At 60.4% G+C, this 111,892-nt stretch carries 116 protein-coding genes, 4 tRNA genes and 2 pseudogenes (2 of these 122 running past the window's edge); 60 read left to right on the top strand and 62 right to left on the bottom strand.

Going from position 1 to position 111,892, the window contains the following annotated elements; translation table 11 throughout:
• From LIX15_RS00970 to LIX15_RS00995, 6 genes are all read right to left on the bottom strand, one after another.
• Positions 1–224, bottom strand: partial view of a low temperature requirement protein A gene (locus tag LIX15_RS00970; RefSeq protein WP_227775648.1) — the start only. The gene continues 943 nt to the left of window position 1, outside the view; the window shows 224 of its 1,167 coding nt (coding positions 1–224); the start codon lies at positions 222–224; its stop codon lies off the left edge, out of view.
• 207 nt (positions 225–431) lie between these two features.
• The gene (locus LIX15_RS00975) at positions 432–971 is read right to left on the bottom strand and encodes a CBS domain-containing protein (protein WP_227775649.1); all 540 of its coding nucleotides are present in this window, start codon (positions 969–971) and stop codon (positions 432–434) included.
• 38 nt (positions 972–1,009) lie between these two features.
• Positions 1,010–1,387: a DUF555 domain-containing protein gene (locus LIX15_RS00980; RefSeq protein ID WP_049970350.1), complete on the bottom strand. Its 378-nt coding sequence runs from the start codon at positions 1,385–1,387 to the stop codon at positions 1,010–1,012.
• A 77-nt stretch (positions 1,388–1,464) separates the two neighbouring features.
• Complete coding sequence (locus LIX15_RS00985) at positions 1,465–1,974, bottom strand: GNAT family N-acetyltransferase (protein WP_227775650.1); 510 nt, start codon at positions 1,972–1,974, stop codon at positions 1,465–1,467.
• Between the two features lie 70 nt (positions 1,975–2,044).
• On the bottom strand, positions 2,045–2,305 hold the full coding sequence (locus LIX15_RS00990) for a DUF7410 domain-containing protein (RefSeq protein WP_227775651.1): 261 nt from the start codon (positions 2,303–2,305) through the stop codon (positions 2,045–2,047).
• A 253-nt stretch (positions 2,306–2,558) separates the two neighbouring features.
• A complete protein-coding gene (locus LIX15_RS00995) occupies positions 2,559–3,092 on the bottom strand; it encodes an Rrf2 family transcriptional regulator (protein ID WP_227775652.1) in 534 nt (177 codons plus the stop codon).
• A 150-nt stretch (positions 3,093–3,242) separates the two neighbouring features.
• On the opposite strand from LIX15_RS00995, the gene rocF reads away from it, so the two are divergent.
• Positions 3,243–4,163, top strand: a complete 921-nt coding sequence (gene rocF, locus LIX15_RS01000; protein ID WP_227775653.1) for an arginase — start codon at positions 3,243–3,245, stop codon at positions 4,161–4,163.
• A 391-nt stretch (positions 4,164–4,554) separates the two neighbouring features.
• On the opposite strand, the gene gyrA is transcribed toward rocF, so the two are convergent.
• The gene (gene gyrA, locus LIX15_RS01005; protein WP_227775654.1) at positions 4,555–7,074 is read right to left on the bottom strand and encodes a DNA gyrase subunit A; all 2,520 of its coding nucleotides are present in this window, start codon (positions 7,072–7,074) and stop codon (positions 4,555–4,557) included.
• Complete coding sequence (gyrB, locus tag LIX15_RS01010) at positions 7,071–8,987, bottom strand: DNA topoisomerase (ATP-hydrolyzing) subunit B (protein WP_227775655.1); 1,917 nt, start codon at positions 8,985–8,987, stop codon at positions 7,071–7,073. The genes gyrA and gyrB overlap by 4 nt, the downstream gene beginning before the upstream one ends.
• A 378-nt stretch (positions 8,988–9,365) precedes the next feature.
• Between gyrB and LIX15_RS01015 the strand changes: the two genes are divergently transcribed.
• From LIX15_RS01015 to LIX15_RS01025, 3 genes are all read left to right on the top strand, one after another.
• On the top strand, positions 9,366–11,783 hold the full coding sequence (locus LIX15_RS01015) for a DNA topoisomerase VI subunit B (RefSeq protein ID WP_227775656.1): 2,418 nt from the start codon (positions 9,366–9,368) through the stop codon (positions 11,781–11,783).
• A complete protein-coding gene (locus LIX15_RS01020; protein WP_227775657.1) occupies positions 11,780–12,868 on the top strand; it encodes a DNA topoisomerase IV subunit A in 1,089 nt (362 codons plus the stop codon). Before LIX15_RS01015 ends, LIX15_RS01020 begins: the two co-directional genes overlap by 4 nt.
• Positions 12,869–12,931: 63 nt before the next feature.
• Entirely contained in the window at positions 12,932–13,144 is a 213-nt protein-coding gene (locus tag LIX15_RS01025) for a hypothetical protein (RefSeq protein WP_227775658.1), read from the top strand.
• A gap of 61 nt (positions 13,145–13,205) precedes the next feature.
• Here LIX15_RS01025 and LIX15_RS01030 read toward each other — a convergent pair whose 3' ends face one another.
• The 3 genes from LIX15_RS01030 to ligA form a co-directional block, all read right to left on the bottom strand.
• A complete protein-coding gene (locus LIX15_RS01030) occupies positions 13,206–14,081 on the bottom strand; it encodes a zinc ribbon domain-containing protein (protein ID WP_227775659.1) in 876 nt (291 codons plus the stop codon).
• A gap of 93 nt (positions 14,082–14,174) precedes the next feature.
• Positions 14,175–14,924 (bottom strand): MBL fold metallo-hydrolase, encoded by a 750-nt coding sequence (locus LIX15_RS01035; RefSeq protein ID WP_227775660.1) that lies wholly within the window; start codon positions 14,922–14,924, stop codon positions 14,175–14,177.
• Between the two features lie 148 nt (positions 14,925–15,072).
• Positions 15,073–16,719, bottom strand: coding sequence for an ATP-dependent DNA ligase LigA (gene ligA / locus LIX15_RS01040; protein ID WP_227775661.1), 1,647 nt, complete (start codon positions 16,717–16,719; stop codon positions 15,073–15,075).
• A gap of 199 nt (positions 16,720–16,918) precedes the next feature.
• Here ligA and LIX15_RS01045 point away from each other — a divergent pair, with 199 nt between their 5' ends.
• On the top strand, positions 16,919–18,442 hold the full coding sequence (locus LIX15_RS01045) for a glutamate-cysteine ligase family protein (protein ID WP_227775662.1): 1,524 nt from the start codon (positions 16,919–16,921) through the stop codon (positions 18,440–18,442).
• Between the two features lie 66 nt (positions 18,443–18,508).
• Here the strand turns inward: LIX15_RS01045 and psmB are convergent, their stop codons facing one another.
• Together psmB and LIX15_RS01055 are read right to left on the bottom strand one after the other, a co-directional pair.
• Positions 18,509–19,243: an archaeal proteasome endopeptidase complex subunit beta gene (psmB, locus tag LIX15_RS01050; RefSeq protein WP_227775663.1), complete on the bottom strand. Its 735-nt coding sequence runs from the start codon at positions 19,241–19,243 to the stop codon at positions 18,509–18,511.
• 90 nt (positions 19,244–19,333) lie between these two features.
• The gene (locus tag LIX15_RS01055; RefSeq protein WP_227775664.1) at positions 19,334–19,513 is read right to left on the bottom strand and encodes a hypothetical protein; all 180 of its coding nucleotides are present in this window, start codon (positions 19,511–19,513) and stop codon (positions 19,334–19,336) included.
• A 323-nt stretch (positions 19,514–19,836) separates the two neighbouring features.
• Here LIX15_RS01055 and LIX15_RS01060 point away from each other — a divergent pair, with 323 nt between their 5' ends.
• The 3 genes from LIX15_RS01060 to LIX15_RS01070 all read left to right on the top strand — a co-directional run bounded on the left by LIX15_RS01060 (position 19,837) and on the right by LIX15_RS01070 (position 21,152).
• Positions 19,837–20,517 (top strand): helix-turn-helix domain-containing protein, encoded by a 681-nt coding sequence (locus LIX15_RS01060; protein WP_227775665.1) that lies wholly within the window; start codon positions 19,837–19,839, stop codon positions 20,515–20,517.
• Positions 20,518–20,610: 93 nt separating this feature from the next.
• A complete protein-coding gene (locus LIX15_RS01065) occupies positions 20,611–20,913 on the top strand; it encodes a HalOD1 output domain-containing protein (RefSeq protein ID WP_227775666.1) in 303 nt (100 codons plus the stop codon).
• Positions 20,914–20,954: 41 nt separating this feature from the next.
• The gene (locus LIX15_RS01070; RefSeq protein ID WP_049970366.1) at positions 20,955–21,152 is read left to right on the top strand and encodes a hypothetical protein; all 198 of its coding nucleotides are present in this window, start codon (positions 20,955–20,957) and stop codon (positions 21,150–21,152) included.
• Here the strand turns inward: LIX15_RS01070 and LIX15_RS01075 are convergent, their stop codons facing one another.
• Positions 21,153–22,862 carry an adenine deaminase C-terminal domain-containing protein gene (locus tag LIX15_RS01075; RefSeq protein WP_227775667.1) on the bottom strand — a complete coding sequence of 570 codons (1,710 nt, stop codon included), beginning with the start codon at positions 22,860–22,862 and terminating at the stop codon, positions 21,153–21,155.
• Positions 22,859–23,812, bottom strand: a complete 954-nt coding sequence (locus LIX15_RS01080) for an MBL fold metallo-hydrolase (protein WP_227775668.1) — start codon at positions 23,810–23,812, stop codon at positions 22,859–22,861. The genes LIX15_RS01075 and LIX15_RS01080 overlap by 4 nt, the downstream gene beginning before the upstream one ends.
• A 114-nt stretch (positions 23,813–23,926) precedes the next feature.
• Here LIX15_RS01080 and LIX15_RS01085 point away from each other — a divergent pair, with 114 nt between their 5' ends.
• On the top strand, positions 23,927–24,220 hold the full coding sequence (locus LIX15_RS01085; protein ID WP_227775669.1) for a DUF7553 family protein: 294 nt from the start codon (positions 23,927–23,929) through the stop codon (positions 24,218–24,220).
• A gap of 26 nt (positions 24,221–24,246) precedes the next feature.
• Here LIX15_RS01085 and LIX15_RS01090 read toward each other — a convergent pair whose 3' ends face one another.
• Positions 24,247–25,608 (bottom strand): hypothetical protein, encoded by a 1,362-nt coding sequence (locus LIX15_RS01090; protein ID WP_227775670.1) that lies wholly within the window; start codon positions 25,606–25,608, stop codon positions 24,247–24,249.
• 36 nt (positions 25,609–25,644) lie between these two features.
• Here LIX15_RS01090 and LIX15_RS01095 point away from each other — a divergent pair.
• From LIX15_RS01095 to LIX15_RS32670, 3 genes are all read left to right on the top strand, one after another.
• A tRNA-Val gene (locus LIX15_RS01095) sits at positions 25,645–25,719 on the top strand.
• A 137-nt stretch (positions 25,720–25,856) separates the two neighbouring features.
• The gene (locus tag LIX15_RS01100; RefSeq protein WP_227775671.1) at positions 25,857–26,057 is read left to right on the top strand and encodes a hypothetical protein; all 201 of its coding nucleotides are present in this window, start codon (positions 25,857–25,859) and stop codon (positions 26,055–26,057) included.
• A 373-nt stretch (positions 26,058–26,430) separates the two neighbouring features.
• Complete coding sequence (locus tag LIX15_RS32670) at positions 26,431–26,556, top strand: hypothetical protein (RefSeq protein ID WP_265338397.1); 126 nt, start codon at positions 26,431–26,433, stop codon at positions 26,554–26,556.
• A 121-nt stretch (positions 26,557–26,677) separates the two neighbouring features.
• Here the strand turns inward: LIX15_RS32670 and sucD are convergent, their stop codons facing one another.
• Entirely contained in the window at positions 26,678–27,547 is an 870-nt protein-coding gene (gene sucD, locus LIX15_RS01105; RefSeq protein ID WP_227775672.1) for a succinate--CoA ligase subunit alpha, read from the bottom strand.
• Positions 27,544–28,686, bottom strand: a complete 1,143-nt coding sequence (sucC, locus tag LIX15_RS01110) for an ADP-forming succinate--CoA ligase subunit beta (protein WP_227775673.1) — start codon at positions 28,684–28,686, stop codon at positions 27,544–27,546. Before sucC ends, sucD begins: the two co-directional genes overlap by 4 nt.
• A gap of 109 nt (positions 28,687–28,795) precedes the next feature.
• On the opposite strand from sucC, the gene LIX15_RS01115 reads away from it, so the two are divergent.
• The 4 genes from LIX15_RS01115 to LIX15_RS01130 all read left to right on the top strand — a co-directional run bounded on the left by LIX15_RS01115 (position 28,796) and on the right by LIX15_RS01130 (position 33,679).
• Positions 28,796–30,061, top strand: a complete 1,266-nt coding sequence (locus tag LIX15_RS01115) for a CDP-glycerol glycerophosphotransferase family protein (protein ID WP_227775674.1) — start codon at positions 28,796–28,798, stop codon at positions 30,059–30,061.
• A 148-nt stretch (positions 30,062–30,209) separates the two neighbouring features.
• Positions 30,210–31,241 carry a glycerophosphodiester phosphodiesterase gene (locus LIX15_RS01120; protein ID WP_227775675.1) on the top strand — a complete coding sequence of 344 codons (1,032 nt, stop codon included), beginning with the start codon at positions 30,210–30,212 and terminating at the stop codon, positions 31,239–31,241.
• A gap of 96 nt (positions 31,242–31,337) precedes the next feature.
• Positions 31,338–32,897 (top strand): HAD-IIA family hydrolase, encoded by a 1,560-nt coding sequence (locus LIX15_RS01125; RefSeq protein WP_227775676.1) that lies wholly within the window; start codon positions 31,338–31,340, stop codon positions 32,895–32,897.
• Positions 32,894–33,679, top strand: coding sequence for a sugar phosphate isomerase/epimerase family protein (locus LIX15_RS01130; protein ID WP_227775677.1), 786 nt, complete (start codon positions 32,894–32,896; stop codon positions 33,677–33,679). The genes LIX15_RS01125 and LIX15_RS01130 overlap by 4 nt, the downstream gene beginning before the upstream one ends.
• A gap of 23 nt (positions 33,680–33,702) precedes the next feature.
• Here LIX15_RS01130 and LIX15_RS01135 read toward each other — a convergent pair whose 3' ends face one another.
• Positions 33,703–33,882, bottom strand: coding sequence for a hypothetical protein (locus tag LIX15_RS01135; protein WP_227775678.1), 180 nt, complete (start codon positions 33,880–33,882; stop codon positions 33,703–33,705).
• A gap of 54 nt (positions 33,883–33,936) precedes the next feature.
• Between LIX15_RS01135 and LIX15_RS01140 the strand changes: the two genes are divergently transcribed.
• From LIX15_RS01140 to LIX15_RS01165, 6 genes are all read left to right on the top strand, one after another.
• A complete protein-coding gene (locus LIX15_RS01140) occupies positions 33,937–34,893 on the top strand; it encodes an NADPH:quinone reductase (protein ID WP_227775679.1) in 957 nt (318 codons plus the stop codon).
• Positions 34,894–35,071: 178 nt separating this feature from the next.
• Entirely contained in the window at positions 35,072–35,776 is a 705-nt protein-coding gene (locus tag LIX15_RS01145) for an SDR family oxidoreductase (RefSeq protein ID WP_227775680.1), read from the top strand.
• 212 nt (positions 35,777–35,988) lie between these two features.
• Positions 35,989–37,299: a sodium-dependent transporter gene (locus LIX15_RS01150; RefSeq protein WP_227775681.1), complete on the top strand. Its 1,311-nt coding sequence runs from the start codon at positions 35,989–35,991 to the stop codon at positions 37,297–37,299.
• A gap of 281 nt (positions 37,300–37,580) precedes the next feature.
• Positions 37,581–38,903, top strand: a complete 1,323-nt coding sequence (locus tag LIX15_RS01155; RefSeq protein ID WP_227775682.1) for a sodium-dependent transporter — start codon at positions 37,581–37,583, stop codon at positions 38,901–38,903.
• 115 nt (positions 38,904–39,018) lie between these two features.
• Complete coding sequence (locus tag LIX15_RS01160) at positions 39,019–40,563, top strand: acyl-CoA carboxylase subunit beta (protein WP_345410675.1); 1,545 nt, start codon at positions 39,019–39,021, stop codon at positions 40,561–40,563.
• A complete protein-coding gene (locus tag LIX15_RS01165) occupies positions 40,544–40,807 on the top strand; it encodes a DUF8022 family protein (RefSeq protein ID WP_227775684.1) in 264 nt (87 codons plus the stop codon). The genes LIX15_RS01160 and LIX15_RS01165 overlap by 20 nt, the downstream gene beginning before the upstream one ends.
• Before the next feature lie 15 nt (positions 40,808–40,822).
• On the opposite strand, the gene LIX15_RS01170 is transcribed toward LIX15_RS01165, so the two are convergent.
• Positions 40,823–41,644 carry a methyltransferase domain-containing protein gene (locus tag LIX15_RS01170; RefSeq protein WP_227775685.1) on the bottom strand — a complete coding sequence of 274 codons (822 nt, stop codon included), beginning with the start codon at positions 41,642–41,644 and terminating at the stop codon, positions 40,823–40,825.
• A 653-nt stretch (positions 41,645–42,297) separates the two neighbouring features.
• On the opposite strand from LIX15_RS01170, the gene LIX15_RS01175 reads away from it, so the two are divergent.
• A complete protein-coding gene (locus tag LIX15_RS01175; RefSeq protein ID WP_227775686.1) occupies positions 42,298–42,750 on the top strand; it encodes a universal stress protein in 453 nt (150 codons plus the stop codon).
• 99 nt (positions 42,751–42,849) lie between these two features.
• A complete protein-coding gene (gene aroA, locus LIX15_RS01180; protein ID WP_227775687.1) occupies positions 42,850–44,139 on the top strand; it encodes a 3-phosphoshikimate 1-carboxyvinyltransferase in 1,290 nt (429 codons plus the stop codon).
• 46 nt (positions 44,140–44,185) lie between these two features.
• Here the strand turns inward: aroA and LIX15_RS01185 are convergent, their stop codons facing one another.
• Positions 44,186–44,593, bottom strand: a complete 408-nt coding sequence (locus LIX15_RS01185) for an Ig-like domain-containing protein (protein WP_227775688.1) — start codon at positions 44,591–44,593, stop codon at positions 44,186–44,188.
• A gap of 103 nt (positions 44,594–44,696) precedes the next feature.
• On the opposite strand from LIX15_RS01185, the gene aroC reads away from it, so the two are divergent.
• From aroC to LIX15_RS01210, 5 genes are all read left to right on the top strand, one after another.
• Positions 44,697–45,887, top strand: coding sequence for a chorismate synthase (gene aroC, locus LIX15_RS01190; RefSeq protein WP_227775689.1), 1,191 nt, complete (start codon positions 44,697–44,699; stop codon positions 45,885–45,887).
• Positions 45,888–45,930: 43 nt separating this feature from the next.
• A complete protein-coding gene (locus tag LIX15_RS01195) occupies positions 45,931–46,263 on the top strand; it encodes a HalOD1 output domain-containing protein (RefSeq protein WP_227775690.1) in 333 nt (110 codons plus the stop codon).
• A gap of 233 nt (positions 46,264–46,496) precedes the next feature.
• Entirely contained in the window at positions 46,497–46,850 is a 354-nt protein-coding gene (locus LIX15_RS01200; protein WP_227775691.1) for a HalOD1 output domain-containing protein, read from the top strand.
• A 74-nt stretch (positions 46,851–46,924) separates the two neighbouring features.
• The gene (locus tag LIX15_RS01205) at positions 46,925–47,845 is read left to right on the top strand and encodes a DUF7504 family protein (protein ID WP_227775692.1); all 921 of its coding nucleotides are present in this window, start codon (positions 46,925–46,927) and stop codon (positions 47,843–47,845) included.
• 32 nt (positions 47,846–47,877) lie between these two features.
• Positions 47,878–48,507, top strand: coding sequence for a uracil-DNA glycosylase (locus LIX15_RS01210; RefSeq protein WP_227775693.1), 630 nt, complete (start codon positions 47,878–47,880; stop codon positions 48,505–48,507).
• 28 nt (positions 48,508–48,535) lie between these two features.
• Here the strand turns inward: LIX15_RS01210 and LIX15_RS01215 are convergent, their stop codons facing one another.
• Positions 48,536–48,736: a hypothetical protein gene (locus LIX15_RS01215; protein WP_227775694.1), complete on the bottom strand. Its 201-nt coding sequence runs from the start codon at positions 48,734–48,736 to the stop codon at positions 48,536–48,538.
• Positions 48,737–48,804: 68 nt separating this feature from the next.
• Here LIX15_RS01215 and LIX15_RS01220 point away from each other — a divergent pair, with 68 nt between their 5' ends.
• Positions 48,805–49,572 (top strand): TIGR04282 family arsenosugar biosynthesis glycosyltransferase, encoded by a 768-nt coding sequence (locus LIX15_RS01220; protein WP_227775695.1) that lies wholly within the window; start codon positions 48,805–48,807, stop codon positions 49,570–49,572.
• Positions 49,573–49,619: 47 nt separating this feature from the next.
• Here the strand turns inward: LIX15_RS01220 and arcD are convergent, their stop codons facing one another.
• Entirely contained in the window at positions 49,620–51,065 is a 1,446-nt protein-coding gene (gene arcD, locus LIX15_RS01225) for an arginine/ornithine antiporter ArcD (RefSeq protein ID WP_227775696.1), read from the bottom strand.
• A gap of 146 nt (positions 51,066–51,211) precedes the next feature.
• Here arcD and LIX15_RS01230 point away from each other — a divergent pair.
• A tRNA-Ser gene (locus LIX15_RS01230) sits at positions 51,212–51,294 on the top strand.
• Complete coding sequence (locus tag LIX15_RS01235) at positions 51,270–51,572, top strand: hypothetical protein (protein ID WP_227775697.1); 303 nt, start codon at positions 51,270–51,272, stop codon at positions 51,570–51,572. The genes LIX15_RS01230 and LIX15_RS01235 overlap by 25 nt, the downstream gene beginning before the upstream one ends.
• Positions 51,573–51,594: 22 nt before the next feature.
• Here the strand turns inward: LIX15_RS01235 and LIX15_RS01240 are convergent, their stop codons facing one another.
• Positions 51,595–52,686, bottom strand: a complete 1,092-nt coding sequence (locus LIX15_RS01240; protein ID WP_227775698.1) for a malectin domain-containing carbohydrate-binding protein — start codon at positions 52,684–52,686, stop codon at positions 51,595–51,597.
• A gap of 181 nt (positions 52,687–52,867) precedes the next feature.
• Between LIX15_RS01240 and LIX15_RS01245 the strand changes: the two genes are divergently transcribed.
• Positions 52,868–53,527 carry a helix-turn-helix domain-containing protein gene (locus LIX15_RS01245; protein WP_227775699.1) on the top strand — a complete coding sequence of 220 codons (660 nt, stop codon included), beginning with the start codon at positions 52,868–52,870 and terminating at the stop codon, positions 53,525–53,527.
• A 61-nt stretch (positions 53,528–53,588) separates the two neighbouring features.
• Complete coding sequence (locus LIX15_RS01250; RefSeq protein ID WP_227775700.1) at positions 53,589–53,909, top strand: DUF5785 family protein; 321 nt, start codon at positions 53,589–53,591, stop codon at positions 53,907–53,909.
• 23 nt (positions 53,910–53,932) lie between these two features.
• Here LIX15_RS01250 and udk read toward each other — a convergent pair whose 3' ends face one another.
• The gene (gene udk / locus LIX15_RS01255; RefSeq protein ID WP_227775701.1) at positions 53,933–54,682 is read right to left on the bottom strand and encodes a uridine kinase; all 750 of its coding nucleotides are present in this window, start codon (positions 54,680–54,682) and stop codon (positions 53,933–53,935) included.
• A 209-nt stretch (positions 54,683–54,891) separates the two neighbouring features.
• On the opposite strand from udk, the gene LIX15_RS01260 reads away from it, so the two are divergent.
• The 4 genes from LIX15_RS01260 (at position 54,892) to LIX15_RS01275 (ending at position 59,173) form a co-directional block, all read left to right on the top strand.
• The gene (locus tag LIX15_RS01260) at positions 54,892–55,650 is read left to right on the top strand and encodes a GTP cyclohydrolase III (protein WP_227775702.1); all 759 of its coding nucleotides are present in this window, start codon (positions 54,892–54,894) and stop codon (positions 55,648–55,650) included.
• A 97-nt stretch (positions 55,651–55,747) separates the two neighbouring features.
• Positions 55,748–56,308 carry a CBS domain-containing protein gene (locus LIX15_RS01265; protein WP_227775703.1) on the top strand — a complete coding sequence of 187 codons (561 nt, stop codon included), beginning with the start codon at positions 55,748–55,750 and terminating at the stop codon, positions 56,306–56,308.
• 101 nt (positions 56,309–56,409) lie between these two features.
• Positions 56,410–57,741: an ABC transporter substrate-binding protein gene (locus LIX15_RS01270; protein ID WP_227775704.1), complete on the top strand. Its 1,332-nt coding sequence runs from the start codon at positions 56,410–56,412 to the stop codon at positions 57,739–57,741.
• A 187-nt stretch (positions 57,742–57,928) separates the two neighbouring features.
• Positions 57,929–59,173 carry an ABC transporter substrate-binding protein gene (locus LIX15_RS01275; RefSeq protein WP_345410678.1) on the top strand — a complete coding sequence of 415 codons (1,245 nt, stop codon included), beginning with the start codon at positions 57,929–57,931 and terminating at the stop codon, positions 59,171–59,173.
• 79 nt (positions 59,174–59,252) lie between these two features.
• Here the strand turns inward: LIX15_RS01275 and LIX15_RS01280 are convergent, their stop codons facing one another.
• Genes LIX15_RS01280 through LIX15_RS01295 form a run of 4 tightly spaced genes read right to left on the bottom strand, consistent with a single transcriptional unit; the run spans position 59,253 to position 63,224 of the window.
• Entirely contained in the window at positions 59,253–59,960 is a 708-nt protein-coding gene (locus LIX15_RS01280) for an ABC transporter ATP-binding protein (RefSeq protein WP_227775706.1), read from the bottom strand.
• Positions 59,960–60,793 carry an ABC transporter ATP-binding protein gene (locus LIX15_RS01285; RefSeq protein ID WP_227775707.1) on the bottom strand — a complete coding sequence of 278 codons (834 nt, stop codon included), beginning with the start codon at positions 60,791–60,793 and terminating at the stop codon, positions 59,960–59,962. The genes LIX15_RS01280 and LIX15_RS01285 overlap by 1 nt, the downstream gene beginning before the upstream one ends.
• The gene (locus tag LIX15_RS01290; protein ID WP_227775708.1) at positions 60,790–62,112 is read right to left on the bottom strand and encodes a branched-chain amino acid ABC transporter permease; all 1,323 of its coding nucleotides are present in this window, start codon (positions 62,110–62,112) and stop codon (positions 60,790–60,792) included. The genes LIX15_RS01285 and LIX15_RS01290 overlap by 4 nt, the downstream gene beginning before the upstream one ends.
• Positions 62,109–63,224 carry a branched-chain amino acid ABC transporter permease gene (locus tag LIX15_RS01295; RefSeq protein ID WP_227775709.1) on the bottom strand — a complete coding sequence of 372 codons (1,116 nt, stop codon included), beginning with the start codon at positions 63,222–63,224 and terminating at the stop codon, positions 62,109–62,111. Before LIX15_RS01295 ends, LIX15_RS01290 begins: the two co-directional genes overlap by 4 nt.
• 210 nt (positions 63,225–63,434) lie before the next feature.
• On the opposite strand from LIX15_RS01295, the gene LIX15_RS01300 reads away from it, so the two are divergent.
• From LIX15_RS01300 to LIX15_RS01310, 3 genes are all read left to right on the top strand, one after another.
• Positions 63,435–64,634, top strand: a complete 1,200-nt coding sequence (locus LIX15_RS01300; RefSeq protein ID WP_227775710.1) for a phosphoglycerate kinase — start codon at positions 63,435–63,437, stop codon at positions 64,632–64,634.
• Positions 64,635–65,111 carry a GNAT family N-acetyltransferase gene (locus LIX15_RS01305; RefSeq protein WP_227775711.1) on the top strand — a complete coding sequence of 159 codons (477 nt, stop codon included), beginning with the start codon at positions 64,635–64,637 and terminating at the stop codon, positions 65,109–65,111. It begins immediately after the preceding gene.
• 17 nt (positions 65,112–65,128) lie between these two features.
• Positions 65,129–65,202: transfer RNA gene (locus tag LIX15_RS01310), tRNA-Thr, on the top strand.
• A 540-nt stretch (positions 65,203–65,742) separates the two neighbouring features.
• Here the strand turns inward: LIX15_RS01310 and LIX15_RS01315 are convergent.
• Positions 65,743–66,096, bottom strand: a complete 354-nt coding sequence (locus LIX15_RS01315; protein ID WP_227775712.1) for a hypothetical protein — start codon at positions 66,094–66,096, stop codon at positions 65,743–65,745.
• Between LIX15_RS01315 and LIX15_RS01320 the strand changes: the two genes are divergently transcribed.
• From LIX15_RS01320 to LIX15_RS32675, 6 genes and pseudogenes are all read left to right on the top strand, one after another.
• Positions 66,081–66,395, top strand: a complete 315-nt coding sequence (locus LIX15_RS01320) for a hypothetical protein (RefSeq protein WP_227775713.1) — start codon at positions 66,081–66,083, stop codon at positions 66,393–66,395. The genes LIX15_RS01315 and LIX15_RS01320 overlap by 16 nt on opposite strands.
• Before the next feature lie 137 nt (positions 66,396–66,532).
• Positions 66,533–66,721, top strand: a complete 189-nt coding sequence (locus tag LIX15_RS01325; protein ID WP_227775714.1) for a hypothetical protein — start codon at positions 66,533–66,535, stop codon at positions 66,719–66,721.
• Positions 66,718–67,164 carry a PH domain-containing protein gene (locus LIX15_RS01330; protein WP_227775715.1) on the top strand — a complete coding sequence of 149 codons (447 nt, stop codon included), beginning with the start codon at positions 66,718–66,720 and terminating at the stop codon, positions 67,162–67,164. The genes LIX15_RS01325 and LIX15_RS01330 overlap by 4 nt, the downstream gene beginning before the upstream one ends.
• A gap of 351 nt (positions 67,165–67,515) precedes the next feature.
• Complete coding sequence (locus LIX15_RS01335; protein ID WP_227775716.1) at positions 67,516–67,908, top strand: hypothetical protein; 393 nt, start codon at positions 67,516–67,518, stop codon at positions 67,906–67,908.
• A 36-nt stretch (positions 67,909–67,944) separates the two neighbouring features.
• Positions 67,945–68,443, top strand: a pseudogene (locus tag LIX15_RS01340) (macro domain-containing protein).
• Positions 68,444–68,486: 43 nt separating this feature from the next.
• Positions 68,487–68,612: a hypothetical protein gene (locus tag LIX15_RS32675; RefSeq protein ID WP_265338398.1), complete on the top strand. Its 126-nt coding sequence runs from the start codon at positions 68,487–68,489 to the stop codon at positions 68,610–68,612.
• A gap of 65 nt (positions 68,613–68,677) precedes the next feature.
• Here LIX15_RS32675 and LIX15_RS01345 read toward each other — a convergent pair whose 3' ends face one another.
• The 4 genes from LIX15_RS01345 to LIX15_RS01360 form a co-directional block, all read right to left on the bottom strand.
• Positions 68,678–68,971 carry a hypothetical protein gene (locus LIX15_RS01345; protein WP_227775717.1) on the bottom strand — a complete coding sequence of 98 codons (294 nt, stop codon included), beginning with the start codon at positions 68,969–68,971 and terminating at the stop codon, positions 68,678–68,680.
• Complete coding sequence (gene bcp / locus LIX15_RS01350) at positions 68,968–69,420, bottom strand: thioredoxin-dependent thiol peroxidase (RefSeq protein ID WP_227775718.1); 453 nt, start codon at positions 69,418–69,420, stop codon at positions 68,968–68,970. The genes LIX15_RS01345 and bcp overlap by 4 nt, the downstream gene beginning before the upstream one ends.
• A gap of 41 nt (positions 69,421–69,461) precedes the next feature.
• Positions 69,462–69,632 carry a hypothetical protein gene (locus LIX15_RS01355; protein WP_227775719.1) on the bottom strand — a complete coding sequence of 57 codons (171 nt, stop codon included), beginning with the start codon at positions 69,630–69,632 and terminating at the stop codon, positions 69,462–69,464.
• Positions 69,633–69,723: 91 nt separating this feature from the next.
• On the bottom strand, positions 69,724–69,945 hold the full coding sequence (locus LIX15_RS01360) for a helix-turn-helix domain-containing protein (RefSeq protein ID WP_227775720.1): 222 nt from the start codon (positions 69,943–69,945) through the stop codon (positions 69,724–69,726).
• A 145-nt stretch (positions 69,946–70,090) separates the two neighbouring features.
• On the opposite strand from LIX15_RS01360, the gene LIX15_RS01365 reads away from it, so the two are divergent.
• From LIX15_RS01365 to LIX15_RS01385, 5 genes and pseudogenes are all read left to right on the top strand, one after another.
• The gene (locus tag LIX15_RS01365) at positions 70,091–70,804 is read left to right on the top strand and encodes a DUF7500 family protein (protein WP_227775721.1); all 714 of its coding nucleotides are present in this window, start codon (positions 70,091–70,093) and stop codon (positions 70,802–70,804) included.
• 66 nt (positions 70,805–70,870) lie between these two features.
• A complete protein-coding gene (locus tag LIX15_RS01370; RefSeq protein WP_227775722.1) occupies positions 70,871–71,329 on the top strand; it encodes a chemotaxis protein CheW in 459 nt (152 codons plus the stop codon).
• 120 nt (positions 71,330–71,449) lie between these two features.
• Positions 71,450–71,653: pseudogene (locus LIX15_RS01375) on the top strand (response regulator); the annotation flags it as partial.
• Between the two features lie 314 nt (positions 71,654–71,967).
• Entirely contained in the window at positions 71,968–73,788 is a 1,821-nt protein-coding gene (gene glmS, locus LIX15_RS01380) for a glutamine--fructose-6-phosphate transaminase (isomerizing) (RefSeq protein WP_227775723.1), read from the top strand.
• An 88-nt stretch (positions 73,789–73,876) separates the two neighbouring features.
• Positions 73,877–74,836 (top strand): polysaccharide deacetylase family protein, encoded by a 960-nt coding sequence (locus LIX15_RS01385; RefSeq protein ID WP_227775724.1) that lies wholly within the window; start codon positions 73,877–73,879, stop codon positions 74,834–74,836.
• A 640-nt stretch (positions 74,837–75,476) separates the two neighbouring features.
• Here LIX15_RS01385 and LIX15_RS01390 read toward each other — a convergent pair.
• From LIX15_RS01390 to LIX15_RS01465, 16 genes are all read right to left on the bottom strand, one after another.
• A tRNA-OTHER gene (locus LIX15_RS01390) sits at positions 75,477–75,561 on the bottom strand.
• Positions 75,562–75,665: 104 nt separating this feature from the next.
• A complete protein-coding gene (locus LIX15_RS01395; protein WP_227775725.1) occupies positions 75,666–76,655 on the bottom strand; it encodes an NAD-dependent epimerase/dehydratase family protein in 990 nt (329 codons plus the stop codon).
• The gene (locus LIX15_RS01400) at positions 76,652–78,238 is read right to left on the bottom strand and encodes an alkaline phosphatase family protein (protein WP_227775726.1); all 1,587 of its coding nucleotides are present in this window, start codon (positions 78,236–78,238) and stop codon (positions 76,652–76,654) included. Before LIX15_RS01400 ends, LIX15_RS01395 begins: the two co-directional genes overlap by 4 nt.
• A gap of 558 nt (positions 78,239–78,796) precedes the next feature.
• The gene (locus LIX15_RS01405; protein WP_227775727.1) at positions 78,797–80,260 is read right to left on the bottom strand and encodes a flippase; all 1,464 of its coding nucleotides are present in this window, start codon (positions 80,258–80,260) and stop codon (positions 78,797–78,799) included.
• A 24-nt stretch (positions 80,261–80,284) separates the two neighbouring features.
• The gene (locus tag LIX15_RS01410; RefSeq protein ID WP_227775728.1) at positions 80,285–82,081 is read right to left on the bottom strand and encodes a hypothetical protein; all 1,797 of its coding nucleotides are present in this window, start codon (positions 82,079–82,081) and stop codon (positions 80,285–80,287) included.
• A 25-nt stretch (positions 82,082–82,106) separates the two neighbouring features.
• Positions 82,107–83,180, bottom strand: a complete 1,074-nt coding sequence (locus LIX15_RS01415; protein ID WP_227775729.1) for a DUF354 domain-containing protein — start codon at positions 83,178–83,180, stop codon at positions 82,107–82,109.
• Positions 83,180–84,262: a glycosyltransferase gene (locus tag LIX15_RS01420; protein ID WP_227775730.1), complete on the bottom strand. Its 1,083-nt coding sequence runs from the start codon at positions 84,260–84,262 to the stop codon at positions 83,180–83,182. The genes LIX15_RS01415 and LIX15_RS01420 overlap by 1 nt, the downstream gene beginning before the upstream one ends.
• Positions 84,259–85,332, bottom strand: coding sequence for a DUF354 domain-containing protein (locus LIX15_RS01425; protein ID WP_227775731.1), 1,074 nt, complete (start codon positions 85,330–85,332; stop codon positions 84,259–84,261). Before LIX15_RS01425 ends, LIX15_RS01420 begins: the two co-directional genes overlap by 4 nt.
• Positions 85,329–86,402, bottom strand: coding sequence for a GNAT family N-acetyltransferase (locus LIX15_RS01430; RefSeq protein ID WP_227775732.1), 1,074 nt, complete (start codon positions 86,400–86,402; stop codon positions 85,329–85,331). The genes LIX15_RS01425 and LIX15_RS01430 overlap by 4 nt, the downstream gene beginning before the upstream one ends.
• A gap of 95 nt (positions 86,403–86,497) precedes the next feature.
• Positions 86,498–87,385, bottom strand: a complete 888-nt coding sequence (locus tag LIX15_RS01435) for a polysaccharide deacetylase family protein (RefSeq protein ID WP_227775733.1) — start codon at positions 87,383–87,385, stop codon at positions 86,498–86,500.
• Positions 87,369–88,442, bottom strand: a complete 1,074-nt coding sequence (gene wecB / locus LIX15_RS01440; protein WP_227775734.1) for a non-hydrolyzing UDP-N-acetylglucosamine 2-epimerase — start codon at positions 88,440–88,442, stop codon at positions 87,369–87,371. Before wecB ends, LIX15_RS01435 begins: the two co-directional genes overlap by 17 nt.
• Positions 88,439–89,470: a glycosyltransferase family 2 protein gene (locus tag LIX15_RS01445; RefSeq protein WP_227775735.1), complete on the bottom strand. Its 1,032-nt coding sequence runs from the start codon at positions 89,468–89,470 to the stop codon at positions 88,439–88,441. The genes wecB and LIX15_RS01445 overlap by 4 nt, the downstream gene beginning before the upstream one ends.
• Positions 89,471–90,826, bottom strand: a complete 1,356-nt coding sequence (locus tag LIX15_RS01450; RefSeq protein WP_227775736.1) for a nucleotide sugar dehydrogenase — start codon at positions 90,824–90,826, stop codon at positions 89,471–89,473.
• Positions 90,823–91,800 (bottom strand): Gfo/Idh/MocA family protein, encoded by a 978-nt coding sequence (locus tag LIX15_RS01455; protein WP_227775737.1) that lies wholly within the window; start codon positions 91,798–91,800, stop codon positions 90,823–90,825. The genes LIX15_RS01450 and LIX15_RS01455 overlap by 4 nt, the downstream gene beginning before the upstream one ends.
• Positions 91,793–92,869: a DegT/DnrJ/EryC1/StrS family aminotransferase gene (locus tag LIX15_RS01460; RefSeq protein WP_227775738.1), complete on the bottom strand. Its 1,077-nt coding sequence runs from the start codon at positions 92,867–92,869 to the stop codon at positions 91,793–91,795. Before LIX15_RS01460 ends, LIX15_RS01455 begins: the two co-directional genes overlap by 8 nt.
• Positions 92,866–93,444, bottom strand: a complete 579-nt coding sequence (locus LIX15_RS01465) for an acyltransferase (RefSeq protein ID WP_227775739.1) — start codon at positions 93,442–93,444, stop codon at positions 92,866–92,868. Before LIX15_RS01465 ends, LIX15_RS01460 begins: the two co-directional genes overlap by 4 nt.
• 414 nt (positions 93,445–93,858) lie before the next feature.
• Here LIX15_RS01465 and LIX15_RS01470 point away from each other — a divergent pair, with 414 nt between their 5' ends.
• The gene (locus tag LIX15_RS01470) at positions 93,859–94,410 is read left to right on the top strand and encodes a DUF7344 domain-containing protein (protein ID WP_227775740.1); all 552 of its coding nucleotides are present in this window, start codon (positions 93,859–93,861) and stop codon (positions 94,408–94,410) included.
• Between the two features lie 78 nt (positions 94,411–94,488).
• On the opposite strand, the gene LIX15_RS01475 is transcribed toward LIX15_RS01470, so the two are convergent.
• The 3 genes from LIX15_RS01475 to LIX15_RS01485 all read right to left on the bottom strand — a co-directional run bounded on the left by LIX15_RS01475 (position 94,489) and on the right by LIX15_RS01485 (position 97,190).
• Positions 94,489–94,695: a hypothetical protein gene (locus tag LIX15_RS01475; RefSeq protein ID WP_227775741.1), complete on the bottom strand. Its 207-nt coding sequence runs from the start codon at positions 94,693–94,695 to the stop codon at positions 94,489–94,491.
• Positions 94,692–96,128, bottom strand: a complete 1,437-nt coding sequence (locus LIX15_RS01480) for a hypothetical protein (RefSeq protein WP_227775742.1) — start codon at positions 96,126–96,128, stop codon at positions 94,692–94,694. Before LIX15_RS01480 ends, LIX15_RS01475 begins: the two co-directional genes overlap by 4 nt.
• A gap of 141 nt (positions 96,129–96,269) precedes the next feature.
• The gene (locus LIX15_RS01485; RefSeq protein WP_227775743.1) at positions 96,270–97,190 is read right to left on the bottom strand and encodes a twin-arginine translocation signal domain-containing protein; all 921 of its coding nucleotides are present in this window, start codon (positions 97,188–97,190) and stop codon (positions 96,270–96,272) included.
• Positions 97,191–97,501: 311 nt separating this feature from the next.
• On the opposite strand from LIX15_RS01485, the gene LIX15_RS01490 reads away from it, so the two are divergent.
• The 3 genes from LIX15_RS01490 to LIX15_RS01500 all read left to right on the top strand — a co-directional run bounded on the left by LIX15_RS01490 (position 97,502) and on the right by LIX15_RS01500 (position 100,405).
• Positions 97,502–99,115 carry an alkaline phosphatase family protein gene (locus tag LIX15_RS01490; RefSeq protein ID WP_227775744.1) on the top strand — a complete coding sequence of 538 codons (1,614 nt, stop codon included), beginning with the start codon at positions 97,502–97,504 and terminating at the stop codon, positions 99,113–99,115.
• Positions 99,112–100,128, top strand: coding sequence for a GNAT family N-acetyltransferase (locus LIX15_RS01495; protein WP_227775745.1), 1,017 nt, complete (start codon positions 99,112–99,114; stop codon positions 100,126–100,128). The genes LIX15_RS01490 and LIX15_RS01495 overlap by 4 nt, the downstream gene beginning before the upstream one ends.
• 61 nt (positions 100,129–100,189) lie before the next feature.
• Positions 100,190–100,405: a hypothetical protein gene (locus LIX15_RS01500; RefSeq protein ID WP_227775746.1), complete on the top strand. Its 216-nt coding sequence runs from the start codon at positions 100,190–100,192 to the stop codon at positions 100,403–100,405.
• 53 nt (positions 100,406–100,458) lie between these two features.
• Here LIX15_RS01500 and LIX15_RS01505 read toward each other — a convergent pair whose 3' ends face one another.
• Both LIX15_RS01505 and LIX15_RS01510 read right to left on the bottom strand, forming a co-directional pair.
• Positions 100,459–101,040 carry a metal-dependent hydrolase gene (locus LIX15_RS01505; protein ID WP_227775747.1) on the bottom strand — a complete coding sequence of 194 codons (582 nt, stop codon included), beginning with the start codon at positions 101,038–101,040 and terminating at the stop codon, positions 100,459–100,461.
• Positions 101,040–102,074: a DUF1616 domain-containing protein gene (locus LIX15_RS01510; RefSeq protein ID WP_227775748.1), complete on the bottom strand. Its 1,035-nt coding sequence runs from the start codon at positions 102,072–102,074 to the stop codon at positions 101,040–101,042. The genes LIX15_RS01505 and LIX15_RS01510 overlap by 1 nt, the downstream gene beginning before the upstream one ends.
• Positions 102,075–102,367: 293 nt before the next feature.
• Here LIX15_RS01510 and LIX15_RS32680 point away from each other — a divergent pair, with 293 nt between their 5' ends.
• Positions 102,368–102,547: a DUF7556 family protein gene (locus tag LIX15_RS32680; RefSeq protein WP_425556732.1), complete on the top strand. Its 180-nt coding sequence runs from the start codon at positions 102,368–102,370 to the stop codon at positions 102,545–102,547.
• Positions 102,548–102,589: 42 nt separating this feature from the next.
• The gene (locus tag LIX15_RS01515; RefSeq protein WP_227775749.1) at positions 102,590–102,790 is read left to right on the top strand and encodes a XapX domain-containing protein; all 201 of its coding nucleotides are present in this window, start codon (positions 102,590–102,592) and stop codon (positions 102,788–102,790) included.
• A gap of 346 nt (positions 102,791–103,136) precedes the next feature.
• Here the strand turns inward: LIX15_RS01515 and LIX15_RS01520 are convergent, their stop codons facing one another.
• The 5 genes from LIX15_RS01520 to LIX15_RS01540 all read right to left on the bottom strand — a co-directional run bounded on the left by LIX15_RS01520 (position 103,137) and on the right by LIX15_RS01540 (position 108,042).
• Positions 103,137–104,969, bottom strand: a complete 1,833-nt coding sequence (locus tag LIX15_RS01520) for an FAD-binding protein (RefSeq protein ID WP_227775750.1) — start codon at positions 104,967–104,969, stop codon at positions 103,137–103,139.
• Positions 104,970–104,985: 16 nt separating this feature from the next.
• On the bottom strand, positions 104,986–105,864 hold the full coding sequence (locus LIX15_RS01525) for a succinate dehydrogenase/fumarate reductase iron-sulfur subunit (RefSeq protein WP_227775751.1): 879 nt from the start codon (positions 105,862–105,864) through the stop codon (positions 104,986–104,988).
• Positions 105,865–106,230, bottom strand: coding sequence for a succinate dehydrogenase hydrophobic membrane anchor subunit (locus tag LIX15_RS01530; protein ID WP_227775752.1), 366 nt, complete (start codon positions 106,228–106,230; stop codon positions 105,865–105,867).
• Positions 106,230–106,622: a succinate dehydrogenase, cytochrome b556 subunit gene (gene sdhC / locus LIX15_RS01535; RefSeq protein ID WP_227775753.1), complete on the bottom strand. Its 393-nt coding sequence runs from the start codon at positions 106,620–106,622 to the stop codon at positions 106,230–106,232. Before sdhC ends, LIX15_RS01530 begins: the two co-directional genes overlap by 1 nt.
• A 343-nt stretch (positions 106,623–106,965) precedes the next feature.
• Positions 106,966–108,042 (bottom strand): succinylglutamate desuccinylase/aspartoacylase family protein, encoded by a 1,077-nt coding sequence (locus LIX15_RS01540; RefSeq protein ID WP_227775754.1) that lies wholly within the window; start codon positions 108,040–108,042, stop codon positions 106,966–106,968.
• A gap of 135 nt (positions 108,043–108,177) precedes the next feature.
• Here LIX15_RS01540 and LIX15_RS01545 point away from each other — a divergent pair, with 135 nt between their 5' ends.
• Together LIX15_RS01545 and LIX15_RS01550 are read left to right on the top strand one after the other, a co-directional pair.
• Entirely contained in the window at positions 108,178–109,539 is a 1,362-nt protein-coding gene (locus LIX15_RS01545) for an ATP-grasp domain-containing protein (RefSeq protein WP_227775755.1), read from the top strand.
• A 98-nt stretch (positions 109,540–109,637) separates the two neighbouring features.
• Positions 109,638–110,228: a DNA-3-methyladenine glycosylase family protein gene (locus tag LIX15_RS01550; RefSeq protein WP_227775756.1), complete on the top strand. Its 591-nt coding sequence runs from the start codon at positions 109,638–109,640 to the stop codon at positions 110,226–110,228.
• Between the two features lie 7 nt (positions 110,229–110,235).
• Here the strand turns inward: LIX15_RS01550 and LIX15_RS01555 are convergent, their stop codons facing one another.
• Complete coding sequence (locus LIX15_RS01555) at positions 110,236–111,462, bottom strand: MFS transporter (RefSeq protein ID WP_227775757.1); 1,227 nt, start codon at positions 111,460–111,462, stop codon at positions 110,236–110,238.
• Positions 111,463–111,651: 189 nt separating this feature from the next.
• Positions 111,652–111,892 carry the final stretch of a S8 family peptidase gene (locus tag LIX15_RS01560; RefSeq protein WP_227775758.1) on the bottom strand. The gene runs 1,076 nt beyond the window's last position, so the window shows 241 of its 1,317 coding nt (coding positions 1,077–1,317); its start codon lies beyond the right edge, outside the window; its stop codon occupies positions 111,652–111,654.

The raw sequence follows: 111,892 nt of genomic DNA on the forward strand, positions 1-111,892 counted from the left end.
GTCAGCCACGAATAACAGACCCACGCCAACCACACGACCGCGAGGAGCGCGGCGCCACGAATTACGCCGGGCCACGTCAGATTGTTCGTCAGAAAGCCGGTAATCTGTGTCAGCGCGAACACGAACACGAGGTCGAAAAACAGTTCCAACGGCGTGACGCTCTGATCCTGTTCGTTGCCGTTCGCGTCTTCGTCCAGCGGAGATTCCGAATCGGTCGTGTTCATGCGGAGGTTTTTGTCGTCGTTCGGCCAGCGACGTTCGTACAACGACTAGCGAGGCGAGCGTATCAATGAGTGGTTCGACCGTGATAGCCGCAGTTGTGACGCCCAGAATGCGATACATCGGCAGAAAACGATTCAAAAACGGCGACTGAAACCGCGACACCCCTCGTTCCAGTTTCGACGGTTGTCCGAGTTACTACCCCCTCCCAATTACGACAGTCGTGCCGTGATGTCCGCTTCGGTTACGATGCCGACGGTTTCGCCCTCCTCGGTCACCATCACCGCCTTGTAGTGATCGAGCAGATTACTCAATTCGTTCAAGGTCGCCGACTTGGAGACGGTCGGGAAACTTTCGCTCATGAACTCCCGAACGTCGTCGTCGCGGGCGTCCTCGTCGACGTGAACGAGGTCGCTTTCGCTGATGGAACCGACGGGAACGCCGTCCTTGATGACCGCGAGCTGGGAGTAGCCGGCGTCCTGCATCTTTTTCACCGCCGCGCTTACCGCGTCCGTCGGTGCGACGTGAACCACGTCTTCGTGCATCAGGTCGCCCGCGCGGACGATATCTCCCTCGGACTCCTCCAGCGCGTTGACGATTCGTCGGAGGGTCGAGAGCCGAGGGTCAACGTCGCCGCCTTCGATTCGGGCGATGAGGGGCTGTGAGACGCCCGCCCGGTTCGCCAACTCGCTCTGTGTAAGCCCGAGGTCGGTTCTGCGTTCCCGGAGGTCTTGGGGTGTCGGGAGTTCCATACGCGGAATTACTACCGGTTATGCGATAAATCGTTCGACTATTCGGCGGCGCCGAAGTCGATATCGTCTTCGTCCTCGAATTCGATGGTTTCGACCACCGAAAGCGGTACGTCGCGGAGCGCGCCGCCGATTTCGCTTTTGGCGATTCGCTGGGCGTGTTCCTCGCTGTCGGCGTTGAACACCTTCATTTCGAGGACGAGACCGACGAGCGCGGTGTGGGCCGCGATGAACGCCGAGTCGAACGGTTCGCCGCAGGCCGGACATCCCGTCGCGCCGACTTCGACTTCGACGTAATCCATGTTCTTCTGGTTCAGTCGTTTTCCGGCCTCGCTGACCGCAACGCCGATTGCGTCGTCAATGTCGCCGACGTCGCGTACCAACCATGCCGCCTCCATCGCAACGAGATAATTGCTCATACATCATCCGAGACGCTGGAGGGTTTCGTGTCTTTTGGTTTCCCGGTCGAAATCGGCGTCACTGCTGGTTTTCGAAGTTACAGAGTTTTCGTCATCTCGACGCTGGCGAGTTCGACGCCGCCCGTGGTCTCGTGGGCGACCGTTTCGACCCGCTCGTATCCGGCCTGCTCGTAGAACGGAACGGCGTTCAGGGAGGCGCGGAGCGAGAGCGATTCGATGTTTTTCGCCGCCGCCTCCGTTTCGAGGTGAGAGAGCAGTGCAGACCCGACTCCGTCCCGGACGAAATCGGGGTGAACGTACACGGCATCGACGACTGCGTTTCCGTAGTCGAGTCGCCCGAAGCCCGCGATTTCGTCGTCCACCTCAGCGACGACGAGGTGTTCGAACTCGTTTCGCACCGATTCGCGGTACGGCGCGCTCCCGAGTGGTTTCGTCGCCCACGCCTCGACCTGCTCGTCGCGATAGCGTTCGGGGCCGAACGCCCGAATCGAGGCGACGTGGAGGTCGAGAATGGATTCCGCGTCGGCTTCGGTGGCGGGACGAATCGACGGCATACCGACAGAAACGACGGCGATGATTGTAACCACACCGGACGTGGTTTGCGACGAAATCTGGTGTCGATGGTAAATCGACAGCAACTCTGCTCCAAATGTTCGACTACGTCACGACGGAGTACGTGAACAGAAACCCGAAATAAAGCAGAACCAGCACTCCGAGAATCTTGAGACGGAACAGTCGCATCTCCTCGGTCTCCTCTTCGTATACATCGTGGAATGCGCTCACCTCGTCGTCGGTCAGTTCGTCACCGTGTTCCAGTCCGCGATGGAGGACGAGATACTCATCGCGGCTGAACGGTTGCCCGCAGTACGAGCACTCGTAGGTCGGTTCTCCGGGCGGAATAGCGGTTTCGTAACTCATCGGTGCGCGAGCGTCGTTTGGGTCGGTTGCGAAGCCATCCTCGTCGCTACGGATACGAGTTGAGTTCGTCGTTCCGACACGCTGGAACGTCCACCGATACGCCGCGGTACGGAAATCGGACGAATCGAGTAGGGAATGGTGGCTCTGCGGGACATCGATATAACTAGGGTTGCCCTCCGATAATAGCTTTTGAAATCGGGCGGCAAGCGGACGATAGTCGAAATACGAACCCGAAACGGTTCTTCGGGGACGCTTAGTGGTTCGGCCGTTCCGCGGGCGCTTCCATTCCCGAAAGCTTCAGGATGAGGATGTTTCGAGTGTCGTCTTTTCCGTCGACGATACCTTCTACGACCAGTTTCGACAGCGGCGTCGGTCCGACCGTCACCTCGTCTCCCTCGTGGAAGTCACGGACCGACCCGCGGAGGTGGATTTCGGCGCGGCAGAGTTCGGGGTGGTGAACGCTGTTGAGGTCTATTTCCTCAACGTTGCCCTCTTCGACTCGCTCGCCGTTCTGCCGGAGCGGCACTTCGGCGGCGGTGTCCAACTGCTGGATATCGAGCGCTTCGAAGGCGGTCGCCGTCGGTTTGTAGCCGCCTTTCGGCCCGGGGACACCTTCGACGAGCTGAAGGGCTTTGAGACTCTGCATCTGGTTTCGAATCGTACCGGGATTGCGGTCGACTTCCTCGGCAATGTCCTCGCCTTTGACCGCGTCTTCGGCTTCTCTGTGGAGGTTTACGAGCGCCGTCAGTATCGTCTCCTGACTCGGCGTCAACTCTATACTCGACATTGGATGAATCTTGGTAATAGATTTCCTTAAACCCGACGAATATGCTGGGAGAATCGTGGTACACAGTACCTTCGTCTGGATACTTTTAAATGCGCCGTCTGCCGGGCGAAATAGCGACCTTTGAAACCCCCTCGAAGCGTCGTCTCATCTATGACGAAACCCGTCCAGATTATCGGCGCACCTGTTGACTACGGCGCGAACCGACGCGGAGTGGATATGGGCCCATCCGCGATTCGTTACGCTGGACTCGCGGATCAACTCGCGGCGGCGGGCGTCACCGCCATCGACTCCGGCGATTTGCTCGTCCCGCGCGCGGAGGAACGCGACCCGGAAACCGAAGAACCGGCGGAGGGAAAAGCGAAGTTTCTCCGCGAAACTGCAGACGTGTGCACCCGTCTCGCCGACGGAGTCGCGGGTGCAATCGCCGACGAGTCCTTCCCGCTCGTCCTCGGCGGCGACCACTCCATCGCCATGGGTTCACTCCGCGGGGCGGCCCGCAACGCCGAAATCGGAGCCATCTGGTTCGACGCGCACAGCGATTTCAACACGCCGAAAACCTCTCCGAGCGGGAACGTTCACGGGATGCCGCTCGCGGGCGCGCTCGGCGTCGAGGATTTCGCCAACACCGAGTGGGCAAACGCGCCCGGTTTGTCGGAGGAAAACGTCGTCCTCGTCGGCCTCCGAAGCGTCGATGAAACCGAAACTGAGGCCATTCTTGACAGCGAAGTGACTACTTACACCATGTCCGACATCGACGAGCGCGGCATCACCGACGTCGTGGACGAAGCCCTCGACATCGCGACGGACGGCGTCGATGGTATTCACGTCAGCTTCGACCTGGACTGGCTCGACCCCAAAGAGGCTCCCGGTGTCGGAACGCCGGTTCGCGGCGGCGCGAGCTATCGCGAAGCCCACTCGGCACTCGAAATCGTCGCCGAACGCGACGAAACCGAGGGCGTCCTGCGGTCGCTCGAACTCGTGGAAGTGAATCCGATTCTGGACGAACATAACGAAACCGCGGAACTGGCGACCGAACTCGCTGCGAGTGCACTGGGTAAACGCATACTCTAGCACGACCTTTTACGACGGTGGCAGGTAGGCGCGACGACGATCGTCGTCACGCCAACTGGCTCCTCTTCGGGCGACGCCCGTAAAGGAGAGAGAGCTTCGCTCTCCCGCATTCCCCGTAAAAGATCGATCAAAAGTACCGTCAGAGCTTGGCTCTGACGAGCCATTCGTTCGCCTCGCGTACGAAGACGCGCCACTCCTCTCTTCGGTCGTCGCTTGGCCCGCTCGCTCGTCGTTACCCTCCTCGCTCGCGGAGAGTATGCTGCCCCTCGGCGGTTGTGTAGAGTGCTGATTTTTGGCGGCTGTGAAGATTTCGTAGAACGACAGCCGAGTTGGCTGCTGACTCGGTCGGTGATTCGTTTCTCATTCCGCAAAAATCGCCCGGATGCCGAGACTACTCTTCGCTGACTTCCGCACTCACGGCTTCTTCTGCGACTTCGTCGTCATCTTCGGTCTCGGCTTCCGCGGCTTCCTCTTCAGCGACTCGACTCGGAACCACGTCCACGCTCGCCACGCGGTCGGTTTCGTCCACGTCCATTACGGTAACGCCCATCGTGTTCCGGCCGACTTCCGAGATGTCCTCGGCGCGGATGCGCATGATTTGTCCGGCCTCGCTCATCAAGACGAGTTCGTCGTCCTCGGCGACGCTTTTGACGGACGTAACCGGTCCGTTTCGCTCGCCGGTTTTGATGTCGATGAGGCCCTTTCCGTTGCGCGATTGGGCACGATACTGGGTGAGCGGCGTTCGTTTGCCGTAGCCCCGACGGGTGACGGTGAGCAGATCGCGGACTTCGCCGTCGGAGGCGACCATGCCCACGACTTCGTCGTCCCCTTCGAGGTTGATACCGCGAACACCGCGCGTATTGCGGCCCATCGCGCGGGCTTCCGTCTCGTCGAATCTGATCGTCATGCCGTGTTTCGTGCCGACGAGAAGGTCTTTAGTGCCGTTTGTCACCGCCACGTCGACGAGTTCGTCGCCGTCTTCGAGGCGGGCCGCGATGATACCGGTCGAAAGGATGTTTTCGAACTCCGCCGCATCGGTTCGCTTGACGTAGCCCTGCCGGGTAATCATGCTCAAATATTCGTCCTCCTCGAACTCGTCGGTCGTGACGACGGCGGTAATGTCCTCGCCCCTGTCCAAGTCGATGAGATTGACGGCGGATTTCCCCCGCGCCGTGCGCGACATCTCCGGAATCTCGTAGGCTTTCAAGCGGTAAACCTGCCCGTGATTCGTGAAACAGAGCAGGTAGTCGTGGGTGTTCGCCCGGAACACCTTCGAAATCCGGTCGCCGTCTTTCACGTCAGCGCCGATGATTCCTTTGCCGCCCCGACCCTGCGCCTCGAAGTTGGCGACGGGCATCCGTTTGACGTAATCCTGTTCGGTGACGACGACGAACACGTCCTCCTCGGCGATGAGGTCTTCACGGGTGACTTCAGAGGTGTCCTCCACGATTTTCGTCCGGCGGTCGTCGGCGTACTTGTCCCGCATCTCCACCAGCTCCTCTTTGACGACGGCCAGCAGCTCTGACTCGTCGCCGAGGATGGTTTCGAGACGCTCGATTCGCGCCGTGACGCCCTCGTATTCCTGTTCGATTTCCTCGGATTCGAGCGAGGTGAGACTGCCGAGTTGCATCCGAACGATGTGCTCGGCCTGCTTTTCGGAGAAGTCGAACGACTCTTGAAGCCCCGACCGTGCGCCGTCTCGGTCGTCCGAACCCCTGATGAGTTCGACCACGTCGTCGATGTGGTCGAGCGCGCGCAATCGTCCTTCGAGGATGTGGGCTCGCTCTTCGGCCTCGTCGAGTTCGTACTCGCTCCGGCGTCGAACTACGTCTCTGCGGTGGTCGACGTAGTGTTGAAGCAGTTCTTTTAACGTCAACACCTTCGGCTGGCCGTCCACCAGCGCGAGCGAGATGATGCTGAACGTGCGTTCGAGGCGGTGGTCGAGCAGTTGATTCTCGACGACCTCCGGAATGGCGTTCTGCTTGAGTTCCACTACGACGCGAATTCCGTCGCGATCGGATTCGTCGCGCAGGTCGCGGATTCCCTCGATGGTGCCGTCGTTGACGAGGTTGGCGATTCGCTCGATGAGTCGCGCCTTGTTCGTCTGGAAGGGAAGTTCCGTGATGACGATGCGGTCGTCTTGAACTTCGTACTCCGCACGCACCCGAAGGCGTCCGCGGCCAGTTTTATACGCTTGGTAGATGTCGTTTCGCCCGACGATGTTCGCGCCGGTCGGGAAATCCGGCCCCTTGACGTACTCCATCAGGTCTTCGACGGTCGCCTCGGGGTTGTCGATGAGTTCGACGGTGGCGTCGATGATCTCGCCGAGGTTGTGCGGCGGGATGTTCGTGGACATCCCGACCGCGATACCCGACGACCCGTTGACGAGCAGGTTCGGAATCGCCGAGGGAAGCACTTCCGGTTCCTGTAAGCGGTCGTCGTAGTTGGATTTGAACTCCACCGTATCCATCTCGATATCGTCCAACAGTTCCTCGGCGATGGAAGCCATCCGAGCCTCCGTGTATCGCATCGCGGCCGGTGGGTCGCCGTCCACGCTCCCGAAGTTCCCTTGCCCGTCGATGAGCGGGTTGCGCATCGAGAACTCTTGGGCCATGCGCGCGAGGGCGTCGTAGATGGACTGGTCGCCGTGCGGGTGGAAGTCGCCCATCGTGTCCCCGACGATGTTCGAGGATTTGCGGTGACCCGAACCGCTCGTCACGCCGGAACGGTGCATCGCGTAGAGGATGCGGCGATGGACGGGTTTCAGGCCGTCACGCACGTCCGGGAGGGCGCGACCCGCGATAACCGACATCGCGTAGTCGATGTAGCTCTGTTCCATCTCGTCCTCGACGCGGACGGTCTGGACGCGCTCTGCAACTTCGTCCGGTACGTCTGGTGTGTCTGAACTCATATGTCAACCCACTCCGCCTCGTTGGCGTGATCTTGGATGAACTGTTTGCGCGGCCCGACGGCGTCACCCATCAATACGGAGAACATCTTGTCCGCGGCGGCGGCGTCCTCGATGGTAATCTGCTTGAGAATGCGGTTTTCGGGGTTCATCGTCGTCTCCCACAACTGCTCGGGATTCATCTCGCCGAGACCTTTGAACCGCTGCACCTGCGAAGGGTTGCCGTCGCATTTCTCCTCGATGATTCGGTCGCGTTCTTCCTCCGTCATCGCGTCGTAGGTCTTCCCACGGTAGCGAACGCGGTAGAGCGGCGGTTGTGCCGCGTAAACGTAGCCCGCCTCCAACAGCGGCCTCATGTATCGATAGAGGAGTGTGAGATACAGCGTTCGGATGTGCGCGCCGTCCACGTCCGCGTCCGTCATGATGATGATTTTGTGGTAGCGCGTCTCCTCGATGTCGAACTCCTCGCCGACGCCGGAACCGATCGCCGTGATGAAATTCCGAATCTTCTCGTTTTCGAGTACCCTGTCGAGGCGGTGTTTCTCGACGTTCAGCACCTTGCCGAACAGGGGAAGAATCGCCTGAAACCGTCGGTCGCGGGCCTGCTTTGCCGACCCGCCCGCGGAGTCACCCTCCACGATGAACAGTTCGGATTCGGTCGGGTCGCGCGACTGGCAGTCCGCGAGTTTGCCGGGGAGCGCGCTTGATTCGAGCGCGCTCTTTCGACGCGTGAGCTCTTCCGCCTTCTTCGCGGCTTTTCGGGCTTTCGCAGCCTCGACGGCCTTTCGGATGATCGCCTGCGCCGTGTCCGGATGCTCCTCGAAGTACACCGACAGTCCTTCGTGAACCGCACTTTCGACGATTCCCCGAACTTCGCTGTTGCCGAGTTTCGTTTTCGTCTGCCCCTCGAACTGCGGGTCGGGGTGTTTGACCGAGATGACCGCAGTCAACCCTTCGCGGATGTCTTCTCCGCGGAGGTTTTCGTCGATGTCGCCGAGGAGGTCATTTCCGTTCGCGTAGTCGTTGACGACCCGCGTGAGGGCGGTTTTGAATCCGGTCAGATGCGAACCGCCTTCGCGGGTGTTGATGTTGTTGGCGAAGGCGTGAATCGACCCTTGCAGTTCGTCGGTGGCCTGCATTGCCACTTCGACTTGGATGTTGTCGGTCTCGTCCTCGAAGTAGATGATCTCGTTGTGGAGCGAGGTTTTCGTCTCGTTGAGGTACTCGACGAACTCTCGGATACCGCCGTCGTAGCGGAACGAGTCACCTTTCTCCTCGTCGCGCTCGTCGCCGAGGGTGATTTCGACGCCGGAGTTGAGGAAGGCGAGTTCGCGCAGGCGGTTTTCGAGCGTCGAATATTTGAAATCGGTCGTCTCGAAGATGTCCGTGTCGGGCCAGAATCGCTGGTACGTACCCGTCTCTTCGTCTTCGTGCATGTCTCGGACGCGCTCCATCTCTCCCGCGGGCTCACCGCGCGCGAACGCCTGTCGCCAGACGGCACCGTCGCGTTTCACCTCAATCTCGAACCGCTTCGAGAGGGCGTTCACCACGGAGATACCGACGCCGTGAAGCCCGCCGGAGACCTGATAGGATTTGTTGTCGAACTTCCCACCGGCGTGAAGGACGGTCAGGATGACTTCGAGGGCGGGCATGTCGTACTCTTCGTGGTGGTCGACCGGAATCCCGCGTCCGTCGTCCGCGATGCTGACGGAGTCGTCCTCGTGAATCGTCACGTCTATCGTATCACAGTACCCGGCCAACGCCTCGTCGATGGAGTTGTCCACCACTTCGAAGACGAGATGGTGCAACCCGCGAGTGTCGGTAGAACCGATATACATCGCCGGGCGTTTTCGAACGGCCTGAAGCCCTTCGAGAACCTGTATCTGCCCGGCACTATACTCATTTCCGTCGCTCATAAATTCTGATTTATCGTAGACGCCCCCCACTGATAAAGGTCACGCACGCGCGCGTGTGAGCGACTAAATATAAAGTCCCTCAAAAAAGTACGAACCGGTCGCTGAACGTGACGAGCTACGTTTCAGTGAAAGCGAACGAAAACTGGGAGGGAGCGATTTGCTTACTTCGAATCCTCCACTTTCGTTCCGTTTTCTCCGTATGCTCACCGGTAATCTGACGAGCAGTCGGTTCGAAAGGCGAAATAATCTGATTCTAGATTGACTGATTTGACACTACACTGCCCGATTTACAGCTTTCACGCCCTTACGCGTCCACTTTCACTTTCACCAAGCCATCGGGGCAGTTTTAACGTCCCCGGCGATAAATACTGGCGAAGAATGCCTTCGATGCAGTCTACGCTCGGCGACGAGGGGATCGCCGAAGAGTTGGCCGAAAGCCAGCGACAGATCTCCATTGCCGAGTTCTTCGAGAAGAACAAGCACATGCTCGGGTTCGACAGCGGTGCCCGGGGGTTAGTCACCGCCGTCAAGGAGGCCGTCGACAACGCACTCGACGCCTCCGAGGAAGCCCGATTGAAGCCGTTCGTCCGCGTCAAAATCGAGGAGGCCGGGGATTACTACCGCCTCATCGTGGAGGATGAAGGTCCGGGAATCACCCGCGAACAAATCCCGAAAGTGTTCGGGAAACTGCTCTACGGGTCGCGCTTCCACAAGCGCGAGCAGTCCCGCGGACAGCAGGGTATCGGGATTTCGGCCGCCGTTCTCTACTCCCAACTGACCAGCGGGAAACCCGCGAAAATCACGAGCAGGCCAAAGGGAAGCGACCGACAACGATACTTCGAACTCATCATCAACACCGACGAGAACGAACCGGAGATTCAAACCGAATCCGACACCCCGCCTATCGGCCGGGAACTCGTCGGCACGCACGGAACGCGCATCGAACTCGAAATGGAGGCGAACATGCGCGCCCGTCAGCAACTCATCCGGTACATCAAACACACCGCCGTCGTCAACCCGCACGCGAAAATCGTCTTCGAGGAACCGGGGCTGGAAGACGGCGAGGAGATGGTGTTCGAGCGCGCGGACGGTGCAGGTCTCCCCGCCGAAACAGAAGAAATACGCCCGCATCCACACGGCGTGGAACTCGGAACCTTGCTCAAGATGCTGGCCCAGACCGACTCCCACAGCGTCTCGGGATTCCTTCAGTCCGAATTCACCCGCGTCGGCAAGAAAACAGCGGAGAACGTCATCGAGAACTTCCGCGACCACCATTTCGGACGCGAGGCCGCGTGGCGAGGGCCGCAGGCGCACGACGAAGTGGACGTAAAAACCGCGGTCGAGGACGCGGTGGCGAACAAAGGTGCGGACGCCACCGCCACGTTCGCCGAGACGGTTGCAGAGAAAGTCGCGGATGCCGACCGAATCTCGCACCACCAACTGCGTGCGATCGTTCGACTCGCCGGTGAGGAAACCGAAGAGGAGTTCGGCACGTCCTTCGGCGACACCGTGCAGGAAAACGCCCTCGACGCGGCGTGGAGCGCCATCACGAACGACCGAGTGACCGACCTGTACGAACTCGTGGACGGAGCGACGAGCACCCGAAAGGACGACGAGACGGTTCGCGCTCTCGCCGAGCGAATCGCCGCGAAGTTCGAGAGCGAGGACGGAAACGACCGAGCGACGAAAAAGAGAATCCGAGAGTACGTCGCTCGCGCAGGGGATATGACCGAGGAGCGCGAAGGTGCGACGATAGGCGAGACGGCGCGCGAAAACGTCGTCGACGCGATTTGGGCGTCCATGGTGACGGTTCCCGACGAAGCGCCAAAGGTCAAAGAAATCGCCGACGACCGCGACACCGCGAGCGAACTTCTCGACGCGATGACGGAGACGGACATCATTTCGCCGCCGACCAACTGTCTGTCGCCTATTACGGCAAACCTCGTGGAGGCCGGACTTCGCAAGGAGTACGACGCCGACTTCTACGCCGCGGCCACCCGCGACGCCGACGTTCACGGCGGCGACCCGTTCATCGTGGAGGCAGGAATTGCCTACGGCGGCGATCTGCGAGCGGAAGGTTCCGCGGAACTGCTCCGGTTCGCGAACCGGGTTCCGCTCGTCTACCAGCGCGGGGCGTGTGCGACGACCGACGTGATAAAATCGATCGGCTGGCGGAACTACAACTTAGACCAACCCGGCGGGCGCGGCGTTCCGAACGGCCCGGTCGTCATCATGGTTCACGTCGCTTCGACCAACGTTCCGTTCACGAGCGAATCGAAAGACGCGGTTGCGAACGTTCCGGCAATCGAGGACGAAATCGAGTTGGCGATTCGGGAGGCGGCCCGGGAACTCAAATCCTACCTCAACAAGCGCCAGTCACTCAAAAAGCGCCAGAAGAAACAGAGCGTCATCGCGACCATCCTGCCCGAGATGGCCCAAAAGCTCTCCGACGTGACCGGTAACGACGAACTCGACATCGGCGACTCACTGGCACGCATCATGAACAACGTGCTGGTCGAACGAGAAATCGAGGACAGAACCGTCTCGCTGGTCGTGGAAAACCACTCCGGAACGAACGAATCGCCGAAACTGACCGAAATCGTGGCGACCAGGCCCGAGAACCTCTCGGACGGTGCAACCGCCGTCGAGATGGACGACGAATGGTTCGTGACGTGGGAACCGACCGTCGAGAGCGGCGAGGAAGCGGTGTTGGAGTATCAAATTGCGGAAGACGTACCGTTCGACCGAGTGACGGTCGAAGGAATCGAAGACGAACGACTGACCAACAACACATGAGTACGGAAAACGACGACGCACAGGCGAAGCTCATCGACCTCGCCGCGGAGTTCTACGACCAGTTCGCAGGCGGGCAAATCCCGGAAATGTCCATCCCGACGCGGACGAAAAGCAACATCGAATACGACGAAGACGAGCGCGTATGGGTGTACGGCGACCGTAAAAGTACCCGGAGCGCGAATAGCGTCCGCGGCGCGCGAAAACTGTTGAAAGCGGTTTACACCATCGATTTCCTCGCGAACCAATTGGAAGAAGATCGCTCTTCGACCCTTCGTGAGTTGTACTACCTTTCCGAATCGTGGGACGCGAAGGAAGCGCAGTTCTCCGACCAAGACGAGTCGAACCAACTCATAGAGGATTTGGAAATCGTCTCGGACGTGACTCGCGAGGATTTCCACATGCGCCCGGAGGAGTCGGGAGCGACCCTCATGGGGCCGCTTCACCTCCGCGAACAAACCCGGAGGGGCGAACGCGACATCCACTGTCAGGAGGACGTGGGCGAAGGCGGCTACCAGATTCCGAACAACCCGGACACCATCGAATTCCTCGACCACGACGCGGATTTCATCCTCTGCGTGGAGACCGGTGGTATGCGCGACCGACTGGTCGAGAACGGCTTCGACGACGAACACAACGCCCTCATCGTCCATCTAAAAGGGCAACCGGCGCGCGCGACCCGGCGCATCACGCGCCGACTGCATCAGGAACTCGACCTACCGGTCACCGTCTTTACGGACGGCGATCCGTGGAGCTACCGGATTTACGGTTCGGTCGCCTACGGCTCCATCAAAAGCGCACATCTGAGCGATTACCTCGCCACACCGGACGCGAAGTTCATCGGCATCCAACCGGCGGATATCGTAGAGTACGACCTGCCGACCGACCCGCTGAGCGATTCGGACAAAAATGCGCTCGAAAGCGAACTCGAAGACCCGCGCTACCAGACCGACTATTGGAAAGAACAGATCGAACTCCAACTGGAAATCGAGAAGAAATCCGAACAGCAGGCACTCGCCTCACACGGACTCGATTTCGTGACCGAAACCTATCTCCCCGAACGGCTGAGCGAAATGGGAATTATCTAAGCCGAACTCCGATTATTTTCTCTCTACCGAAAGATTTTATCAGGGAAGAAATTAGTAGTTCCCATGTCAATAGCGAACGTGATCTCGTCGATGACGAAGTGGCTGAATCTGAAGTTGACCGGTATCGGGGCGGTGGTTTTCGCGGTAATTTGGCTGCTGGCCAACTATTCGATGAACGTTTCAAACCCGCTGTTGTCCAAACTTTCGGGGATCACCGCGATCGGCCTCTCGATACTCGCGGTCGTGGACGCGCTGAACGGCGGCATTTCTGATTGATATTTCAGACAGCCATTTCGAACCGATACTTCGGACGGTCGTTTCTGTTTGACCGAGTTCGCTACGCGAACTCGGATTCGAAGTCGAATCGGGTGTCGAACTCGCTTTCGGTGGACTCGACATCGCCGCGAGCGCACGACCGACAGTACTGATTTTCTCCCTGCTTCACCGTTTTGACGGGGATTCCAGCAAAATATTTCTTCTCGCTAAACGTTCTCTTGACGCCGGTTCCGACCGGGGCGGAGCAGACGATACAGGGAACCGTCGGTTCGGAGACGACTTTCTCGTCCGTTGAGCGAACGGTTCCGAAGGTGGTTAGCGACTCGAATCCCGGAACGTGCTGTGGTGCGAGCAGGAGCAAAAACAACCCGAGGATGAAGAATACGGCTCCGAAAAGCAGCACTCCCGTTCCGAAATTCGTCAACAGGATAATAAGACCAAAGATAGTGGCGAAGAATCCGAGGACGGAACTAACGACGAACGCGGCGGCCGACTGCAGCGTCCAGTTGGTCGAAAAGTCGGTTTCGTCCACGTACTCATCCGCCCCGTCTTCTCTAAGTTCGATACGGTCGGCACCAGGCGAGTAGTTGTACCACGCGTAGAGGAGGTTGCCGAGCGGCGTGGTGAACAGTAAAAGGAGGACGTGGACGGGAATCGATCCGAACGTTCTATTTACCATCACGACGCGGTCGCCGTAATCGTGTTTTACCTCCCACCCCTCGACCATGCGGTCTTCGATGCGGCGGCGAAGTTCGGGGCGACGGCTCTTTACCCCCGTCCCGCGGCCGAATTTGGATGCCCCACCGAACGTGGATCGGAAATCGAACCCCGTGGAACCCGTTTCAACCGCGGTTCCACACTGCGAGCAGAAAGACGCCCTGGGGGTGAGCATCGCCCCGCAGTGCGAGCAGAAGTTGGAGGTACGTCGGGGACTCATACGAAAAACGTGTTCGCCAGTTACCAAATATATTGCGTTGGGATGACCGGTTCGAACGTCTGAATCAATCCCGAAAACCCGTCGCTCGCGGCCTCACTCCTCGTCCAGGGCGACCGAAACGCCACGCCTTTCTACGTCCTCCACGAACGCTTCGGAGTCGGTTTCGAGCGCTGAAAACGTGTTGTAATGAATCGGAACCACCAGGTCGGGGGCGAGCTCTTCCGCGAGGTTCGCCGATTCGCGTCTGTCCATCGTGAAACTGCCGCCGATTGGCGGGAGGAACAGCGACACTTCGAGTTCTCGATGGCCCGTCAACACGTCGGAGTCACCGGGCCAGAAGACAGTCGTTTCGGCCAGCGAGAGCAGAAATCCGACGCCGAATCCGTTCGGGTGGTAGGGTTCGCCGTTCGCCCGCGTGTGCGGGCCGTCCGGTTCGTTGTAGGCCGGAAGCGACCACGCCTCGCAGTCGCCGACCCGTAGGCGGTCTTCCTCCCCGATTCGGCGAACGTCGTAAGGAAGGTCGTCCACCGCTTTTACGTCTCGGTCGATTTTCTCGGCGGTCACGCCTTCGTAGACGACCACGGTCGCGTCTTCGCTCGCAACGCGCTCTACGGCGTCCGAGTCGTAGTGGTGGTCGTGCGTGACGAAGACGACGTCCCCGTCTTTCGCGCGGTAATCGACCGGCTCCGGGTGTCCTACGTCCGGATTGTCGGGTTCCCAGCCGCCCGTCAACACGCCGTACCGTCCGGGGTCGATGTAGGCGACGAAGCCGCTCTCGGTTTCCAGTCGCACCGTCGCGTAGCCGAACCAATCCACCGTCAACCCGTCGTGTCGAACCGTCATGTACGTCGATAGGGTCGTTCTCGGACAAAAGGATTCGGGCACGGGGACGCGTATGGTTGCTTGCGGTGCGGAGGCGGTCTGATTGGAACCGGCAGTACACGACACCTCCTCGGGAATTTACAACTCTCCCTAAAAACGATTCAACTCTCTATTGCGATTCCGCGAGCCGCTCGACGCGCGCCAACGAATCAGCGTCCTCTGGCGATTTATCGTCCCTCACACCCAAAAATCGCGGGAATCGGAGGGCGTACCCAGACGAGTACGTCGGCGATTGCTGAATTTCCTCGTAGCCCACCTCGAACACGATTCGTGGCGAAATATCCACGGTTTGCCCGTCCTGCGCTGCGATGTGAGGTTCGAGCAGTTCGGTCAGTTCGGCCAGTTCCTCGTCCGTGATTCCGGTGGCGACCTTACCGAGGGTTTCGAACTCGCCATCTTCGGTCCGTGCCGATAGCAGGAAGGTGCCGAGGAAACTCGCCCGGCGTCCTTCACCCCACTCCGCGCCGGTGACGACGAGGTCGAGGGTTTCCACGTCGGGTTTCCGCTTGAGCCAGTTTTTCCCTCGACGACCCGGTGAGTAGGTCGATTCGGGATTTTTCAGCATGATCCCCTCGTGACCCGCGTCGAGCGCGTTCGCTTCTATCTCCGCAATTTCGTCGGCGTCGCCGGTGACGGTGAGCGCCGATACACCACCCGAAAGTATCGCCCGCAATCGGTCGTGGCGCTCGGTGAGCGGTACGGTGAGCAAGTCCTCGCCGTCCGCGTGCAGGCAGTCGAACGCCCGGAGTTCGACCGCGACCTGCTCGCGGGCGCGGGCCACGTCGTGTTTCCGGCGGAATCGCCGCAGAATTTCCTGAAACGGGAGGGGTTCGCCGTCGTCCATCGCAACGACTTCGCCGTCCACGATGGCTGGAACGGAGAGGTTTTCCCGGGTGTACTCCGCGATTTCCGGTAACGCGGCCGTCACGTCCTCCATGTTCCGCGAGAAGACGCTGACTTCCTCGCCGTCGTAGTGGATTTGAACCCGCGCGCCGTCGAATTTCCATTCGATTCCCGCCTCCTCCCAGTCGTAGAGCGCGTCCGTGACGGTTCCGGCCTGCGCGAGCATGGCTTGTACCGGCCTGCCGACTTCCAGTTGTAGGTCAGCCAATCCCGAGTGGCCCTCGTCGCGGGCCACTCGGGCGACCCTGCCGTAGTCGTTCGACACCTGAAGCGCGCGCTCTGCCGCCTCGACAGGTACGTCGAAAGCGCCCGCGATGGCGTCCCGAACCGTTCCTTCGCCCACGCCGATTCGCATCTCCGAGAGGACGAGACGGGCGAGATACCGCGCTTCCTGCGTACTCGTGCGGTTGAACAGGCCGAACAAGATGTCGATTTTGGTGTCCTGACTACCCGTCCCCTCGACCCCGGCCAGCGTTTCGAGTTCGTTCGCGACTTCCGCGACGGTCAACTCCTCCCGACCTGCGCCGAAGGCTGCCAACCCCTGTTGGCCGCCGAAATCGTAACTGCCCGCAACCTCGCCGATGTCGCCCATCTCGGCGAGCCGATTTTCCACGTCGTCCGCCGAAACGTTCTGCCCGGCGGCGCGCGCAATCGCGGCGTAGCAGTAGTTGGGGCCGATGTCGAGCGTCGTCGAGTCCCACGCCGGAAACACACGACCCTGCACGAACCGAGCGAGGACTTCGAGGTCGTCGTTCGCCGACGCGAGGAGGTCGGTGACGGCCTTGATGATGTCGGTGTCGGCGCTTAGCCCCTCGATGTCTCCGGCCCGTTCCGCGAACTCCGCGAACTCCATTACCGACGGTTGCAAGTAGCCGGAGTTAAAGCCACGGCTTTCGATTTCCGGGCGATTCACTGGGTTACGGAGAGTCGAATATTTTCGACTCTCCGTTCGTGATGACGGCGAACACTGTCGAAAGTAGAGACGGAAAAACAGCCAACACAGCCACGACGAAGCCCGTGGATTGAAGCCGTTGGCACGCCCATTCCAGCGCATGACAGACGACCTTGCGTCGCAGGTAAAAGATGTGCTCGGAGTTGACCGCGAGGAGTTCCAAGCTCGCGTCGAAGAGGACGCAGAGGTCATCAAGGAGGAACTCGCGAACGGAACATTCGACAACCCGCAAGCGATCGTCGGCTTCGAATACGAGTTTTACGCCGTGGACAGGGAAACGAAAGCCCTCTCTCGCGTTCCGCGCCGACTGCTGGAACTCATCGGATTCGAGAAGGAACTCGGCCTGCACAACGCCGAGATGTCCACGAGTCCACAGCCGCTGAACGCGCACGGGTTGGCCGCACAGGAAGCGGAGGTAAAAGCCCGCCTCTCGGCGGCGGAAGACCGAACGACGGCCGAGAAGATGCTCCTCGTCAGCGACGGCCTGTGGACGATTCCCCCAGAGGGCGAGACGGCGCGTGAGTATCTCACCAACAGTATCGAGGACGAAGGCACCCGAATCGCGTCGAACATGAGCGATTCGGTTCGCTATCACGCGATGGCGAACACCGACGCAGAAGTCGGGATGAAACTCGACGCACCGCACGTCTCACTCGAAGCGGACACGGTGATGCCGGAAAGCCTCATCACCTCCATTCAACCCCATTTTCAGGTCCCGCACGCCCGCGACCTTCCGACGTATTTCCGCTACGCCACGCGAATCGCGGCCCCCCTGTTGGCGCTCGGCGTCAACTCGCCGTTCTTCCCGCCCGACCTGTACGACAGCGCGCCGCCGGAGAAAATCGTGGACGAGGCGTGGATGGAGAATCGAATCGGAGTCTTCGAATCCGTCTTGAACGCCGAAGACCCCGGAAAGGTCTGTTTTCCCCAGGATGTCGAATCGACGGAAGAAGCCATCGACGACATCGTAGACGACCGTACCATCGTTCCGATGCCCGTCTCGCGCTCGGACAGGTTCGACGACGGCTTCGCCCATTTCAGACTAAAACACGGCACCTACTGGCGGTGGGTTCGTCCGGTGTTCGGTGGGGCCACGCGCTCTGCCGCGAACGCCCGCATCGAGTTCAGGCCGATCGCCGCCCAACCGACGGTTCGGGACTCGATCGCGTTTCAGGCGGCCTTCGCGGGATTGCTCGAAAGCACCTTCCGCAGGGAACACCCCGTCACGCATCTCGACTGGGTCGTCGCCCGCGACAACTTCTACACAGCGATGCGCGACGGACTCGACGCCGATATCTACTGGATTACGAACGACGGACAAGAGACGACGGATACGGAGGAACTGTTCGCCGACCTGTTCGCCCACGCAAAAGATGGGTTACAGGCCCGCGGCCTGTCGGACGAACAAGCCGCGAAATATCTCTGGCCGCTCCGCCAGCGCGCCCGTCACGGCATCACGCCCGCGAAGTGGAAGAAAAACGAGGTGCGCGAGCGAATCGAAGACGGCGCGAGTTTGGAAGGTGCGATTGCTGAAATGCAGGAAAGGTACATCGAAAAACAGACCGACACCCTCATCGACGGAAGCTTTGCGAACTGGGTCGGTCGGGGGAAAACGGAGTTCTGAGACGGTTACGACTGCGGTCGCTGTCCGACAGAAGAGGGAAAGAAACGAAAGGAGAAGAAAACCGCTCTAAAGAACGTCGTCGAAGTTTTTGTGACCGTTGATAGTGACGCCCTCGTCGGTGATTTCGGCGAGGAAAACGCCGTTTCCGCTTCCCGTGTCGCGCTCGACGGCGCTTTTGATGCCGCGGGCCGCGATGGTTTTCGCTTCCTCGTTCGAGAGACCTTCCTCGTACTCCTGTTCTAAGACACCGTAGGCGAGTTGCATCCCGCTTCCCGTGACGGTGTAATCGTCGGACATGACGCCGCCTGCGGGGTCGAGACTGTAGATGTGTGCGCCTTCCTCGTCGATACCGCCGAGAATCGGCGATACCATGAAGAACGGGCCGCCGCGGAGCATGTTGCCCGCGAGCGTGGAGAGCGCCTGCATGCTCATCTGTTCGCCACGGCGGGATTCGTAGAGGTTCGACTCGATGCGCATCGTTCGGATGAACGACTGGGCACCGCCGACCGAACCAGCCATCGTGAGTGCGGCGGTCGGGTGAATCTGTTCGACCTTCTGGACGTTCTTGTTCGAAACGAAACGACCGCCGAGGCTGGCGCGCATGTCCGTCGCCATGACGACGCCGTCAGCGGTGGTCAGACCGATTGTAGTCGTGCCGGTTTTGTTGACATTTTTCATGTCCTTCTCCGAGAAGTTGTTCTCGGGGAGCGAGCCGATTTCCGGCTCGTAGGGATTCGTCTGGCCGCTTCCGAAGCGCTCCATATTACGTGAAAATTCGGAGTCGTGCATTGGGCTACGCATTAGCCGAACGTAGTCCGCCAGTACTGATAAAACCAACCCTTTCGGTGTGCGATTCCGTGACAAAGGGCCGGGTAAAAACGCAGGACGCGATTACGGACGTGGCTCTATAGACTCCTCATATGCGTTTCCGATAGACTCCATGAGTCGGTGCATCGGGAACGGCACTCCGACCCGCCGGGCCATGATGGCAACCGGGAGCAGGAGGATACCGGTCAGGACGCTCATCTGGTACAGGGCGAACAACGTCGCGCGTCGTAGCGGTGCGAACATCTGAAACCTCGACCGAGGCTGAGCCGCATCGGTATAAAAACGTTTATGATGAATATAATTCATAATGTTTTTATTCTAGCTACTACCCCGTTGCAGTCTCTCGATTCAACCATGGTTGTTTTCCAAACAACTCTACGCGGATTCGACGGCGATTCCGCGTCAGAACTGGGTTTCTAACGCCGGGAGTATGCATAAGTTATGGACATTATCCGTCTCTCGTGCGCACTCGAACGGTCGAATGACGGAATCGAACCGGAAAACGAATCCAACGAAACCAACAGCGTGGCCGCAAGGATTGACGCGTGTCGCCTCCAATCACAGTTATGAATGTCGTCGTCGAATTTCGACTCCCGACCAACGGATTCGCCCTGGGCGAACTGTTCGTCCACTGCCCAAACGTGCGAATCGAACTGGAACGCATCGTTCCAACGGGGGAGGAAACGATGCCGTTCTTTTGGGTCATCGGCGATGCGACGTTCGTCACCGACGTACCTATCGAGGGGTTGCCAATCGATTCCCTCGACGTGCTAAGCGAAACCGAACACGGCGCGCTCTGTCAGGCCGTCTGGTCGAACAATGGTGGAATCTACGAGATACTGACCGAACAGGAGGCGACCGTTCTTTACGCCGAGGGCAATCGTGGCGGATGGCTGTTTCGCGTCAGATTCCCCGACCACGAAGCCACGAAGCAGTTCAGCGAGGCGTGTGAGGAGGCGTCGATTTCCTACGAAGTGCGTCGAATCTACCCGGTTTCTGCGCTCCCGATGGAGCGATACGATCTCACCGAAGAACAGCGGGAGGCCCTCGTTACTGCGTTCGAATCGGGCTACTTCCGCGTCCCTCGAGGAATTTCGCTCTCGGAACTAGCGGAGACGCTGGACATTTCGCCGCAAGCCGCATCAGGTCGGCTACGACGGGGGTTAGACCGAATGCTTGACTCGGCTCTGTTTCCCCAAGCGAATCAACGAAACTATCTGAGGGGTAATAAAGACGTGAATCAGTAAACCCCAAGGATTCACTACATCGTTCCCCCATCTCCGAAGGTATGAAATTGCGAACTGCCCTCCAACGAATTCGGGTTCACTGAGGTGTTTGAAATGTGCACAAAGTCACACGACGAGCGCCGAAGTACGCACGAGATAGACAAAACGGTCCTCCACGAAGTGAAATACGACGACGGTCCGATTACCGAAACAGTAGTCGAGGCAATCGCGGAGGTGTCGGACGACCCGCCAACCGAGATGAAACCGCTCTACGAGAGCGTTAGTCCCGATGCATTGAGGGACTTGTTCGACCGACCATCTCACGCGAATGTTCCGTCCCGCGTCGAGTTTCGACACCACGGGTACGCCATCGTTATCGAGCGTGACGGACGGGTCGCTATCTGTGACCCGAACTGAGGCCAGTACGCTTTTGCGCTCGTCAACCGTAGCATGAGGTTATGCCTGACACGCTGTACGACGTGTACCTCGTTCCGTCCGGTACGCGCGGGGGAGAGCAGAACATCGTCTCGCCGGTTGAGGGTGACAAGTTGGAGTTTTACGAGACGGGGGTGTGGTTGCGACGAAAAGGCGGACGAAACTTCTTTCCCTACGAACAAATTCGAACGATTCGAGAACACGAAGGCGAGAGACCGTAGCTACTCGACCCGCAAACCGACGACTTCGCGGGAGAAGATGTCGGCGTAGCCCGACGGCGCCATTTTGAGCGACGGAACGCCCGGGAACGTGAGCGTCTGGACGGCGAGCATCGGGCGTTCGACGTTTGCGCCGAGTGTTCGAAGGGCACCCTCCACGGCGTCGTACAGTTTCGCAGTTTCTTCTACTTCGAGGTCGGAACAGACACCAGCGACGCGCATCGGGAGCTCGGCGACGACTTCGCCGTCCCTGACGACGGCCCATCCGCCGCCCATCTCGTTGACGTGCGTGACGGCACGCCGCATGTCGTCACCGCTTCCGACCGCTATCACGCCGGGCGTCTCCCAAACGACGCTGGTCGCGACCGCACCCTCGAACGCACCGTACCCGGTCAGAAATCCGGTGAACCCGGTTCCATCACCCTCCGGATGCCGGTCGAGCAGAGTCACTTTCAGCAGGTCGTCTTCCGGTGCTGCGACGAGTTCGTCGTCTTCGACTGGAGGCGAAACAGTCGTCTGTCCCGACAGCAATCCTTCCCGGTACTCGATTGCGCGAACCGGTTCGTCCATTGCCGGAACGCGGAACTGGTCGGGGTCGGTGCTGACGTTGACGCTGTCGTAGAACTGCTCCGGATACTCGTAGGAGCGCGGCGCGACGGTCGTTTCGTGATTGTTGTAGACGACTTCGCCGCCGCTGATGACGGTGGTGACATTGACGGTTTCCAAGTCGTCGATGAGGACGATGTCGGCGATATTGCCCGGTGCGAGCGACCCGAGGTTTTGAAGGCGGAAATGCCGGGCCGGATTGAGCGTGACCATCCGGATGGCGTCGGCGGGCGGAATCCCCTCCTCGATCGCCCGCCGAACGACCACGTCCATGTAGCCCTCACGGATGAGTTCGCGGGGCCACATTCCGTCCGTCGAGAGCGATATTTCGTCGGCACCGATTTCCTCGTACGCTTCGCCGACCGCGGTCATGTCGTCCCGAATCGACCCGCATCGACCGATTGCATGAATCCCATTTTCGACGCGTTCCACGATTTCCTCGCCGGTAATCGCCTCGTGGTCGTCGTCGATGATGGTGGCGAACGCCTGTAGCTTTTCCCCCGAACAGCCCGCAGCGTGGCCCGAGACGGTTTTCCCAATTTGGCCTGCGCGGTCGTACAAGGCTTCTACAGGGGTGTCACGCCCCACGGCGTGAATCCAGTCGGTTTCGCCCACGCCGACGATTCGAGCGTCTTCCAGCAGATTCGCGAACGCGTCGGGATTTCCGCGTGCCGGTTGGAACGTGTCGAAAAGCGGTTGCGGCGGGACGGTCGCATAGACGCGAATCGGGAGATAGGACGTTGCGGCGAGCATCTGCTTGACGCCTTCTGGGCCGAACACCGGGCCGAATCCCGTCACTTCCGTGACAACGGTGGTCGTCCCGCCTTCGAGAGCGTAGTGGTATGCGTTCTCGAACGTCTGATGAAGATCGATATGTGTGTGGGCGTCAATGAATCCCGGCGAAACGACGCGGTCGCTGGCGTTGATGACGTTCGTGTCCTCGCCGATTGCATCGGTCGCGTCCTTCGGCAGCGCGGCGACACGGTTGTTCGTCACGACCACGTCTCTGGCTTGGAACTCGCCCGGTTCGGGAAGCAGTACGCGCCCGTTTCGAATCACCAGATCTGCTGGCTCCTCTCCGAGCGCGACCGGTTGCAAGTCGTTCATGAAGATACCTCTTCGTATACCACGACACCACCTTGTTCTTGTCGGCTTACCTCGCCGCGCTCCTCGAGCACGTCGAGGTGGCCGATCGCCTCGCTCATCGCGGGGAAGTACTCCGTCGCGGGCAGGTCGTCGAACAATCCCTCCATTACGTCGAACGCCGTCGTCGGCCCCTCAACCAGCGCGAGGACGTTCTCGGTTCGGTTTTCGTGCGCGTCCAGAATCTTCTCGATTCGCTCCGTCGGGTTCCCGATCTCTTCGCGGTGGCCCGGGAAGATGTAGTCCAGTTCGCGATCCCGAAGACGAGAGAGCGAGCGGTTGAACGCCGGAAGGACGCGGGGGCGACTGCCGCTCTCCTCCATCGGCGGTTGAAGAAGCGGATTCGGCGTGATGTCGGCGAGAACGTGGTCACCGACGATGGCTTTCGATTCGCCATCGTTTTCGAAGGTGAAGATAGTCTCGCCGGGTGCGTGGCCCTGTACGGATTCCGCGGTCAAATCCACCCCCTCGACCGAAACGGATTCGCCGTCTGCGAGTTCGAGGTCGGTTTCGACGCCGGGAGAAACCGACAGGTACGCCTCCGGGAGATTGGTGACGGTTTCGGCGGTCGTTCTCGCCATTCCGTTCTTGTCGAAGAAATCGGCGAAGTAGGACTGTTCGTACTCCAGTCGGGATGCGAAGTCGCGGATAATCGCCGCGGTGTCGTGGCTCGCGACGATGCGCGCACCGGACTCTCGGAGTCGGTTCGCTAACCCAAAATGGTCGGGATGCGGGTGCGTAATGAGAACCTGCTCGATTTCGGACGATCCTACTCCGTTCGCTTCTAACCCCTCGAGCAGCGCGGTCCATGCCTCCTCACTTCCCGGACCGGGGTCGACCAGCGTTCGCCCGGAGAGATAGGCGTTCACCGGGCCGATTTGAAACGGCGTCGGAATCGAAAGCCGCGTAAACATACAACCGTGTTTTTCTCGCCCGGGATAATACCGTTTTTGAACGACCGTCCGGCCCGAAGTTCGACGGAACGATTTTTATTTGTTGCCCACCTAAGGACACGATTGGGTGGCACGATGAACAAACATTTCAAAGACGCGTGGTACTACCTTCGACGGTCAGGGAGTCACCTCCGTCACGGCGTCCAAGCAGAACTGGACACCGGGGAGCAAAAATTCCGCAAGTGGACGGGAAGAGAACGAAATTCCGAATCGGAACCGACACGACGGGAGAAGATACGCACGAACCTCCGAAACGCGGAGCGAACCGCTAAACGACGGTCGCAGAAGGTCAGACGCCGGTCACGAGCGGCAAAAGAGCGCTCGCGCGATGTCGTCAGGGACGCCCGAAAACGAATCCGGATGAGTTAGTGTCGGCGAACACGGTCGCAAACGAGTCAGTAATCGAATCCGATGCAGTCGCAGTCGGTGAAGTCGTTGCGCTCGAACCGTGGCGACGCCGCATTCTTTCGATCTACGTCCACGCTCCCGCGAAACGTGGAGTTCAGGAGCGAAACACGGTCGCCTTTGACGAGCACCGTCGTTCTGTCGTCCGCGTCGTGGGTTGCGGTCACGCCGTCGAAGACGATTTCCGCCGCGACTAGGTTGATTCCGTTTCGGTTGTTCTCGCCGGAGTGAAACGCGAGTCGGCAGTTCCGGAGGGTCGTCCCTTCGCGCCATATCTCGGCGCAGTAGCCGTGTTTCGAGCCGTCGCCCCAGTCGTCCAGTTCGACGCCGTCCAGTAGAATCGACCCGTCCCCGTCGTTGACTTTGATGGCTCGAGCCGACGATTCGCAGTCGATTTTCAGGTCGCGCACGCGTGCCGATTCGCTCGACACGCGCAAACCGTCGTTGTCGCAGTTCGGCAGTGAGAGTTCGCCGCCCGAGATGCGAACGTCTCCGTCCTGCAACCAGAGGCCGCAACCGGTGTACTCCGTCACGTCCACCTCGATTCGAACGTCGCGCGCGATGTCGCCATCTCCCAGTCGCAGGTTCGCGTTTCCGTTGTTTCTCCAGACGCCGCCCTCCACGATGCAGGGGCCCTCTCCACCCGCCAGATAGCCGCCGTTGTTGACCCATCCCTCAACGCGACAGTCGCGGAAGGTCAGCTCGCCGCGGTGATCGTCGGTCACGCTGATGCCGATCGGATGGCTGGTCTGGGATTCGACGGCGGACTGGCCGGGATACGCGTCGGGACGAAACTCACAGCCGTCCGGAAGCGAGACGGAAACGACCCCCGACCCGTCAGGGTGCGTTACCGCCGCGTAAATCGCGCCGAGTGCACCTTTGCCCGCGGCGGCGCATTCGCCCGCAACGGTCACATCCTCGATTCGAAGGTCGCGGCTCGCCCGCGCCGAAATTGCCTGTGACCCGACGCCGTCCGCGGTCATGTCGAACGTCAGGTTTCGGATTTCGACCGAGTCGGCGGAATTTTCCGGTGTCGCACCCCATCCTCCGCCGACATCCAGACCGTACTGCTGGTCGGGGTCGGTCACGACCAGTGTGGCGTGCGGGTCGCCCGCGATAGCGATGGCCTCGCAATCGTCGTGTTCGAATCGACCGTCGAGGTTGTATCGCCCTTCGGGGAGGACGAACTTCGTCCGCGCTCCGGCGTGTTCGGCGAGGACGCGGTGGAGCGATTTCTCGCCGGTTCGAATTTCCGGTTCGACCTCGGCCACGTTCACCACGTTCCAGTCGATCATGGTCGCTGTCGGCAGCGGCGGGTCTTGGTCGTGGTGGCCGCCCGCTGTCGAAAGCAAGCCTTAAGTCTCGGGCAGGGAAACCACAGAGTGCGAGGGTCGGTAGTCTAGTCCGGTTATGACAGCTCCTTCACACGGAGCAGATCGGCAGTTCGAATCTGCCCCGACCCACTACTTCTGTGGCGAACAACTCCGCGAGCGGCGCAGTTGCGCCGCTCGCTCTACCGTGAGCCACGAAATCGTGCAAAGGGGAGATTCGAATCACGGGACTGTTCTGTGTCGTCACATTCGGGTGGATCTTAGCGTTCGTGTTCATCGGTGCGTTCTTTCTCAGCGCAACGTCCCAACCAGTCGCCGACGTCGTCGCGGGAACCATCCTCTTCGGTGGGTTCTTGCTCTCGAAACTCTGGCTCGAATGGGTTCGATTTCACGCCGAGCATGCCGTCGAGCCCAGCGATCTCGCTGCATGGTTGGTGCCTACCTCGCTCCGGTCGATGTTCCCAGAATAACCCCGATCTCGAATCGAGGGACGAGGAGGAATCCACACGAAGTGAATCACTACCGAGCGCCTTCACCACCCGAACCGAGTTAGCTACCGACTCTTCGTTAATGGACTGTATACCACAAACCGAACTCCCGACGGTGTCACTCTGGAAAGCGTGTAGTCTTTCGAGTAGCCTCGATGGAGGGATATCAGATGGAGCGATATTTATCGTTGTTTAAGAAAATTAAAACTTGGATGTATTAGATTTCCAATTTAAATCGTGGTTAGTGAATGTCATCCTGGTTGGAGTTACCTGCACATTCAGTGGTCCTAAGGGTTTTCCGCACTCGATAGCGCGTTCAGGACGCGAAGGACGCCATGCTCTCAGAGGGGGATAGATGAACCGGAATCAACGACCGAACCCCGCGGATCTATCGCCGCGCGAGGTCGTCCAGCGATATCTCAAACGCAGGCGGGCGGACGCGACCGACACCAGCGTCGGTTCGTGGGAGTACCACCTCTAAAACATCGAACCACACCGCACTTGTTCGTTCAACGAGTCGTCGAACAATACGCTTTGTAGACACAGGATGAAAGGAACGCTGTGACGGAAAATAAAAACTAAAAATCCGCAACCGGAACGACTTACAGGAAGTCTTCGATGTTGTCCGCAACTTCCTCGGGCGTGTCTCCGACCGGGACGCCCGCGTCGTTCAGTGCGTTGATTTTACTCTCCGCGGTCCCCGTGCCACTGCCGGAAACAATCGCACCGGCGTGACCCATGCGCTTTCCGGGCGGGGCAGTTCGGCCCGCGATGAAGCCTGCGACGGGGGTATCCATGTTCTCCGCGATGAACGCCGCGGCATCTTCTTCGTCCTCGCCGCCGATTTCGCCGCACATGACGACCGCGTCGGTGTCCGGGTCGTCCTCGAACAGCGAGAGGGCGTCGATGAAGTCCGTGCCGATAATCGGGTCGCCGCCGATGCCGATGGCGGTGGTCTGGCCGATGCCGCGCTGGGTGAGATTATCGACCACCTGGTAGGTTAGCGTCCCCGAGCGGGAGACGAGACCGACGTTTCCGGCCTCGAAGATGTTGCCGGGGAGGATACCGAGTTTGGCCTCGCCGGGCGTGATGATGCCGGGACAGTTCGGCCCGAGAAGTCGCGTGTCGGTTTCCGAGAGGCGCTTGTACACCTTCGACATGTCCTGCGTCGGGACGCCCTCCGTGATGGCGACCACGAAGTCGAGGTCGGTGTCGAGCGCTTCGAAGACGGCGTCACCGGCGAACGCTGGCGGGACGAAGACGACCGACGCATCGGCGTCCTCTTCCGCGACCGCTTCGTGAACGGTGTCGTAGACGGGCACGCCTTTCACTTCCTGCCCGCCCTTGCCGGGAACCGCACCGGCCACGATATTCGTTCCGTACTCCATCATCTGTTCGGTGTGGAAGCTACCCTCACCGCCGGTGATACCTTGGACGACCACTCGGGTGTCGTCGTCGACGAGAATGCTCATTGTTCTTCCTCCGCGTTTTTAACGGCGCGCTGAACCGCGTCTTCGAGCGTCGCTTCGACCTGAACGAGGTCGGTGTTCAGGATTTCCATTCCTTCTTCGGCGTTCGTACCGGCGAGTCGGACGACGACCGGTTTCGGAATCTCGTCCAGCGATTCAAGCGCCTCGTTGATGCCTTTGGCGACCTCGTCACCGCGGGTGATGCCGCCGAAGATGTTGAAGACGACTGAATCGACGTTCTCGTCCGAGAACACCATGTCGAGCGCGTTCGTCACGCGCTCGGCTTTCGCGCCGCCGCCGATGTCGAGGAAGTTGGCGGGTTCGCCGCCGTAGTAGTCCACGAGATCGAGCGTCGTCATGACCAGTCCGGCGCCGTTGCCGATGATGCCGACGTTACCGTCGAGTCGGACGTAGTCGAAGCCGTACTCGCCGGCCTTGCGTTCGAGGTCGTCCTCGTAGGAGTCCTCTTCCATCTCCGCGAGGTCGGGATGCCGGAACAGTGCGTCGCCGTCAATGTTCAACACCGCGTCGGCCGCGACGACTTCGTCGTCGCTCGTGACCATCAGCGGGTTGATTTCCGCGTCGCTCGCGTCCTTGTCGTCCCACAGGTCGTACAGCGTCGTGAGGACGCTCGCAACATCCATGGCAAGGTCGCGGTCAACGCCCGCGTCGTACACCGCTTTCCGGGCCTGGTACGGGTGCATTCCGAACGCCGGGTCGATGTGTTCCCGCGCGATTGCGTCGGGCGTTTCCTCGGCGACCGACTCGATATCGACGCCGCCCTTGGTGGAGACCATGGCGACGGGTTTGCCCTCGCCACGATCCATCGTTACGCCGACGTACAGTTCGTTGACGAAATCGACGGCCCCTTCGACCAACACCTGCTCGACGGTGTAACCCTTCAAATCCATCCCGATGATGGATTCGGCGGCCGCTTCCGCCTCGTCGCGGTTCTCTGCGAGTTTGATGCCTCCGGCCTTTCCGCGGCCGCCGACATGTACCTGCGCTTTCACCGCGACGGGGTAGCCGATGTCCTCCGCCGCTTCGACGACCTCCTCAACGCTCTCTGCGAGCGCCGAATCGGGCGTCGGAATCCCCGCGTCGGAGAACACCTCCTTCGCCTGGTACTCGTGTAGCCTCATGCACTCGAAATGGGGTCGTCCCGCCGCTTAAATCCCGCCGGTTCACTTCCGGCGGGAGACCCCCTTGCGGGCAAGTAATTTTTGCCATCGGCGACCGTTCAGTCCACTCGTGAAAATCGGCCAATCGGTTCTCGCTCCGTTAAAGCGGTCACTACTTCGACCGCTCGCCGACCGCATCGAAAAGTTTGCTCCCGAACTCCTCCTCCAGTGGGTACTGTATGCAATGTTGAAACGGTTGTCACGGCTCTGGACGCGCGACGACACCCTCTGGGTCTTCGGCGCGCGCGGCGGCAAGGCGTTCGTGGACAACGCAAAATATCTGTATTTGCACGTCGCAAACGAGCAACCCGGTGTTCGCCCCGTTTGGCTCTCGAAAAATCGACGCGTTGTACGTGAACTCCAGCAGTCCGGCTACGAGGCGTACTACTGCTATTCGTTTCGCGGACTGGTAGCGAATCTCCGCGCGGGTGTCGTTCTCCTCACGCAGGGACACCACGATGTCGTCATGCCCTGCTGTGCGGGCGCGAAAACGGTGTTGTTGTGGCACGGAATTCCGCTAAAAACGATCTCGTGGGACGCCGAATTTCCGTCTCGGCCAGCACCGGTTCGGGCGGTTCACGAATACATGGCCGACGAGTTCGACCGGTTAGTGGTTCCGAGCGGGCACCTCGTCGACGCGTTCGAATCCGGCCTGCACATCGGCCGCGACAGGATGATTTTCACCGGCTATCCGCGTCTCGACGCGCTCTTTTCGGACGTGGAGGGGAGCGACATCGGGGCGGACGAAGGAACTCACAAGCGAGTTCGGCGTCTCTCGCGGAACCACCACGTTTTTTTCTACTTGCCGACGTTCCGAGACGACGCGACGAGGAGGTTTTCGGAGCAGTTCGATTTTCACGAACTCGATGATTTTCTGGAGCGAGAGGATGCCTATTTCGTCGTCAAAACCCATCCCAGAGAGCGGTTCGACCTGCCGCCGAATTGCTCACGAATCGTAACACTACCGAAAGAGTGCGACGTGTATCCTCTGCTCCGATACGCGAACGTGCTCCTGACGGACTACTCGTCCATCTACTTCGATTACATCGCCCTCGACCGTCCGGTCGTTTTCTACCCGTACGACCGCGCTCAGTACGAGGAGTCACGAGGATTCTATTTCGACTACGACGAAATCGCGGCGGGGGTGATCGCTTCGAACTTCGACGAACTGCCCACCGCCCTCTCGCGGGCACTCGAAAACGACCCCGAGGGAATGGCGCGACGACAACTCGCGGAGACGCTGCTGACTGACGCGAGCCGAACCGGCAACCAGTCCGCAGTCGCGTACGACGCGATTCGACGCGAACTGGTTGCGGGCACCGACCGATCTATATAGAATCCCGTGATTACTGTTGTCACACCAGGGTTCAAGACGAGTCCATATATTAAAAAGGAAACCTTGAAGTCCGATTGGCCGTATTCGAACCCAAGGGTGGCAGAACCCTCACAACGGGTCGAATGTGGGGGTCTGCCTAAATTTGCCTATGGCACGCACGAGCGGAACGACGGAACGACAGTCGGATGTCGAACAGCACTCGAACACCGGACGACAATCTGCGAATTCCGAACGACAACCATCGAATTTCGAACAAGAACCCCAGAACCGGAGACCACCAACGCCGGAGTTCCAATCAGAAACGACGGAGTTCGAACAACCGGCGAATGCCGACCAATGGTCAGCATCCGCGAGCGACCTCTCGATTATCGCCCATCGCGGTTTCGCGGGCGTGTATCCCGAAAACACGATCGGTGCGGTAAAGCAGGCGACGGCCGCACCGACGGGCGCGCCGGAGATGATAGAAATCGACGTGCATCCGACCGCGGACGGCGAAGTCGTCGTCTTTCACGACACTCGACTCGATCGACTGACGGACGCCTCGGAGACGCTTGCCAGTCAGCGCGTGTGGAATCTGTCCTACGAGGACATGCGCAACGTGTCGATTCTCGGAAGCGACGAAACGATTCCTCGATTGGAGACGTTCCTCGACGCGGTTCCGTCCGAAATCGGCGTCAACGTCGAGTTCAAAAATCCCGGCACACTCGATGTTCGGCCGCGGGAAAATCTCCCGCCGGAAGACCGAGAGAAACAGAAGGAGTTGTGGCGTCCGTTCGCCGAGCGCGTCCTTTCGACGCTCGCCGACTACGACAACGAATTTCTCATCTCCTCGTTCGGTGAGGGCGCACTCGCGGCGGTTCGGGAACTGGATTCGAACATCCCTATCGCGGCGGTGTTCGCCGAATCCATCGTTGACGGGTTCGAAATCGCGCGCCGATACGATTGTGATGCGATTCATCCGCCGTGGAACATGGTTTCCGGAACCGAACTGTTCAACGACGAGTACGGTTCGCTCGGTCCCTACGACGAAATCGACATCGTCGACCTCGCGCACGCGGAGGGCTACGAGGTGAACGTCTGGACCGTCGAAAGTTGGTATCAAGCGACTCAACTCCACGAGGCGGGCGTAGACGGCATCATCGCGGATTACCCCAACGTCCTGCGCTTTTCCGGCCGCTAACGACCGGGAAAAACTAACGAGAGAACCATAGACACACTGACTGCTAGCCCGTAACCTTATCACAAACAACGTCGCGGTATTGGGTCGGTGACTTTCATGAGGGGGGTAATTCTGTCAGCCGGGATTGGGTCTCGACTTCGACCGCTCACGCTTCACAAGCCGAAATGTTGTGTGACCGTCGATGGCGAACCGATTCTCGCACGACAGTTACGAGCGTACGACGATGCAGGGGTAACGAACGTTACGGTCATCGCGGGCTACCTCGCGGACGAGACGAAACGTATCTGTGAGCGAATCGATCGCCAGCGGCCGAATCTCGACATAACCGTCAGAACGAGCGAGGTGTTCGCCAACACGGACAACATGTATTCGCTGTCGCTCGCGGCAAAGGACGTTGCTGGAAAGGAGTTCGTCCTGAGCAACGGCGACGTCGTCTTCGACACCGGCCTACTGGAAACGGTAGTCGAATCCGACGCCGACAGCGCGGTCGCCTGCGACACGGAGCAGTTCAGCGAGGAAGCAATGAAGGTGTCGGTCGACGAAAACGACCGTCTCACGCATATCGACAAGGAAATTTCCGAAGCGGACGCCTACGGTTGTTCGACCGACGTGTACCGGTTTTCGGCCGACTTCTCGAGGATGCTGTTTGAGGAAATTACGAAAACTATCGAGCGCGAAAACGAGTACTGCGAGTGGACCGAACTGGCGATCGACACCATCGTCAGAAACAAAAACCACGACCTGTCGGTCGCGGACGTGAGTCAGTATCGGTGGGTCGAAATAGACGACTTTACCGACTTGGAATCCGCAGACTTGCTGTTCAGTTCGCTCTCCTCGCTCGAATCGAAAGAAGCGATTTTCTTCGACCTCGACGGAACCGTCTATCTGGACGATGAACTCGTGGACGATGCGAAAGCGCGCCTCGAAACGCTGCAGGAGTCCGGGGTGGACGTGTACTTTCTCACCAACAACTCCTCGCGGTGGAAAGACGACTACGTAGAAAAACTGAACTCACTGGGTGTGGAGTGTGACATGAATTCTCTCTTGCTTTCGACCGACGGCGTCATCCAATTCTTAGCGGATACGGACGACGAGGTGTTCGTCCTCGGCACGACGGCGATGCGAGACGCCCTCGCCGACCACGGAATCGAAACTGACTCCGACGACCCCGACCACGTCGTCGTCGGCTTCGATACGGAACTCACCTACAAGAAGACCCGCGAGGCAACCCTCGCCATTCGAAACGGAGCGACGTTCCTCCTCGCGCACCCCGACGCGGTGTGCCCGACTGCGGAGGGAATGGTTCCCGACTGCGGTTCTATCGGTGCGCTCGTGGAGCGCGCGACGGACAGGAAACCTGACCGAATCTTCGGCAAGCCCAACGCCGAGATGATTCAGCACGTCCTCGATGCGAACGGCTACGCGCCCGAGGACGTGGTCGTCGTCGGCGACCGACTGGAAACCGACGTGCAGTTGGCTGAAAACGTCGGTTGTGAATCCGTCTGCGTGCTGACCGGGGATGCGACTCGTGCCGACGTCGAACAGAGCGACATCGACCCGACGCTCGTCGCGCCGAGCATCGAAGTTCTCGACCAGTTTATCTCCGTCTCGTCCGAAGCAAGCGCACAGCGGGTTATCGACGAGGGAGCGTCGTGAGCGGCGTTCGGACGGGATTCGTAACCCAAACGCACACCGGCGACGTGTCGTGGCAGGAGGCAATGGAGGAGGGGTCGAATCTCGGCTTCGATTTCGTCGAACTCTACATGGACGGCGCGACGGAACGGACGAAACTCGACCCAGAAGCGGTTCGGTCGCTGGCGGGCACAGAAGGACTCGATTTGCTCGTCCACTTGCCGTTCGTGGACGTAGAAATAGGGTCCCCTCGGGAGCGCATCCGCGAGGCATCGCGCGAGGAGCAGAAGGCGTGCATCGAAACCGCCGGGGAGATGGCCGCGGAAAAGGCGGTTCTACACGCGAGCACCCACGCGACTCCCCCGGAGTGGACGAGGGAAGACGTGGAACCGCACCTGCTGTCGGCGATACGAGAACTCGATTCGTTCGGCGAGGAAAGCGGCGTGGAAATCTGTGTCGAAAACCTGCCCGGAATCCTGTTTACGGTGCACGATTTCGACCGGATTTTCGCGAAGACGGACGCCGCCATGACGTTCGACACGGGTCACGCGCGCGTAGACGGAATGAACGCGGAAGACATGAAATCGTTTCTGACCGACCACGGCGACCGGATTTCGCACATCCACGTCAACGACGCCCGCGGGCCCGCGGACGAACACGTCCCGACCGGTTCCGGCACGCTGGATTTGGAGACGGCGCTGTCGCCGGTTCGAAACGGTTGGTCGGGAACTGTCTCCGTCGAGGTGTACTCCTTCGACTTCGACTACCTCGAACTGAGCAAGCGGAAGTTGGACGACGCCCTCTGAAGCGAAACGGAAAAGAGTCGGAATCAGTCGTCGTAAAATCGAACCAGTCGGCACTCAGGACAGCGATAGCTGTTCAGGTACTCGACGCTGAGGCCGAGCGAATTCAGAACGCCGCCCGACGGCTTGATTTGAATTCGTTCATCACCGAACGTCTGGTGTTCGACAGCTTCCATCGCAACATCACAGTCCGGACACGTTGGCATATTCGAACCATGCTATCCCGCGGACTTATTTTCTCACCTTGCGTGGATTCGCCCATGCGCGCAGTCCGATACCACGAACACGGCGGGCCAGAGGTACTCCGAATGAACGATATCGACCGACCGGAACCGGACGACGACGAACTGCTGGTGGACGTTCGCGCCGCCGCGATAAACCCCGTTGACACCTACTTCCGCGAAGGGTCGTACCCGCCGGGCGACCTCCCGTGGATTCCGGGGTCGGATTTCGCGGGCGTGGTCGAAGCGGTCGGAACCAAAGTCGAGGAATTTTCCGCGGGTGACAGGGTGTTCGGAACCGGTCTCGGAAACGATCGACCGGGAACCTGCGCGGAGTTTCTCACGACGCCCCTCGACACGGTCGCACCCCTCCCCGACGGCGTCGGGTTCGACGAATGTGCGGCGGTCGCCCTCGTCGGCGTGACCGCGTGGCGCGCGCTCATCGACCACGCCGGACTGGAACCCGGCGAAACCTGCCTCGTCCACGGCGGAAGCGGCGGCGTCGGCCACATCGCGGTGCAGTTGGCCGGAGCGACCGGCGCGCGGGTGACGACGACCGCGAGCGAGGAGTACCACGACCGTCTCGAAGCCCTCGGCGCGCGAACCGTCCTCGATTACTCCCGCGATGACCTCGCGGACGCGGTACGCGAAGTTGGCGAACCGGACGTGATCCTCGACCACCGACTAGACGACTACCTCCAGTTCGACGCGGACGTGGCGAACGTCGGCGCGCGCGTGGTCGGAATCGGCAACGAAAGTAATTCGGCGGGGTTCGAAAACGTTTCCGGCGCGCGCTCGAAGGAACTCTCCATCACGTTGATGAGCATGTTCAACACGCCGGATATTTCTGCGGTGTTGGAGCGTCTGGGGCGACTCGTTGCGGACGGCGAAATCGTTCCGGAAATTGCGAGTGTGTACTCGCTGGACGAGGTCGATTCCGCGCAGGAGGACGTGGTCGGTGACAGTTTCCTCGGAAAACTGGTTGTAGAACTGTAGACGAGAGGCAGCATATTCTACGATTTTGGGATTCAGTGGTTGGTGCGACGAGCTTTCGAAGCGGTTTCAGCAATCACTAGCGACACGACCCCACCACTCCGATTACAACGTCGGAAAGCTCGAATACGAGTTCCGTTCCACATCCGATTTTAAGACGTTCGAAACCGTCGTTCAAGCCATGAACGTTGAATTCGACTTCGCGGACGACGTAGCTCTCGTCACGGGTGCAAGCGGGGCGCTCGGAAGCGCGGTCTGCGCCACCTTCGCCGACGTAGGTGCGACGGTGTGCGCGACCGACGTGGTCGAACCGGACGAGGACGCGCTCCCGAACGGCGACCGAATCCAGTTTTACCAGGCCGATTTCACGGACGAATCCGAAGTCGAATCGGTACTTGACGACATCGTCGCCGACCACGGCGGAATCGACTACCTGGCCAACATCGCGGGGACGTGGAAGGGCGGGTCGCCGGTCGAAGACACCGACGCCGACACGTTCGACCTGCTGTTCGACGTGAACCTGAAGACGGCGTTCCTCGCGTCGAAACACGCCCTGCCGCATCTCCGAGATCGCGAGGGTGCAATCGTCAGCGTCAGCGCGCGCTCGTCGCTCGAAGGCGGGGAGGGCGACGCACTGTACCGCGCGTCAAAGGCGGGCGTCCGCCTACTCACGGAGTCGATAGCCGAGGAGAACGCGGGTGTCGTCCGCGCCAATTCCGTCATGCCGAGCGTCATCGACACGCCCGCGAATCGAGAGATGATGCCCGACGCGAACCACGACAAATGGGTTTCCCCGGCAGACATCGCCGAGGTCATTTGCGTCCTCTGTAGCGACGCGACGACCGTGACCAGCGGAGCCGCAGTTCCAGTCTACGGAGAAGCGTAATTTCGCTCAAACGTGACAAATTTCTAATTGTTGTTACGGATATATTCACCCGTGTCGAGGATCGTTATCGAGTGGCACGACGCGCTATTTCCGGCAGAGATTGCCTGTAACGGTTTTTTCTATATTATAATGGTATTCTATATTTGATAACGTATCTGATTAATACACACCGGACTGTTTATAACTGATAATTAAGAATGCCACGTACAAGCATGACACAAAGAGAAACGTGGACATCCCGAGTAGGGTTTATTTTGGCTGCTGTGGGTAGCGCAGTTGGACTTGGAAACATCTGGCGATTTCCGTACATGTCGGCGGAAAACGGCGGAGCCGCTTTCCTCGTCGTCTACTTGATTGCCGCGGCCCTCATTGGACTTCCCGCGATCCTCGCGGAGTTCGTCGTTGGTCGTGAAACGAAGAAAAACGTCGTGGACGCGTTCCGTAACCTCGGCGGGCCTGCGGCCGCCCTTATCGGCGTCCTCGGCCTGTTCACCGGATTTTGGCTGCTGTCGTACTACAGCGTCGTCGGCGGCTGGGTCATTCAGTACATGACCGGCAGCCTGACCGGCGCGTACTTCGGCGGCCCTGAGGCATATTTCGGCCAAATTTCGGAAGGGACGGGAACGATACTGTTCCACGCCATCTTCATGGTCGTCACCATCGGCATCGTCGCCGCGGGCGTCGAGAAAGGTATCGAAGTCGGCACCAAAATCATGGTTCCCTCCATCGCCATCCTGATGATAGGGATGGCCGCGTGGGCGTTCACCCTCGACGGTGCCGGAGCGGGATACGAGTACTTCCTCAGTCCCGACTTCAGCGTCATCGCGGAGAACTACCAGTCGATTATTCCGGACGCGGTCGGACAGGCGTTGTTCTCGCTCTCACTCGGTATGGGTGCGATGGTAACCTACGCCTCCTATCTCGACGGCGACGACAACCTGCTCAGCGACGGTATCAGCATCACCGTCCTGAACACCTTCGTCGGCGTGCTCGCCGGATTCGTCGTGTTCCCGCTCCTGTTCGCACAGAACATCGACCCCGGTGATGCTGGTGCGGGCGCGGTTTTCGTCACCCTCGCACAGGCGTTCGCCGAACTCCCTGCGGGCAGAATCATCGGCTTCGTGTTCTTCCTCGTCCTGCTCATCGCGGCGCTCTCGTCGGCTATCAGCCTCCTCGAAGTCGTCGTGTCGTACTTCGTGGACAACTTCGATGTGAGCCGCCCAATTCTCACCGTCGGCATCGGAACCGTCGTGTTCCTCCTCGGCGTCCCATCGGCGCTGAGCATCGACACGTTCACGATGTTCGACATGATTGCGAACAACATCCTGCTCCCGCTCGGCGTCGTGCTGACCATCCTCTTCGTCGGGTGGATATACGGCGGCGGTGCGGTCGCCGAACTCCGACGCGGCCTCGGCAGTACCAGCGGTTTCGGCCCGGTTTGGCTCTGGCATATCCGAACCGTCGTGTTCCTCGCCGTCCTCGGCACGCTCGCGTTGAGCATCATGACGTTCATGAGCGCCTGACTGCGCTCGTGTACGCGTGACGACGGTCGTACCGAACGCCGGAATCGCATCAATCCGTTTTGTTTTTCACCCGACGCGGCGCGTCGCTCGCCGCCTTCGAACCATTACACCGTTCTTAAGCAAAGGACGGTTCCGATAACGGTTCATAACCAAATCGGCCTATTTCGCCTCGAATCTGTTTTAAAAACCTGCGCTTTACGGCTCATCGACTGTGATTATAGCATTTTGACCGTTTTTAATCTCGAAACCCTCATAAGTCCGCGGAAGACGAGTGCATAGCAATGGCACGTGAATCGTGGGCAAGTCGAGTGGGGTTCATCCTCGCGGCGGTCGGAAGCGCCGTCGGACTCGGAAACGTCTGGCGCTTCCCGTGGATGACCGCCGAATACGGCGGTAGCGCCTTCCTCGCCGTCTATCTGTGTATCGTCCTGCTGGTCGGTGTCCCCGGCCTGCTCGCGGAGTTCGTCATCGGACGCCGCTCGAAACGAAATCCGGCGGGCGCGCTCGCCCGCCTCGCTCCCGGCACGAAATCGTGGGGCTACGTCGGCCTGTTCGGGGTGATAACCGCTCTCGTCCTGCTGTCCTTTTACAGCGTCGTCGGGGGGTGGATTCTCCGCTACTTCGCAGGAAGTTTCACCGGGTCGTACTTCGCCGAGCCGAGCGCGTACTTCGGCCGGATTAGCTTCGGTGCGGAGGCCGCGGCGTTCCAAGTCGTGTTCCTCGCGCTGACCGCCCTCGTCGTCCTCGGCGGCGTCCGCGGCGGCATCGAGAAGGCGACGAAAGTGATGATGCCGATAATCGCCGTCCTACTCGCAGTGCTGGCAGGGTGGGCGGTCACCCAACCCGGCGCGGGCATGGGACTGTCGTTCTACCTCAATTTCGATCCGACGCCGATTCAAAACGACCCGATCGGGATGCTCCGCGCCGCCGCCGGGCAGGCGCTGTTCACCCTCTCGCTCGGCGTCGGGACGATGATAACCTACGCCTCCTACCTCGGCGAGGACAACAGTCTCGCGTTCGACGGGAGCGTCATCTCCGTGCTCAACACCGGCGTTGGCGTGCTGGCCGGACTCGTCGTCTTCCCGCTCCTGTTCGCTTTTCAGGGCGGTCTAACGGAAGTCACAGCGGGCGGTGAATCCGGCGCGATTTTCATGGGCGTCGCCGGAGCGTTCCGCGAGATGCCTTACGGGGAAGTCATCGCGGTCGGATTTTTCGGGGCGATTTTGTTCGCCGCGCTGTCCAGTTCCATCAGCATGCTCGAAATCCCCGTCGCGTACCTCGTGGACGAACAGGGCGTTTCGCGGCGGAGTGCAACGGTCGGCCTCACCGGACTGGTGCTCGTTACTGGCGCAATCTGCGCGTTCAACCCCGGTATCTTCGATTTCGTCGCAAGCACGCTCGTTGACCTGATGCTCACGGCAGGCCTTGCCGGATTCCTCGTCTTCACCGGTTGGGTACTCGGGAAGGACGCGCTCTCGGAGTACGATTCCGGCGCGGGCAGAGTCGCCCGCGCCCTCGGAACGCCGTGGCTGTGGAGCGTTCGGACGATATTGCCGCTGTTTTTGCTCGTCACCCTCGCGGTGAACCTCTACGCGCTGTTGTAGGCCGCGAGAAACCGGAGCGATTCGCTCCGGTTTCTCGGCGTAGTACGGAAACCTTTTGCGCCCAGTCGTACTGCAAACGCGCAATGACAATGCGTCCGGGTGTTCGGCGATGACGATGGACGAGCGAATCGACGAACTGCGCGAAAAGCGCAGTGAGGCCGAGAAAGGCGGCGGAGAGGACCGAATCGAAAAACAGCACGAGAAGGGGAAGATGACGGCGCGCGAGCGCATCGACTACTTCCTCGACGACGACACCTTCAACGAGTTCGACCAACTGCGAACCCACCGGAGCCACAACTTCGGCATGGAGGAGAAGCAAATCGCGGGTGACGGCGTCGTCACCGGCTACGGCGAAGTCAACGGCAGGAAGGTGTTCGTCTTCGCCCACGACTTCACCGTCTTCGGCGGGAGTCTGGGCGAGGTGTTCGCCGAGAAGGTGACCAAGGTGATGGACAAGGCGATGGAAGTCGGCGCGCCCATCATCGGCCTGAACGACTCCGCCGGGGCGCGGATTCAGGAAGGTGTTGCGTCACTCGCGGGCTACGCGGACATCTTCCACCGCAATCAGCAGGCTTCCGGCGTCATTCCGCAGATTTCCGCGATTATGGGCCCCTGCGCTGGCGGGGCGGTGTACTCGCCAGCCATCACTGACTTCATTTTCATGGTGAAGGACACGAGCCACATGTTCATCACCGGTCCGGACGTCATCGAGACGGTCACGGGCGAGGAGGTCACCTTCGAGGAACTCGGCGGCGCGACCGCCCACACCGCAGAAAGCGGCGTTGCTCATTTCGCGGAGAACAGCGAGGAGGAGGCGCTGGACGACATTCGGCGGTTGCTTTCCTACCTCCCGCAGAACAACGTCGAAGACCCGCCGCGCGTCGAACCGTGGGACGACCCCGAGCGCAGGGACGACAAACTCGAATCGGTCGTCCCCGACCAGCCGCGGAAACCCTACGACATCACGAAGGTCATCGACGGCGTCGTGGACGAGGATTCGTTCTTCGAGGTGCAGGAAGGCTACGCGAAGAACATCGTCGTCGGGTTCGCTCGACTCGACGGACGCTCTATCGGCATCGTGGCCAACCAACCGCGCGTCAACGCGGGAACGCTCGACATCGAATCGTCGGAGAAGGGATCGCGGTTCGTCCGCTTTTGTGACTCGTTCAACATCCCCATTCTGACGTTCGTGGACGTACCCGGGTTCATGCCCGGCACCGACCAAGAACACGGCGGCATCATCCGACACGGGGCGAAACTGCTGTACGCCTTCTCGGAGGCCACCGTGCCGCTCATGACGGTCATCACCCGGAAAGCCTACGGCGGGGCCTACGACGTGATGTCCTCGAAGCACATCGGCACGGACGTGAACTACGCGTGGCCGACTGCCGAAATCGCGGTGATGGGGCCACAGGGCGCAGTGAACGTCCTCTACAGTTCCGAACTCGCCGAGGCCGACGACCCCGAGGCGCGCCGGGACGAACTCATCGACGAGTACCGCGAGCAGTTCGCTAACCCCTACACCGCCGCCGATAGGGGCTTCGTGGACGACGTTATCGAACCGAAGGACACCCGCCCGCGACTCATCGACGACCTCGAAATGCTGATGAGCAAGCGAACCGCACAACCCGAAAAGAAACATGGCAACATCCCGCTCTGAGGACGTGAACCTCTCGATTCCCCCGAACGCCTCCGAGGAGGAGGCCGCCGCAATAGCCGCCGCAATCGACGCCCACCTCCAAGCGCAGCAGGTCGCGGCGGAAGCGGACGAGGAACCGGATTGGGACGGCCAGCGCTGGCAGTTCGCCGGGAAGGTGTCGCAGTTGCAGAACCGAGATGTTCGCGTGCCGCGCGATGCGCCGACTGATGCGTGGTCGGCGGCGGGGCGGACGACGCGATTCTGAGTCGAGCCGTTTTGGTTAGTTTCGACAGACCGCCAGAATGTGCTCCGAGAAGTCCACGACGGTTCTGTCCTCGCGGAGCATTCGAACCACTTCCCGCACGCTTTCGACGGCTTCCTCGTCCGCCTCCTCCAGTTCGGTTTTCATGCGGTTTGCGACGCCTTCCAAACCGACCAACTGCTCAACTTCGAATCCTGCCGACTCCAACTCGGATTCGAATTCGTCCGCGCGGAAGAAGTGGCATTCCGCCCAGCCCTCACCGTCACTGTACTCCTCGACGCGCGCTTCGGTGTACTTGCCGTCCTCGGCGATGGGTGCGAGCAAACGGTGGGAGGCGTCGAGGGTGAACTTCAGAATGTCCCGAATCGCGGCGAATCGACCGATGACGGAGACGAAGACGGGACTGTCGGTGGATGCGACCCGCCGAAGTTCGGCCATGGCCGTCGCTCGCTCGGCGTCGTCCACGACGTGCGAGAGCGGGCCGCCGAGACAGCAGACCGCGTCGAAACGGTCGGCTTCGAATCGCAGGTCGCGCACGTCGCCCTGTTCAGCCGATATTTGGGCTTCGAGGCCGCGCTTGTCTGCGTTTTCGCGGGCGAGTTCGACCTGTTTCGCGCTCACGTCAACGAGCGTTACGTCGTAGCCGCGCTCCGCGAGCCAGCAGGCGTATCGCCCCGCCGCACCGCCCACGTCGAGGACGTGGCCCGATTCGGGGAGGTGGGTTTCGAGGTAGTCGGTCGTGTTCTCGAACTCCATGCGGGTGACCGGGTCGCGGTCTAACCGCTCCCACTCGTTCTCGCCGAACTCGTCGTAGTACGCTCGGGGTTCCATGTCGGACATGGTCAGGCCCTCGCAAATTTTGTTCGAATGTCTGTACGTCGCGTGAATGTGAATTGATGCATGTGTGCTGTCTCGAAGTCGTTCGAAGACGGTGCGCGGCGCGCCGGGGTTCGCCCCGACCGTCGCCGGAAGACCGGCCTAGTTCCGAGGTTCCACCCGACGAAAAGCAGTTGCTGGTGCGGGATTTCCGCCAGCGGGGGGTAGAGCAGTGTGCGTCACTATCGAACCGTTTTCGTGAAAGTACAAAAGTGTTTGTGGTAGAATAATTCGCGCGACGTGAATCCGAGTCGGCAACGGCTGATGATTTCTCGATTATTTTAATCATTCTTGCGTCTCTGGTCGGCTCACGTCGCTGGCTATCGCTGATTCCAGATACCGCAACGCAGAGAGACCGGTTCGTTTGGCCGAGCTGACACTGCCGATTCCAATGAAACCAGTTGTACGCGATTCAAACGAGGGTAGTTCGTCGGTGGCAAGTCACGACTCCGATGAAACCGCCGCCGCACCGCCGCAGATCTTGGCAGTACAGAGCGACAATAAAGAGAACAGAACTGGCACGAATACACCTGCGACAAATCTCGAACCACCTACACGAAATTCTCCACAGTGTAGCCGAAATTCACATTTTGCTACAACTCCTACACCGTGTGACCATGGGGGGATACGTAGTCGCAATCGACGGGTCGCAAGAAAGTATAGACGCGCTCCGGTACGCCATCGGTCTCGCACAGGATACTGGAGCGACCATCACGGCGATTCACATCGTCGTGCCGAGCCAACAGTTCACCGCGGGCGACACCGCGCCGACAAGTTTCGCGGAGGCCGAGCGCGACGTTCTGTTGTCGAACATCGAAGATGCTGAAACGCGCGGGCAGGAACTGTTGGACGAGGCGTCGGCGGTCGCGGAGAGCGAAGGGGCGGAAATCGAAACCGGACTGCTGTACGGCGAACCGGTCGAGCGAATCACAGAGTACGCCGAGGAGAACGATTTCGAGGCCATCTTCGTCGGTCACCGGGGAACGTCGGAACGCTACGAAGGGCTGTTCGGAAGCACGGCGAAGAACGTCGCGGGGCGGGCGACAGTTCCGGTGACGATTGTGCGCTGACGGTTTCATCGACCATCGACCTTCGTCCACAATCAGCGACAGGCGGCGATATTGACGGGAGGCGGTATTCTATTACCCCTCCGTGACGACGACTCGCACATGAACGTCGAACTCTCTCAGTCGTCGCTCTCGGGAACGGCGCGGGCACCGTCGTCGAAGAGCTACACCCATCGAGCGATTCTCGCCGCTGGATATTCGGGCGGCGCGCTGGTGTACGATCCGCTCGTCAGCGCCGACACGAAAGCGACCATGCGGGCCGTCGAGGCCTTCGGCGGCGACGTAACCGACACCGGGGAGGTCCTCGAAATCGGCGGCTTCGACGGGAAACCACAGACTCCGGCGGATGTCATCGACTGCGCGAACAGCGGGACGACCATGCGATTGGTGTCAGGTACGACCGCTCTAGTGGACGGCATTACGGTTCTCACCGGCGATTCGTCGCTTCGCTCGCGTCCTCAGGGGCCGATGCTGTCGGCCGTTGAACAACTCGACGGCCGGGCCGAGAGCAGTCGCGGAAACGGCAAAGCCCCGCTCGTGATGAAGGGGCCGGTGTCGGGCGGGACGGTGTCGATTCCGGGCGACGTTTCGTCCCAGTACATATCGGCCTTGCTGATGGCGGGCGCGCTGACGGAGGACGGTATCAACGTCGAACTCGAAACCGAACTCAAATCGGCCCCCTACGTGGACATTACGCTCGAACTGCTGGCCGACTTCGGCGTCGAAGCCGAGAAGGACGGACGAAGCTTCCGTGTTCCGGGCGGACAGTTCTACGAACCGAGCGACGGCGAGTACCACGTCCCCGGCGATTTCTCGTCAATCTCCTACCTGCTGGCCGCGGGCGCAGTCGCAGCGAAGGAAGACGAAGATGTTCGAATTAGGGGCGCGTATCCGAGCGCGCAGGGTGACACGCTCATCGTGGACGTGTTAGAGCGGATGGGCGCGGACGTGAACTGGAATCGGAACGACGGCGTCCTCACGGTTCGGCGCTCCTCCCTGTCGGGCGTCGAAGTCGATGTGGGCGACACGCCCGACCTGCTCCCGACCGTCGCCGTCCTCGGCGCAGTCGCCGACGGCGAGACGAAGATAGTCAACTGCGAACACGTCCGTTACAAGGAAACAGACCGCGTGGCCGTGATGGCGAGCGAACTCAGTAAACTCGGCGCCGTTGTCGAGGAGGAAGAAGACGAACTCACGATTCGCGGCGAGGAATCCGATTTGACGGGTGCGGTCGTGGAGGGCTACGGCGACCATCGAATCGTCATGTCGCTCACCGTCGCCGGACTCGTCGCCGACGGAACCACGACGGTTGCGGACGCGGAACACGTCGATGTCTCCTTCCCGAACTTCTTCGAGGTGCTGTACGACCTTGGCGCGGAAGTCGAGCGATAGCGACGGTCGAAATCGGAAACGAGCGTGAGTCGAGCGAGTTGTATCGCTAACTGGTCGTCCTGTATATTTTATCAGATTTTTGGCATGTGGCAGTGATACCGATCCCGTCCATTCCGACATCGACAAGAATCGTGTTCGTCTCACAGCCCCACATATCCCACTCTGCGACGCGCCACATGCCGTTGTCCACCTCGACTCGTACCTCGTACCGCCCTGCTTTTAGCACATTTCGACGGGTACCGACCCATCCGGGCCAGAGGGAAAACTCCGACTCGTAGGCCTCGTCGGAGTCCAACCCGTGAACCGTGACGGTGATGGCGCGTCTGCTGTCGAAGTAATTGCGAACGCGGAGGCTAACTGGATTCGCGGGCGGGCCGTCGGAGCGGAGGAATCCAACACAGCCCGAGAGACCACCTGCGAGACCAAGCAGGGCGGCGAAACGACGCCGTTTCATCGCGTTTTCCTTCACTGCCGGGGTATAAATTTTCTTTTACGATGGGCGGCGAAACGTACCGCCTCCTGCAACATCTAAATGGCCTGCACGCAGAACAGGGTGTATGAACGGAAACCGGTTCGGACGCCTGTTTCAGGTCACGACTTACGGCGAAAGCCACGGCGAGGCGATGGGCGTCACCATCAGCGGCTGTCCGGCGGGACTCGAACTCACGGAGGAGAACGTACAGCGCGACTTAGACCGACGGAAACCGGGCCAGTCGATGATAACGACCAGTCGAGGAGAACCCGACGAAGTCACCATCAACAGCGGCGTGCAGGACGGCTACACCACCGGAACGCCAATCGGGATGGTCATCCAAAACAAGGACGCCCAGTCGGGCAAGTACGAGCCGTTTATCACCGCACCGCGACCGAGCCACGGCGATTTTACCTACTCCGCGAAGTTCGGGACACGAAACTGGGGCGGCGGCGGTCGGTCGTCCGCGCGCGAGACGGTCAACTGGGTGGCTGGCGGAGCCATCGCAAAGAAAATCCTCGCCGAGCACGGCGTCGAACTGAAAGCCCACGTCAACCAAATCGGCGACCTTCGGGCGGACGACGTGACGTTCGAGGACATCAAACAACACAGCGAGAAAAACGAGGTTCGATGTGCCGACCCGGACACTGCCGAGGAGATGCGCGAGCTGATAGACGAGTATCAGAAGGAGGGTGACTCCATCGGCGGGTCGATTTACTTCGAGGCGCGCGGCGTCCCGCGCGGACTCGGCGCGCCGCGCTTCGATTCCGTCGAAGCCAGACTCGGACAGGCGATGATGGCGGTTCCGGCCAGCACCGCGTTCGAGTTCGGACTCGGTAAGGAGGCCCGCGAATGGGCCGGACACGACAGAAACGACGAGTGGGAGTTCGCATCCGAGTCGAACGACGATTCGGATGCAAGCGGCGACGAGCCGCGAGCGGGCGACCCGAAACCGACTTCGAACCGCCACGGCGGACTACAGGGCGGTATCACCACCGGAGAGCCGATTTACGGCGAAGTGACGCTGCACGCGCCGACTTCGATTCCGAAGACCCAAACCACAGTGGACTGGGAGACTGGAGAGGAAAAAGATGTTCAAGTCGTCGGGCGACACGACCCGGTTCTCCCGCCGCGCGGCGTGCCAGTTGTGGAGGCTATGCTGGCGCTAACTCTCGTTGACTTCATGCTTCTCGGCGGGCGAATCAATCCCGATAGGATGGACGACCAACCCGGCGAATACGACACGGCGTACCACCCGACTCGGCCCGAGACGTAATTTTATTGCTCTTCGTCGCGTTCCACAGGATAGTACCCCGACCATGCACTCCGACGGGGGGGCAGACGCGAGTGAGCCGACGGTCGTAGCGGATGATCCACGCGCATATCACGCGTATCACGATTCACGGGATACGCACTCGCTCAGCGAAACCGTCATCGAAGCGATTGCGACCATCCGGAACCGAGACCCGACCGACGACCCGATTCCGTTGGCGAATATCATCGACCCCGATGCACTCGATTCGCTGTTCGCCAACACGCATCGCGGGTCGGAACGAAGCGCGGGGCACGTCGTGTTCTCGCTCTCCGGACTGGTAGTGTTCGTCCACGCCAACGACCACATCTTCATCCGCGAGCAATCGGCGGACGCCTAAGCGTTGACCTTCGAAAGTACGACCTGACCGATTCGATTATAAGAAATTTATCATTTTCATCGTCGTCGGAACACTTCGGCGTGAACCGCTTAGAACACGTAAACTCATCCTACGAGCGTGATATGCAGGAGTTTCGCGGGAGGACTCCATTTTCGATTCCGGTAGGTCGCCCCACCAACTATTAAAGTACCGGCGCAAATTTTTTACGCTCTCCTTTCGAATATATAAATCTGATGAGTGGGGTGAATGCGGGCCTCGACGGAAGCGACGCGAAACCAACGCCCGTTGCGAACGAAACCGGTTTTCACGTCTATCACGACGCGACGACCGATTGGGAGCTTAGCGAAACTCTGCTCAGTGCAATCGCCATAATACGGAACACCGACCCGACGAAGTCGCCGATTCCGTTGACCGATTCCGTTGACCCGGACGCGCTCGATGCCCTCTTCGCGGACACGTACGATGGTCGAGAGCGAAACCGGGGACACGTCGTATTCACCATTTCCGGATTCGAAGTGTTCGCACACGCTAACGGCCACGTCTTCCTTCGCGAGCGAACCGGAATCGACGAATTTGACCGACGCTGACCACGGTACGAAACTACCCTCAAAAGAGAACGTTCCAGCATGATTTCATTCGACCTATCAATAAGTGAGCGACCATGACCGAACCGACATCGGATTTCGGGCTGAACCGTCGTATTCTCGTTTCCGTTCCGACGCTCCAAGCAGATACCTGCGAGGATAGACTCCAACTTCTCGACGACGAAACGGAGTCCGTCGTCGCGGTAATGTACGACCGCTCGGCGGACGAGTTTCTCCAGTCGTGGCGGAATCAAATCGGAACGGTTCCGAACGATGCCCAAATCGTCGATATCGAACAGCCGATACGCTCGATGGCGACTGAATCGACGAACGAGACGAGCGGAAACGGTGATACTGTCGTCCAAACCGTCCAACGACCCGACGACCTCCGTGAGATAGAAACCGCCATCAAAGCGGCGCTGGAATCCGCGACCGGCAAAACGACGCTCGTTTTTGATTCGCTCACGTCGTTACTAGAGCACGTCCCGCTCGTCGATATCGTTCCGTTTTTTCGCAACGTCGCCGACCACCTCACCGATTGTGACGCGACCGGCTATTTCTATCTCGAACGTCGTTCCCACGACCACTCGACGATTGCGACATTCCACGCAATGACCGATGCGACGGTCGAACTCGCCGCCGACGGAACCGAGTGGACGGTACAACAGCAGGGGAACGACGCCCCGGACACCCCCTCGATCGACGCGTTGTTTGACGTCCTCCGGTCGAGACGGCGACGCGAGGTACTTCGGTATCTGCTTTCGAACCGTGGCCCGGTAGACGTAACGGAACTGGCCACGGCGGTCGCCGACTTCGAGGAAAACGACTCCGCGCCGATAGGGAATCAAGACCGTAGATACCACACGACGCTGTATCAACTTCATCTATCGAAACTGGACGACGCAGGTCTCATCGACCACGATGCGTCGAACCATCGGGTCTCGATACGTGAGGTGACCGACCGGGTCGCGCCGTTCCTCGCCATCGCCAAGGAGTAGCCCCTTTTACCGTCGCGCCACAACGAGATCGCATGGACGCGAACCAGGAAACGCGCTCGAACCCGTTCAATATGGACGAGGCCTGTACCAACTGCGATTTGTGCGAAACCCGCGACACCGTCGTTCACGGGTACGGGGACGTGGGTGCCGAGTTCCTTTTCGTCGGCGAGATGCCGAGCGAGGGGGCGGACAAGACCGGAATTCCGTTTACCGGAGATTCGGCGGGAGAACGATTCCAGGACATCCTCGGGCGATTGGGTTTGAGCGAGTCCGCTCCGGACGAAACCGAACCCGAAATCGAGAACGCATTTTTGACGTATCTGACGCGATGCCGTCATCCGGAGCGTGGCCCCGACGACGGCGAAATAATGGCCTGCGAGCCGTATTTGAACGCCGAAATACGGATGATTAACCCGGAAATTCTCGTCCCTGTCGGGGAACGCGCGCTCGAAGAAATCGCCACGGAGTACACGACGACGCGCGCGAGCGAACTCGACATTGCGGACGACCACGGGAAGACGATTCGCGGGCGGGGATTCGAACTCGTACCGATGATTCACCCCGAAGAACAGACCAACGAGCAAACCGAGGCGTTCGTGAAGGCGTTCGCCGAGCTGATGGGAACCGACTATCGGCAGACGAAGGGTCGACAGGGTCGATAGCGGTTCGAGTGTCGGCTTTCTTTTTCGGCTACCAGTACGGGTTCTGTCGCCACCGCTTCGATTTCGCACCGAGGACGGACAGTCCGATGACGAACGCGACGCAGAGGACGAAGGTGGCGATGGCCGCGACATCGGAAAAGACGGTCGTCACGAGCAGTGCGAGTGCGCCCAGCACGAGCACCGCGAGGACGGCGACGCCGAGCAAAGCGAGCGGCTTCGTTCGTTTCATGGGAACAGTGAGTGCAGACGGGGCATAAAATGGTGGCTTTCAAGGCCGTCCCGCGCCGACTGCCGAGTATGACCACCATCGCCGTGCTGGCCGATCCGCCGCGCGAGGGGTTCGTTCTGCCGGAACTTGCGGAATCGTCCCCGCTCTCCGAATCCGAAGTAACGGAACTGTACGCCGAGATGCTGAAAGATACGTTCGTCGCCGCCGCAAAAAGCGGCGGCGATTTGCTGGTCAACTATCGCCCCGACGACGCGATTCCGGACGAGTTCGGGAGCGAGACGGGTTCGGAGGACGAACTCCGGAAACTGGCTGAGGAAGCGCTTGCGGACGTACCGCTCGACGAAGACGAGGAGGTTCGCTTCGAGGTGCAAGTCGGCGAGACGTTCGCGGGTCGCGCCGGTAACACGGCGACACACCTGCTCCGAGAGGAGGACGTCGATTCGGTCGCAATCGTGGACGGAACCGCCCCGACGCTGACGCGCAAAGACCTCGACAGCGCGGCGATGAAACTCCGCCGGAGCGAGATCGTCCTCGGGCCCGCCGAGGACGGACGCGCGTACTTCGTCGGCCTGAAGGACACCATCGACTTCACCGACGCCTACGCCACGCCGGAACTGGAAACCCTGACCGAGAAAGGCGTCGATGCTGGCCACGAGGTCGATTTCCTTCCGACGATGACGAGCGTGCGGACGGGCGAAGATTTGCGTTCGTTGGTTCCCCTGCTGAACGCGCGAATCGCCGCCGGTCGAATCGTGCCGGTCAACACGGCGACGTATCTCCACGAACTCGGTTTGCGCGTCGAGGAAGCGAACGGCAAGCGCGAAATCGTGCGGTAGGAAAATAGCTCAGGAAACGACTCGCTCGGTGAGTGCGAAAACGGACGTCAGTCCGCGGTCGAAGGGGATTTTCTGCTTTCGGACGGAGTTCCGATTCCCAGTCCCGATGCGGCCATCGCAAACAGGATGAGGGGCGAGAGGAAGCCGAAGAAGTAGTATGGCGCGTACTGGAGCGTCGGAACGCCCAGCGCCGCCGCCATGTACACCGCTCCGGCGTGCCACGGAATGAGCGCGCCGGTCGGCGTTCCGGCGGCCTCGACTGCCCGCGAGAGGTCTTTACTTTCCAGCCCGTACTCCTCGTAGAGATTTCTGAGCGTCATTCCAGGGACGACGATGCTCATGTACTGTTGTGCCGTGAGGACGTTCGTGAGCATAGCCGACGCACCGGTTCCGGCGACCAGTCCGCCGACGCTGCTGACTTTCTTCGAGAGGTGGTGTGCGAGCACTGCCAACGTGCCCGTCGTCTCCAGCAAGCCGCCGAGGGTGAGCGCCGCGACGACGACGCTAATCGTCCACGCGGAGCCTTCGATACCGCCGCTCGCCAGGAGGTTGTTCACCATCTCCATTCCCGTCTCCGGGCTGGTTCCGCCGAGGAGCACCTGCCACCCCTCGGTGAACGACCGACCTTGAACGAGAATGGTCACGCCTGCCCCGGAGAAGACGCCCGCGATGAGCGACGGAAGTGCGGGGTAGCCGCGCAGTGCGAGTCCGAAGGTGACGACCAACGGGAGGAAGACGAGCAATGAGAGCGAGTAGGTACTCGTCAGCGCGGTTTGGATCTCGCCGACGCTTCCGGTCGAACCGCCGCTAACCGACTGCAATCCGAGGACGGCGTAGCCGAGAACACCGATTCCGAACGCGAGGATGGTTCCGGTTCGCATTCCCCGAATGTGGTCGTAGAGGTTGGTGTTGGTCACCGCCGCCGCGAGGTTTGTGGTGTCGGAGAGCGGCGACTGTTTGTCACCGGCGTAGGCTCCCGAGAGGATGGCACCTGCGGTCATCGGGGCGGGGACGCCGAGTCCGGAGCCGATGCCGATGAACGCCACGCCCAGCGTTCCCACGGTGGTCCACGAGGAACCGATGGAGAACGCGACGAGGCCCGACAACACCGCCGTCACGGGGAGGAAGATGGTCGGCGAGAGGAGTTGGAGGCCGTAGTACATCAGCCCCGGAATCGTGCCGGAGCTAATCCACGTCGCGATGAGCGCGTAAATCGTGAACAGGATGAGGACAGCCTGCAAGCCCATCAGGAGACTGTCCGCGACGCCGCCGTACAGGTCGTCCCACGACATTTCCAATCCGTAATAGCCGACCAGCCCGGTGAACGCGATAGCCCACAGCAGAGGAATGTGCGGATCCATCTTCAGCCAAGCCGAGCCGACGCCCAAGAATACGACTGTCGCGAAAACCGGCAGGAGCGCCAGTCTCAGCGACGGCCGCCGATTCTCCGGTAGCTCCGCATACGTGAGGGGTTCGAAATCCAGTGACGCCATCGTACCCGTTCCGATGCACCAGGAGAATTAAACAGTTATGATTCAATGTCTGTGGGTAATCGTCGGACGAATAATCTATTCGTCCCGATACGTCGCCGAGGAGAGACCGACAGTTCTTAAACCCGGTATCCAGTAGAGTGCGGTGTGGTGGGATGGCAGAGCGGCCTATTGCGCCTGCCTTGAAAGCAGGTGGCGTCATGCCTCATGGGTTCAAATCCCATTCCCACCGTTTTCACACGACTATTCGGCGAGCGAACGCTCCGTGGAGCGTTCGCTCGCCAGTCAGGAGAGTACACCGTGCGCTCATTTTTATCTATCTCCGACAACCTTCAAGTCGAGAATTGCGACGTGATGCCGGAACCGCTCCGGACTCTGGGACACAAAACACCGCCCCACAGCCCTTACACCGATTGGTTCCTCCGCCCGGTACAGTATCCGGACATGCTTGCCGTCGCGCATTCACGCCCGGTGCATGTCGGTTTCCGCCGAACAACCGGGGAGGGATGACACAGTGATAATTCCGAGGACGCTATCGAGATGACCGAAACGCCGCCGAAACCCGAAACTCGTGCGCACCCGTTGGACGAATATCGCGAGTCGGTGTTTCGAGAGTGGAATCGTCGAGCGAGAGCGCGGGCGTCGAATCCGGAATCGACAACTCGTTCCACCAATCATCCTCATTCCACTCGTCGTTTCCGTCACTCCGGTCATCTCGACCGTCGCCCTCGTTGTCCCAGTTATCCTCGCCGTTGGCAGTTCGGTCGTTCTGTGCGTTCCCGTTTCCGCGGTCTACCCGAACGACCTCGATTCCGGAGAGCATCGGATCTTCGACTTCGTGCAGGAAGCGCACGTCAATCGTGCCATCCTTCGGTTCCACGGCGAACGATTTCACGGTTCCCCTGTCGTGACCCAGTTCCTCGTACATGTCGTAATCGTCGAGAACTCGCTTTCCTTCGATTTCGACGTCGAACTTTCGCGGTCCCTTCTCGTCGTAGTCGTTCCAGTCGGAGTTACCGAAGTACGACTCGACGAAGTAGAGGCGGACGACGTACTTGCCACCCTCGACCGGGAACCGGTACTGCATCTCGGTGTCGTCGCTGAAGTCGTTGGGGTTGTTGGCGTCGTATCGCCTGCTCTGGAAGACCGCTTCGGGCGTTCCCCGTGGAACTGACGATGTCGTTCCGATTCGGTCGTTCGTCGTGTTCGTGTGACTGCCGCTTTCGCGCGCGTTCCCGAACCGGGATGGACGCTGTTCGGAGTCCCGATCCCAGTCGGGACTGCCGTCTGACATCGGTATCCGCGGGCCACCGACATTGACGCGGTAAAGCACGGTCTTCTCGGACGGTCGCGCTGTGGTCGTCTGCGTCGTTGTCGTAGTTGTCGTCGTTTGCGGTTGCTGCGTCGTCGATTGTGACGATTCCGTCGTGGACTGCTCGGTCGAGGTTTCGGTCGGCTGTGTAGTTTCCGTCGTCGTGACTGTCGTTCCGTCGTCCATTCCGCCCGACGGCGACCCGAGGATACCCGGAATCCCCGCAACGATAATCATCCCGGCGACGAAAAAGACCAGACCACCACCGATGAGCGCTCCGTGAATGAATCCACCCGATGACGCGCCTGACATGCTTCTCAAATCCCCCTCGCGTGCGGCACCATGACCCGTCTTCACCGTTCTACGGAGTTAATTATACACCTGTTAAAGTGCAATTCCCTCGAACTGTTTCGCCCGAAATTACCACGGCTATTTAAAGTCGCATGAATCCGCAAGCAGAAAAGCGAACTGGGTGCACTTTCATCTCGCTCGGGTGAGTACGATTGCCGAAATTGCACTCCCGGCGAGCGAGTTTGCGCTCCGCGAAACGTTCTCCCGAATCCCCGGAGCCAAATTCGAAATCGTGGGAGTCGTTGCGCACGATACCGAACGCGTTATGCCGCAGATGCAGGCGATAACGTCGGATATTGCCGTTCTCCAGTCGGTGCTGACGACTGACTCGTCCGTCACCGATTGTACCGTTATCACGTCCCGCGGCAACCGCGGACTCTTCTGGATGAACTGGTGTGAACGCGTTCGAGAAGTCGTTTACCTTCTAGCGAAAAACGAGACGACCGTTCTCGCCGCGAGCGCGGCGACCAGCGAGTGGCAGTTTCGAATTCAATCCGAAGACCGAGATGCGTTTTCGACCGTGTACGAATCGTGTCGCGACGCTGGATTCCCTGTCGAGGTGAAAAACGTACACGAGCAGACGACACTACTCAAAGATTCGCGTGGACTCACGACACAGCAGTACGAAACGCTACAAACCGCAATCGACCGCGGTTACTACGACATTCCACGGAACGCGACGACGGAAGACCTCGCGGAGGAGTTGGGGGTTTCACATCAAGCCATCTCGGAGCGACTCCGTCGCGGCCATCGCAGTCTCGTCGAACACGGTCTTTCGTCGCCGAAGAGCGACAGCGCGTGAGTATCGTGCGCATCGATGACGGAAGGGAATCCTTTTCGTCCCCCCGGACGGACGTGCGAACATGGACTGGCCCCACGACCCAGACGGCGAGGAAGGGAGCGAGGGCGGACGGAAGTACGGTCTCGCAATCCTCGCGAAGAAACTGGACGAAGACGAGGATTTTCCCCTTTCGAGCGAGGAGTTCGCCGAGGAACACGCAGACGAACCGATTCGAATCAACTACAAGAAAGTCGTGAGTGTCGCCGACATCTTCGACCACGTCGAACCGACGGAGTTCGAGACCATCGTGGAGTTCCACCGCGGCGTCGGTGCCGCGATGCGCTCTGGTGGCTTCTGGGACTACCACCCGGTCGGCGAGAATCCCGAAAAGAAACGAGCCTGAAAACAGCGGACTAGCGAACCCGATTACTCCCGGTTTTCCGCCGAATGCCACCGCTCCCCGCTACCGCCAGGTGTCGCGGTGGTTGGCGCGCGTCGGGTACTCTTGTCGGGGCGGTCGTCGGAAAGGTTCAGTTCTTCGTCAACGTTCCACGTCGGGTGCGTACGGGCTTCCGCTCTGACTTTCTCTTCGAGGAGGTTGACGGCGACCCGATTCGCACCTTCCGGAATGATGAGGTCGGCGTGTTTCTTCGTCGGTTCGACGAACTGCTCGTGCATCGGTTTCACCGTCGAGAGATACTGGTTCATGACGCCTTCGAGGTCGCGTTTGCGCTCCACCACGTCGCGCTCGATCCGGCGGAGAATTCGAACGTCGGCGTCCGTCTCGACGTATACTTGCAAGTCCAGCATCTCGTTAATTTCCGAATCGTAGAGGGCGAGGATGCCTTCGAGAATCACCACGTTAGTCGGTTCGGCGGTGACGCACTCGTCTTTTCGGTTGTGAATCGTAAAATCGTACTGCGGCATCTTGATGGGTTGGCCGGACAGAAGTTCATCGAGATGGTCGCGGAGCAGTTCCCATTCGAACGCCGAGGGATGGTCGTAGTTAACCTCCGCGCGCTCCTCGAAATCGAGGTGTGAGAGGTCTTCGTAGTAGTTGTCCATCGGAATACGAGTGACGGAGTCGCTCACGGCCTCGGTAATCTCGCGGGTAACGGTGGTTTTTCCCGCGCCGGTGCCCCCTGCGATGCCGATAACGAACGACGGAATGGTCATTGTCGGGTCACTCTCGGGCAGTCGCTTCAATTGCTCGGAACGAAAATCAGTGCGTTGCTCGATATTTAAATTCTGCCATCATTTTGGCGGGTGAGAACCCGGCGAATCGTAGCGAACGAGCTGTCGCCACGTCCTACGGTTCTCATTTTTGAGATGCAAATCACGATTAGGACTCCTTATAATCCAGAAGCGCAAACCCACAGCTAACAGTGACGAACGCCCAGATTACGTTGGTTCAAATCGACAACTACGGCCCGTGGACCGTGACACCGGAACCGCGCCGGGAAGTAGACCTACAGACGCTCCAATCGCGTCTGTACGCCGACCTCTCCCAACTCATTGGCAATCGGCAGGGCTACGTCTTTTTCACCCGGTTCGACAACATGATCGCGGTGACCAACGGCCTGTCGATGGACGACCACGCGCTCGTACAGGAATCGGTCGGGAACCGCTATCCGGTGACGGTCAGTCTCGGTGTCGCCACCGGAACCAACCCCGTGCAGGCGCTCGCCGACGCAACCGAACAGTTGCAGGACGCGGGAAGCGCACAGGATAAGTCGCGGCGGGAAATCCTTCGCGGACGAACCGTCGACGAGGAGTTCCGAACCGACGACGACGTCCAAATCGCTCATTTCGACGTGAACGACATGACCGGCAATTTCACCGACGAGGTGAACGCCTTCGATTCGTTCATCCACATCGAACAGGGCTACGCGGAGCTGATGAAGTACATGCGAGAGGCGCACGATTCGCTCTCCTTCTTCGTCGGCGGCGACAACGTCATCGCAGTCTGCCCGGAGCTGGACGAAGCCGCTTACGAAGACGCCATTCAACACGTTCGAGAGACGGAGAAAGTCGAGTTGAAGGTCGGTGTCGGGAACGGTCGAGTTCCGCAGGACGCCGGAATGTCGGCAAAGCACGCGCTTGAAACGTGTCGCGCGGACGGCAGTAGCGTCGAATTCCACTAGCGGACTGGGATCCGACGGTGGGCCGTAGTTATTCGCGCGACGCGGGAATAAAGGTGCCGGGGATAGCTTTTAGCATAGTTGTGTCAAACGTTCACATATGGACGCTGAAGTCACAATCCGGGATATGATGACCCGCGAATACGTGGGCGTTAGTGAATCTGACTCCGTTCTCGGCGCAGTGCAACTCATGCAGACGGAGGATGTGGGGTGCGTCGTCGTCCTTCGGGGACGCGAACCGGTGGGAATCATGACCGAATCGGACGTGCTCGACCTCGTCGCGGACGAAGGGGATCCCGCCGAAACCACCGTTGCCGACGTGATGACGAGTCCGGTCGTCTCGATGCGGGCAGACCGCAGTCTCGCCGATGCCGCGGGTGTGATGGCACAACAGGGTATCAGACGACTCGTCGTTACCCGCGACGACGAAATGGTCGGCCTGCTCACCGAACGCGACGTGATTTCCGCCTCGGCATCTCCGTCGAGCATCACGTCGGCCCCCGACCCCGGCGTCGATGCCGAACTCGTCGGAACGATGGAGACGAACGGCGGCGACACCGAATACGAAGGCCAAAGCATCTGTGAGGTCTGTGGAAAACTCACGCGAGAACTGGCGAACGTCAACGGACAATTGGTTTGTATCGACTGTCGCGAGTACTAGATAGCTCGATTACATTTTCTGGAACTAGAGTCGATTTGGACGAATTTTAAAAATCCCGAAAGGTAGATTTATATCCCAAGAGTCGATACCCATCCCTATCCATGAGATATGGTATCGAACGGCGTGACGTGTTGAAGGGTGTCGGAACTGTCGGAATCGCCGGTCTCGCTGGCTGTATCGGCGGTGGCGGCGCTGGTGACGGAGACGGTAACGGAAATGGAAACGGCGGTGATAACGGCGGCGGCCCCGACGTTATCAACGTTATCGGCTATCCGCAAAGCGGTATCCAACTCTTCCGCGATTACTACAAAAACACCGACGGGAGCCACGATATCATCGTTCCCGACGGACTGCTTGACGCCGACCTCCCGAAGGAGGTGAGCGACGACATGCAGAACGTCACCGGAACCGCTCCGGCGGCCTCCGGCCCGAACCAGGATGCGTTCACGCAGATGTATCGCGACGAGTACGGAAGCGCGCCGGGCGTGTTCACGGCCCATTCCTACGACGCGGTCGCTATCCTCATCCTCGCCAACGCGGCGGCGGGTGCGAACGATGGTCAGAAGATACGCGACCAGATGCGCCGGGTCGCCAACCCCGGCGGACAGGAGTTCGGCCCGGAGAACTTCGTCGAGGCGGTCGAGGCCGCGGCGCGCGGTGAAGACGTCAACTATCAGGGTGCGTCCAGCGTGGTCGATTTCAACGAAAAAGGCGACCCGGCTTCCGCGGCCTACGACGTGTGGAAGTTCGCCCCGGACACGGATGCTGGGTCCGAAACCATCGATACAATTACCTTCGACGGTGACGCTGGCGGCGACATGGCGGACAGTTCGCCCGGTGGCCAAGATCGCGAAATCATGGTCGGCATCTTGCTCCCGGAAACCGGCGACCTCGGTTCGGTCGGGAGTCAGATGATTCAGGCGGCGAACCTACCGGTTCAGCAGGTGAACGACGCGGGAACCAACGTGACGGTTAAATCACAAGTTGAGGACTCACAAACCACGAAGCAAGCCTCGCTCTCCGGTGCGAACGCGCTCGTCAGCGCTGGGTACCCGGCCATCTGTGGTCCCGCCTCCTCCGGTAACTTCATCCCGGTGAGCAAACAGGTGTTTACCAAACAGAGCATCGTCGGCTGTTCGCCGTCGAGCACCGCGCTCACGGTGACGAACTTGGAGGATAACGATTACGTCTTCCGGACGGCCCCGAGTGACCTGCTTCAGGGCCAAGTAATGGCGCAGGTCGCCGCCAAACGACTCGGCGGAAGCACCGCTTCGACGCTATTCGTGAACAACAGTTACGGCCAGCAGTTGTCCGATAAGTTCTCCTCGTCGTTCACCGAGGAACAAGGAGGCGAAGTCCTGAACAAAGTGTCGTTCAACAAGGGCGAAAACTCCTACACCTCCGTCATCAACAAAGCGACTGATTCGAACTAACTCCGTTTCCCTGCTCGACGCCGTTCCGCGGAAATGATACGCGGTTCTAACTGCTGTTGTATCGGCGACGAAAGGATTAATCGACCGAAATATATAACGATAGTTTGGGGTAGATTTTTCTTGCAGAACGACGACAGTTCCTCCGGGTATGAGTCAAAAAATCGACCGTCGCACCTACCTCCGGGGGATGGGTGGCGCAGGTGTCGCGACGACCGCCGGCCTGATGGGAACCCTCCAGCAGGACGGCGGCCCGGATATGCTCACTATCATCGGCTATCCGCAAAGTGGCATTCAGTTGTTCCGTGACCTGTACGCAACCGGACAGAGCCTCGACGTTCTTGTCCCGGACGGCCTGCAGTCATCGACGCTTCCGCAAGAAGTCGGCAACGACATGCAGAACGTCACCGGAACCGCACCCGCCGCCGCCGGCCCGAACCAAGAGGCGTTCAACCAACTGTTCCAAGACCAGTACAACCAACCGCCGGGCGTTTTCACCTCGCAGTCGTACGACTCCGTCGCAATCCTGATTCTGGCGAACGCCGCCGCAGGTGAGAACTCCGGGTCGGCCATCCGCGATCAGATGCGCCGAATCGCCAATCCCGGCGGACAGGAGTTCGGTCCACAAAACTTCGTCGAGGGGGTTCGCGCCGCGGTGAACGGCGACGATATAAATTATCAAGGGGCATCGAGTACGACCAACTTCGACCAAAACGGCGACCCCGCCGCGGCTTCCTACGACGTGTGGAAGTTCGCGCCGCAGACCGAAGATGGCGTCAGAACCGTGAACACGCGCCGATTCGAGAGCAACGCGGGCGGGCCGAGCGCGGACAGCGCACCCGGCGGCACCGGTCGAACCATCAGAGTCGGCATCCTGCTTCCGGAAACCGGCGACCTCGGTTCCGTCGGGACGCCGATGATTCAAGCGTCCAGACTCCCGATTCAGCAGGTGAATCAGTCCGACCTAGACCTCCAAGTCGAAACGCAGGTCGAGGACACGCAGACCGACAGACAAGCGTCGCTGTCGGGCGCGAACGCGCTCATCAATGCCGGATATCCTGCCATCTCCGGGCCGGCGTCTTCGGGCAACAATATCCCGGTTGCGAGCGAGGTGTACATCCCGAACGAAATCGTCGGCTGTTCGCCGTCCAGCACGGCAATTACCGTCTCGCGCTTGCAGGACAACGATTACGTCTTCCGGACGGCCCCGAGCGACCTGCTTCAGGGCCAAGTAATGGCGCAGGTCGCCGCCGAACGACTCGGCGCGCAGTCCGCGTCCACCCTGTTCGTGAACAACGACTACGGCCAGCAGTTGTCCGAGCAGTTCTCGCAGGCGTTCCAGCAAGACCACGATGGACAGGTCAACAACCAAGTCGCGTTCAACATCGGCGAATCGTCGTACACGTCGGTTATCAATCAGGCGTTGGGCGGATAGTCGATTGGGGAAAATCGACCCCGCCGACGGTTTTTGACTATCGATTACTGTAAAATTGAAACTCGAACCGAACGAATTCTTAGCCGCCGAGGAACTCCTGTCTAACCTCGTCGTCGGCCAGCAGAGCGTCTCCCGTATCCATGAACCGGTTGCCACCCTGCACGAGAACGTAGCCGCGGTCGCACCGTCGCAAGGCCTCCTTCGCGTTCTGTTCGACCATCAGAATGGCCGTTCCGGAGTCGTTAATTTCGTCCACCTTGTCGAACATCTCGGTGACCAGGTCGGGAGCCAATCCCGCGCTGGGTTCGTCCAGCATCAACAGGTCGGGGTCGAGCATCAGCGCCCGTCCCATGGCAAGCATCTGTTGTTGACCGCCGGACATCGTCCCCGCCTTCTGGTCTCTCCGTTCGTGGAGAATCGGGAAGCGGTCGAACACCTCGGCGAGCGCGTCTTCCGGAACCTCGTCCAGAATGTACGCGCCCATCTCCAAGTTCTCCTGCACGGAGAGCGACCCGAACACGTTGTCGTTCTGTGGGACGTAGCCGAGTCCCAAATGGATGATGTCCTCGGGCGTTTTCTGCTGGATTTCCGTTCCGTCGAAGCTGACCGTCCCGCCCATGTACGTCGTCAGTCCGAAGACGGATTTCATCACGGTCGATTTCCCCGCGCCGTTCGGCCCGACAATGGTGACGTATTCGCCATCTTCGACGCGCATATCCACGTCGTCGAGGATTTGGAGGTCTTCGCCGTACCCCGCGTCGAGGGCGTCGATTTCGAGCAGCGCCATTAGACTTCGTCCCCCAGATAGGCGTCGATAACCTGCTCGTTCGAGCGAATTTCCGCCGGTTCGCCCTCGGCGAGCACCTTCCCTTGATGCATGACGATAACGCGTTCGCAGTTGTTCATGATGACGTCCATATCGTGTTCCACGAGCAGGAACGTGTAGCCACGTTCGCGTAGTTCGTGGACGTGTTTCAGCAGTTTTTTCTCCAGCGACGGGTTGACCCCCGCCAGCGGTTCGTCCAACAGCACCATCTGCGGATCGGTCATGAGCGCCCGCGCCATCTCCAGCAGTTTCCGCTGGCCGCCGGAGAGGTTACCCGCGTACTCCCCCGCGAGATGGTCGATTTCGAAGAAGTCGAGCATCTCCCACGCGCGTGAGAGCACTTTTTCTTCCTGTTGCTCCACGTTGCCGCGAAGCCCCGGCGTCACCGACCGCCAAAGCTTCTCGCCGTCCTGCCCTTTCGGCGCGAGCATCATGTTTTCGAGTACCGTCATCTCCGCGAGTTCTCGAGCGATTTGGAACGTCCGTACCAGTCCTCGATTGGCGATTTGGTACGGTCGCTGGCCGGTGATGTCCTCGTCGTCGAAGTACACTGCGCCGCTGTCCGGTTGGTAGACGCCGGTGATGAGGTTGAACGTGGTGGATTTTCCGGCCCCGTTCGGCCCGATGAGTCCGGTGAACGACCCCTGTTCGACGGAGAACGTTGCGCCGTCAACCGCCGTAATCCCGCCGAACGTCTTCCGGAGGTTTTCGATGCGAAGCGGCGTTTCGCTCAAATCGGTCGCATCACGGCTGATATCGAGCGTTTCGGTCTGTTCGGATTCGCTCGCGGTCATCTCTCGTCACCTCCCTCGACGCCGCCGTCGGTCGCGGGTTTCGGTTCCGGCGTGCTGCCACCGCGCGGCCGCGAAAGCGGGATGCTCGCGGCCTCTTCCTTGCGGTGACCGAGCACGCCCTCCGGACGGCGTTGCATTATCCAGATGAGCACGGCGCCCATGATGACCAACTGCAACGCGTTGATGTTGTTGATGGCGTAGGCGACGAACGGCGTGACGTTGCCCGCGAATAGCGGCCCGACCGCGTCGCCGAACGTGTTCGGCGACGCGGAGACGCTGTACACCTCTCGAATGATGTTTTTCAGGTACAGCGGCCCTTGGAACAGCAATCCAGCGAACACCGCCGCACCGAGGACGCTTCCGGTGTTCGACCCCGCGCCGCCGATGATGAGCGCCAACCAGACGAAGAACGTCACCTGCGGTCTGAACGAGGTCGGAGTGATGGCACCCTGCCGGAGTTGCCAGAGGATACCCGCCAGTCCCATCAGCGCACAGCCGAGCATGAACGACTTGATTTTGAACCGGTCGGTGTCCTTACCGAGAGCGTTCGCCACCTCTTCGTCCTCGCGGATGGCTTTGAGAACCCGTCCGAAAGGTGACTCTCCGGTTCGCTTGAGCAACCAGTAGAACCCCGCGACGAAGCCCATCAGGATGATTGCGTAGGTCAGCGAATCGAGCACCGGCCCGATATTGCCCCCTACGAGCGGATTTAGCGCGTCTTCGACCGCCGCGTAGGGGCCGCTGTCGAACAGCGGTTGCAACGGGTCGTCGTAGTTCAACAGCAGACCGCGACCGCCGCCGGTTCCGAGGTTTTTTCCGAACAGCGTGACGTTCTGGAACTGGTTCGACATCACGGTGAACCGGACGATTTCGGACATCGCGATGGTTACGATGGCGAGATAGTCGGCCCGTAACCGTAACGCCGGAAGCGCGATGAGCAAGCCGAGGAGCGCCGCCGCGAGCATTCCGGCGATGATACCGACCCAAAGTGGCAGGCCGAGACCGGAGACGGTCGCGGCCCCCGCAGTCGCGCCCGCGGGCGGTTTCGAGACGATGGCCATCGTGTACAACCCGACAGCCATGAAGCCCGCGATACCGATGTTGAACAGCCCGGTGTACCCCCACTGCAAGTTGAGCGCGAGCGCCAGCATTCCGTATACTGCGATGAGGAACGTGAGGCGCGCGAGGGAGTTCAACTGGCCGCGGAACGAGTAGCCGAGCGCCGACCCGGCCAGAAGGTACAGCGCGTACAGTCCGAGAAGCGCGCCGATGATGAGCACCGTGTCGTTGATTTCGAAGTCGCGGATACGTGCGCTCATGCGGTCGTCCTCCCTGCGAACAGTCCCTGCGGCTTGAACAGCAAAATGAGAATCATCATCCCGAACGCGGCTGCTCGACCAAACTCACCCGGAATCCAGATGATGGCTAAGTCCCACGTTAATCCGATGACCAATCCGCCGAGAATCGCGCCGTAAATCGACCCGATGCCGCCGAGGATGACCGCGGCGAAAATCGGGAGCAAGAGGAGCCAGCCGAACTGGAAGTCGATGGTTCCCGTCCACAGAACCATCAGGTAACCGGCGACCCCGGTCAGGCCGCCCCCGATTATCCACGTCCAGCGAATGACGCGCTCGGTCGGAATCCCGGTGATTCGCGCGAGGTCTTCGTTGTCGGCCATGGCGCGCATCGCCTTGCCGAGTTTCGTCCGTTGGAGCAGGACGTGAACGCCGAGCATCAGCCCTACCGTCGAAACGAGAAGGGTAAAGTCGTGTGCCGTCACGGGAACGGTTCCGTCCCAAAGTAAAAGCTGCCACGAGGGAATCTCCTGTGACGCCGTCGTTCCGCGGTTCTGTGTCGAGAAAACGAACACGATGAGGTATCGAAGCATGAACGCGACGCCGACACTGGTGATGAGCAGCGTGATACCGCCTGCATCACGCATCGGTTTGTAAACCACGCGGTCGATGAACAGTGCGAGTGCAATGGTTCCCAGTCCGGCGAGGATTAGTCCTAAAACGACCGCGACCGGCGTCGTCGCAATCGTGATGTTGAGGTCGCTCGCGTACACCGTTCCGCCAGCACCGACTAGCAACAAGCCGGGGAGGCTGGATTGACCCAATCCGGAAACGAGGTAGGTCACCGCCCAGCCCGCGAATGCGCCGCTCGTGATGTAATCGCCGTGCGAGAAGTTGGCGAAATTCAGAATGCTGTACGTCATCGAAAGCCCGATTCCGGCGAGACCGATAATGAGTCCGCGCATGAGTCCGCTCCAGACGAGGGAACCGATGTCGGACACGAGTAGGTCTCCGGATAGCAGGCGGCTTACGAAATCCACGACGAGAAGCGCCGCAAACAGACCGACGACCACGAGTAGTGGCCGCTCGACCACGAGGCGTCGCCCACGTGAATAGGTTTCATTTACGCCGTCCATTGGTAACTCTCCACACGATAATCGGTTCCGGTCAAACTATTAAACCTTTCCGACAGAGTCGTCGGTCGAATTTCGGTAACGGCGGCATACTTCCGATTGTTCGACAGTTATGTCCGATTCTTTTGTTTTCCAGCTGTTTACTCGGAACCGTGTTTATTTCCAGTGACGATTACCGACACACATATGCCGAGGGGTGTTGGAGGCACAGGTATGCCTGTTCAGACCCTTGACGACCTCGCCGTCCAAGGGACGACCCTCGGCGTGCGCATCGACATCAACAGTCCGTTGACCGAGTCCGGTGACCTCGCCGACGACGCGCGACTCCGGGCGCACGTCGATACCCTCTCCGAACTGTTGGAGCGCGGCGGAAAGGTTGCGATTCTCGCCCACCAGGGAAGACCCGGAAGCGACGATTTCGCAAGCCTCTCGCCGCACGCGGAGCGTCTGGACGAACTGCTGTCCTATCCCGTCACCCACTGCGACGCGACGTTCTCCGCGGACGCGCGAAAGGCGGTCGGAAACCTGCGCGAGAGCGAAGCGGTCGTTCTCGAAAACACGCGTTTTTACAGCGAGGAGTACATGGAGTTCCCGGCGGAAGAGGCCGCCGAAACACATCTCGTCGACTGTCTTACCCCCGAACTCGACGTCTACGTCAACGACGCGTTCGCGGCCGCCCACCGCTCACAACCCTCGCTCGTCGGCTTTCCGACGCGACTTCCAGGCTACGTCGGCAGGGTCATGGAAAGCGAACTCGACGTCCTCGGCGACATCGACGCGACGCCGCGTCCGCGCGTGTACGTCGTCGGCGGTGCGAAGGTGTCCGATTCCATCGCCGTCGCCGAAAACGTGTTGGAGCGCGACCTCGCCGACCACGTCCTGACGGCGGGCGTCGTCGGCAACGTCTTCCTGTTCGCCGACGGTGCGGACCTCGGCGACGCCAGCGCGGACTTCATCCACGACCAAGGGTATTGGGACTACATCGACGACGCCGCCGACCTCCTCGAAACCTACGGCGACAAGATTCACCTGCCGAAAGACACCGCGGTCGAACGCGACGGCGAACGCGTGGAAATCACGCGTAGCGACTTCCCACCGAACGAAGACGAGGCCGCGATGGACGTCGGGGACGCCACCATCACCGCCTACTCGAAGATTCTTCGCGACGCGGGAACCGTCATCCTCAACGGACCAGCTGGCGTGTTCGAGGACGACACGTTCGCCGACGGAACCCGCGAACTGTACACCGAGGCCGTGAACGCCGAGTACAGCATCGTCGGCGGCGGCGACACTGCGGCCGCGATTCGGAAATTCGGCCTTTCCGGTTTCGACCACGTCAGCACGGGCGGCGGTGCGTGTCTCCGGATGTTGACCGGCGACCCGCTCCCCGCGGTGAAAGCGCTCTCACGATAGATGGTCACGATAGAAGCGGCGACGAGCGCGGACATCGACGCCATCACCGACCGCTGGGTCGAGCTCGCGCGCGACCAGCGCGCCCACGGTTCGCACCTCATGCCGGATGAAAACCGCGACACCATCCACGACAGCGTCGCTCGCCACGTCATCGAAAACAGCCTGTTCGTCGCCCGCGATGAGGGCATCGTCGGGTTCGTGATGTTCAACCTGCAATCGGGTATGTACGAACAGGCGACAACTCGCGGCATCATCCAAAACGTCTACGTTGAACCCGAACACCGCGATTCGGGGATCGGTTCGGAGCTGTTGGACGCCGCCGAAAAAGCGCTCGTCGAGCGAGGGGCCGAACGATTGGCCTTGGAAGTGATGGCGAAGAACGAAAGCGCCCGAAGACTGTACCGAAGCCGGGGGTACGAACCGCACCGAATCGAACTGGAAAAATCGCTCGAAAACGATAACCACTCAAAGGAGTAGCCATAATCACCACGTGCGCCAAGGGAGCTTGGGTGGTTCAAGCACTCGATTTGTAATCGAGAATACGTGGGTTCAAATCCCACCCTTGGCTTGAATCCTTAGGTTCAAATCCTCTACTTACGAGTATTGCGGCATACGATCGATTCTCGTATCGTAGGGATCAGAACCCGAAGTTCAAAGCCACACTAAATCCGGTGACAGCGTCGGGAGAGGTGGCACAATGACACCCGCACCCGAGGGGATCCAGGGTGCAGAGTGTTTCCTATGCAGTACGGCACACGAAGCATCCGGTGAGTCATTTATTTGCCGCGACTGTATTGATGAGCACGTATCCGGCGACGATTCCGTTTCTGACGATCAGGGTGTAAATGCAACTGACGACGAACAGGGGTCAGGTACATGGGCGAGTGCTGATTTCACCGCGCCGGAGTCGGGCGTTTACTCACCAGATCGGTTAGAACTCACCCAATGGATGGGCCGCGCCGGGAAATCAGGAAAACAACCATTCTCGCCATGGGCGAATCCTGATCACCCTGAAGCCGATGCTGATGAAGATGCCCGATGGAAGTGGGGACTCACCGAAAATTACGTCGATGGTGAGGCTATCACGATGGCTGAAGATGACCCGCGACTAGAAGGGCGGGTGTTCATCCAACAGGCGGACGACCCGTTTATATTCGGCGGCGGCGACGACGTCCGCTGTCCCGAGACAGGCGAGGTACACCCCGAGTTCATCCGTGTCCTGAATGAACTCGGTATCACGTACGCGGACGTGAGTGTCTCCGAAACCGGCATCCACGCCGACTACCGAGGAGAGCTCCTTGACGGACTGAAACAAGCGACGTTCGCCATCGACGGCGAGGCGTGGGGAGCGAATGACGACGTCCCGGAAATCGAGATTTACCCCGGCAAGCACGTGTGCGTGGATACGGGCAAACACGTTCCGGGGACACCACTGGAAGTGCGTGAGTGCAACGCCGATCACTCCACGACATTCTCGACGAGTTCGACCAGCTCCCCGAGCCGATTCCGGAACCGGCCGTTGAACACGAGGAGTTCGACAGTGAGGACTACACGCCGGACGCGACAGCCAGCGACGAGACGGCCGACGATATTCGAGACGTGTTTGCGGCGCTCGACTACCTCGATGCCCAACGAGTCGCGGCCCGAACGATCGTCCACCGCTGGAATGATAACGCGTCTACGAGCGACGGAAAGCGTGCGTTCGTACCAACGTGGGGGACGAATCTCGTCTCTCCCTTCAAGGTTAGCATGTTGTACTAACGCGCAGATTGGCCGGTTCGCCGTCCTCAGGGAAGTGGAACTCGTCTCCTCAAACCATTCGCTGCCTCTAACCCGGGGGGTTTCACGCCAACAATCGGTAAACGACCACCATCGAGTTGTTCGGCGATGATTGTACAATGTCGGAGGAGCTTCTCATGTCGATAGTCGGTGTACTGTTGAGCGAGCAAGTTGAGTCGGTCACTGAACGTAAGGACGATGTCACGGTCGTCAGAGGCGATCTTGTCACTGGATTCGACTCGGTTCGTCCGCAAATCGTGAAACGGTCGCCCGCGCGGGTGTTGCACATGCATTTCTTTCGGATGTGATAAAAAACTTATATTACGGTCTGCTCGGACCGCTGTGGGCGGCTAGCATCGCGGGGATTCTCGCGGTCGGGCGCGAACTGTGGTGGATGGCCAGGATGATGGCCGTTACGACGGTTCTGCTCGCCGCTGCGTTCGTCCCGGTGAAAACCGCGGAGTACGTCGCCGAATACGGTCACATGACGTACCGCGTGTACGACGACGAAATCGTCGGGTACGAGGAGTGGTTGAACGAAGTGCAGTGGCGACTCGGATTTGGGGACGTAGCGGAGGTTTCGACCCGGCAGAGACGTATCGACCGCCGACTCGGAACGCGGACGATCGAACTCGCCGGAAAGAGCCGTCTGGATAAAAACGGACGCGGCGAGGGGAACCGGGTAGTTCGACTCGCCAACCTTCCCGACGGGCACCTCCTCCGGCGAGAATTGGAGCGCCGCATCCGATAGTCTCCTCGTCCACGTTTCGGCCATCGGCTGATTTTACCGTGACGAATCCGCGTTCGGCTCTCTCGTATCGGAACAGTTTTTCAACTGATATCACCCTCATTCTAACTTTCGCGCTCGGCGACTATAACGGCGTAATTTGATGATGTTTTCCAGACTATTTTCTGCTGATTCACGGGACTCAACCGGATACATTTTCACTACAAAAACGACAAGTACAGACGACACAATCCCTTGACGGACAGAATTAATCGGCTCTTAACGTCGTATCCCGCGTTGTGAACTGTTGTTAGCCGCTTGACCGCCTACAACTATCGACCGGTTTTATACCGATAGGATGCCTGTTCGTTTTCCATGAGCCGCACCCAGAGCGTCCCCCTCTGGATGGCATCTCCCGAGGAGTTCCGGAGTACGCTAAAGATGGTGTTGAGTACAGCGTACAAAAACGATCGCCGGTTCGACCGCTCGTGGACGTTCAGCTATCCAGACGACGACCTGTCCGACCTGATGGTCGAGATTACGCATTTGGAAAAGGGCGGAACGGAGGTAATGATGAATCCACCGCAGCCGACGAAGCCGCCGGAGCAGGCCGTCGTCAAGGATTTCCGCGACGTGCTCGGCGACCTTCTGTTGAAGGGCCACCATCGAGGAATCGAGTTCGACCGCTCGTGGACCCTGCGCTACCCCGACACCGACCACCCCGACCTGATGGTCGAAGTGACGCACGTCGAGGAGCGATTCGAGTAACCCGAATATTTTGATTGCGGACGATGTACCGTCGGTATGGAATTCGACGTCGTTCGAGGAGACATCGCAAAACAGAACGCGGACGTACTCGTCAATGCCGCGGGCACCAGTTTTCGAATGGGAAGCGGAATAGCGGGCGCACTTCGACGTGGAGCGAACGGCCCGATAAACGACGAAGCCACTTCCAAAGTCCGTAAAACTCGGCGAGGTCGCGGTGACCGACGCCTACGAACTCGACGCGGAATACGTCGTCCACGCCGCGGCGATGCCTCACTCCGGCGATGGACTAGCGATGACCGAAAGCGCCCGTGATGCGACCCGAAACGCGCTCGAAACCGCCGACGAACTCGGTGCAACGTCGCTCGCACTACCGGCACTCGGTTGCGGTGTCGCCGGATTCGCCCTGCGCGAGGGGGCGCGAATTATCGGCGAAAAAATCCTGCGCTTCGACCCCGAATCGCTCGCGGACGTTCGGTTCATCGCGTACGGCGAAGGCGAGTTCGAGACGATACGAACCGTCTCGAACTCGCTGTGAAGTACGAAACAGAACATAGATATTTTTCCGAAAACAGTCACCCGTGACCGCGTTCAGTTACTCCGACCACGTGCTGTTGACGACGAGCCATTCGATTCCGAGCGCGAAATCATTCGATGCGGACGCGATCGAGTTCGTGGACGAATCGCTGGCGCACAAGGTGGGATGAACGTCAAAATGTCCGTGACGGTAGTATCGTTCAGATAGTGATTTTCCACGGCATCTACTTTCGTCTTAGGAGTCGTCTAACTCCATATCCTCTTCCGCATCTCCCGACCCGATACCGAGCGTGGCAGCGGTTTCGATGGCGTCCAATCCGTCGATTTCACAGAGGTCGGCGACGGATTCCTGCGGAACGACGACCCGAAGGGTTTCGAACGCGAGTTCCGCATCGACTTCGCCGCCGACTGCCTCGACGCGCGATTCGACCCCTTCGGAGTCTACATCGCCCAATCGAAGCACGAGCGCCACGGATTCGTCTCGCGGTTCATCGCGCATCCTGCGAACCGGATGTGAGAGATACGTCATTCGAGCGTCGAGAGGATTTCTTCGGCGTGGCCATCGGGCGATACGTCCGCGAAGACGCGTTCGATTCGTCCGTCGGGGCCGACGACGAACGTGTTTCGATAGACGCCGTCGAAGGTGTTACCGAACATATTTTTCTCGCCGTAGGAGTCGTAGGCGCTGGCGACCTCGCCGGATTCGTCGCTGAGCAGTTCGAACGGAAGGTCGTGTTTCTCGCGGAATTTGTCGAGGTCGGAAACCGGGTCGTCGCTGATCCCGAGGACGGGAACGTCGCGTTCCCTGAACTCGTCCCACGAATCGCGGAAGCCGCACGCCTCCGCGGTGCAACCGGGGGTGTCGGCGCGGGGGTAGAAGTAGACGACCACTCTACCGTCGAAACTGTCGAGCGAGACCGTTTCTCCCGCGTGATTCGGGAGTTCGAACGATGGTGCCTGCTGGCCGGGTTCGAGCATAGGTGGTCGCTTCGAAGTGAGCGACGAACTGCGTTACGAAGTCATTCGCCGGCGACGACGAACGTGCGCCCGCCTTTGCGTTCGAGATGAACCGCACCTTCCTCGGTTGACGCTCGGACGTACGCCGCGACTTCGCTGGCGGAGAGTCCGGATACCTCTGCTGAGTTCCACGGTCGTCTCTTTGACTGCCCCGTTTCTGTTTCGACGTTCATGTTTGACGATTGTCCGGTTAACTATTGAAGCCCAGCCTAGCGGAGTGAAAGTGAAAGTAGTCCGAAAACAGAAGGAGGACGAGCAGTCCGACTAATTCGATAGCGTAACCGTGTCGCCCTCCTGTTCGACGAGGTCGCGCTCGCGCAGGGTTCGGACGATGGTGTAAAGTGACATTTTCGGCAGACCCAAACCGTTCTGCAGTTCGTCCAGCGTCGCGGTTCGCGTCGTCGTGAGGTATAGGTAGACGAGTTTTGCGCGGGGGGAAGCCAGTTCGTCGGGCATCGGCGCGGTCGGTGAGGCTCTGATACTCATGTGATGCGGAGCAAGACATTCGACAATAATAAAGCTTCGTGACGACAATTGTCGAAATAACGTGAAGGGTCTGTTTCTCGACCCGTATTCTCACGGAAGGGAATTGCTGGTGATTTTATGTGACGACCCGTGGTAGCGGACTCGCATGGGTCCAGCGCGGAACGAATCCGAGACGGAGACGGGAAAAGTCCTTTCGGCGGAGGAACTTGACATCGAGAACAGTGAGAACGTCGTCGAGCTGGACGAGGGACGGTACGTCATCGGTGCCGAGGGACAACCGTCGGTAACGAGCGTCCCGGACGAGACAGGAAGCGCGTCCGCATCCGCGTCCGATTCAGCATCCTCACCGCCAATGCAGTCCTCCGATTCTGGTGCGCCGACTGCATCTACGCCCGGATCTGCACCGGAAGCCGAATCCCCGCCGCAGGGACTATCCGTTGAAGCGGCTGAAACCGGCTCGCAACCGCCGCAGACACAGCAAGAGCCGAACATCGACTCACGCGACGTTCGCAGATGGTTGGAAGAAGACTTAGACGACGTGGACTCGCGCTACGGGTTTCATATCTCCGCCAAATCCGAGGGGGCAATCGGCCACCAACAGCTGTTTTCCGACGACGTGGGCACCGTCTTCGACGGTCAACTCATGTGGTACGCCCAGCAAGTCGATAGAAGTACCGCGGTAGAGGACGTTCTCGGCATCCTTCTGATGGAGTCGAACGTCAGGGTGCGCTACTCGCCGCGCTGTTTCCACGGCGTCCTCGAAACGCACGGCCTCGCGCCGGACGACAGCATCGCCGACCTGTTCAAGGCGATTCGGGACGCGAACGGCGTCGTGTTCCCGCCGGAGACAGATGAGTAAATTATCCGTCGTGATAGCAGAGGGAGGGTTTTATGTTCCGGACTTCGATGTATAGACTAGCTGACTATGAGCGCAACGGAACAGGAACCTGTGGACGAAGACGAACCGGTCGCAGCGACGCAGGTCGTCGAATTTCGACTGGGCGACGACATCTGTGCGATAAATATCGACCAAGTGGATAGCATCGTGGAGGTAAAACGGGTCACGAGGATTCCCCGCACGTCCGACTCCATCGAGGGCGTGATGGATCTTCGCGGCGAAACGACTGCCATCATCGATCCGAAACGGTTTCTTTCGGTTGATTCCGACGAGCGGGGGGAGGGAGTTCTCGTCTTAGACCGTCCGGACGATAAACAGAAAATCGGTATCCGCGTGGATGAAGTCCTCGACGTGACGACGCACGCGGGGAAACACATCGACACGGGTGACGAGTTAGAAAACCTCAGCACCCAGGGAATCCGCGACCAAATTGCCCGCGGAATTATCCGGAAACCGACCGATGAGGGTCTCGACTTGGTTATATAGATCGATATTGACAAAATAATTGACAGCCTCAATTGAGTTCGTTAACCAAACATTAACTGTGATAATCACAGGGGAACATTTATTTACCGCCTTTCAAAGCCTCTCGCAGGTGAAAGATGAATGGCGAATGACGTACTAATTGTCGACTACTCAGAATTTATGCGGAACCTCCTGCGTGAGATTCTGGAAGAGAACTTCGAAATAGCTGACGAGGCCGAAAACGGCGTCGAGGCGGTCGAGCTATACAAGGAGAAACAGCCGGATTTCGTGATGATGGACATCGTGATGCCAATTCGAGACGGTATCGAAGCGACATCGGAAATCAACGTCTGAGACGGTACAGGCCGCAATCTATTTTTTGTAGTGGAGAGAGTACGACGGTCTTAGCACACCTAAGACCGGCCTTCGTTCTGTTCAGCGAGTGTATAACAAAGGTGGAATCCGGGTATTCGTAGATACTGTTCAGCCCTCGACAGCAGTCCTGTCGCGGCGCTCAGGACACGACAGAGGCGAGTTACCTATGAGATTTTCGAACGCTAGACAAACAGTAGGTCGGGGTCGCAACGCACAGCAGAACAAACGCCATCTTTCATCCGATCAGCAATGAGTATGAACGTCAGTTGGGGGGTGTCGCGCTGATGTGTGGAATCATCGCTCGCGTCGGCGAAACGGACGACGCCGTGGACGAACTGCTCGTCGGTCTGGAAAACCTCGAATATCGGGGTTACGATTCGGCGGGATTGGCAGTGAAAAACGGGCGTGGACCGACGGTGTTCAAGCGGGAAGGCCAGATTTCGAACCTCAAAGATTTGCTGGCAACCGAAGTTCCCGCCGGAGGTCTCGGTATCGGTCACACCCGTTGGAGCACGCACGGACCGCCGACCGACGCAAACGCACATCCGCACACCGGTTGCTCCGACCGCGTCGCGGTCGTTCACAACGGTATCATCGAGAACCACGACGAACTCCGGACGGAACTCCGCGAGCGAGGTCATACGTTCCAGAGCGATACCGACACCGAGGTCATCCCGCACTTGGTGGAAGAACAACTCGCGGACGGAGCGACACCGGAGCAGGCATTCAGGCGAACCATTCGTCGGCTTTCAGGGAGTTACGCCGTCGCAATGTTGGCCGACGATAGCGACGCCATCTACGCAACTCGTTCCGGGTCGCCCCTCGTGCTGGGTGTTCGGGACGGGAAATACTTCCTCGCCAGCGACGTGCCCGCGTTTCTGGATTTCACCGACGAGGTCATCTTCCTCGACGACGGCGACGTAGTCGTTATCGAACCGGGACAGCACGAAATCACGACCCTCGACGGAGAAGCTGTCGAACGTCCGACCCAAATTGTCGACTGGGATCCGGAAGACGCCGGAAAAGGCGGCTACGAGCATTACATGCTAAAAGAGATTCACGAACAGCCGACCTCTCTCCGGCAGACGCTTCGGGGGCGCGCGGATCCGACGACCGGGGATGTCATCCTCGAAGATTTCCCGTCGGGAACGTTCGAGGGGATTCGTCGCGTCCAGTTCGTCGCCTGCGGAACGTCCTACCACGCCGGACTCGTGGGAAGCCACTTTATTGGCAGTCGCGGGCTGCCAGCGCAGACGTTCCTCGCCAGCGAGTACGCCGTCTCTGCGCCGCCGGTCGATGAAGAGACGCTCGTCGTCGGCGTCACCCAAAGCGGCGAAACGGCGGATACGCTTTCCGCACTGCGGCGCGCCGAAGCCGGCGGTGCGCGGACGCTCGCCGTCACGAACGTCGTCGGTTCGACGGCGGCCCGTGAATGTGACGATGCGCTGTTCATCCGAGCCGGTCCCGAAATAGGCGTCGCCGCGACAAAAACGTTCTCCTCGCAGGTCGTCTCGCTTTCGCTTCTGGGGGAGCGACTCGTTCGGGACGCGGTCGGGCGACGAAGCGACGACGTTCAGGACGTCCTGTCCGCACTGTCCGACCTTCCCGACCACGTCCAACGGATTCTCGATTACACGAAAGCCCACCGAATCGCGAAACGATACTACGACTGCGATTCGTACTTCTTCATCGGTCGCGGGTCGGTGTACCCAGTTGCGCTGGAAGGCGCTCTCAAATTCAAAGAGATTTCCTACGAACACGCTGAAGGCTTCGCGGCGGGCGAGTTGAAGCACGGCCCGTTAGCGTTGGTAACACCCGCAACACCCGTGTTTGCGGTGTTCACCGGCCGCCACGACCGAAAGACGTTGAGCAACGTGAAAGAGGTCGAAGCACGTGGTGCGCCGGTGGTCGCGGTTGCCAGCGAAACCAACGAAGAAATCGTTCAGTACGCCGACGACGTGCTGACCATTCCCGACACTCACCCCGACGTTGCCGGTATTCTGGCCAACGTACAACTGCAACTGCTCTCGTACCATGCCGCGGCGCAGCTCGACCGACCCATCGACAAACCGCGTAATTTGGCGAAGAGCGTGACAGTCGAATGAACCGGACGGGTAAGCATCGATTACCCGTCCGAACCTATCTGAACGGTCGGCGCGGTTTAATCGCCCGCCGACCCCAGTTTCGATACGAATGAACGCCGTCGTACTCTCTCTAGACGCCGAACTCGCGTGGGGGTACCACGATCGCCCCGAGATTCCGAATTACGTCGAGAGCGCGCGAACCTCGTGGTCACGTCTCCTCGCGCTCTTTGACGAGTTCGACGTTCCAGCAACGTGGGCCGTCGTCGGTCACCTCTTTCTCGACTCGTGCGACGGAACTCACGCAGACCACGCAACGCCGACGGACGACTGGTTCGATCGCGACCCGGGTGGTGTCGCGGAGTGCCATCCGCGCTGGTTCGCAGACGGTCTCATCGAGGATATCGCCGCCGCGACCGCAGACCACGAAATCGCTTGTCACTCGTTTTCACACGTCGAATACGGCGACGAACGAACGACCCGGGAAATCGCCGTCGCCGAGGCACGGGACAGCCTCGAAATCGCGGACGACATCGGCTACGATTTGGAATCGTTCGTCTTTCCGCGAAACAGCGTGGGCCATCGGGACGTGCTCGCGGCCTACGGCTTTACCTGCTATCGCGGAACTAGACCCGAACTCTGGTACGACAACACCCGATTCCGGTCGTTGGCCAAATTCATCGACCGAACCGTGAGCAGGACGGGACCACCCCTCGTGACTCCCGAAACGGACGACTATGGATTGGTGAACGTTCCGGCTTCGATGTTCCTGTTCGGCTCCGAGAGTCGGGTTCGAAACCTCACCGAGGGCGTCTGGGACGACCCCCTCATCCGTTCGGCGAAGCGCGGCATCGACCGCGCCGCGGACGCCGAGGAGGGCGTCTTCCATCTCTGGATGCGTCCCGGAAACTTCACCGAGGAACACGATTTCGAGCGCCTGCGCGTCGTCCTTGAACACCTCGCCGAGCGACGAGACGAGGCGCGAGTGAAAGTGCTGACGATGGGTCAAGTCGCTAGCCGTCTCCGAGACGAAGACCCTACGACGACTCGAACCCCCATCGGCCCACGGTGACAGCGAAATCGAGTTTTTCGAATTTGTGTCCGTGTTGAGAGGTTACAAGAATTAATTCTGGTTGGTGTTAAATCGGGGAAAACTGGAGCGACTGCAACTGCAGCAATCACGTCTGCAAGCCACGCCCTCGCTCGTCGCTCGCTCCTTGCAGTCGCTCACTTCTCCTTCGTCCGTTGCCGACAAGGCCCGTAAGTGACTGTTCGACTTGCCACCGATTTCGGCAGGACGATTATCCGAGAACACTGTTGACCGAATTCGGCTTGGGTGGGCAAGCGGTGGCCTGCCCTCCCTGCGGTTCCTGGTGTCCTGAAAACGCTCCGCGTTTTCAGTGCTATGGAAAACTTCTTTTTTCCGTTTCAACGAGGGGGCGAAAAAAAGAGAGAGTGGCGAAGCCGCGAGTGACTGCGCGAGCGAGGGGCGGAGAAAATCGAAGATTTTCTCGGGTGAGCAAACCACCGTGTTTGCGAGCGACGAAAACCGGCGGTTTTCGAGTACCGCGAAAGACGCAGCCTTTCGCAGTCGTGACGTGGAGTCGTTGCGGTCACAATCTTTGTAGTCGTCGCTTCAAGAACTCACTCTCGATAATCTCGCCGAATCTCGAGTGTCGTTCTCACTCCTCGTATCCACTCGTCGCAGAAAACGGAAGGGGCGGGAGTCGAACCACGCGAAGCCTATCAGGCTCCCACCGACGAATCGGTGGTGCTCTACCACTGAGCCACCCTTCCACGATTAACACATTGGCAGGAACTATCTTTGTTATGGGCGGGCTGAAGACAGTTCGACGACAGCTTCGACGGCGATGACGAGACGAACTGCGGGCGAAATACTCTCAGACCGTCAGTTCGCCGACGAGCGCCCGAAGCCCTTCCGGGAGCGAAACCGTCGGCTCGTAGCCCAATCCCTCCCGCGCTCTTCGTAAGTCCGCCCTACTGTGGTCGATGTCGCCCTGTCTGGGTTCGACGTGGACGATGTCGGCGCTCGAATCGGTCGCGTTCCGAACCGCCTCCGCGAGCTCCCGAACCGTCACGCTCTCGCCGGTGCCGACGTTGAACGCCTCGCCGGTTCGGTCGGTGACTCCCGCACGGAGGTTTGCCTGCACCACGTCGGAGATGTGGACGAAATCCCGCGTCTGGGTGCCGTCGCCCTCGATGGTGATCTCCTCGCCTCTTTTTGCCTGCTCCATGAACACCCGGACGACGGCGCTGTACTCCGGATTCTGTCGCGGACCGTAGATGTTGAAGTACCGGAGAGCAACCGTTTCAAGCCCGTAGAGGTCGGAAAACCGCCGCGCGTACTGGTCGGCGACGAGTTTGTCGATGCCGTATGGCGAGGTTGGCGTCTTCCGCGCCGATTCCGAAATCGGCACCGACTCGGGGTGACCGTACACTGCCGCGCTGGAGGCGAGGACGACGCGCGCGTCCTCCCGCCGGGCGCAGTCGAGGACGACCAGCGACCCGTTGCCCGTGATGGCGTGGCTTCGAAGCGGGTGTTCTACCGACTGCTCAACGCTGACCATCGCGGCCTGATGGAAAACGGTATCGACGCCCGCCATCGCCTTTCGAACGGCTTTCGGGTCGCGCACGTCGCCTTCCACGATTTCCGCGTTCTCCGGAACGTTTTCGCGTTTTCCGGACGAGAAGTCGTCGAGAACGCGAACTTCATTGTCGGCAGTTAAGGCGTCTACGAGATGACTGCCGACGAATCCGGCACCTCCAGTGACAAGAACCGTTTGGCCACGCGGAGACGGAACATCTGTCGAACTCTCCGAGTCGCTCGAACTGTTCCAATAGTCGGAGTTGTTCGAGTCGTCACTACTCATTCCATGTACCCGAGTCCTCGGAGACGGTCTTCTACGTCGTCGAAGTCGGCTTCGACGGCCGTCGCGCTCCCGGCCTGTCCGTATTCGCGCTGTGAAACCGCCCGGCGCCCCGGTTTCGACCCGTCGTGGAAGATTTCTTTCAGCACGCGTCCGTCGGCGTCCGAGGGAACCGCCTCGTCAAGCGCGTGGAGAATCGTCGGAGCGACGTCGGTGACGCTGGCGTCGGTCGCGGTCGAACCGTGCTCGACGCTCGGCCCCCACGCGAGGAAGATTCCCTCCGGTCGGTGGCTGGCGACTTTGCTCCCGCTGTCCCTGAACACGTCCCTCGTCAGCGACACCGCGGTTTCGTACTCTTCCTTTCCTTTGACGACGAGATCGGGCGAATGGGGGTCGGTCGGGAACAGTTCGTCGCCGTCGTGAACGTCGAGGACGCGGTTTTCGGTTTGGGGGTCTGTCAGTCCTTCGAACAGCGAACGCAGGTCGCTTTTGATCGCGGGCACGTCCTCCGGCGCGACGACGCCGGGGTCGAACCGAATCGTGTCGTTGACGTAAACGTTGCCCGACCCGTGGGCGAACGCGACGGTGTCCTCGAATTCCACGTCGTAGAGGTTGTGTTCGCCGGGGACCTGCGCGGCGACCGTATCGACGACGGATTTGGGGAGGTGTTCGACCAGCGATTTCTCGCTCACGCCGAGTCGGGAGAGAAGTCCCTGAACGCGGTTTTTTGTGAGGCCGACGCGAACGAGTGCACCGCGAGTTCCGTCACCCCCCTTCCGCTGAAGGAGTCCTTCGCGTTCAAGCAGTGTGTTGAGGAAGACGAACCGAGAGATGGGGCCGAACCCGTGGTCGGAGACGATGAACAGCGCGGAATCTCGGCATTCTGCGTACTCCATCGCTTCGCCGAGGATTTCGTCCAGTTCGCGATAATGTTCGAGCAGAGCGTCTTCCTCCCAAATGAGGTGCTGAAGGCGGTCCGGTGCGGTGTAGACGAAAAAGAACAGTCGCCAGTCTTCGTCCATCAGCCGACCCATCAGCTTCCTGCGGGTTTCGAGCAGGGTGGAGAGTTCTTCCCGAAACTCGTCCGGTCGGTCGCGAAACTCGTCCCACGACAGGCCGATTCGGTAGTCCGGGATGGTTTCCTTCAGTTCCTTCCCGAACTCGGGTGGGTGTGTAAACCGTTCGTCCATCTCCGGCGTCATCATCCCGGTGACGACCGTCCCGTCGATTTCGCTGGCCGGGTAGGTCATCGGGACGTTGCCGACGACGGCGGGCGAGAGAATATCCCACAGTTCGGGTCGCCTCACGTCTGCACTGGTGTTCATTCGATGGGTGTACTCTCGCTCCAGATGCTGGAAGCCGTAGAGTCCGTGCTTGTCGGGCCACACCCCCGTCGCGATCGTCGGCCACGCGAGCGGCGTGGCGTCCGGTGTCGTGCTCGAAAGCGGGCCGGAGGCACCTTCCTCCATCACCCCCGCGAAATTCGGTAGCTTTCCTTCCTCTGTCCATCGGCGAATCAAGTCCCATGGGACGCCGTCCAGTCCGAGGACGAACGCCCGTTCCGGGTTCGCTGTTTCCATCGACATAGCTAAGGTCACCGGGGCAGACCGACCTGCCCGTGGCTCTGTCCCTTCGCAACACCGGGATTCGCTTTGTTATGGGCCGATTGCTATTTTCGCAGGTTCTTTTCGGAGAGATAGGGATGGACTGATTGGTTCGTCGTCCGCCGGTTACGCCCCTCCGAAGAATTCGTGGGGTGACCGCTGGTGTGGACGTTGCTACTCGATGTAGGCTCTGTCTACGACACCCTTACGCAGATTTTAGCGGCGACGTTCGATCTGTAGGTGTAAATTCGCCTTCCGTGGAGAAAAATTTGTTCCGATGAAGTGAAAATTACAACTGCCGACCGTCTGCCACGCCCGCGGAAGAACGAGCGACCGGAAGAGTGGATGATGAGCGTGGGCGCGGCGGACGCTTCGTGACCTCTGCGGTCGCGGTCGATTCTCTTCTCACAACCGTTGAGCTGTTGTGGTCGAGACGCTCATGAAGCCGTCGCGGTCGTAATCGCTCCTGTTCACACATCCACAGAATCAGCTTTCGCAGAAAGTCACGCAACGAATCCACCACTCGCCCATCCTCGCTATCTACGCGAGGGCGTTCAAAACACGCCGAACGTCCAGTAAACCGCTCGCCGTCGCGAGCCCCGCCCAGACGGCACCGCCCAACAGCACCACCGCGACCAGCGAAACTAACCCGGAAACGAACTGGAGCGAGGCGAACACGACCGCCGACATGGCGAGCGCGATGGCGCAGACGAACCCGATGTGGCGGAGCAGCCGCGGAATCGACAGCGACAGTTCGTGATGCACCACGGCGAGGTTGACCAGCACGTACACAGAGTGCGTCGCGACGGTCGCGAGGGCCGCGCCGACCGCGCCGAGGGAGGGGATGAGCAGGAGGTTGAGCCCGAAGTTCGCCGCGGAGGTTCCGCCCTTGGCCCACGCACGTTCCCTCGCCCTGCCGAGGTAGTCCAGCGCGTCGCTGGTGATGAGGGTTATCGCCTGCAAAACGGTGTACACGCCGAACACCTGGACGACCGGAATCGCCGCGGCGTAACTCGACCCGAACACTTGCGTCACGACGGGGTCGGCCACGAGAATCAATCCGGCGGCGGCAGGAACGTAGAGCAGGAGAACGTGCTGAAACGTCGTCTCGTACAATCTGGCCGCCGCGTCGCGTTCGTTTCCGGCCTTCTGCTCGCCATACGTCGGTGAGATGGTGAATCCGAGCGAGGACGCCGGAGCCTCGACGAACGCCGAGATAGTTTTTGCGAGGTGGTAGTACCCCGCCGCGGTTGCGCCGGCGATGCCGCCAACGAGGATTGTGTCGATGTATTTGTCGAGGACGTTCGCCCCCTGCGTCGCGGTGAGCGGCACGCTGTACCGTAGGAGCCGCCGATTCAGGCCGTCCTCCCGCTGTCCCACTGCGTGCGTCGTGTAGAATCTCCGGTAGAGGACGACCAGTCCGACGACCGTGGCCAACGCGTAGCTCAGGACGTACCCGACTACCGCGCCGACCGCGCCGCCGAGGACGACCACGCCGAGGACGACGAAAACGACGAGACTGAGGCTCCCCGTCGCTCTCGTTATCGCGCTCCACGTCACCCGGTTGTACCCCTGAAACACGACGACCGCGAACGTCGAGAGCGAGTACATCGCGATGTAGGCGCCACCGAACACCAACAACGGCGCGAGTTCGGGTTGATTGGCGATTCGAGCAATCGTGTCGGTGAAAACCGTGAACGCGACGAATACCAACACGATTGCGATGAGTCGGTATTTGAGCGCGGAGCGCAGGACGTGTGGCACCTGCCCGGGGTTGCGTTCGCGGTATTCGGTGACGTATCTGGCCGCCGATTTCGAGGTGCCGAGGTCCGCGAACAGACCCGCGACCCCGAACACCGCGAGGGCACTGCCGAGCAGGCCGTACTCCGTCGGCGTCAGCAGAAACCGGGTGAGGATAACCACCAGCAGTCCGTTCGCGGCGATGTGGACTGTTCGAGCGCCGAGCATCGCCTTGAAACCTTGCGCGAAACTTTTCGCATCCATTATTTGATAAATGTCACGTCGTCGTTATTCGATGTAATAGAGGTCGAAGCCGCCGCCCGACTGTACCCGCGAGACGCCGGAGTGGCTGTCGAGCGTTCTAAAGCCTTCTCTCGGGAATCGAAGGCCGCCGAAAACGTCGATTTCACGCTGTTTTGCCGAATCAGTTACCGGGAGATACCGCGGCTCTTCGAACGCCGTCGCGAGCCGTCTTGCGGTGAAATTCTCTCCCGTGGCGTTCAAATCGCTCCCGTAAATCGCCTGTCCGCGCCAACTCGCCTCCCTGCTCTCTTCGTACCCCAAAATCCCGTCCGAGTAGCGCTCTCCCGGCGACCGAAGCCCGGTGAACACTGCGTCCCCGCGATTGTCGAACGCGGTTTCGTACCCCGTCATCTGGGACTCCGAAACGTGGCCGGAGGCTTGGTACATATACGGCGAGTGGAACACCGTCAACAGCGAGAGGACCAGCAGGAACGCGAACAGTCCGCCCGCGAACATCGCGACCGGCCCGTCGTTCGGAACCCTCGTTTCGAGAGCGTCGACGCCGCGGGCCAGCGCGATACCGCCGAGAATCGTCACGGGAACCATCATGAAGCCAAGTATCCGAAAGTGGAACTGTCCCAAACTCGCGGCGAAAAACGCCCCGAAAAGCACCGTCAGGGGAATCATACCGACCGCGACGTACTTGCTGAACGCGCTCGCGTCAGTTCCGCGAACTCGGTCGAGCAGGCCGCCGAGCATGAAGATGCCAGCGAAGAGGCTGAACAGCACTCCGACGAGAAACAGTTTCATGAACAGCAGCCGGATGCTCCCGCCGAGTTGCGAGAGGCTCGCCGCGGCATTCGTGGTATCGGTCGCCGCGGCGGGGTTTTCGAAGAGGCTCGTGATGAGCGCAGTTACCGTCCCGCCCGACCGCTCGTGGAGGGGCGTCCAGGCCAGAAACGCCAGCGCGAGAAACACGGTCTGTCCGTACAGCGTGCGGTGGCGGGCGATTGCGTGCCCGTTTCGGAACAGTCGATAAACGAACTGAACGACGACCACGCCGCCGAACAGCAAGATTGCGTTCGCGGCCTGTTGAGGATGAACGAAGACGATAGCGATTGAGGCCAGCGCGAGCAGCGTTCCCGCGGATGAGCCGAGCAGGGGCAACCGACTTCCGTCGGTTGCCGTGACGTACTTCGCCAGCAGGAAGATGACGAACGGGAGGAACATTATCGCCTGCGAGGTCGGATGCGGCATGGCGAAGACGCTGATAGCGTTGATGGGCAACAGTAAGAATCCCGCCAGCGCGGCGAACGTCACGGCGCGGTCATCGTCCGCTATGACCCGCGCCGAAAGCGGGACGAACAGCAAGAAGACGAGGACGAACGCCGACACCATCACTAACAGCGCTCGTCGAAGCGGCAGTCCGGTGAGTTCGCTGATGACGACGGCGACGGTGTGCGTGCCGGGATACAGCAGTTCGTATGGTTCCATCGTCCCCAAGACGATATCCCGCGCCCAGCCGAGGTGCGTCAGCGAATCTCCCGCTCCGTAGAAGTGATAGCCTCGTATAACCGGGAGCGAGGCGACGGACAAGACGCTCATCCCGCCGAGAGCGAGCGCGAGCGAGCGATACCAGTCGGGTGCGGACACCGCGACGGCGACGCCGGTCAGGAGAGCGAAGCCGATTCCGACCCAAAAGAGCGCGGGCGTCCCCCGATAAATCGATAGTTCGTACGCCCGCGCGGGCGACTCGTGTGCCACGAGAACGCCCGCAGTGAGCGCCAGAAAACCGAGAACGAGGGCGCTTTTCTCCAGTCTGTGTGTAACAGTTCGTGCCATTCACTCGTCTCCCGCGTCGGCGCTTTCACCCTTTGTTATGGACTCCCTGTCCGAATCGATCCGGACGCTGTCCGCGTCCGGACCGAACGAGCAGTTCGGTTGCATAGCCAGTCACGTCGATTTTGTCCTCAATGAGCCGTTCTCGACGATGCTCGAACGTCTCGCGGTCTGCGTCGCGAACGAGGGATTTCGACTTTTCCACGGCGTCGCGGTCGTCCGCCGTCGAGTAGAGCAGTCCGTATTCGGCCAGTTCGAGGAAGTTCGTCATGTCATCCGCTCCGGCGAACGACTGCGCTCTAACCGCAGGAGTGCCGATAACCGCGGCCTCCGTCGCCATCGTTGCTGAATCGCCGACGTAGAGGTCGGCGAAGGCGAGCAGGTCGTGGACGAGATGCGGCGGAACCGGAAGTTGGTACTCCGCGAACTCCGCCGGGAGCGGAGACTCGCTCGTGACGTACACGTTGCCGTGGTCGGAGAGAAACGAAACGAGGTCGCGTTTCGCGTCGTGTGAAAAGCCGTTCTGACCGACGTCGTGCAGTGCAGACCACTGACGAAACCGCACGAGGAAGAAGGGCTCTTCGGGATTTACGCCGTGTTCTCGCAGACTGTCCGGATTCGGCGTGAACCGCTTCGGATGCAGGTACGCCAGTTCGTGATAACCGTCGTAGCGAACGTGGTTCGCGCCGAAATCGTCCCGGAACTTCCGGGGCGTACAGATGACGTGCGCTAGCGGCGTCGTGAGTCGATGTGACTGTGCGCCTTCGTTGTCTATCCAGACCACGCTTCGCGCGCCGACCAGGGGGGCGACGTGCGACACCGCGACGCCGCCGATTGCGGTCATCACGTCGGGGCGAATCCGCATAGCTTCGTGGAGCAGTCGCGCCTCATAAGTGGCTTGGACGCGGGCCAATCCCGTGAGCGAATCCGCCTTCCCGGCGAGAACCGTGTGCTCGATGTCGTAGTGCTCGAGCAGATCGAGCGCGATGTCTTTGTCGCGGGCGAAGACGTGAACGTCGTGTCCGTCCGACGACAGAGACGTGATGACGTGGCGATAGAAGTGAACGTGAGCCGGATGCTGTATGGTGATGATGACGTTCATTAGAGTACTGTCTCGTAGACGCCGCGAATTCGTTCTCCCATCCGTTCGAGGCTGATGTCCAGGACGTTCTCGCGCCCGTTCGACCGACGGGGCTCGGCGAGTACGTCCACCAATCCAGCGACGAGTTCGTCGTCCGAGGAACAGACGTGTGAGGGCGATACATCGGCCAATCGGTCGCGCACGTCACCCACGTCCGTCGTCACGACCGGCAGGTTGCAGGCCATCGCCTCCTTGACGGAGTTCGGCGACCCCTCGCTTTTCGAGGGGAGCAACAGCACGTCCGCGGCGTTGTAGTAATCAGCCATCTCCTCGTGCGCGACGCCGAACACGCTTTGGAGTTCGACCTCTCCGTCCACTCGGTTTGCGGCTTCGGCAACGACTCGTTCCGCCCGCGGGAAATCCTTCACTTCGCGAGTGGGTGGATACGGAAAGAGAACGTGTTTTTTCGTTTCGTTCCAGCCGACTTCCGCGCGCGCCGTCGATTTCAGCATCGGCGCGAACCGCGAAAGGTTGATGCCGTGGGGAATGACGTGGCAGTCACAGCCGAGTTCGTCGGCCATTCCCTCGGACATCACGATAACCGCATCGCAGTGGCGGGCGCAGCGTTTGCTTAGCCACCCGTACTCACCGAGGAGGTCGGATCCCCACAGCGAGAGGACGACCGGTAACCGCGGTTGGGCGAGCGCCATCGGTGCGGTGAGTCCGTAGTTCGCGTGAATCAGGTCGTATTCACCCAGCGAGTTCCGCATGACGGTCGGAAAAAAGCGCAGGTAATCCGCCGGCGACCGTCGAGTCACCGAGTCGTCGCGAGCGCGGTGAACGCCGGTCGGGGAGAGCGTTTCCCCTCGGACGTCGTATTCGCGGAGAATCCGAAGCTGCTCGTCAAAAAAGCGTGCGTCTGCGTTCGTCACGAGGTTCAGCACTCGTAGCGAGGATTCCGTGTCAGTACGTGATTGCATAGCTCCCCTCGTCACAGTGGCGGAAAACTCGCCGGAGAACCGTTTTGTTATCCGCCGCTTTATCGACTCGTCCAGCGCAACAGGCCGGTCGTACCCGCCACCCGGAAACCCGTTCCCCGTCATCGTCTCGACACCGCCGCGGTCCGCGCTATCGATTTCGTCGTCGGGACGTCCTTCGTCGCAACGTCCACGATAACCTCGGTCAGATTCACTTTGTCCGCGAGGTACTCGTCGCGTCGCTCGCGGAGACGCCCCTTCGCGGAATCGTCCGCGAGGATGGCGAGCGACCGGGACAGCACGTCCTCGAAGTCGCGGAAGTTGTCGATCAGTCCCTCGCGTTCGAGTTCGAGGAAGTTCCCCATGTCCGACTCGCCGACAAAGGAGTTCGACCGAATAGCGGGCGTTCCGAGCAGCGCGGCCTCCGTCACCATCGTCTGCGTGTCCGCGACCAACAGGGACGCTTCCGCCAGCGCATCGTGGAGCAGGGCCGGGTGGAGGGTGAACGACCGGGAGTCGCCGGGGGCTGGATTCCCACCCTCGTCCGAAACGAAAACAGTCGCACGTTCCGACAGGACGGAAACGAGTTTTCGCCGCTTTTCGGGCGTGAATCCCGAGTGGCCGACGTCGTGGTGTGACCCGAAGGCGTTGAATCGGACGATTGCGAACTCCTCGTCCGGTTCGACGCCCAACCGTTTTCGAATGGTCGGGTCGGGTTCGTACACGTCGGGGTGGAGATAAGCGAGCTCCTTGAAGCCGCGGAACTCGTAATGTTTCGTGCCGAGGTCTTTCCCGAACGTGTGGGGGGTCAGGAACGTACTCACGAACGGACGGGAGACGGCGTGGTCGATGGTCGTCGGTTCCGAATCCGCGACGACGACGACCGGGGTTCGCGTGAGTGCCCCGGCGTGGGCCGCGTACGACCCGACGCCGAAGATGAGGTCAGGGTCGTACTGCCGTGCGCGACGGAAGATTTCGAAGTAGTGTTCCGGCAGTTCGCGGAACAGCGAGAACATCGTCGTCCCGCACTCCCCGTAAATCTCGTGGGGCAGGTCGTGATACTCCAGCAGGGCGCGCGTGCAGCCGTAATCGCGCCCGAGGACGAGTACGTCGTGTCCACGCTCGCGCAACGCCTCCACCGCGTGTCGATAGAGGTGAACGTGCGCGGGCGTGTTGGTGAAAAACAGGTACTTCATCCCCTGACGAACTGGTAGGCTCGTTTCGCCGCGTCCATGGTTCTACCGCTCGATTCGACGAGGTAGTAGGGAACGAGGTCGGCCCCGAACTTCGCCTTGTACCGGCAAAGACGTTCCGTGTTCGCCCCCATCAGATCGTAGGTCGTTACCGACTCGACCGGCGACCCCGACACGATGTCCTCGATGATGTGCCAGTGGACGAGGCTGTTCACGCTGGTTCCCTCGTAGACGGCCCGCGCACCGCCCTGCCAGAAGTACGCCGCGTCGTTGGAGTAGAGAACCGTGATTCCGCTCAGGTAGTTGCCGGACGAATCGCGGGCGACGTAGGTCTGGGCGTGCTCGTCCAGACCTTCCCAGAGGTCGCGGACGTAGTCCCACGACAAGCCGAGCGTTTCGCCCTGCTCGTCGTATCGGTCGACAGTGTCCGTATACACTTCGCGCGCACCCTCGATTCCCTCTCTTCCGACGCTCACTTCCAACTCCTTCGCGTCCCGAATCTCCCGTCGAAGACTCTTGCTGAACGACTTTTTCACCGCATCCGCAGTCATCGACTCGAGGTTCAGGTGGTACGTGAAGTACGGTTCTACGTCCAAATCGCCCCAAACGTAGGGACGCGGGTCTCCGTAGGCGGTTCCGCAGAGCATTCGAAACAGAGTCAGTCCGGACTCCATCTGCTCGCCAACGCGCTGTGCGACCGGGGAATCGAATCCGACACGGGCGAGTTGCGCCGTGTAGTCGGTCCGAATTCGGTCGAGAACCGTCTCGGTGAACTCGCGGTTTACTTTCTCCTGCTTTCGCCGTTTCGGACTCGTCGGCATCAGAATCGGCCCGAGTCGCGGTATCGCCAGCCCCGGCGGCGGCGAGAGCGCGGCGGTTCCGAGCGGGCCGTTCCGGACGACGACCGGAAGCAGGGCAATCGCTTGCTGTCCTTTGAACCCTCCGTACAGGCGGAGTTCACCTGCCGTGTGGCGCTCGACTGCGGCGAGCGCTTCGGGGAGGTGAAACACCTCGAATCCGCTTGCGGGGAGGTGGTCTTCCCATTCGTCGAGGTCTAAACGTTCGACTCTCATTCGTCTCGCCAGTCGATAGTGCCGGTTTTCACTTTGTTATCCCCCACCTGTCGGCAAAAAGGAGCGCTGGAAATCGCGTCAGGTGGTGGTTACGGTCAGCGTAGGTTCGCCGTGCCGGTCGGTTTTTGAGTCACGGGTGAAAGCCGGTCACAAAGGTCGCCTGGCGGACCGACCCACGCACCGCGTTCCAGCGCACCCTCGATGAATTTCCGATACAGTCGGCGGTGACCGGGGAACTCGTCCGCGAACATCCGAGGATGCCAGAGAATCGTCATCACCGCGTCGTTTTCGGCGGCTTCGTCCAGCAGTTGCTCGCAGGTTTCCCACGCGTCGTCGAACGCCGTTCCGGGGTCGGCCACTGCGATGTCCATCATCGTCAGCGGGAAGACGAGGAAATCGTCGTCGAAGGGTCGTTTCGCCTCGTAGCCGTGTTGGAAGCCGTACTCGCTGCTCGACCCGAGCGTCGCGTCGTAGCTCAGCCCGATTTCGCGGTGATGGTCCCACGTCGATTCGGCGCGATTCAGGTGGTGCTGCCGACCGCCGCGAATCCGATGTCCCAACGCGGCTTCGAGCGCGGTTTTCTGCTCGCGGAGCGCGTCGGGATTGTCGTAGGAATCGTACGAGCCGTGAAGCCCGATTTCCCAGCCACCGTCGTCCAACTCGTGAAGTACGTCCAGAATGTCGGTGTCGAACAGGTCGTAGCGCCCCAGATGCTCTATCCAGTAGCGCGGCGTGAGCCACTCGTTCGGCGGCTTCTGGAAGATCGATTCCTCCTGAAGGAAGTAAAATGCCGAGCGAACGCCCAGCGACTCCTCCAGTTCCATGATTTCCTCGAACTGCCACCACGGGTTGACACCCGGCAACAGTCCCTTGAGATGGCGAAAATCTCTCTTCGAAAATGCGTAGTAGGGGGCCTGTAACCCCTTGTACGGTCGGTCAACGTCGTGTGTTAAGCAAAGTTCGAACTCATATCCCGGTAGCATTGGCAAGCACCTCCACGATCCGTTCAGCAGCGTTCCCGTCGCCGTACGGCGTGGGCTTCTCGTTCGGTTTCGTCGCATCGCGCATCGCACGCCGAATCGCGTCCCCGTCGGCACCGACCAGCGTGTTCCACCCGCTTTCGACCGTCTCGACCCATTCCGTTTCCTCGCGGAGCGTGACGCACGGCGTGTCGAGGAAGAACGCCTCCTTTTGCACGCCGCCGGAGTCCGTCGTCACGACCGACGCCGAATCCAACAGGGCGACGAACTGGCGATAGCCGACGGGGTCGGTGAGCGTCAACTCGCGCTCGGCCCGTTCGTACAGATCGAACGCTTCGAGGAACCCCACGGTTCGCGGATGGGCGGGAAGGACGACCCGCCGCGGGTCGTCCGCTAGCGCGTCGATAATGGCTTCCAGGCGCTCCGGGTCGTCGGTGTTCGTGTCGCGGTGAACCGTCGCGAGGACGAACTCCTCGCCTCTCACGCCGAAATCCGAAAGAACGCTTTCGTCGGCCCGTTCCCGAGCCCACAGCAAGGCGTCGTACCCCACGTCGCCCGTGAAGTGAACGCCGTTCGTGATCCCTTCGCGTTCGAGGTTGTCGAGGGCGTCCGGTGAGGGCGCGAGCAGGAGATCGCCACCGTGGTCGGTGAGGACGCGGTTCGTCTCCTCCGGAATGTCGCTTCCGCTCCGCATTCCGGCCTCGACGTGGGCGAGGAGCGGTTCCATCTTCGACGCCGCGATGGCCGCCGCGAGCGTCGAGTTAGTGTCGCCGTACACGAGCACCACGTCGGGGTTCTCGTCTTCGATTCGCGCTTCGAGTCCGGCAAGCATTTCCGCGGTCTGTGTTCCGTGCGTTTTCGATCCCACGCCGAGGTTGTAGTCCGGGCGCGGAATCGACAGTTCCTCGAAGAACACCTCGGACATCTCCTCGTCGTAGTGTTGGCCGGTGTGAACGAGGACTTCCTCGTGCTCGTTTTGGTGGTCGTTCCGGAGTTCGCGAGAAACGACGGCGGCCTTCACGAACTGCGGGCGCGCACCGACGACGGTTAGCAGTTTCATTCGTCGCGAACCTCCGCGTCGTCGTGCGCTTTCCACTCGTCCCGTATCTCTCCGTGAACCTCCAACTCGTCGCGCACCCCCAGCCCTTCGTTCGCCTGCCTGTCGAACGTCATCGCGAGGACGAGACAGAGCCCGCCGAGGAGCGTCGCCGAAAGGCCGTCGCTCGTTTCGCGCCGGTTTCGGAGCAGGGTGAGCAGGCCCGCGCCCGTCCCCACCGCTCCGAGGCCGTACAAAAACGCGAGGGGGTGAAAATCCCTGACGAGGTACTTCGCCTTCAGTCGCCAGAGGAACCCCCACAACAGCAGCGCGGAGAGTTTCGGCACGAACGTCGAGTACCGAATCGTGCTTCGTTCGTCGCCGTACACCGCGGGCATGGTCACGTCGGCGACCCGCATGTCGTGGACGTTCAGCCGAACCAACAGGGCGTTGGCGAAGCCGTAATCGTCGTACACCGACTCGATATCCAGCTCGGAGAGCGCCCGAGCGGAAATCGCCGTGTAGCCGTTTTGCGGGTCGACCATCCCCCAGTAACCGCTGGCGGCCTTCGTGAGGAAGGTGAGAAGCCAGTTGCCGAAACTCCGCCACGCCGACATCCCTTCGCGGAATCCCGGCGTCGAAAGCCGATTTCCTTTCGCGTAGTCGGCCCGGCCGTCTACGACCGGTTGGATGACGCGGGCCAACATGTCGGGTTCCATCTGGCCGTCACCGGCCATCACTGCCGTCACGTCGATTCCTTCCTCCCGAGCGCGACAGTAGCCGGTTTTGATGGCCGCGCCGACGCCCCGATTCTCCGAGTGTCGAATCGGGACGACCAACTGGTCGAACGGTGCGCTCTCCGACCCGCCGTCCGTAATCGGAACGGTTCGCCCGGCGTGGGCGCGGATTTCGTCCCACGTTCCGTCGGTCGAGCAGTCGTCCACGGCGTACACCCTATCGACGAACTCGGGCACGGTGTCGATGACGCGCCCGACCAACCCTTCCTCGTTGTACGCCGGAACCACGACGGCGACGGTGTGTCCCTCGTACATTCAGTCACCTCCGATGGTGTAGACGCGGTGGTCGGTCCACGACAGGTCGAGGGCGTTCCGGCCGTCCACGACCACCATCGGGTCGAATCCGGCCCAGTCGATTCCCGCGAACTCGTCGTGGTCGGTGACGAGGACGACGGCGTCGAACTCGCGTTCGGCGAGGGATTCGAGCGCGACGAGCGTCGCGTCGAATCCCGAGGCGTCGTCCAACATGGGGTCAACCGCGAACACATCCGCACCGCGCTCGGTGAGGTCTGCACAGATGGGTCCGGCGGGAGTCGCCCGCGTCTCCTCGACGCCCGAACGATACGTCAGTCCGAGGACGAGCACCCGCGAGTCGGAAACCGATTTTCTCTCCTCGGCCAGCAGTTCCGCGGTCTTTTCGACCGTGAAGGCAGGCATGGAATCGTTCACCTCACGAGCGGTTCGAAGGAGCGGAAAGTCCGCGTCGAACTGCTCGATGAGGAAGTACGGATAGTACGGGATACAGTGGCCTCCGACGCCAGGCCCCGGTTTATGGAGATGACAGAACGGTTGAGTGTTCGCCGTCTCTATCGTACCGTTGACGCTGATTCCGGCGTCGTCGGCGATGACGGCCAGTTCGTTGGCCAGCGCGATGTTCACGTCGCGGTAGACGCCTTCGAACACCTTCACCGCCTCCGCCGTCGTCGCGTTCGGCACCGAAATGACCTCGTTGTCGGTAAGTTCGCCGTACACGAGTTCCGCGACGCGGGTGCTTTCGTCGTCCACGCCGCCGACGACTTTCGGGTAGGCTCCGCGAATATCCTCCAAGGCCCGCCCGCTGGACGTTCGTTCCGGACAGACTGCGACGCCGAACTCCTCGCGCGAAAGATCGCTTTCGCGCTCCAACAGTGGGAGCAGTTCGTCGCGGGTCGTTCCCGGCGGAACCGTGCACTCGACCACGACGAGGTCGCCCGGTTCGAGACCCTCCGCGATGGATTCGGCCACCGACTGCAGGATGGCGAGGTCGGGTTCGTTAGAATCCGTAATCGGCGTCGGTACGATGACGACGTGAACCGCGGCTTCGTGCGCCGCTCTCGTCGGCGATTCGACCGCCAGGAGCGCCCCCGCTTCGACCGTCTCGGAGACGAGTTCGTCGAGTCCGGGTTCGCGTTTGACGTGGCAGTCGCCTCGGTTAATCGCCGCCACCACGTCTGGGTCGATGTCCGCGCCGACGACGTTGCCGCAGGTTTCCGCGTACACCGCCGCGAGCGGCAGACCCATCTTGCCGAGTCCGTACACCGCGACCGGAACGTTTCCCGACCGGAACGCTTCGCGTTGGTCGTCGGCAGGTGAGTCGCTGCCGTAGAGCGTCTGTGCTTCTCGCAGACTCACCCGAGATGCACCTCCTGTTCGCGGAGTCCGGAGGCCAATCCGTCTATTTCTCGCGCGACTTCCAGGACGCGAAGGCCGTCCTCGCCGGTCACGACCGGCGTCGAACCCGTGGTCACACTACGGACGAACGACCGAAGCTCGTTTTTCAGCGGTTCGCCGTTTTCGACCGTCGGCCGTTCGACGATGCTCTCGTGGCGGTAGCGCAGGTCGCCGTTTTCTTCGATGTACTCCGGCATGGAGTGGCGATGAATCTCCACCGACTGGTTCGTGTAATCGACGTTCACCCGGCACTCCTTCGCCGTAATCGAAAGTTTTCGGATTTTTTCTTGGGTCACGCGACTCGCCGTCAATCCGGCGACGACGCCGCCCTCGAACTCGATGTTCGCGCTGGCGTAGCGATTGTCCTGCGTTCCAACCGCCGCCACCGAAGCGATATCGTCGTCCACGATGGAGAGCAAGACGTCCAGGTCGTGAATCATCAAGTCCATCACTGCGCTCACGTCCACGGCCCGGTCTTCCGGCGGCGGGCCGAGTCGCTGGGCGTCGATAGCGATGATGTCGAGTTCGGAGACGATTTCCGAGAGGGTTCGAATCGCCGGGTTGAACCGCTCGATGTGTCCGACCTGTATCGTGACGCCTGCGTCTTCTGCGCGCACGAGCAGGTCGCGGCCCTCGTCCGGTTCGGCCACGAACGGTTTTTCGACGAGGATGTGAACGCCCCCCTCGATACATCGTTTCGCCGTCTCGTAGTGGTAGGGCGTCGGAACCGCGATGGAAACGATGTCCGCCTCGCGGATCGCGTCCTCCATGGTCACCGCCTGCGACCCGTGGTCGCGGGCGGCCTCGGACGCTCGTTTTTTGTCCACGTCGTGGATGCCGACGAGGTTCACTTCCGGTAACTCGCTGTAGACGCGGGCGTGATGGCGACCCATGCTCCCGACGCCGATAACTGCCGCGTTGATTGATTCACTCATAACTCGTGATAGCAGATGCAATCGTTCGCACGTCGTCGCTCGACAGCCCCGGATGAATTGGGAGCGAAAGCACTTCGTCCGCAGCTCGCTCCGAAATCGGGGCGTCGTGTTCGACGTGTCGGTACGCTGGCTGTTCGTGGATGGGCGTCGGATAGTAAACGCCGGTTCCGACCCCCATCGATTCGAGATGTCGTTTCAGACCGTCGCGGTCATCCGTGCGCACGGTGTACTGATGGTAAACGTGCCGGTGCCCGTCCGGTTCGACCGGCGTCGTCACGGACGACCCTCGAAGTCGGTCGGAAAGATACGCCGCGTTCGCACGGCGGGTTTCGTTGTACTCCGGCAGCCGCGACAACTGCACGCGACCGATGGCTCCCGCCATGCTCGTCATCCGGAAGTTGTGGCCGAGACGGACGTGGTCGTATCCACCCCCCGCGGTTCGACCGTGGTTGATGAAGCTCGCCGCGCGCTCGGCTACGTCCCGGCGATCGGTCGTCACCATCCCTCCTTCCCCAGTCGTCATATTTTTCGTCGGGTAGAAGGAGAAACAGGCCGCGTCGCCGAACGACCCGACCGGTTGCCCGTCGAACGCCGCGCCGTGCGCTTGGGCGGCGTCCTCGATGAGCGCGATGTCGTGCGTTTCGGCGATATCTTGGAGATGACCCATCTCCGCCGGCAAACCGTAGAGGTGAACCGGGAGGATGGCGTCCGCCTCGTGCTCCCGGACCGCTTCCTCCGCGGCGTAGGGGTCTAACGTGTACGTCGCCGGATCGATGTCGGCGAACACGGGTTCCGCCCCGGCCAGCCGAATCGCGTTCGCGCTGGCGATGAACGAGAACGGCGAGGTGACGATCGTATCTCCCTCACCGATATCCAAGGCGGCGAACGCGGCGTGGAGGGCGGTCGTCCCGTTGCTCGCTGCGACACCGAATTCCGTGCCGCAGAAATCGGCGAACTCCGATTCGAACTTCCGAACTTCGGGACCGTCCGCCAACTGCCCGTTTTCGAGACAGGCGACTGCCGACTCGATTTCCTCCGCTCTCAATTCAGGGTCGGCGATGGGAATCAAATGTCGTTTCCTCCTTTCAGCGATTCGGGAAGCGGACGGTGTTCGGCGGGTGCGCCGACCGCCAGCGTTCCAGGAGGAACGTCGTCTATCACGACGGCACCCGCCGCGACGAACGAGCCTTCGCCGACCGTGACGCCGGGAAGGAGCGTGGCGTTCGCGCCGATTGAAACGTCGTCTTCGATCGTCGGCCCTTCGAGTTCGAACGAGCGCCGAATCGGGTATCGGTCGTTGGTGAACGTCGCCGACGGCCCGACGAACACCCTATCCCCGATGGTGGTGTTCGTCGGAACGTAGACGTTCGTCTGCATGCTCACGCGGGAACCGATTGTCGTCTGCCCGTCGATGACCGTGTTCGTTCCGACGATGACCTCGTCGCCGATACTCGTTTCCTCTCGAACGAGCGCGCCGTGCCCGGTCGTGAATCCGTCGCCAATCGTTACGTCGTCGTAGATGACGGTTCCCGACCGGATGGTCGCGTCGTCGCCGATAACCGGTTCAGCCGAATCCTCCGAGTAGGCGTAGCCAACGGTTGCATCCGGGCTGACGCTCCTGTCTCGACTTTGTGGTTCGGTCACCGGTGGCCACCCCTGTCGGGACACGGGACGCAGGGCGTGTCAGTGGTTAGTAGTGAGTTCATAGGTTGGGTCGTGGATAGCCCGTTTCGGCCGAGAGATCGGCGAACGGGCGTTATTCCCTTCATGCCTACCTGTCCTCTTTGTTATACGCTACTTGGCGGTTGGTAGTCCGAGACTAGTCCCGACACCGTCGGTTGAATCGACGTATTCCGCGTTACGTGGCTGAAATGACGGGATATAGACCGACTGACCATCTGTATGGCGATGCTACCCCCCAACAGCACCGTGGTAACAAAGTGTAGCAGTGGCGATAGCAGGTGTATGCAGTGGTGGCATCTGTGACTGCAGGGTGGTCACGAACTGAAGGAGGTGTATTGTTTCCGATGAGTGGTCGCCAAACTCTGTCCTCATACGATGGCTAGTACCGGACTCTCACAGGACCAAGTGTTCGAAGTTCTCAAGAGTCCGCGACGGCGGTACGCGCTCTACTACCTGCGACGGGAGGGGGGAACTGTCGAACTGTCTGGTCTGACCGAACAAGTCGCTGCGTGGGAAAACGACACGACGACCGCGGAACTCACGAGCGACCAACGAAAACGAGTGTACATCTCGCTCTATCAGACGCATCTCCCGAAGTTGGACGATGCACGGATCATCGAGTACGACCGGGAGAACGGGAACGTAAGCCTCTCGCGTCGTGCGCGGGAACTCGACACCTACCTCGGGGACGTTTCACGCCCGGAAATCCCGTGGGACAGATACTATCTGGCGCTTTCGGCGGGAAGCATCCTGCTCGTTCTCGGCGTCTGGTTCGAAATCTACCCGTTCGCTCTTCTCTCCGGAATTGCGACCGCGATAATCATTCTCGTCGCCTACGCGCTCTCCGCCATCGGCCAGTATCTGTACTACCGGCGGCGAACCGTGAAGGGAACGCCGCCGGAGCTTCGCCGGGCGGAAGGGCAGTAACGCCTTCCACACCGGGAAATTCGAATATTCATCGCAAGCTGACGCCAGAAAAGTGTTTGCCGAAGAGTCGAGACGACCTTACACTCTATCTTCGACGTTACAAACCGACCTCGCGTCGGCGAGGATGAAGGCGTCGTCGCGGAGCATCTCCTCGTCTTTCGGCAGGAACATGAGCCTCCCGTCGTTTTTGCTGGCACGAATCACGTCCCACTCGTCGAGTTTGTAGCCGAGGTCGCCTTCGAGGTCGGGGTCGGCGGGAAGCTGTTTCCACCGGACGCTACTCATTGGTCGTTCCCCACGCTGATCCACGCCTTCGCGCCACCGTCGATTTCGATACGGTTCAGATCGCCGGAGAACCGGTAGGCGTCCCTTCCGTCGACGACGCTGCCTTTCACCCGTTTGCCGGAGATAGTGTCGAAGGCGTTGACCGACCCAAGGGTATCGTCCTTCGTGACCGACCCACCCACGTCGAAGGAGTAGGTGCTGGCCCCGTCGCTCCTGCGTCCATCGATAACGAGCATTTTCGGCAGGCCGAGTTTGCCGGGCGTGACGCGCTCACCGTTAAGATAGAGCGTCGCGTTTCCGTCGAGGCTGAACGACGTAAGGATTCCGGCGAACCGATAGCTGTCGGTGCCGCCGGCGACTGCGCCGGTGACGGTACCGCTTTCGATGGTGTCTTCTTCGCTCTTCGTCCCGCCTCGCGCGGTCGATTTTCGAACGTTTCCTGTGACTTCGAACTCGTAGTTCGTCTCGGTCGAGGCGTCGGAACTGGAGATGCTGAGGACGTTCGAAAGCCCCTGCGCTTTGGCCTGCTTTTGCTGAACCGCCTGTTTGCGATTGCCCGAACTGCCGCCTGCCCCGCTCGCGGCCTGCTCGGCGGACATCGGGACGCCTTTCGGCGGGGTCGTGTCCGCCGATTCGCCGGTTCGGGTGTTCGTTTCGGTGACGGTTCCGCCGTCGATGGTCGCGATGTCGCCGACGATGTCGCAGTTACGAAGATGCGTTTCGCCGTACCACGACCAGATTGCGCGGGTGTTGGTCGAACCGGGGGCGGAACAACCGACGCCGCAAGGTTGTGCGCCGGTGGTGTCGATGACCGTGTTCGTGACGTTGCAGGGTCGTGTTTTCGCGTTGAGTCGAACGTTCGAGATTGTGTTGCCCTTGAAGTACGAAGATTCGACGTGGAGATTGCCGCCGTACCCCTGGGCACCGGGGCCTGACCCGTACAGGCCGTTGTCTATCATGCCTGCGATGTGGATATTTCGGAAGGTGATGGTGCCTCGGTGGGGAAGATTTGCATCGACCCAGATGCCGCCGCTTTTCGTTCGCGGTGCCTGTCCGTCACCCATGTAGACGTTCTCGATGAGAGCCGAACCGTCCGGGTCGGAGACGCCGGGCGTCATGAGGTAGTGGCCGCCGGGATGTTCGCCTTTGAAACCGACGTTCCGAATCGTCCACCCGGAACCGGTCGTTTTGATGAGCGCCGACGCACCGCTCGCGCTCATGTCGATGAGTTTGTTTTCGAAGGTTTCACCGTCGCCGACGGTGATAGACTTCGTCTCGCCTGCAGGAATCGTAATCGTCTCGTACTCGTTCGCGCCGACCGCCGAACCGGTCGCCGCGAACGTTGCCGCCGTTGCACCTGCGAACTTCAGGTACGAGCGTCGATTCAGAAGGCCCTCTGTCTTGGAACCGCGTGCCGTCTCGTCGCGTGCCATTGCACGTTCAATGCTTCCTTACTGATTTAAGTAGATTCCGATTCAGTCTCAATGCTATCCGAATAGTTTAAATAGAATTGCTGTCGCGAAGACGGCAGAAAAAGGTGGGCTTACGCCCGGAAATGTCGCGTTACCGCAGAGTTAGTTGCCCTTCGCGGCCTGCTCCGCGCTCTGGGGAACCTTCTTCGGAATCTTCGTTTTCGGGTTGCTTCCGACGCTCTGGGTTTTGACCGAACCGCTGGTCGGACCTTCGACCTGCGAGTTCTTGACGACGACTTCGCCGCCGTGGAAGCCGCCGTTGATAGCTTCGTATTCGGTGACGCTCACGTCGCAGTTTTCGACGGTAATGGGAACGTACCAGCCCCAGATTCCGCGCTTGTTCGGTCCGTTCGGGTGATGGACTTCCGACCCCGTGTTCTCGATGACGGAGTCCTTGACGTAGGAATCCGGCGTCCCGAGTCGCACGTTGGCGATGTCGTTGTTCGCACAGTAACATTCCTCGACTTTGACGGGACCACCCGCGCCCGCACCCTGCGCCGCACCGGGACCGCTCGCGTACAGGCCGTTGTTCGCGTACTTTTGAATGTTGACGTGACGGAACGTCAGTTCGCCCTCGTGAGGCGTGTTCGCATTGACCCATACCGCACCGGGTTCCGCCTCGTTCGCGCTGTTCGTTTCTACGCCGTCGCCCATGTATACGTTCTCGATGAGACCTTTGCTGCCCGAGGAAACGCTCGGAATCATGCTGAACGAACCGAAATTCTTCGCACTGCAGCCGCCCTTGAAGCCGACGTTTCGAATCGTCCAGTCGCTACCGCTCGCCTCTATCATCACCGACGCGCCCGACGCGCTCTGGTCAATGAGTTTGTTTTCGAACGTTTCGCCGTCGCCGACGGTGATGTTTTTCGTCTCACCCGCGCCGACGGTAATGGTCTCATACTCGTTTGCCGCAACGCCTTTGCTCGCTACACCGAGTCCGGCAGTGGCGGTTACCGCAGCACCAGCCGTCTTCAGGAACGAACGTCGATTGAGTTTCTCACTTCTCTTTTGGTCGCGTGCCATTGCAGGTTCAATGCTATCTTACTGATTTAAGTATCCTCTGATTTCGCCTCAATGCCATCTTACTAATTTAAACATAATGGCCGGTTCCGCGGTGAACCCTTGTTACCCATTCAGGACTCGGTTTCTCGGCCGCCATCGAGCCGTACTAAGTAGGAAAATTGGGTTCGAACGTCGAATCGTACGGAAACGTACTATTGAATCACGCGCAATCGTTGATTCGGGTTTTCCAACGAGTTTCGCCGGTACGACCGGTCTACACCGGAAGAAACCGGCGCATAACAAAGGACGCGGACGGGTTTTTCGCAGGCAGTATGGACTGCCAACTACAGACGCTCCTCGTCGGAATCGACGCCGGGTGTCGCTCCGTTCTCGATCCGCTGTTCGAGGACGACGCGCTTCCCCATCTCCAGTCGATTTTCGCCGAGGGGACGTCAGGGCCGCTGGAATCACAGATTCCTCCGTGGACACCCAGTGCGTGGCCCTCACTGTACTCCGGGGTTAACCCCGGCAAGCACGGCGTTTTCGGGTTTCTCGACTTCGACGGCTACGATTGGGATGTCGTGAACGCGAGTCGAGTCCGCGAACACACGCTCTGGGAACTCCTCGACCACAACGACCGTTCGAGCGTCGTCGTCAACGCTCCCGTGACACATCCGCCGCGAGCGATAGACGGTGCGGTTTTGCCGGGCTACACCGCCCCTGAAAATCCCCGCTGTCACCCCGAAGGGTTGCTGGACGACGTACGAAACGAAATCGGAGGCTATCGGGTGTATCCTCCGCGAAACCTTCCGAAGGACAAATCGGTCGAATGGTATCGCCGTCTCGCGCGCATGCGCGGAGAAGCATTTCGATACCTCGTAAACCGCTTCGACCCCGAGTTCGGTTTCGTCCAGTTCCAAAGTACGGACTCCGTGTTCCACGAACACCCCGGGGAAGAAGACATCGTTCGGGCCGTCTACGAATCGGTGGACGAGCAGGTTGGCGAGATTCTCGACGACTGCGACCCAGACACGATCATCGTCGCCAGCGACCACGGAATCGGCGAGTACACGGGCTACGAGTTCCGCGTCAACGATTTTCTCCGCGAGGAGGGCTACGTGAAAACCGCGCGCGGCGGCGAGGGAATGCCCTCGTGGTCTACCATCGCCAGCAACCAGTTACAGCAGGGCGAAGAGAGTTCGCCTCGAAAGCAGGGAACCGTCGAGCGCGGCCTCGCGCTCGCCGCGAAAGTCGGCATCACGAGTCAACGGATCGGAACCGTCCTCTCCCGTGCGGGACTGGACGAGTTCGTCGCAAAGCGCGTGCCGGAGGATTTCATCCGGGCCGCGACCGAGCAGGTCGATTTCTCGAACTCGGCGGCGTTCATGCGCGATAGAATCGAATGCGGGATTCGAATCAACCTCGAAGGGCGCGAACCCGACGGGGTCGTCCCGCCGGAAAAGTACGACGAAGTTCGGGACGAACTCATCGAAACGTTGGACGGCGTCAGAACGCCGGACGGCCAACCGGTGTTCGAAACGATCGCGCCCCGCGAGGCGTTTTTCGACGGCCCGTACAGCGACGAGGCGGTCGACGTGGTTTGCGTTCCCGCCGCGTTCGACCAGTTCCTTTCGGCGCAACTGCGCGGCCAACAGTTCGGCCCGCCGCGCGAACCGTGGAACCACAAACTGAACGGGATTTTCGCGGCGGCGGGCGCGAACATCGACGCCGACGCGAAGCTCGCGGACGCCCACCTGTTCGACGTGGCGCCGACGATTCTGGCGACTCTCGGCGTCCCCGCGAGCGACAGAATGGACGGGCGCGTCCTCCCCGTCGTGGAGTCGGTAGGCGAGCAAAGCTACCCCGCATACGACGCGGGCGAGACGGTCGAAACGGACGACGAGCGCGTGGAAGCGCGACTCGCGGATCTCGGGTATCTCGAATGAGTGTGACAATAGAAAAAAACGGCATCAAAGTAGAGCGCGCAGATGATTTAGACCTCTGGAACGACTACGTGGAGCGGTCGCCGCAGGGCGACGTGTTTCATCGACTCGATGCCCTTCGGGCGCAGGCGGAACACACTGGCGCGACCCTTCATCCGCTCATCGGCTACAAGGGCCAGGAACCGGTCGGCCTGCTTCCCGCCTTCACGATTTCGAAGGGTGGCGTCACGACCGCCTTTTCTCCGCCGCCGAACCTCTGGCTCCCGCACCTCGGCCCGGTGCTGTTGAACATGGAGAAGTTGAAACGGCGAAAGGCGGAACGCAGACATCGACGATTCATCGACGGCTGTCTCGACTGGCTCGACCGCCAGTACGGTCCGAAGTACGTTCACGTCCGAACAGGCGGGCGGTACGAGGATATTCGACCGTTTGAGTGGAACGAGTTCGAAGTGCGTCCGCGACACACCTACGAGGTAGACCTCACGTCCGGCGAAGAGAGCGTGCTGTCGAGTTTCAGCAGCGATGCCCGGAGCAACACCCGAACCGACGAGAGCAGGTACGACATTCGCGTCGGCGGCGTGGACGCCATCCGGCGAATCATCCGGCAGGTCAAAGACCGCCACGACGCGCAGGACGAGCCCTACCGGCTCTCGGCGAACTTCGTCGCCGACCTCTACCAGAGCCTTCCCGAAGGTGCGGTTCGCCCCTACGTCTGCGAAGTCGATGGCGAGTTCGCGGGCGGAATGGTCGCGCTGGCGGACGACGAGCGAATCTATCGCTGGCAGGGCGGCGCGAAGCACGACCACGACGTACCCATCAACGACCTCGTGGACTGGCGAATCATGCGCGACGCGATGGACGAGGGAATTCCGCGCTACGACCTCGTCGGCGCGAACGAGCGCCGACTCTGTGGCTACAAGGCGAAGTTCAACCCAGAACTCGTGCGTTACTACAGTTTGGAGCGCGGAACCCGGATGATGAACCTGCTGACGGACGTGTACAAGCGGTTCCGATAGCCGAGTCGAGGACAATTTCCAGCCTGTCAAGATTTTTGCGCGAACAGTACGTGCGGAGTGTATGGATGATCGGTTCGTTTTCGCTGGGTTTACCCTGATAATCGCCGGAATCGGTTTCATTTTCAGCGGCCCGTTCGGCGTTCTCGTCTTGGGAATCGTCGTCTGTGGACTCGGGTTAGCAGGGAGTAACGTGCGAGATGGTGCGGGAGAACCGACTCAGGTTAACTGTCCCGGTTGCGGCGCGAGAAACGACCGCACTGCTGACAAACGTCAGTAGTGCGGATCGAAACTGTCCGAAAAGTAGCGCACAATTCGTTTCAAAAACGGTATTTAACGGCCGATTACCGGCGTGTAACGGACGATTTCACGAGGGACTCCGGGCATTCCGTCGAACAACCACAGGCAGAAAACGCCGAACAGCAGGCCGAGTTCGAGCGCGAGATAGCTCTGAATCGCGGGGTCGTTCAGGTAGGTGAGATAGTCGCCGAAATAGCTCCGAAATCGGGCCAGAAAGCCGAGGGTGGATTGATCCTGTGGAACCGGAACGAGGGGCCACAGCAGGAATCCGGGTGCGGGGTCTTTGCCGACCGCGACCGGGTAGATGATGTCGCCAGCGAGGTGCGAGAGATAGCCCACCGTGAACGCCACGCCGATGTCGGTTCGGCGCGCACGATGGGCCAGCACGAGCGCGACCGCGGAGAGCGGGAGCGCGGTCAGCAACGAATGCGCCAGCGAGTGACCGCTCGGGAGGACGGAGAGCGTCCACGCGAGGGGCTTGTCCACGAGATCAGGGAGTTGCGTCGCAACGCCGAGGGCGACGACCGCGTCGCTCCGCGGCGGTTTTCCGGTTCGAAGGCGTCTGAGCCCTGAATAGGCTAGGTAGCCGAACGCGAGGTGTTCCCACGGCCACATTATTCTGTCCCGTTTGTCCCGACGGTTATCCAGATGTACGCGTGCTCGTCGGCGTTGTTGATGGTCGGGTCCGTCGGCGGGTCGCCCTTGTACAGAAGGTACACCACTCGGAGATTATCACCGGCCATCGTCGGCGCGATGTCGTGTTGGGTTCGCCACGATTCGCCCGCCGAAACGCGCTGGTCGAATCGCTCCAGCTCCTGCTGTTCGAGTATGCGCGCGCTCCCGCCCGGGCGCTGCTCGACGCGCTGGAGTTCGGCGACGACGGTGTATTCGACTCGTTCTTCTTCGTGGTTCGTCACCGAGACGTAGACCGGTTGCGTCTCACCCGGCGTGAACGATTCCGGATAATTCTCGGCGACAAATTCGCCGTCCTCCGTTTGGGTGAGCAGGGACAGTCGGGAGAATTGCTCGCCGTCCTGCGGCGCGACGAACGCGTAGCCGACCGCCGAAAGTGCGACGACAACCGACAGCGCGAGGACGAGGTTGAGAGCGACATCCGTGCCGGTCTCGCTATCGAAGAGGGCGGTCGAGAGCCGTGAAAGTCCGCCGCGGATCGAGATGGAAAACCGGTCGTCAGCGGGGAGGGTGAGGCGGCGAATCGCCGCGAAAACGGTCGTGACGAGCGTGAGCGAAACGAGACCGAAGAGGACGGTGAACAGTGTGAACGAAAATCCGGCGAGCGCGAGCGCCAAGCCGAACAGCGGAAGCAGACTAAGGCTGACGCCGAACGAGAGCGCGAGCCGTTCACCGACCGTGATTCCCTCCCGTCGAAGCCGACTCGGGAAGGACTGGGCCGAACGGTGTGACGGCCCGGTTCCAGGAAACAGGAGCGAAACGACTGCGTAGCCGGGCGCGAACAGAGCGACTGGAAGCCCCAGCGCAACAGCGAGCGGCGTCCCGTGAATCTCGGATTGATAAAGGGGAAAGGCAGCCAGCGCGACTGCGATTCCGACCATCACGAGGTCGAGCGGAAACTCCAGCACCGGTCGCGTGAGTTTCGCCCACCACGAGTCGTTTGTTTCGTGGCTCATGTCGTTCCCGAACGGCCGTCGATCTTCGCGCGGTGCTGTCCCGTCTTTGATTCTCCAACCATCGAAATCAGTCCGTGACTCGAATATTCCGTGATGGTACTTTGTTATCCTGCGCGTACTCCGTCGGCGGCGGTTTCGGCATCGACTATTGGCACGTTGCCCCGGAATACCCCGATTTCGCGGAGTTACAACCGCTCCCTATCGGGGCGAAGGTAGGACATAACAAAGTACGAGTCAGCACCATAATCGCTTGCTTGCCCGCCGAAGGTCGAGTCGAACGATGGTGATTTACTCTGAATTGGACACGCTCAGCCGACGATTTCGAGGCACAGGTTCCCGACGACGACGTCATGTTCGCCGTAGACGAGGACGAAAAGGGGGATGAACTCGCCGTCATCGCGGACGTGACGCGGGACGAGGCGTGGATTTCGATACCGCTCTCGGAATCGCAGACCATCTCGCAGTGGCGCTAACTCCGAACTACTTTTTACCGCGCTATCCGCAGTGAGTTCACGATGAACTTCACACTGACGGTGCTCGCGCTCCTGACCGGCATTATAACCGGCGGGTTGTTTCACTCGCTCGGCGTGCCGATTCCTGCCCCGCCGAAGCTCCCCGGCATCATGGGTATCATCGGTATCTACCTCGGATACCTGATCGTCGAATCGCTGGGCTGGAGCATCGACCTGCTGACCAAACTCGGGATTTCGGGATAACGATGATGGCGGGGTTGATGGACGTGAGACGACCACAGAGCCGTAGTTTCTGTTGTCGCTGAAACTGCGACTGCCAACTCTACGGCCGCGAGATTTTGGAAGGTGACGGCGTGGAGTCGGCAACTGCAAGCGTCAGCGTATCGAAAGCAATTCTCTTGCGGAGAAGGGTCGCGTGGAAAGCGGTTCTCTTGCGGAGAGGACGGGGTTAGAGCATACAATTGCAGCCACCACCGCGTCATAACCACTCTCACAACCTCGAAAACATGGCTTACACTTAGCATCAGCAGAGATCGTCTATCAGAACAGAAACGGACGCTAAAACCGGAAAACACCGAAAATGCCGGATTTAGTACGAGCGAATCTTCGGTTCGTACTTCTTCTCCGCACCTTCGAGGATGGACGGCTTGAACCAGAGTTCCGGCGTGCCCTCGTTCCACGAGAGGAGCGTGTGTTTGAGCCAGTTTTCGTCCTTGCGCTCCTGGTGTTCCTGTCGCCAGTGGGCACCGCGGAACTCGTCGCGGGCGAGCGCGCCGAGCGTGATAGCCTCCGCGAGGTCGATGAGGTTGCGCATCTCGATGGTGTGGATGAGGTCCGTGTTGAACGTCCGCGACGGATCGTTGACGTAGACGTTCTCGAACGCCTCGCGCACTTCGCGGATGTCGCGCAGCGCCTGCTTGAGACCGTCCTCGTTTCGGAAGACGTTAACGTTCTGCGTCATCGATTTCTGGAGTTTGGCGCGCAGTTCGGCCTGCTGGACGCCCTCGTCCTTCTCGATGAGGGTCTCGACGCGAGCGCGCTCGGCTTCGAGCGCGGTTTCGACGGTCTGGGACGGTTTGGTGACCGCTGTTCCGCCGTCCGCGACGGCGTCTTCGGGCGTACCGACTGTACCGGGTTCGACGGGCGTTTCGACCTCGCCGATTTCGGTGTCTTCGGTCTTACCGGTCGTGATTTCGGCCTCGCCGAGGTCTTTCCCCGCGGCGTGGCGACCCGCGCGGGCGCCGAAGACGATGAGTTCCGGCAGGGCGTTTCCGCCGAGTCGGTTCGCGCCGTGAACCGACACGCAGGCACATTCGCCCGCGGCGTACAGCCCCGAAATGCAGGTTTCGCCGTTCTCGTCCGTCTCGACGCCGCCCATGGCGTAGTGCTGTCCGGGCTTGACGGGCATCGGTTCTTCGAGCGCGTTGACGCCCTCGAAATCCTCCGCGAGGTGGAGGATATTTTCGAGGCGGTCGATGATGCGCTCCTCGCCGAGGTGGCGCATGTCGAGGTGGACGTACTCGTCGTCGACCCCCCGCCCGTTGTTCACTTCGGTCAGTTCGGCGCGAGCGACCACGTCGCGGGACGCGAGTTCCCCCTCGTTGTTCGCGTAGCCGTGTTCGAACATGAACCGCTCGCCCTCGCTGTTGTAGAGGATACCGCCCTCACCGCGCACACCCTCCGAAATCAGAACTCCCGTGGAGGGGAGCGTCGTCGGGTGGAACTGGATGAATTCCATGTCCTCCAACGGAACGCCGGCGCGGTAGGCCATCGCGGCCCCGTCGCCGGTGTTCGCCACCGCGTTCGTCGTGTGGTCGAAGACCTGTCCGAGTCCGCCGGTCGTCAGGATGACGCCGTTTCGGGCCGTGAACCCTTCGACCTTGCCCGATTTGATGTCGTAGGCGACGACGCCGTGACAGTCACGCTCCTCGGGGTCGTCGTGGTTCGTGACGGCGAGTCGGGTGACGTACCACTCGTCGTACACCTGAATGCCGCGTTTGACGACCTGCTCGTACATCGTGTGGAGCAGGTGGTGACCCGTCTCCGCCCCCGCGTAGGTCGTTCGGGGGAACGAGAGGCCACCAAACGGTCGCTGGGAGACGCTTCCGTCTTCCTCCCGCGAAAACGCCATCCCCCAGTGTTCGAGTTGGATGGTCTCCTTCGGGCTGTCCTGACACAGCGTTTCGATTGCCGGGGCGTCGCCGAGATAGTCAGACCCCTTCATCGTGTCGTAGGCGTGATCTTCCCACGAGTCGCCGTCTCGAATCGCCGCGTTGATACCGCCTTCCGCTGCGCCGGTGTGGCTTCGTACGGGATGGAGCTTCGTGACGAGGGCAACGTCCGCGCCCTCCTCGTGGGCCGCGATGGCCGCGCGAAGTCCCGCACCGCCCGCACCGACGACGATTACGTCGTGTTCGTACATTGTTGCTAGAGTAGGTTTACCAGAACTTGAGGTTGTTCTTCACCGCCGAGCGTTTGAGTTCCTGGATGTGCTCGGTCAGGGGGATGTCTTTCGGACAAACGTTCGTACAGGAGAACTGGGTCTGACAGCGCCAGACGCCGTGTTCTTGGTCGAGAATCGAAAAACGGTGTTCGCGCATATCCTCGCCCTCGCGCTCGTCCATGGCGAACCGGAACGCCTTGTTCAGCGCCGCCGGGCCGAGGTATTCGTTGTCGCCTGCCGCGATGTTACACGAGGACATACACGCACCACACCAGATGCAGCGCGTGGACATCTTCACTTTCTCGCGGTTTTCGCGCGTCTGATGCTGTTCTTGGAGTTCGTCGCTCGGAGCCTCGTTCGTCTGGAAGTACGGCTCCACTGCGTGCATCTGATCGTAGAAATGCTCCATATCCACGACGAGGTCTTTGACGACTTCGGCGTGCGGGAGCGGTTCCACGCGAACCGGCTCTTCCAAGTCGGAAATCTGGGTCTTACAGCCCAGTCGTTGCGTGCCGTTGATGAACAGCGCGTCACTGCCGCAGATGGCCTGTCGGCAGGAGTGTCGGAACGTCAGCGTCGTGTCGAACCGGTCGCGCGCCAGCATCAGCGCGTCCAAGACGGTCATTCCCTTCGTGAAGGGGACGTGGAAGTCGTCGAATCGGGGTTCCATCTTCCCCTCGATTTCGGGGTCGTAGCGGAACACCTTGAGGTGAATCGACGATTCGTCCGTTTCGGTCGTCTCCTTCGCCTCGGTGGACTCCCGCTGTCGGGCGCGTTTTGCGGCCCGTCTGCGGTCACCGGGGGTTTCTGTGCGCTCCGTTTCGGAGTCGGATTCTGCTTCTGATTCGACTTTTTCGGGTACTTGCGTACTCATTTAAATCATCCCGTTCATGACGAGTGCGACGTAGGTTCCTTGTCCCGCGAGGAGGACGCCGGCGACGACCAGCACCCACTTCACGGCGGTCTTCTGACTGCCGGTGAGTCCCTGATTCACGAGGGCGGCGTAGACGCCGTTCACGCCGTGGAACGTCGCCGTGATGAGGAACAGCGTCATCGTGAGGAAGTAGCCCCAGTTCTCCATCCGCGCTTGCGTTCCCGCAAATTCGATCTCCGACGGATGGTGGACGAAGTGGAGCAGGAAGAAGTGGAACGCCAGCACCACGACGAGGAACGCCGCCGTGACGCGCTGGAGAAACCACGTCGTGCTCCCGCTCCGGAACGACGAGTATCGTTCCGCCATCAGAACACCCCCTCCATGAAGGTCGGAACGCTCGCCAGCACGATGATCGCCGTCACCACGAGCGAGGCGTAGAAGCTCTTGTCCTGCGATTCGAGTCCCATGCCGAGATCGACGAAGAGGAGTCTGACGCCGTTGAGAATATGGAAGACGGCAACGGCGAGCAGTCCGACTTCGCCGACTCGGACGAGGAACAGTTCTTCGAGACCCTGAATCGTCGCGGTGTAGGTTTCTGGACCGGCGGTGGCAGTGCTTAGCACGGCGATATGCGTAAACAGGTAGCCGATAAGCACCCACCCGGTGAATTTGTGGAAAATCCAGGCCCACATCCCGGCCGAAAATTCCCGCCATCGGCCGAAGTCCTCGACGAGGCCCCGGTTGTACGATTGACTCATTCCAGTCGGATGGTCGGTACCGGGGGCAAATAGAAGTTACTACCTGCCTCCGTTCTCGCCGGTACATTGAAACATTCGAGAACAGTACCAATTGATTCGCCTTCAGCCGTAATTTCCGCGTTTTCCACCGTTTTTGGCGCTTCAATCGTCCACGAACAAACCGAATTGTCTTCTTCACGGCTCCAAAGTGCAGGAATATCGTCAAAAAGGAGCCATGTGCGACGCTCTCCGAGTCAGCAGATAGACGAGCGTGGCGAAGACGGTGAGAACCCCGCTCAACCGAATGCTGTTTACTACGAACGGCGGCGCTTCCGCCGAGTCGAACGCTTTTTTGTTTCTCTTTTTATTGCTCAGCGGGTTCCGGCGTTCCCACGTAGCTCGGCGGTTGTACGTCGCCCTCGGTCTCCGCGTGAGCGCGGTCGCGCTTGAGTGCCCGCCGGGTGTCGGCGTTCAGTTCCACGATGTGACACAGCGGGTTGCCGGGGTAGACGACCGGGTTTTCGAGGACGCCCACGAGCAGGCCGGTGAAGGGCGCTTCGACGTGTTCGTTTTCGGTTTTGAACGGGTTCGTGATGGTGCAGATGGGCGTCCCCTCGTAGACGAGCGACCCCCTGTCGTAGTGCATCTCGACCAGTCCGCCCGCGTCGGCGCGGAGCCACGTCTTTTCCTTCTCGTCGTCGATGACGGTTCGCCAGCCGGGCCACTTCACCGGGTCGTCGGGGTGGATATTGTACTCCGCGAAGACGCTCATCACGCCTTCGAGCGCCCGGTCGATGAAGTGTCGCTGGAAGCGGTGGGCTTCGCCCATTTCGATGGTGATGGTCGGCGCACCGCCCTCGGAAACCTCTCGGCGAAGAGTTCCGGACGGACCGGTGGATGAGATGATGACGTTCGAACCGAAGGATCGAGCGAGGCGAGCGGCCTCCGGGTCTCGCATATCCGCGCGGACGTGGAGCATGTTGGTTCGCCCGCGCGTGGACGTGTGGAAATCGATACCGAGGTCGCACGGTTCGAGGAAGTTCCGGTAAATTTGGGCGGCCATCCGCTTCGCGCTGGTGGAGTCCTCGCGCCCGGGGAACGAGCGGTTCAGGTCGCGGTCGTAGATGGGGAGGTATCGCTGTTGGGCGAGAAATCCGGGGACGTTCAACACTGGGAGACAGACGATGGTTCCGTGGAGGCCGTCGTGGTTCCAGTCGTGGGCGACTTCGCGAACCACTTCGATACCGTTGAGTTCGTCGCCGTGAGCCGCCGCCGAGAGAAAAATCGTCGGGCCGGGGTACACCCCGTTGATGATGGTTACGGGAATGCGAACCGGGTCGCCGAGGTACGTCTCGCTGATTCCGTACCGGATATTCTGCGTCTCGCCCGGTTCTACGATACCACCATTGTACGTGAACGGTTCTGCCTCGTCCCCAGTCATGTACTGCACTCGGGGGTCACCGTATAAAAATATACTACTACACATGTCCATTGTTGAAACTATTAGCATGAGGCTCGTTGGCGCTTCAAATCGACTGGGAACGATTTAAGGCGGGACCGCCGAAATGTACTATACATGCCTGCCGACGGCCCATCTGTTCGCGTTGGGGTACTCAGTCTACACAACAGCAAAGAAACGAAAGCAATCTGTAACGCTATCGAAGATTTGGGTCATGAACCGGAGTGGCTTCGACACGAAAATACGGCGGTAGATATTAACGGCGGAACGGTCACGCTCGAACCCGATATCGACATCGTCGCCAACCGTCTTCTCCTCTCGAACACCGAACAGCCGTCGGAAGCCCTCGGTTTAGCGAACATCTACGACTCCCTCGTTCCGGTTCTCAACCGACCGTGTGCCGTCATGACGGCAATTCACAAGTTCTCGACCGCGACGAGGCTCGCGGACGCCGGTATTGCCGTTCCGGATGCGCTTCTCGCGCTCGACACCGACCGTTTGAACAACGGCCGAACGGATTTCGGCGACGAAGCGGTGTACAAAACCGCAATCGGAACCCACGGGGGTGGAACGTGGAAGGTCGGTGCAGACGAGATAGTCAATCCACGAGTGGGGGAGCGTCAGGCGTTCTTGCAGAAACTCATCGAACGGGACGAGGGGCGCCACCGCGACCTGCGCGTCTACGTCGTCGGTGACCGAATCATCGGGGCGATGAACCGCTACGCGCCCGAAAACGACTGGCGAACCAACGTCGCCCTCGGCGGCGACGTGGAGGATATGACCGACGAACTGCCGGACGGCGTCGTCGATATCGCCCGTCGGGCGACCCAGGTTATCGGACTCGACTACGCGGGCGTCGACCTCATCGAAGGTAACGACGGTTGGTACGTCCTCGAGGTGAACCCGACCGCGGGCTTCAAAGGCTTGTACAAGGCGACCGGTCGGAGCGCGGCCCCGTACATCGCACAGGCCGCCATCGAGGCCGCGGGCGGCGAAGTCAACCGCGAGCGCGTCAACGAACTGTCGGCCACGTTGGACGATTCGGTTCCGTCTTGTAAACCCGTCAGTACCACCCCCGACCCGACGGAAACTATCGTTATCGGCTACACCGAAGATGTGCTGGTGAGCGGAACCAGCGGTTCCGAAACCGTCGTCGCAAAGTCCGACACGGGCGCCACCCGGACGAGCATCGATACGAAACTCGCCGCCCAAATCGGCGCGGGACCGATCAAGAGCATGACGAGGGTGAAATCCGGAAGCCGAAAATCCAGCAAATCGCGCCCCGTCGTGGACGTGGTCGTCGGCGTCGGTGGTAACCGCCACACGGTCACGGCGAGTATCGAAGACCGGAGTCACATGGACTACCCGGTTCTGCTCGGCCGCGACATTTTGAAACATTATCAGGTTGACGTGCGCCGTCGCGTTGACGGCGACGACGAAGTCGAGATGGAAGAAGAGGAAGAAGAAAGGCTGGAGTAACGCCCGGTCGGAATAGGTGGTGGAGGGAACCAGATAGAAACACCTTTTCTCGGTTACTCCCTACCGACAGTCGAACACGGCGAGTGACACGACCAGCCATGAACGACGACGCCCTTTCTACGCTTCGAATCGACCCGGTGATGGCCACCCTGCTCGACAGACACGACCCGCACACGGAGCGGGGTCAGAGCGAGTTCGAACGACTCTGTGTCTCCATCATCAACCAACAGCTCTCGACGGCCAGCGCGAAGGCCGTGAAAAAGCGGGTGTTCGACGTGCTCGACGGCGAGGTGACACCCGAAACCGTGCTGGCCGCGAGCGAGGAAAAACTCAGAGATGCGGGTCTCTCGCGGACGAAAGTCGAATACGTACGGAACGCGGCACGCGCCTTCCAGCGCGACGATTACACGAAATCAGGATTGGCGGACTGCTCCGACGAGGAAGTTATCGACAAACTCACCGAAATCAAGGGCGTCGGCGACTGGACCGCCCGGATGTATCTGCTGTTCGTCCTCGAACGGGAGGACGTGCTTCCCCTCGGTGATCTTGCGGTTCGGCGCGGTATCGAACGACTGTACGGCGATGGCGAGGAACTGACCCGCACGGAGATGCGGGAAATCGCCGAGGCGTGGCGACCGTACCGGTCGCTGGCGACGCGGTACATCTGGGCGGAGTACGAATCGGACTGACGGAAAATCAGCGCTTCCCGCCCGCGAGCTTTTCGGCATCCGGAAGCATCCGAAGGCGGAGCATCGCCGCCGTCCCGAGCGTCGGGCCGATTGCGAGCGACGCGAACGCCCACCGCCAGCCGACGAGGTCGGCGACGAGTGGAATCAGCTGAATAGAGACGGTCGTGAGTAAAAACCCGATTGCGGTTTGCAGGGTCAGCGCCGTCCCGACGTAACTCGGTTCGGCCAACTCCGTAATCGAAGTCGAAAACTGGGCGGAATCCGCGACGATGGCGAACCCCCAGACGAGGAGAAACGGAACGACTACGAGGAGGGACGACCCGAACACCGCACCCGCCGAGATACACGCGAGACCGCTGACGAGCATGCTCGCGCTCGTGACCGCCGTGCGTCCGAGTCGGTCGGCGAGGACGCCAGCGCTCATCGCACCGAGGCCGCCGATTGCGATGGTGCAGAACGCGAGGACAGAGGTGAGTTCGGATGACACGTCGCTCCCGGTCGCGGCGAAACTGGCGAGGAGGTACGTCGGAATCCACGTCCAGACGGCGTACAGCTCCCACATGTGACCGAAGTAGCCGCCGTTCGCCAGGAGCGATGCGTGGTCGTCGAGAAGCCGTCGAACCGCATCCGGGTCGAACGGAGCGGTCGGCGACTGGTACGGACCGTCTTCGACCAACAACACGAACAGGCCGCCGAGAACCGCGAGTCCGGCCGACCCGTACAGCACGACCGTCGGTTGCCCGACACCACCGAGGCCTCGAATCAGGTGGGGGAGCGCGGAACCGACCGTCAGTGCGCCGACGAGGACGCCGATTGCGAAGCCGCGATTCGTCCGGAACCAGCCGGACAGCAGCTTCATTCCCGGCGGATAGACGCCCGCCAGCGCCATTCCGGTCAGAAATCGGAGCGCAATCGCCGGCGTCGGCGTCGTGACGATTCCGGCGATTGTCGCGGTCGCAGCTGCGCCAACTATCGCCGATCCCGCAATCAGATAGCGCGGGTGGAGCAGGTCGGGAAGTGTGAGGACGGCGGAAAGCAGCGCCCCGGCGACGAACCCCAGCTGAACCGCGATGGTCAGCCACGCGGTTTCGGTCGGCGTGAGCTTCCACGCCGTCGCCAGTTCCGGTGCGGATGCCGTCACGCTGAACCAGAGCGACATCACCAGCAATTCGGCGATAGCGATCAGCGAGAGTGCGCGCCATTTCCGCCCCGGATTCGGTTCGTGTCGTGCCATCGTCCGGGTTCCCGTCGTCTATGCGACTGTTGAAACCCGCGTCCTGATATGTTTTCGAACGTAGTAAACGTAGTCGCTACGGAACCGGTCGCAGCACAAGGCCGATTCGAGCGGGTGCGCTGACCGTGTCGCACGTTCGACACCTAGGCAGTTCAGCCGAATGAAGGAGTTAACCGGGCGAGCGACCGGTTAATTGTCTATTTTTCTTCTGACTGCGGCGTGAATATCGAGGTGTCCCTCGCCGCTGTACGCCAGTTGACCGAGATCCTCGGCGGTCGCTTCGAGGTGGTCGCGGATTTGGCTCGGTGTGGCGTCCGGATTCACGCTCTTTACGAGTGCGGCGGCCGCCGAAACCTGCGGCGCGGCCATGCTCGTCCCGGCTTTCCAGCCGTGGGCCGGAGCCATTTCGTCGCCGTCCCACTCAAAAATC

It is taken from the genome of Haladaptatus pallidirubidus (assembly GCF_020700235.1).
Classification (GTDB): Archaea; Halobacteriota; Halobacteria; order Halobacteriales; family Haladaptataceae; genus Haladaptatus; species Haladaptatus pallidirubidus.

Excerpts from the sequence above, each read along its gene's own strand:
- LIX15_RS00975 (WP_227775649.1), bottom strand. The coding sequence starts at position 971 with ATGGAACTCCCGACACCCCAAGACCTCCGGGAACGCAGAACCGACCTC.
- LIX15_RS00980 (WP_049970350.1), bottom strand. The coding sequence starts at position 1,387 with ATGAGCAATTATCTCGTTGCGATGGAGGCGGCATGGTTGGTACGCGAC.
- LIX15_RS00990 (WP_227775651.1), bottom strand. The coding sequence starts at position 2,305 with ATGAGTTACGAAACCGCTATTCCGCCCGGAGAACCGACCTACGAGTGC.
- LIX15_RS00995 (WP_227775652.1), bottom strand. The coding sequence starts at position 3,092 with ATGTCGAGTATAGAGTTGACGCCGAGTCAGGAGACGATACTGACGGCG.
- rocF (WP_227775653.1), top strand. The coding sequence starts at position 3,243 with ATGACGAAACCCGTCCAGATTATCGGCGCACCTGTTGACTACGGCGCG.
- gyrA (WP_227775654.1), bottom strand. The coding sequence starts at position 7,074 with ATGAGTTCAGACACACCAGACGTACCGGACGAAGTTGCAGAGCGCGTC.
- gyrB (WP_227775655.1), bottom strand. The coding sequence starts at position 8,987 with ATGAGCGACGGAAATGAGTATAGTGCCGGGCAGATACAGGTTCTCGAA.
- LIX15_RS01015 (WP_227775656.1), top strand. The coding sequence starts at position 9,366 with ATGCCTTCGATGCAGTCTACGCTCGGCGACGAGGGGATCGCCGAAGAG.
- LIX15_RS01020 (WP_227775657.1), top strand. The coding sequence starts at position 11,780 with ATGAGTACGGAAAACGACGACGCACAGGCGAAGCTCATCGACCTCGCC.
- LIX15_RS01025 (WP_227775658.1), top strand. The coding sequence starts at position 12,932 with ATGTCAATAGCGAACGTGATCTCGTCGATGACGAAGTGGCTGAATCTG.
- LIX15_RS01030 (WP_227775659.1), bottom strand. The coding sequence starts at position 14,081 with ATGAGTCCCCGACGTACCTCCAACTTCTGCTCGCACTGCGGGGCGATG.
- LIX15_RS01035 (WP_227775660.1), bottom strand. The coding sequence starts at position 14,924 with ATGACGGTTCGACACGACGGGTTGACGGTGGATTGGTTCGGCTACGCG.
- ligA (WP_227775661.1), bottom strand. The coding sequence starts at position 16,719 with ATGGAGTTCGCGGAGTTCGCGGAACGGGCCGGAGACATCGAGGGGCTA.
- LIX15_RS01045 (WP_227775662.1), top strand. The coding sequence starts at position 16,919 with ATGACAGACGACCTTGCGTCGCAGGTAAAAGATGTGCTCGGAGTTGAC.
- psmB (WP_227775663.1), bottom strand. The coding sequence starts at position 19,243 with ATGCGTAGCCCAATGCACGACTCCGAATTTTCACGTAATATGGAGCGC.
- LIX15_RS01055 (WP_227775664.1), bottom strand. The coding sequence starts at position 19,513 with ATGTTCGCACCGCTACGACGCGCGACGTTGTTCGCCCTGTACCAGATG.
- LIX15_RS01060 (WP_227775665.1), top strand. The coding sequence starts at position 19,837 with ATGAATGTCGTCGTCGAATTTCGACTCCCGACCAACGGATTCGCCCTG.
- LIX15_RS01065 (WP_227775666.1), top strand. The coding sequence starts at position 20,611 with ATGTGCACAAAGTCACACGACGAGCGCCGAAGTACGCACGAGATAGAC.
- LIX15_RS01070 (WP_049970366.1), top strand. The coding sequence starts at position 20,955 with ATGCCTGACACGCTGTACGACGTGTACCTCGTTCCGTCCGGTACGCGC.
- LIX15_RS01075 (WP_227775667.1), bottom strand. The coding sequence starts at position 22,862 with ATGAACGACTTGCAACCGGTCGCGCTCGGAGAGGAGCCAGCAGATCTG.
- LIX15_RS01080 (WP_227775668.1), bottom strand. The coding sequence starts at position 23,812 with ATGTTTACGCGGCTTTCGATTCCGACGCCGTTTCAAATCGGCCCGGTG.
- LIX15_RS01085 (WP_227775669.1), top strand. The coding sequence starts at position 23,927 with ATGAACAAACATTTCAAAGACGCGTGGTACTACCTTCGACGGTCAGGG.
- LIX15_RS32670 (WP_265338397.1), top strand. The coding sequence starts at position 26,431 with ATGAACCGGAATCAACGACCGAACCCCGCGGATCTATCGCCGCGCGAG.
- sucD (WP_227775672.1), bottom strand. The coding sequence starts at position 27,547 with ATGAGCATTCTCGTCGACGACGACACCCGAGTGGTCGTCCAAGGTATC.
- sucC (WP_227775673.1), bottom strand. The coding sequence starts at position 28,686 with ATGAGGCTACACGAGTACCAGGCGAAGGAGGTGTTCTCCGACGCGGGG.
- LIX15_RS01120 (WP_227775675.1), top strand. The coding sequence starts at position 30,210 with ATGGCACGCACGAGCGGAACGACGGAACGACAGTCGGATGTCGAACAG.
- LIX15_RS01125 (WP_227775676.1), top strand. The coding sequence starts at position 31,338 with ATGAGGGGGGTAATTCTGTCAGCCGGGATTGGGTCTCGACTTCGACCG.
- LIX15_RS01135 (WP_227775678.1), bottom strand. The coding sequence starts at position 33,882 with ATGCCAACGTGTCCGGACTGTGATGTTGCGATGGAAGCTGTCGAACAC.
- LIX15_RS01140 (WP_227775679.1), top strand. The coding sequence starts at position 33,937 with ATGCGCGCAGTCCGATACCACGAACACGGCGGGCCAGAGGTACTCCGA.
- LIX15_RS01145 (WP_227775680.1), top strand. The coding sequence starts at position 35,072 with ATGAACGTTGAATTCGACTTCGCGGACGACGTAGCTCTCGTCACGGGT.
- LIX15_RS01150 (WP_227775681.1), top strand. The coding sequence starts at position 35,989 with ATGACACAAAGAGAAACGTGGACATCCCGAGTAGGGTTTATTTTGGCT.
- LIX15_RS01155 (WP_227775682.1), top strand. The coding sequence starts at position 37,581 with ATGGCACGTGAATCGTGGGCAAGTCGAGTGGGGTTCATCCTCGCGGCG.
- LIX15_RS01160 (WP_345410675.1), top strand. The coding sequence starts at position 39,019 with ATGGACGAGCGAATCGACGAACTGCGCGAAAAGCGCAGTGAGGCCGAG.
- LIX15_RS01165 (WP_227775684.1), top strand. The coding sequence starts at position 40,544 with ATGGCAACATCCCGCTCTGAGGACGTGAACCTCTCGATTCCCCCGAAC.
- LIX15_RS01170 (WP_227775685.1), bottom strand. The coding sequence starts at position 41,644 with ATGTCCGACATGGAACCCCGAGCGTACTACGACGAGTTCGGCGAGAAC.
- LIX15_RS01175 (WP_227775686.1), top strand. The coding sequence starts at position 42,298 with ATGGGGGGATACGTAGTCGCAATCGACGGGTCGCAAGAAAGTATAGAC.
- aroA (WP_227775687.1), top strand. The coding sequence starts at position 42,850 with ATGAACGTCGAACTCTCTCAGTCGTCGCTCTCGGGAACGGCGCGGGCA.
- LIX15_RS01185 (WP_227775688.1), bottom strand. The coding sequence starts at position 44,593 with ATGAAACGGCGTCGTTTCGCCGCCCTGCTTGGTCTCGCAGGTGGTCTC.
- aroC (WP_227775689.1), top strand. The coding sequence starts at position 44,697 with ATGAACGGAAACCGGTTCGGACGCCTGTTTCAGGTCACGACTTACGGC.
- LIX15_RS01195 (WP_227775690.1), top strand. The coding sequence starts at position 45,931 with ATGCACTCCGACGGGGGGGCAGACGCGAGTGAGCCGACGGTCGTAGCG.
- LIX15_RS01200 (WP_227775691.1), top strand. The coding sequence starts at position 46,497 with ATGAGTGGGGTGAATGCGGGCCTCGACGGAAGCGACGCGAAACCAACG.
- LIX15_RS01205 (WP_227775692.1), top strand. The coding sequence starts at position 46,925 with ATGACCGAACCGACATCGGATTTCGGGCTGAACCGTCGTATTCTCGTT.
- LIX15_RS01210 (WP_227775693.1), top strand. The coding sequence starts at position 47,878 with ATGGACGCGAACCAGGAAACGCGCTCGAACCCGTTCAATATGGACGAG.
- LIX15_RS01215 (WP_227775694.1), bottom strand. The coding sequence starts at position 48,736 with ATGAAACGAACGAAGCCGCTCGCTTTGCTCGGCGTCGCCGTCCTCGCG.
- LIX15_RS01220 (WP_227775695.1), top strand. The coding sequence starts at position 48,805 with ATGACCACCATCGCCGTGCTGGCCGATCCGCCGCGCGAGGGGTTCGTT.
- arcD (WP_227775696.1), bottom strand. The coding sequence starts at position 51,065 with ATGGCGTCACTGGATTTCGAACCCCTCACGTATGCGGAGCTACCGGAG.
- LIX15_RS01235 (WP_227775697.1), top strand. The coding sequence starts at position 51,270 with ATGGGTTCAAATCCCATTCCCACCGTTTTCACACGACTATTCGGCGAG.
- LIX15_RS01240 (WP_227775698.1), bottom strand. The coding sequence starts at position 52,686 with ATGTCAGGCGCGTCATCGGGTGGATTCATTCACGGAGCGCTCATCGGT.
- LIX15_RS01250 (WP_227775700.1), top strand. The coding sequence starts at position 53,589 with ATGGACTGGCCCCACGACCCAGACGGCGAGGAAGGGAGCGAGGGCGGA.
- udk (WP_227775701.1), bottom strand. The coding sequence starts at position 54,682 with ATGACCATTCCGTCGTTCGTTATCGGCATCGCAGGGGGCACCGGCGCG.
- LIX15_RS01265 (WP_227775703.1), top strand. The coding sequence starts at position 55,748 with ATGGACGCTGAAGTCACAATCCGGGATATGATGACCCGCGAATACGTG.
- LIX15_RS01270 (WP_227775704.1), top strand. The coding sequence starts at position 56,410 with ATGAGATATGGTATCGAACGGCGTGACGTGTTGAAGGGTGTCGGAACT.
- LIX15_RS01275 (WP_345410678.1), top strand. The coding sequence starts at position 57,929 with ATGGGTGGCGCAGGTGTCGCGACGACCGCCGGCCTGATGGGAACCCTC.
- LIX15_RS01280 (WP_227775706.1), bottom strand. The coding sequence starts at position 59,960 with ATGGCGCTGCTCGAAATCGACGCCCTCGACGCGGGGTACGGCGAAGAC.
- LIX15_RS01285 (WP_227775707.1), bottom strand. The coding sequence starts at position 60,793 with ATGACCGCGAGCGAATCCGAACAGACCGAAACGCTCGATATCAGCCGT.
- LIX15_RS01290 (WP_227775708.1), bottom strand. The coding sequence starts at position 62,112 with ATGAGCGCACGTATCCGCGACTTCGAAATCAACGACACGGTGCTCATC.
- LIX15_RS01295 (WP_227775709.1), bottom strand. The coding sequence starts at position 63,224 with ATGGACGGCGTAAATGAAACCTATTCACGTGGGCGACGCCTCGTGGTC.
- LIX15_RS01300 (WP_227775710.1), top strand. The coding sequence starts at position 63,435 with ATGCCTGTTCAGACCCTTGACGACCTCGCCGTCCAAGGGACGACCCTC.
- LIX15_RS01305 (WP_227775711.1), top strand. The coding sequence starts at position 64,635 with ATGGTCACGATAGAAGCGGCGACGAGCGCGGACATCGACGCCATCACC.
- LIX15_RS01325 (WP_227775714.1), top strand. The coding sequence starts at position 66,533 with ATGTCGGAGGAGCTTCTCATGTCGATAGTCGGTGTACTGTTGAGCGAG.
- LIX15_RS01335 (WP_227775716.1), top strand. The coding sequence starts at position 67,516 with ATGAGCCGCACCCAGAGCGTCCCCCTCTGGATGGCATCTCCCGAGGAG.
- LIX15_RS01345 (WP_227775717.1), bottom strand. The coding sequence starts at position 68,971 with ATGACGTATCTCTCACATCCGGTTCGCAGGATGCGCGATGAACCGCGA.
- bcp (WP_227775718.1), bottom strand. The coding sequence starts at position 69,420 with ATGCTCGAACCCGGCCAGCAGGCACCATCGTTCGAACTCCCGAATCAC.
- LIX15_RS01355 (WP_227775719.1), bottom strand. The coding sequence starts at position 69,632 with ATGAACGTCGAAACAGAAACGGGGCAGTCAAAGAGACGACCGTGGAAC.
- LIX15_RS01360 (WP_227775720.1), bottom strand. The coding sequence starts at position 69,945 with ATGAGTATCAGAGCCTCACCGACCGCGCCGATGCCCGACGAACTGGCT.
- LIX15_RS01365 (WP_227775721.1), top strand. The coding sequence starts at position 70,091 with ATGGGTCCAGCGCGGAACGAATCCGAGACGGAGACGGGAAAAGTCCTT.
- LIX15_RS01370 (WP_227775722.1), top strand. The coding sequence starts at position 70,871 with ATGAGCGCAACGGAACAGGAACCTGTGGACGAAGACGAACCGGTCGCA.
- glmS (WP_227775723.1), top strand. The coding sequence starts at position 71,968 with ATGTGTGGAATCATCGCTCGCGTCGGCGAAACGGACGACGCCGTGGAC.
- LIX15_RS01385 (WP_227775724.1), top strand. The coding sequence starts at position 73,877 with ATGAACGCCGTCGTACTCTCTCTAGACGCCGAACTCGCGTGGGGGTAC.
- LIX15_RS01395 (WP_227775725.1), bottom strand. The coding sequence starts at position 76,655 with ATGAGTAGTGACGACTCGAACAACTCCGACTATTGGAACAGTTCGAGC.
- LIX15_RS01400 (WP_227775726.1), bottom strand. The coding sequence starts at position 78,238 with ATGTCGATGGAAACAGCGAACCCGGAACGGGCGTTCGTCCTCGGACTG.
- LIX15_RS01405 (WP_227775727.1), bottom strand. The coding sequence starts at position 80,260 with ATGGATGCGAAAAGTTTCGCGCAAGGTTTCAAGGCGATGCTCGGCGCT.
- LIX15_RS01410 (WP_227775728.1), bottom strand. The coding sequence starts at position 82,081 with ATGGCACGAACTGTTACACACAGACTGGAGAAAAGCGCCCTCGTTCTC.
- LIX15_RS01415 (WP_227775729.1), bottom strand. The coding sequence starts at position 83,180 with ATGAACGTCATCATCACCATACAGCATCCGGCTCACGTTCACTTCTAT.
- LIX15_RS01420 (WP_227775730.1), bottom strand. The coding sequence starts at position 84,262 with ATGACGGGGAACGGGTTTCCGGGTGGCGGGTACGACCGGCCTGTTGCG.
- LIX15_RS01425 (WP_227775731.1), bottom strand. The coding sequence starts at position 85,332 with ATGAAGTACCTGTTTTTCACCAACACGCCCGCGCACGTTCACCTCTAT.
- LIX15_RS01430 (WP_227775732.1), bottom strand. The coding sequence starts at position 86,402 with ATGAGAGTCGAACGTTTAGACCTCGACGAATGGGAAGACCACCTCCCC.
- LIX15_RS01435 (WP_227775733.1), bottom strand. The coding sequence starts at position 87,385 with ATGCTACCGGGATATGAGTTCGAACTTTGCTTAACACACGACGTTGAC.
- wecB (WP_227775734.1), bottom strand. The coding sequence starts at position 88,442 with ATGAAACTGCTAACCGTCGTCGGTGCGCGCCCGCAGTTCGTGAAGGCC.
- LIX15_RS01445 (WP_227775735.1), bottom strand. The coding sequence starts at position 89,470 with ATGTACGAGGGACACACCGTCGCCGTCGTGGTTCCGGCGTACAACGAG.
- LIX15_RS01455 (WP_227775737.1), bottom strand. The coding sequence starts at position 91,800 with ATGAGTGAATCAATCAACGCGGCAGTTATCGGCGTCGGGAGCATGGGT.
- LIX15_RS01470 (WP_227775740.1), top strand. The coding sequence starts at position 93,859 with ATGGCTAGTACCGGACTCTCACAGGACCAAGTGTTCGAAGTTCTCAAG.
- LIX15_RS01475 (WP_227775741.1), bottom strand. The coding sequence starts at position 94,695 with ATGAGTAGCGTCCGGTGGAAACAGCTTCCCGCCGACCCCGACCTCGAA.
- LIX15_RS01480 (WP_227775742.1), bottom strand. The coding sequence starts at position 96,128 with ATGGCACGCGACGAGACGGCACGCGGTTCCAAGACAGAGGGCCTTCTG.
- LIX15_RS01485 (WP_227775743.1), bottom strand. The coding sequence starts at position 97,190 with ATGGCACGCGACCAAAAGAGAAGTGAGAAACTCAATCGACGTTCGTTC.
- LIX15_RS01490 (WP_227775744.1), top strand. The coding sequence starts at position 97,502 with ATGGACTGCCAACTACAGACGCTCCTCGTCGGAATCGACGCCGGGTGT.
- LIX15_RS01495 (WP_227775745.1), top strand. The coding sequence starts at position 99,112 with ATGAGTGTGACAATAGAAAAAAACGGCATCAAAGTAGAGCGCGCAGAT.
- LIX15_RS01500 (WP_227775746.1), top strand. The coding sequence starts at position 100,190 with ATGGATGATCGGTTCGTTTTCGCTGGGTTTACCCTGATAATCGCCGGA.
- LIX15_RS01505 (WP_227775747.1), bottom strand. The coding sequence starts at position 101,040 with ATGTGGCCGTGGGAACACCTCGCGTTCGGCTACCTAGCCTATTCAGGG.
- LIX15_RS01510 (WP_227775748.1), bottom strand. The coding sequence starts at position 102,074 with ATGAGCCACGAAACAAACGACTCGTGGTGGGCGAAACTCACGCGACCG.
- LIX15_RS01515 (WP_227775749.1), top strand. The coding sequence starts at position 102,590 with ATGAACTTCACACTGACGGTGCTCGCGCTCCTGACCGGCATTATAACC.
- LIX15_RS01520 (WP_227775750.1), bottom strand. The coding sequence starts at position 104,969 with ATGTACGAACACGACGTAATCGTCGTCGGTGCGGGCGGTGCGGGACTT.
- LIX15_RS01525 (WP_227775751.1), bottom strand. The coding sequence starts at position 105,864 with ATGAGTACGCAAGTACCCGAAAAAGTCGAATCAGAAGCAGAATCCGAC.
- LIX15_RS01530 (WP_227775752.1), bottom strand. The coding sequence starts at position 106,230 with ATGGCGGAACGATACTCGTCGTTCCGGAGCGGGAGCACGACGTGGTTT.
- sdhC (WP_227775753.1), bottom strand. The coding sequence starts at position 106,622 with ATGAGTCAATCGTACAACCGGGGCCTCGTCGAGGACTTCGGCCGATGG.
- LIX15_RS01540 (WP_227775754.1), bottom strand. The coding sequence starts at position 108,042 with ATGACTGGGGACGAGGCAGAACCGTTCACGTACAATGGTGGTATCGTA.
- LIX15_RS01545 (WP_227775755.1), top strand. The coding sequence starts at position 108,178 with ATGCCTGCCGACGGCCCATCTGTTCGCGTTGGGGTACTCAGTCTACAC.
- LIX15_RS01550 (WP_227775756.1), top strand. The coding sequence starts at position 109,638 with ATGAACGACGACGCCCTTTCTACGCTTCGAATCGACCCGGTGATGGCC.
- LIX15_RS01555 (WP_227775757.1), bottom strand. The coding sequence starts at position 111,462 with ATGGCACGACACGAACCGAATCCGGGGCGGAAATGGCGCGCACTCTCG.